Below are 115343 nucleotides of genomic sequence, written 5' to 3'. Positions count from 1 at the left end.
ACCGGCTCATATTCCCACACCTTCCTCTGAGGAGCTTGCCTTGATGAGAAGCAGACTATTCTCTGTCGTGTACGCACTGGTACTCTGCTGCGGTGTTGCCCTGGCGCAAACGCCAGCGGGCGGTACCCAGGTGGAATCCACCGGACTGGGGGCCATTACCTACAACGACATCCCTGCGGCGCGCGACCGCGCCATGGACGATGCCAAACGCAAGGCGGTGGAGTTCGTCCTCGGCACTTTGATCGACTCCCGAACCCGAGTCGAAAACTATCAGGTCATGGAGGATCAGATTCTCTCCTGGACGCGTGGCTATGTGCGCAACTACAAGATCCTCAGCGAAGGCAAGACCGCGGAGGATATGTATGAGGTCAAAATGCTGGCTACCGTCGACCAGGCCAACATTTCCCGGGATGTCGAGGCGGTGCAGAACTTGCTGCAAAGTATGGGGAACCCCCGTGTCATGTTCCTCTTCGACGAGCAGAACATCGGCGAGGCCGTCGACCGGTACCACTTCTTTCAGGTCGACATGACCGCCACGGAAACCTCCCTGATGAACAAGTTCCTCGAGAAGAATTTTCAAGTCGTGGATCCCGGAACCGTCCGCCAGAACAAGGAGCGGGATGCAGTCGTGGCTGCGATCAACGGCGATTCCAAAGCCGCCGCAAGCATCGCTGCCGCGCTGGATGCGGAGGTGGTCATCACCGGAAAAGCCGTGGCCAAGGTGGCGAGCGGCGTGAATCTCGGCGGCATGAAATCCTGCCAGGCCAGTATCACCGCGCGGGTCATCGATGCCGATGTCGGCACCGTGATCGCCACCAGCAGCAAGTCGGCTGCCTATCCCCATATCGATGAAATGGTGGGAGGGACCAAGGCGATTGAAAAAGCGGCTAATCTGCTTGGTGATGAGCTGATCGCCCGCATCCTTGAAAAGTGGCGAAGCCGGGTCTACAGCGCCAATTCGGTCAAGCTGTTGGTAACCGGTCTGAATAACTACAACGAAGCCGCCAACTTCCGCGGCGCCCTCAGCTTCGCCGCGCGCGGCATCAAGGCGGTCACTCAACGCAACCTCGCCGGCAATACGGCTGAATATGAAGTCCAGATTCAGGGCAATGCCGATCAGCTCGCCCGCGAACTGGACCAACGGGTGTTGGCAAATTATTCGCTGGCGGTACAAAACGTCACCGCCAACAAGATCATGGTCAAGCTGGTCCATGCGGAGCCTTCGCCGGCTCCGGAGCAGCTCCCATCCGGCAATCCCCAACCCGAATAAACCGGTGGGACGATGGCGAAGCGGGTCATCTCAAGAGAGGAGTGGCGCATGCGCAGGATGAAAGCGGTCTGTGGGGGAGTTGCAACATTGCTGATGCTCATGATGCTGGCCGGCAACCTGCTGGGTCAAACGGCTCAGATGAAGAAACGTATCGCGGTGTTTTCCTTCGAGGACAAAACCAACCACCAATACCACTGGTGGAGCGGACAGCCGGTCGGCGAAGGGATGGCTGACATGTTGATCACCGAGCTGGTCAAAAGCGGCCGCTACCAAGTGCTCGAACGTACCGAGATCCAGAAGGTCATGAGCGAACAGGCCCTCGGCCAGTCCGGTGCCGTTACCCAGGAGAGCGCCGCCAAGGTCGGCCAGCTGCTGGGTGTCGAGCTCGCTGTCATCGGCGCTGTCACCGAATTTGGCTGGTCAGAAGGCAATATGGGCGGCAGCCTGGCCAAAAAAGGGCTGGGCCTTGGTGTAAAGACAACCTCCGCCACCGTGGCCGTCGATGTCCGCCTGGTGAACACGTCGACGGGGGAGATCCTCGCAGCGGAGAATGTGCGCAAATCAGAATCGAAAAAGGGCCTATCGCTCAACACCAATGCCTTTGATTTCGACAATCGCGACAAGTTCGATGAATCGATCGTGGGCAAGGCCACCCGCCAGGCCATCGACGAGATCGTCCAAAAGATCGATGAGAACATGGCCAACGTCAAATGGCAGGCCAAGGTGATCAAAGCCGATGCCCAGGTCTTCATCAATGCCGGCGCAGCATCGGGCATCGAAAATGGCCAGCAGCTGCTGGTTTTCCGCGCTGGCGAAGAGCTGGTCGATCCCGACACCGGCGCCTCACTGGGTTCGGAAGAGACTCAGATAGGCGTGATCGAGGTGGTCAACAACAACGTTGGCAACGGCAAAGCCTCGATTTGCAAGATCATCAGTGGCAACGGCTTCCAGCGCAACGATATCGTGCGCATGAAATAGCAACCCACCGTCTGCGGCGGTAATCGGCCTCGACTCCGGTCTTCCGCCGCAGCGGCAACGATTCCATCGAAGGGGAAGACCCATGGTTGGTTCCTGCAAACACCCTTTCAACGGCTGGATGACCGCACTGCTGCTGCTCCTGATGGTGCTGCCGGTTCTGGCCGAAAAAGTCGGCACCATCACCTTTCTGCTCGGGGCAGCGGATGACATCCGGATCCAGTCAGCGGCGACCTCCACCTGGACTCCCGCCAAGCTCAAGGGCAGCGTCATGGACGGCGACCTTATCCAGACGCGGATCGAATCACGCTGTGAAATCACCATGCTGGACGGGACGATCATCCGCATCGGTGAGAACAGCAGTTTCCACTTTGTCGACGTAAACCTCAAGACCCGGGTGCGCACCTTGAGGGCGGAGATGCCGGAAGGCAATGCCTGGATCAATGCGGCCAGCGCCAAGCCGGGTAAAAAGGACTTTCAGCTCAAAGCCCCAACGGCCGTTTGCGCCATTCGCGGCACCATCTATCGCGTCGCGGCCGACAGCGTAACCACCTGCAAGGTCTATGACGGCAAGGTGGAGGTGGGCCCGGTCTCGGCCTGGTCGGTAAAAATGCCTCGTCAGCAGCAGAGCGGTCCCCCGCAAGAGGTATCCGGACCGAAGCAGATTCCCGGCCCCTTCGAAGTCAGCCTGGAACAATGGCAGCAAATTGTCCGCGGCCAGCAGATTGTTGTCCGCAAGGATGGCAAATTTGCCAAATCACCCATCGATGAAAAGAGCGATGCCGCCGACGACTGGGTGAAATGGAACAAACAACTGGATGCCAAGGCCAGACCGTAAACGCATGAATCCGAATCAGCCTAAATACGACGTTTTCGAGATCCTCTTCATCGTCTTCGTGGTCATGTTGCTGGCCATGTTCTTCTGGACCATGCGCGTCGCCTTGATTCCACCCTTGCTGGCGATCATTCTCGCAGCGATCCTCGCTCCGCTGTACAACAACCCGATCGCCCGCCGACTGCTGATCCTGGTGGTCGTTGTTTTCGCTCTCTGGTTCATTCGCGATACCCTGGATATTTTGACCCCCTTCATGATCGCCTTTGGACTGGCCTATCTCTTCGATCCGCTGGTGACCCGTCTGGAGCGCCGGAATGTACCCCGCCTCCTCAGTGTCAGCATTATCGTCATTCTCAGCGTTGGTGCCTTCGTGCTTGTGCTGATCCTCTCAATTCCTAGAATCATCAACGAAATCGGAAACCTCGTCTCTTTCTTCATGGGCCTGCCGCCTAGGATAAGCACCTGGATCAACGAGGATGGCGCGGCGATTTTTGGCCGGACCCAGGAGGATATTGCCAAGATCCAGGAAATCCTCAACCGCGAGGTATCAGGGCGTCTGGCGCGGATGTCCGATACGCTCATCCAGAAGGGGGTTCACTTCACCCAAACCCTGCCATCCATCATGCCCAAGGTCCTCTACCTGGTGCTGACGCCCTTTCTCTTCTTTTATATCCTTAAGGATTTTCACAAGGTGCGGCGCTGGATCCTCGAACTGCTCCCGATCGAGACCAGCTGGGTGGTCCGGGAATATGTGGAAAAAGTGGACTCGATCATCGCCGGATTCTTCCGTGGCCAGTTCATCGTCTGTGTTATTGTGGGGGTGCTGACCACCACGATTCTGCTGCTGCTGCGCGTCGAGTACGCCCTGCTGATCGGCATTATGGCGGGTGCGCTGAATATCGTGCCGTATGTCGGCCTTGCGATCACCCTCTTTGTCGGCATTCTGACCGCCATCGCCAGCCCGGGACCGATGGTGACCTGCCTGAAAATCATCCTTGCGGTGGAAAGCGTGCGCATTCTGGAAAATTCGGTGCTCTCGCCGCGTATCGTCGGCAACCGAGTCGGCTTGCACCCGGTCTGGGTTATCTTTTCTATCCTGATCTTCGCCCACTTTCTCGGCTTTGTCGGATTGATCCTCGCCGTCCCGCTGGCTGCTTCGCTCAAGATTTTCATCTCTGTGGGCATCCATTCCTACCGGCGTAAAATTTGGCGCCGAACACGCAATGAAAATTAGCGTTGTCCATGACAGTTCTCCGGCAGCACGCCTCGGCTTGCTGCCCGGGGATGAACTGCTCCGCATCGATAACCATGAAATCCGGGATCCCATCGATTTTCAGTTTTACTCGGCGGAGGAGGAATATAGCCTGGTGCTCCGTCGCGGCACCCGGGAGTGGCGCGTTGAGGTCAGCCCGGAGGAGAGCGGTTGGCTCGGCCTTGAATTTGCCAACATGGAGTACCGCTGCTGCGGCAATCGCTGTGTTTTCTGCTTTGTCGACCAGAACCCGAGCGGATTACGGGATGCTCTCTATTTCAAGGATGAGGATTTCCGGCTCTCTTTTCTCTATGGCAATTATGTCACCCTGACCAATGTCACCGGCGACCACCTGGCGCGTATCGTCGAGCAGAGACTCTCCCCGTTGTACATTTCGGTGCACAGCACCGAAGACGACGTGCGCAGGAAAATGCTGGGCCTGCGCGGCAATGACCGCCTGATGGAAAAAATCGCCTTGCTCGCGGAGGGTGGGATCGAACTGCACGCCCAGATCGTGTTGTGTCCGGGCTGGAATGATGGCCTCCATCTGGAGCGAACCCTGACAGATCTGGCCCGATTCTCTCCTGCGGTGCGCTCCGTGGCCATCGTTCCCCTCGGTCTCACCGGACATCGTGTTGGTCTGACGCCGCTGCAACCGGTCACGCCAGCTGATGCGGCGGCGGTGCTGGATCAGGAGAAAGCCTGGGAACGCCGTTTCCGCGCCAAACAAGGGAGTGCGTTTGTCTATCTGGCGGACGAATTCTATCTACTCAGCGGCCGGCCTCTGCCGAGGGCTGCGCGCTACGATGACTTTTTCCAGATCGAGAACGGTGTCGGCATGACCCGGCATTTCCTCGACCGTTTTCAGCGCCAGAGAGGGCGCTTCCCGAAAGCGGTCAGACCGGTACGGGTGGTCATCGCGACCGGGCAGCTGGTCGCTCCGACCCTCGCCCGCGAGGTGCTCCCGGTTCTTCGGAAAGTTGCAGGACTGGAGGTGGATCTGGTGCCGGTGGTCAACCGGTTCTTCGGTGGTGGCGTGACTGTTTCCGGCCTGTTGACCGGTAGGGATATTCTGGAGCAGGTTCGCGACCGGATGCCCGCCGACCTCCTGCTGATACCGCCCAACTGCCGCAACGCTGACGGCTTGTTTCTCGATGATTGGGATGGTGGCCAACTCTCCCGCGAACTCGATGTGCCGCTCTTCGCTCCGGCGGAAAATTTTAGCGAACTGTTTGCCTATCTGAAGAAATCATGAAAAAAAGACCCGTTGTTGCCCTCGTCGGCCGCCCAAATGTCGGTAAATCCACACTCTTCAACCGCATCATCCGCCGGCGCGAAGCCATCGTTGATGATCAGCCGGGCGTCACCCGTGACCGCAAGTATCAGCCTGCGGAGTGGGCCGGCGTGGCTTTCGATCTGATTGACACCGGTGGCTACGTCGCCAGCAGCAAGGATATTTTTGAGGAGGCGATCCGCGAGCAGGTCCACTATGCCGTCGAGGAGGCCGACGTCATCCTTTTCGTCACCGATGTGACCACCGGGATCACCGCGCAGGATGAGGAGATCGCTCACCTGCTGCAGCGGGATCACGCCCGGGTGATCGTGACTGTCAACAAGGTGGACAACGAGATTCGCGAAGCCGATCTGGGTGAATTTTACCGCCTCGGGCTTGGCGATCCCATCCCCGTCTCCGCCATGGCCGGCCGCAACATGGGCGACTTTCTCGACGCCCTCATCGCCCTTCTGCCCAGAAAAGAGACGCCGCGCGATGAGGAGCACGGACAGTCTGTCCGCATCGCCATCCTAGGCCGGCCCAACGTTGGTAAATCCTCCTATGTCAACGCCATCCTCGGCGTCGACAAGCAGATCGTCACCCCCATTCCCGGCACCACCCGTGATGCGATCGACACCCAATTCCGCTACAAGGAACGGACCCTCATCCTCATCGATACCGCTGGCTTGCGCAAGCGCGCCCGAGTCCATGAGAACATCGAGTATTTCAGCACGGTGCGCAGCTATCAAGCCCTCGAACGCTGCGATATCGCCCTGGTCCTCGTCGATGCCACCCAGGCGATCGCCGATCAGGATCAGAAGATCCTCCAAGCGGCCAATGACGCGGGCAAAGGGATCGTCCTCGGAATTAACAAGTGGGATGCCGTGGAAAAAGAGTCCCAGACGGCGCGCAAGTTCGAAGCGGACATCCGTGATGCGATCAAAGACCTCGCCTATATCCCGATGATGTTTATCTCCGCGCTCGAAAAACAGCGCATCTTTAAAGTGCTGGATCTGGCGCTGGCGGTCTACGATGAATGTCAAAAAATGATCCCAACCCCGGAACTCAACCGTTTTCTCCAAGCTGCCGTCGAGAAGAACCACCCTGCAGCATACGGAACCAAGTGGGTCAAATTGAACTACATCACCCAAACCAAAGCCAATCCCCCGGTCTTTGTTATTTTCACCAACGAACCGCGCGGCATCAAGCAGAATTACCGCAATTATCTCGAAAACCAGCTCCGCGCCCAGTTTGGCTTCATGGGCGTGCCAATCCGGCTGGCATTCCGACTGAAGAACTGACCCCTTTCATGAGACGAACTGTAACGCTATTCATGCTGGTCCTGCTCTCGGCCGGCGCTGCTCGCTCCGCGGAGCAACTGCAGGATCGGTTGCAGCAGGATCTTCAGGCCGGCCGCATCACCCGAGCCCAGAGCCTCGCCTGTCAGCTCATCGCTGCCGAGGACCCGCAGCTCCTGCCGCCGCTCTACCAAGCGTACGGCAGGGAGAGTCTGGGGTGTCCGACTCTGATCGCCGCCGAAGCGAGGGCGCTGCTGCCGGATCTGGCCGCTGCAGAACAGGCGCTGTTGATTCCGCTGCTGAGCCGCCCCTCTGCCGACCGTTTGCCGCTTTCCATGGTCACGGCGGAGGGTCATTTCCGGATTCACTATACCCTTTCCGGGAGTGATTCATCCACCACGGCCTTCGTCGAAGAGGCGGGAAGGGCTTTCGAGTTCGTGTACACCCTGCTCACGACCGGCATGGGCTTTAATGCTCCGCCCGCGGATGAGGGGATCGACGGGCCAGAACTGGATATTTACATGATGCGCTTTTCCGCCTATGGCGAAACCCGCTTTGAGAATCCCGTTGCCGGCTCGGCGGGCTTGCGCTACTACAGTTATATCGTCATCGACAGCAGATTCAAGGGGGGTAGCTACGCGACCCAGGGGATCGATGCCCTGCATGTCACCGCCGCTCACGAGTTTTTCCACATGCTGCAGGGAGGCTACCGCTATTTTCCCTCCACCACCATGGATTCCCGCTTTCTCTTTGAAGCCTCATCCACTTGGTTTGAAGATGTCGCTTACCCAGAGGTCAATGATTACCTGCAGTATGTACGCAGCCTTTATCTCGCGCCGAATCGGCCGTTTCATGTTTATTCCTCGGCCACCTATGGACTTGGCATCTATATCCAGATGCTCCAGCAACAATATAGCACTCGGATCGTCCGCTCGATCTGGAACGGCTTGCGCGAGCGGGAGCCCCTCGACGCCCTCGATGGTGCCTTGCAAGCGTCCGGCAGTGACCTCGGAAGATCCCTGGCGAGCTTCAGCATCTGGAATGCCTACACCGCCAGCCATGCCGACACGGCGCACTATTTCAAAGATGGTCTCCTCTTCCCGGAGATCACACCGCTGCAGTCGCTGGTGCTAAGCGATCCCCTCATCATCAGCAACGCCGCTTCTGAACTGGAGACGCAGTATTACACCATCTCGATTCCCGGTGGCGGCCGCTATACCATTCGCCCCTCCATGGCCAACCCTTCGCATTGGATCTACACCCTGGTCGTGTTTGATCCAGGCGTTGCATCGCGCAGCTACACGATCGCCGGTAATACGCCACTGACCTTCGGACCGGTCGGCATGAACACCGAACTCCGGCTGACGGTGATCAATACCCAGTGGCCAGTCGCCGGCAGGGGCCAGACGGATGCCGACTATACGTATGAAATCTCGCCACCTGCAGCTACCACCGAGATGGAGGCTGGCATCGTTCGGACGCTGCCCTCACCGTTCAAACCGGTCCAGGATGGGAGGCTGCAAATCCAGTTCTATACGCCGTCACCGGTAGAGGAAGCCACGCTGTATATTTTCACCGAACGAGGCGCGGTGATCCACGCCCAAACCATGCGCAATTTGCCGCGCGGCATGAACTGCCATTTTTGGGACGGCCGCGATGCAATCGGTCATCCCGCTGCAGGGGGTATTTACCTCTGCGCCATTACGGGAATTGGCCCTTTCAAGCCACACAAATTCGCGTTGCTGCGGTGATCGTTCTGGATAAAATCCAGACAAATTCGCTTGACAATACCGTATTTTATTAATAACTTTTAATGCCTAAACAATGCCAAATAAGCAGTTAAGGGCCATGGCGGACACCAGCTTGTAGCATAATGATACAGGCTTGCACGGAAAAACGCCAGCCGCTTGCTGCGACGGTCCATCCTGTAATCCGGCATCCCAGATGGAATATAGGCCGAAAATGACGTAATAATAACAATTAGATACAACTGTTTTTCCCGATCAGCCCCCGGCAGTCGTGTGTTTGTTTCATCAATGGGCCTGTATTTGGTACAATTATTGCAAGTTTGTTGGGGCGTGGTGGGCAACCTGGCTTTCGCATCGGAGACCTAACTAGACTCGGAACTTGATGACCCTGAACACCTTCCTCGCGGTGAGCAGAGGGGAGAACGTATGAAACGCCGTTACTATTCTGCCGTTGTACTGGCTTTGCTGATTTCAGCTGCCTTGGCTCCGGGCCAAGAGAAAGGCTCTGCCCAACCCAAAAACAGCAAGATCGGCCTCGGCTTCAATGTTGGTCTGCAAAAACCCTATTGCGATGTACTGCACACTGGAGCAGGCCTGGCTGGTGAGTTCATGATGCGCTATCTCCTCGGCAATTATTTCGATTTTTCGCTTGCCTTCGGCTATGGCACCCTGAACGACGGATTCAGCTATAATACTTTCGTCACCGATGTCCTCTCGGGCGATATCAAGGCCAATATCCACTTGAGCCGCCCCGGCTCCACCAATCCCTATCTCTTCATCGGCGCTGGTTTTACCAATTCTTCCTACACCCGTAACAAGCCCTGGGCGATCGGCTCCCAGGAGTTCAGCGACAAGCGCACCTCGGCAGGCGCTTTCATCTATGGCGGCGGCGTGGAATTTATGATCACCCCGCAAGTCGCCCTCAATACCTTCATGGACTACCGCTTTAGCAACAGCGATGCCCTCGATGGCGCCGAACTCGGCAAATACAAGGATGGCTACCTTAACGCCCGTGTCGGACTGACCTATTACCTCAGCCCGCGTTCCGGCAAGACCAAAGTAGAACGCGAAGATCTCCTCGCCCTACAGCAGGGCAAATCCAACTCGGGCACGGAACGATCAGGCGGCGACAGTAGCATGAACATGTTCGAGGCCAAACTGGATAAAATGGAGTCCGGAGACGCCGAACTGAGCATGGAGCAATATGTACGGCTTAAATCCAGGGTTGACGAACTCAATCAGCTGATCACCATCAAGGAGACCGAGCTCGATGAGCTGCGCTCCACCCTCGATTTTAAAAATCAACGCATCGCCGACCTCGAAACAACGCTGCAGAGGTCCACACCGATAGGGGATACGCTCAGCGGCGGGTTTTCTTATAACTATGAGGAAGCCCTGCGGGCCTTTTACGCACGCGATTATAACAAGGCTGCCTCCATCTTCAGCAGCCTGTTGACCGGCTATCCCAACCACACTCTTGCCAGCAATTGCCAATACTGGATTGGAGAATGCTTTTTCGCCCTCCGCGATTATCAGCAAGCTTCCGCTGCCTTCCAGGCAATCTTTAATTATCAGAACACCACCAAGAAGGATGACGCGACTCTGATGCTAGGACGCTGCTTCTTTGCACTCAACGACAAAACCAACGCTCGGGATTATTTCCAGGCCGTGATCGACAAATACCCCGGCAGCGAATATATCGAAAAAGCCCGGCAATGGCTGAGACGACTCTAACAAAAAAAGGCTGCGTATGCAGCCTTTTTTTTGTCGTTACCGTCCGTTGACTACAGCTATTTCTTGCTGTACTCCTCAACGAAAGCCTTGATCTCTTCGATATGGGCCAGAATCAAGCGCGCTTTGGACAACCCGAACGAAAAGGGAAAACGCTCGTCGGGGTTGAGGGTCAGGATGGGATTCCCTTTGAATTCTCCCACCACCGGTTTGTTGAGTTGATCTTCCTGTTGCATCATGAATACTCCTTTTTAAACTGCCATTATTTCTGTTTCATGTCATAGACGCCATCCCAGTCTTCCGGGGCAGGCGTTTCGAGAAAATTCAGACAGCGAACGGTATAAAGCCGGGATGGGCCGTCGTCGGGGAATTGGCGCAAAATCCGGCGGAAGGAAATCAGCGCCTCGCTCCAGCGACGCAACCGGTATGCCTCCAGCGCCTCGGTGTAGAGATCTATCAGGTAATCCTGCTCGAGCTGCGGAAGCGCATCCATACTGCGCAATTCAAAGATGCGGATGGGCTGGGTGCGCCCCACCAGCCGCACCTTATCGAGTTCGCGGACCAGCGCGGAGGTGGCGACCTGTTCGTAGGTGCTTTCTGAAATGATGATCCCGGTTTCGTACTCCTTGTTGGCCCCTTCGAGGCGGGAAGCCAGGTTGACCTGGTCGCCGATGACGGTATAATCGAACAACTGCCGCGATCCGAGGTTGCCCACGATCATCTTTCCGGTGTTGATGCCGATCCCGATACGGAACCCGCCGAACGTCTCGTCCGCCCAGCCCTTCCGTAGCTCACGCAGCCTCTGCTGCATCTCCACCGCAGTCCGGCAGGCCCGCTCGGCATGATCCGCAAAGGCGTAGGGCGCCCCATAGACGGCCATGATAGCGTCCCCGACGAACTTGTCCAGTGTGCCATCGTACTTGAAGATGACCTCCACCATCTCGCTCAAATACTCGGAGAGCCGCGTCGCCACCGCTTCAGGTTCGTGGGCCTCGCTGAAGCGTGTAAAATTGCGGATATCGGAGAAGAGCACGCTCAACTCCTTGCGTTCGCCGCCGAAACTGGGCAGCTCGCCGGAACTGAGCATCTTCTCGACTACCGTAGGCGCCACATATTGCTGAAAGGTCTGGCGGATGTATTTTTTCTCACGCTGTTCAACGGCGACCTGGTAGGACATTTGTCCAACCACAGCGAGCGCCAGGGAAATGAGCGGCGCCGTTATGGGAAGGATCAGGTGAAGACGGGTAAAGCAGAAAAGGACCGCACCGGCGAAGAGGAGGGCAATCCCGAGCACGACCGCCAGAACGCGGATCCCCTGAACCCAGCGCGCGACAAAACCGCAGCTGAAGGCGAGCAGGAGGGAGAGCAGAAGGGTGAACCACTCCGGCAGGGCACGGATAAAATCGCCGCGGAGGAGGGTGCTCAGGGCATTGGCATGCAGCTCGACACCAGGCATCTTTTGCTTTACGCCCTCCCACTCGAAATAGGGGGTGAGTTTATTATCCTGCAATTCCTCGGCTGCCGCCCCAACAAAGACAATTTTGTCGCGAAACGTCCCCCACTCCAGATATTGGGAAAAAATGTCGGTATCCTCGTCCCCCTCCAATGTGAAAGCCGAATCATCCAGAACGCTGGCCAGTGAATAGGTGCGGAAGGTACGTGCGGGGCCGCGGAAATTAATCCACATCGTATTGCTGCGGCTGCGCGGAATCGTTTTGCCGCCAATGCGGAAAGGCGCCGAACCGTAAGCCGGGGCATCGTTTCCCGCTTCACCTGCCAGAACCCGGGCAGCTTCTACGGCCAGGGTATACCAGGTCTGGTTGCCGGTCGTCTGAAAAAGGATATAGCGGCGAATGAAGCCGTCCGTATCCTCGACCACATTCACCAGCCCTACCGAAGCGCCACTTCGTATGAGCGGATCGACCGGCTTGAGGACGTGCTGGTTGTCGACTACCCGGCTGCCAATGTCGAGGACCACCTTGCCGGCGAGCACAACCTTGCCGCTGCGCTGGACTGCAGCCGCCAGCGCCAGGTCCTCCCCCGGCCGTTCCACGCTGGTCTCGGTGAATTCGATATCAAAGACGATCAACCGGGCGCCAGCAGCCATCAGATGGTCCACCATGGTGACATAATAGCTGCGAGGATAGGGCAGCTTAGCGGGAAGACTGGCAAGCGTTTGATCATCGATGGTCACCAGGACGATCGAGGTGTCCGGGGGCGTTACCTTGCCACGCAGGTTGAAGAGGGTGTTGACCGCCTTGTACTGCAGGTTTTCGACCATCGTCAGCGAGTTCAGAATGAAGCCCAGGATGATCGAAAGCAGCGTGACCAGAGCGGCCGCGCGCCAGTGTTCTTTGGCCCGCTGCCGGTTCATACGCGGCCGCTCCCGGCTGCTCTTTCCCTAGAAATACCGGTCATACCGTACCCGGAAGAAGTGCTCCGTTTGGTCTTGGCTGGATACGGCGGGTGTATCATGGAACCAGAACTGACCTTCACCCTGCAGCGTGCTGCCTGCGGCGAGATTCCAGCGCAGACCGAATCGCAGCTGGTCGCGCCTGGTACTCGCATCGGAAGCTGCTGCGACTTCCTGACGGAAGGAGACCTGCCGCCATTCGGCAAATGTACTGAGTCGGTCCTGCAGCCAGCGGTACTCGCCGCTGACTGCCAGGGTCACATACTTCATGGTCATGAACGCCGCACCCTCGCTGCGATTGCTGCTGTAACTGAGGAGGCTGGAAAAAGGAACCGGAAAGCGACTCGTAAGGGATACCAGCACTACCCGGTTGTACAGGCCGGAGGAGGCGAGCCGGGCGGCCCGATCTTTCTCATATTCATCGATGTTGCGGCTGCTGATATAGCTGACGCCGAGCTGATGGTTGGCCTGCAATAGTTGGAAGGGCTGGGTGGCCTGGAGGATCAAGTCGCGGAACCATATCTTTTCGCGATCGTCCCGGGTGATCAGGGTGTCCATCACCGAGCTGACCGCGATCCGCTCGGTGGAGGTCTCGCGCATGTGATTGTCGCGGAGCTGATCACGCAAGTTGACGCTGAGTTGGGGATAGGGATCCCCGGGGAAAAAAGCGAGGCCGCCCTTGAGGGTGCGCAGATCAGTCCGGGGATTACCGTTCAATTTGCTAAAGTTGTCCGCACTGGTTTCAAGGCCGAGATCGAGATAGAGTTTGTTCTGCAGGAGCCGGAAACGGTCCTGCGCATAAAAGCCGCGCAGATCCTTGCGAAGCCAAGGATTGGCGAGCGAGGTATACTGACCGCCGATCGAACGGTAGCCGAGGTTGACCGCATGCCCCCACTGATTGATCTGCAGGTTAAGAAACCAAGCCAGCGAACTTTGCGAAAGGGGATCCAGGGGGACCGTGCTGTCATTGATGATGAGAAGATCCGCCACATCGGCGGGGTTCAGGGGCAGCTCTGAATCGGTATTCAGCGCTCTCTGCAACTCCTCCGCTGTGGCAGGACCTGTGGAGATATCCTGCGTAAGAACGCTTAACGCGGCCGCACTGGTAAGCAACACTCGGCTGCTAAAAAGGGCGAGCTTGACATCGGGTCCGATGACCAGATTGTCCTGGGGATGAATTCCCGCTTGGATGGAGGTGGTATCGTCGCGTATCTTCGCCAGGGTCATCCCAAGCTGAAAGACCCGCCCGTCGCCCAGGCTAGGACGAATCCCGAGGATGGATTGGCGGTAAACGCCGTAGACACTAGGCGTTAGGAGGCCGGCCGGGTTCCGGATAAAACGGGTTTTCACCGCTCTCTGAGTCTGGCCATAGACGAGATCGATGTTGAGCAAGCCGAGATGCACATAGCCGGAAGCGCCGCGGATCCGCCTCCCCGCAAGAATCAGCTCGTGCAGGCGCGGATAGGAATCGCCTAAATTGACCCCGATCAGGCGGCTGGCAATGGAAAAGCCGAAACGATCGCGCGGCTGATAGTGCCGGCTTTCGAGTGAGGTGAGATAGAGTGTGGCGCGATAGGTAAAGCTACTGAGCTTGCCGGAAAAATCGGCTCCCGCCATGGCGATGCCATTTCTGTTGCCGGCGAAATCCTCCTGGAGCCCCTCCATCCAGGCATGTCCCTGAAAGGAGGGACGCAGCCTGGGTGCTCCCGCTTCCATGCTAGACTCGATCGCAAACCGGATCTGCAGCGGGGGCAGGGCCCTTCCGCTGCTCTCTTTGGCCCTGACCATAGCCGTGTGCGGGCCGGGTGACAGCGATGCGGCCGTATAGGAAACCAGCATCTCGCTGATTTCCGCTGACGAGGTGACATCGCGACCATCCAGCGTGAGACGGACACTTTGCGGATTGAGTCGGCTGCTTTCAGAGTAGTAGGAGACGGCGATGATCACTTCGCCCGGTGCATAGCGCCCTCCCTGATCGGGGGATAGAAGAATCAGGGTGTCCGCTGCAGAGGCCGCAGTGGCTGGCGCAGGGGTATGGGCCGGAGGCTGCTGCGGCTCTTTTCGGTCCGCTGGAAGTGCCGTTGCGGGAGGCACCCCTGCAGGCTTACTGATGGCGACCACATGGGGATTATTATAGGGATTGACTGCGGGCCAGGTGATTATGTTCTGATTGTCGAGCAGGACAGAGATAAAATAGTTCAGGGTACTACCGCGCACCAGCCGTCCGGGAATAACACCCTGCCAGCCGGGAGGTTGGCTGACCAGATCAATAGAACGGTAGGCAGTTTCGGCCTCCAGCCGGAAATAGGCTCTAGCCATCACCACCCGGCCGATATAACCGGTCAGGCTGAATTGCACCGGCACATCCTCTCCCGCCCGCACCGATTCAGGGGGCACATGATGAATGAGCGGTTGGGCGGAGAGGGAAAAGGCTCCCAGGAGAAGCATCAGGAGCGCAGCCCGCCCGCTGCACAACTCCGGGTGCAATGCTGTTCGCTTCATGGCTGCCGCGTCCCGCGTTATTTGTACCTGATTTTCAGATGTTTGATGGTGCCTGCTTCATTGCGGTACTCCAGATCAAGTTCCTGGATCCGGTCACCGGCAGCCCAATCGTCGAAGGTTGTCGTCGGCTCCACCCGCGGTGAGCTTCCCTTGAGCGCCCGGCCTGTCTCACCCTTCTTAACCAGGACTGATCCCATCTCATTGAAGAATTCTACCAGACCCTCGAGACCGATGATGACCGTCTCACCCTGCTCATCGATCAGGGTGTAAAATTCAGTCCCCTTGACGGCAGCAACCCCGGAGGGGGTTTCGACCTGATACCCGCCGCGGCCTGGAATCACCTTGCTCCACATCTGCCCCATTTCCATGATGATCCGTTTGTGCAGGCCTTTCTCGGTCTTGCTGGTGACAATTTTTACCTCCGAGGCGGCGTGGATCTTCATCATCGTTTTGTCATCGAGAAAGACGATCGCCACCAGGGCTTCCGCACCGGTCCGGATCCTGTCCTGGTCATGCAACCGCGCCCCCTTTTGGAGCGGCGCCCAATCCGCTGTGCCGCTTTTCACCCGGGCTTCACCCGTGACTTTGAGGACAAAGGCAATCTCGGGCTCCGCATCTGCATGCAATGGCAGGGAGAGGAATCCGTAGAACAACGCCGGGATGAACCGCGATATTCCGGTATTCCGCATGATGAACTCCTTAATAAGGTTATTCCACCCGGGTTTCGATGATCTTGTATTCGCCGGTGGAGAGTTTCAGCAGGATCTCCTGTAATTCTTCCCGGGTTATCCAGCGGCCATTCAGCCAGAATCGCCCGGTTAGGGTATAACCGTCCAGCTCGCCGCCCCGGGCTGTATAGGCGGAGAGGGGCTCGCCGGCGGCCGGGCGCAAGGTGCTCAGGAGGCCGGCAAGGCTCACTTCGGCAGCCGTTGCTGAGGATCCCCCGTCCTGGATGGTAAAGGCCCAGATTTCGCTCGTCAGGCCGATCTCTTCGCCGGGAGCGGCGGCCAGTCCGGTGACCTGCCAGTAATAGGTCTTTCCCGGTTCAAGAGGCCAGGCATCGGCGCTCGGGTAGAGATAGCTCGTCGTGGCGATGAATTCGGATCCATCGGCAGAGCGGCTGCCGCTGCGCGCCGGATCGAGGGTCAAGTTGCGCTGGAAGCGGATGCGGTCCTGGATGATTTCAGCCGGGCTGGCCGCATCATGGACATCCGCCAGTTTTTCCGCGATCGTCAAACGGAACCGCTCGAGATTGGAGCTCCAGCGGAACATCGGGAAGAGAGAAGGGGAGAGTCCCGGAATTCCGCGTCCAGCCGGCGCCCCCGGACCGATCAAATCCAGGCTGGAGGGATTGGAGACATCTATTTCGATATAGGAATCGGAGGAAGGAAAGCTGCCGCCGCCGCAGGGCTGGATCTGAAAGGTGAACCGGTAGATTCCTGAAGGCAGCTTGCCGGTGGACAAGACCCGGTCGCGCACGGTTTCGCCGCCGCTTTCAATGGCGTAATCGTTGAGCGAGAACTGTCGGGCTTGCGAAAAGAGGTTGACGTTGGTGACGCGGATGACCTGCCCGGCGGACAGGGGAAAAGGATCGGTGGTCCCGCTGGCGAGGGGCTCCAGCAGAGCGCCGCTTCTCTTGTCGATGCGCAGATGAAGGCAGCAGCTTTGTGCGCTAGCTGAGGTGTTGGTCATGGTCACGCTGAAAAATTCGGCGGTAGTCCGGCTGCGGCCGGTAAAGTTAAAATCGCTGAGGAAAAAGAGGCGCAAATCCCGTTGCAGAACCTGGGCTTGGATGACGACCTGGGATCGAACCGGAGCTGCGACCAGCAGCCCCATCATGCCCAATATGGACAATTTCCGTCCAATCATGGCTCCTCCTGCTAAAAGGGTATGCTCAAATTTGCTTTATTGCAAATAAAATGCCAATGCCACGTGGCCTATTTTCGCTGTTATTATGGGGATTAGAGGACGCTTTCCCCGGCCGGCGGGGGCAGGAATGTGCAGGAATGGCCTGGTGTATCATCGCGGGACAATCGCAGGGCCTTTCCGGAATGGGCTTGCATTTTTGAACCTAAATGCATACATTACTTAACAGTTTGCAGCCCGATTTTATTTACGATCACCCCTGCGCCATGAGACTAGACCATCAGACCATCCTCCTGACCGGCGCCTCCAGCGGCATCGGCATTGAACTGGCCCGCCAGCTGGGCCACCGCGGTTGTCGGCTGATCCTCGTCGCGCGGCGCAGCGACCAGCTGCGGCAGCTGGCGGCGGAGCTTCCAGGGGGAATGGACCGGCACCGGTTTTCGTCCTGCGATCTCGCCAATCCTCAGGCCGTCACGGCCCTCTGCGCGCAGCTCCAGGATTCCGGAATGACGCCGGATGGACTGATTCTCAACGCTGGCGTCAGCGGCGGATTTGCGGTGACGGATATGGATCCGGTCCGCATGCGCCGCGAATTCGAAATCAACTTCTGGGGCGCGGTCCAGTTCATCACCGCCTTCCTGCCCCGCTTGCTGGCGCAACAAAAGGGCTTCATTGCCGTCACCTCCAGCCTCGCCAGCTATCGGGGCATGCCCGGCGCTGCAACCTATTCAGCCTCCAAAGCCGCTTTAAACCGTTTCATCGAGAGCGTGCGCATCGACTGCCAGGGCCACGGGGTGTATCTGGCGGTCATTTCACCCGGTTTTGTCCGGACCCCGATGACCGAAAACAGTGGGTACTACAAACCCTTTATGATCGAAGCCCCCAGCGCCGCCCGCATCATCCTGAACGGCCTGGAACAAGAAAAATATGAAATCCGGTTCCCATGGCCCATGGTCCTCCTCGCGCAGCTCGGGCGGCTGCTGCCGGAGCGACTCTATCTGCGCTTGATGAAAAACCGGCGAAAGCCGCAAATAACCGCGGATCGCGCGCTTGACAAGGTGGAAAACCCGCAATGAAGTGGATGCCCTTCACAGTCATGGTTCTGATCCTGAGCCTCGTCCTGCTCGGGTGCCGAAGCGATGATACCCGCGATCCGAATCTCGGCAAGCTGGTCGTCGCCGCCAGCATCTTTCCCCTCGCCGATTTCGTCCGCCAGGTGGGCGGCAACAACGTGGAGGTGGTGACGATCGTGAACGGCGCCGCCAATCCGCATACCTTCGAGTTGACGCCAGAAACAGTCCGCCGCACCAGCCGGGCGCGTTTGCTGGTACTCAACGGCATGGGACTGGAGTTCTGGTCGAACAAGTTGATTGATGCGATCGGCAAGAAACAATTCACAGTTGTTGAGACTGCAGCAGGAATACGCCCGCTGACGGAAGAACACGCAGGACACGAACATCCCGGCGGCAATCCCCACGTCTGGCTCTCTCCGCCGCTGGCCATGCGCCAGGTCCAGGCCATCAGCGATGCTCTCATCGCGATCGATGCCGCCAACGCCTCCCTCTATCGCCGCAACTGTCAGAACTACCTCGACTCCTTGCGCAGCCTCGACAACGCAATCACCCTTGAAGTCGCCAGTTGGATGCAGCGCTCCTTCATCTGCTTTCATGCCTCGTGGAATTACTTCGCCGACAACTATAAACTTACTCAAGCGGCGGTGATCGAAAAAAGACCCGGATTCGAACCCACCCCCCAGGAAATGGTTCAGATTATCGAAACCGCCCGGAAACTCGGCCTCACCGCCCTCTTCGCCGAAAGACAATTTCCCACAAAAAGCAGCGAAACCATCGCCAGGGAATGCGGCGCCCGCGTGATACTCCTCGATCCGCTCGGTGAGGACCGCCCCGGATTTGGCTATATCCAGCTCATGCGGCAAAACGTGGCCCGCATGGCCGAGGTTATGAAATGAGCCCCCAATGAACCCTATCGTCATTGCCTGCGAAAATCTCTCGGTGGCCTATCAGGACAAGCTGGCACTCGAGAACATCACCTTCAGCATCCGCCGCGGCGAATTCTGGGGCATTCTTGGCCCGAACGGCTCCGGTAAGACCACTCTACTGCGGACGATGCTCGGGCTCATCGAGCCGATCAGCGGCGCCATCACACTTTTCGGGCGCAGGCCCGGGCAACTCGGCGCCTTGCGCGACCGGATTGGCTATGTACCGCAGTATGCTCAGATCGATTTCAATTTTCCCTTGCGGGTGCGCGATATGGTCATGCTCGGACGCAGCCACAAGATCGGCCTCGGCACACGACCCAGAACACAAGACTGGCGTGCCGTCGATCAGGCCCTGGAACGCGTCGAAATGAGCGATCTCGCCCAACGCCAGATCGGACGGCTGAGCGGCGGTCAGCGGCAACGGGCCTTGATCGCCCGGGCTCTGGCCCTAGAGCCGGAGCTTCTCCTCCTCGACGAACCTACCGCTGCCCTCGATGTCGGAGCAACCGAGGGTTTTTACGAGTGGGTCCATCATATGCACCAGCAGATGCAAATAACCCTGATCCTGGTCTCCCATGATGTCGGCGTGGTTTCACGCTATGTTTCAGCCGTGGCCTGCCTCAACCGCCGTCTGGTCGCCCATGGCCGGCCCCAGGAAGTGCTCGGCAGTGAAACCCTCGAAGACATGTACGGCTGCGATGCGATGTTCTTCCAGCATGGCCAGGTCCCTCACATGGTTGTGCCGACGCCGGCCCACGGCCCGAGCCACCCGCATCCCTGAGATAGGCACTATGGAGATACTCTCTTATCCCTTCATGCAGCGTGCTTTGATCTCGGCCGCCCTGATTGGCACCGTATGTGCCGTAATCGGCGTGTATGTCGTTCTGCGCAGCATGGCCTTCATCGGCGCAGGGATCGCCCATGCCTCCTTTGGCGGTGTCGCCCTCGGTCTGGTGCTCGGCATCAATCCCTTCTTTACGACCATCTTCTTTTGCTTGGGTGCCGCCTGGGGCATCGCGTTCCTCGGCGAAGAACGCAAGGTGCGTGAGGACAGTGCGGTCGGCATCTTCTTCGCATCGACCATGGCCTTTGGGGTTCTCCTCATCGGCTTGATGAAGGGCTACCAAGCAGACCTTTTCGGCTATCTCTTCGGCAATATCCTCGCCGTCAGTCGGTTTGATCTCCACTCTAGTATTGTCATCGCGCTGCTGGTCCTCGGCGCGGTCTGGTATTTCTTCAAGGAATTCCTCCTGCTTACCTTCGATCCGGAAATGGCCAAAGTGACGGGGTTGAAGGTCAAGGGACTCAATCTGCTGATGATGAGCCTGATCGCCATCACCATCGTCCTCTCCATCAAAAGCGTGGGCATTGTCCTGGTTTCCGCACTGATAGTGACACCTGCGGCTTCCGGCCTGCTTTTAAGCGACGATTTCAAGAAAGTGATGGGCCTCTCCATCCTCATCGGGGTCGGTTCGACCTGGTTTGGCCTCTTCCTCTCGGTGTGGTTCAACCTCGCCTCGGGCGCCACCATCGTGATGGTGACGACAGGCATCTTTTTCATCTGCTACTTTCTCAGCCCGGAACGGCGCAAACTTGGACGCAACATCGACCAACTGCGCACGCGCATGCAAAACCAATAAAAAAGGCCCTGTCGAATTGGCAGGGCCCGCAAGCTCCATACAGTGGCGGTTATCGGGTATTTTGCAGTACCGTCCGCACGCGGCTCGCCACCGCGCGGAAGTCAATCTTGCCGCTACCCATCTTGGGCATCTCCTCCAGCACGATAAAATCCTTCGGCAAGGCAATAGCCGGCAGTTCTTTGGCCATCTTTTTAAGGAGGTCCCGCGCTTCCACCGGAGCTGTTACGGCTGCAACAATGCGCGCGCCCTTGAGCGAATCGGGGATCTCGACCACGCAGCAGGAAATTCCCGGCGGCAGATGATGTTCGAGAACGCTTTCGGTGCGCACCAGCGAAACCATTTCACCGCCGATCTTGACGAAGCGCTTCAATCGTCCACGATGCCAGAGGAAGCCGTCCTCATCCATGATCCCCATATCACCCGTGTCGTACCAGCCATCCTTGATGCGCAGCGAGGTCTCTTCGAGGTCGTCGAAATAGCCCTTCATGACGAGCTCTCCTTTGACCAGGATCTTGCCCTCCTGATTGGGTGGCAGGGGCTCACCGGTTTCCAAGTCGGCAATACGGACCTGAACGCTGGGCAGCGGGCGGCCGATGCTCCCGGGCTTGTTCGCCTCGAGGGTATTAACAGAGATCCCCGGACTGGTTTCGGTGGTGCCGTATGCCTCCATCAGCTCGATGCCGTGCTTGTTACGATAACCCTCGCGCAGCCAATCCGGGGTCTTGTCCGCACCGGGTAGGACCAGTCGGAGGGAGGCGAAATCGCCGGGTTCGGACTCGCGCAAATACCCGGCGAAAAAGATCGGCGTTCCGGCAATAAGCGTGGGTTGTTCCTCACGGATGATTTTGGGAATCGTTTTATATTCCAGGGGATTGGCCACTGTGATGTTGGTCATACCAGTCACCAAAGGCAACCAGAAATTGGCATTATGACCAAAGACATGAAACAGCGGCAGCACCCCCATGAAACGGTCTTTTTCGGAGAGCTGAAATACCTGGATCAGGTCAGTGATGTTGCAGCTGAAATTCCTGTGGGTGAGTTGGACGCCCTTGGGGTCCTTTTCGCTGCCGCTGGTGAAAAGAATCACCACGGTATCGTCCTCCTTCGCCGAAGGGAGGGTGGCGATCAGCAAGGCGGCCGGAAGTTTGGAGCGCAGTGCCGCCTTGAGCTTGGCTCTGACGCTGATCCCGGCGAGGATATCTTCGACGAAAATCATCCCCGGCACCACCCGGCAGTTGATTTTTTCGAGTAGCGCCTTGGAGGTGATGATGGTTGAAAAGCCACACTTGGTTTGGGCGTATTCGCAATTTTCGGCCGCCCCGGTAGAGTAGTTGATCATCACCGGAACCTTACCGGCCATGACCGTGCCGAGGGTGGCGAGGATCGATCCCGAAGAGGTTGGGATCATCACACCGATAAATCCCTCGCGGAAGCGTTTGAGATAGTCGGCGAAGATCAAGCTGGCGATGAGGGTTTTGTCGTAACTCAGGCGCCGCTCCAAGGTGCGGTCGATGATTGCGGGCTTGCTGCCCAGCCGCTTGGCGGTGCGGATGAATGCATGGTGAAGGATCATGAGTCAACCTTTCGGAAAGAGGCCAATAATGAATGATATTCATATTATACGATTTTCCGGCTGAAAGTGCAACAATAAAATGAATGGAATTCATAACCGTTGCGGCGGAACCCGTCATAGGCCGGAGCCGAAGGTGGCACCTTCAAGGCGAGGACGTGCGGCGTCCTAAAATACTATTTGGCATGTGACAATTATTATCCGTATCTTGTAGCGTTGAGTACGGCAGATTGGATCAGAGTAGAGGAAGGCCATGCTGCGCTGTTATCACATTTTGAACGAAAAGATCCAGGCCTGCCCCCGGGAGGATGCACAGATTTTCATCTATGTCAGTCCAGATGAAACGGAGAAGAAATTTCTTACCTCCGAACTTAAACTCGACGAGCATACCCTCAATTCAACCCTCGATCCCGACGAATTGTCGCGCCTTGAATTCGAACCTGAACATATTGCCATGATCTACAAGCGGCCGCGCAATTATATCGTCGAAGATCGCTTCCTTTTCCGGGTTACCTCCATGGGTATTTTTTTCTTCAGCGACAAGATCATCCTGGTCTCGAATGAGGATCTGCCCATGTTTGACGACAAGAAATTCGCCAAGGTGGTCAGCCTCAAGGATGTGATGCTCAAGATGCTCTATCGTTCCATCTACCACTTTCTCGAGCATCTCAAGATCATCGACATGATCACCAACGAGCTTGAAGAGAAGATCAATCTTTCGATGCAGAACAAATATCTCATCAGTCTCTTTTCCCTGGAAAAATCGCTGGTTTATTACCTCAACGCCATCACCTCGAACTCCATCCTCCTGCAGCGCCTCAAAAACAACGCGGGCAAGATCGGTTTCATCCAGGAGGAGGAGGAACTGCTCGATGATATCATGATCGAGAACTCGCAGTGCTATCGTCAGGCCGAGATTTTTTCCAACATTCTTTCCAGCATGGCCGATGCGCGCGCATCGATCGTGAGCAATAATCTTAACGTCCTAATGAAGACTCTCAACATCATCACTATCGGCATCATGGTGCCGACCCTAGTCGTCAGTGCCTTTTCCATGAACGTCCGCATCCCCTTGCAGCAAGCGCCGAACGCGTTCTGGCTGGTTCTTGGCATCGCCTTCGTCTCCGTCGTCGTCTTCTATGTCTTCTGGCGCCTGAAAAAATGGTGATGGTGAATCCTTTTTATTTTGCAGCATCCAATTATAAAGCGTTAATGCAATCGAGAGCGGCCTATGAAGTGCGAAACGATCTTGAAACAGGTGTGCAATGAACTTGCAGAGGATATCGATTCTGAGGTTTGCGACCGGCTGCGCCGCCACCTGCAGACCTGTCCGGAATGCTCCCGTCAGATCACGGCCATGCGCACCGCCATCCACCTCTACCAGGGTCTCGGGGAGCAGGAGGTGCCCGCTCCGATTCACAACCGCCTTGCCGCAGTGCTCAACCTTACGGCAGGCATCCGCGATGAAAAGGTGATTTTTTAGACACTTTTTGCTTGACAAACGCTCCAAAAATGTGTATACTAAGGGTGAAACTAATTTCACCCTTTTTTATGGAGGGGTATGGAAAAGCTGTCGCGCAAACAGGAAAAGGCGCTGGCGCTGATTGTCAAACGCTCGCGCGAGCAGGGCTATCCGCCGACCCTGGCGGAGCTGACCGAGGAGCTGGGTGCCGCCTCCAAAAACACCGCGGTCAAGTATCTGCGGATTCTCGCCCGCAAAGGATATATCGTCTGGGACCGTAACAAGGCGCGCGGCATCCAGGTGGCCGCGGAGTTCGCGGGCGAAGAGAGCGGGGTCCCCCTGATCGGCTCGATCGCCGCCGGCACCCCCATGTTGGCCGAGGCCAATATCGAACGCCATGTGGCGGTACCGCGGTTTCTCCTGCATGCCACGGGCCCCCATTTTCTGCTGCGCGTCGCCGGCGAGAGCATGATCAACGCCGGCATCTTGCCCGGCGATCTGGTGCTGGTGCAGGCCCGGGCGCAGGCCAATGTCGGCGATGTGGTGGTGGCCCTGATCGGCAACGAAGCCACCGTCAAGCGTCTGGCGCAGCGCGCGGACCGCTATTTCCTGCATGCCGAGAATCCCGCCCACGCCGATATCTATCCGGAGGGGGAGTGGAGTGTGCAGGGCAAAGTGGTCGCCCTGATCCGCGAAACGGTGGTATAACCCGGAGCAGTGACGATGGCGCGCACCATCCTGCATATCGATGTCAGCGATTTCCCCGTGGCCGTGGAGCGGGTGCTCGAACCGCGCCTGCACGGCCGCCCGGTCGCCGTGGCGGTCCAGACCGCAACGCGCTCTCTGATCGCCGCCCTTTCGCGCGAGGCGGCCGGCTGCGGCGTCGCGCGCGGCATGCCCCTCGCCCAGGCGCGCAAATACTGCCCCGACCTGACTGTACTGCCGCCCAACGCGGAACTCTACCGCCGCGCGACCGACGCCCTCCTCAACCTGCTCGGGCACTTTTCGCCCGTCATCGAGCCGCTGCGCTTCGGCCATGCCTACCTCGACCTCACTGGCTCGGCGCGCCTCTTCGGCGGCGCGGTCGACGCCGCGGCCCGCGCCCAGCGCGCGATCCGGGAGCGGCTGCGCCTCGTGGCCGTCGCCGGGGTCGCCAGCAACAAGCTGGTCAGCAAGGTGGCCTCCGACCTGCTGAACCGGCAGCATCCGACCCAGGCCCTCTGCGACGTCCGCCACGGCGACGAGGCGCGCTTTCTCTCGCCGCTGCCGGTCACCTGCCTGCCCGGTCTGCCGCTCAAGGTGCGGGAACAGCTCAGCGAACTCAATGTCTGCCGCATTCACGATCTCGCCGGCATCCAGGCCGAACACCTGCAGATGCTCTTCGGCCGCTTCGGACTGCTGCTCTTCCAGCGCGCCCGCGGCATCGACGAGCGCCCGGTGCAGCCGCCGCGGCGCTGCCCGGAGATCGTCGAACCCCTCGAACTGGCGCAGGATTGCAACGATTTTAACGAGATCCGGCGCCTGACCTTCGCCCTCCTCGCCCGTGCCTGCCGCCGCCTGCGCCAGGGGGAACTCCACGCCCGCCGGCTCGCCCTCGAGATCCGCTTCTCGGATTACCGCGAGACGGCCGCCCGGGTGGCGGTGCCGCCAGCGCACAGTGAGGAGGCGCTCCTCGCCGCCGCCGCAGCCGCCCTCGATCGGGCGCTGACCCGGCGCGTGCGCCTGCGCAAGATCACCTTGCGCCTGGAGGGGCTCGCTCCCGCCAACCCCCAGCTCGAACTCTTCACCTCCACCGCGGCGCCCCGGCGCGCGGCCCTCGAACACGCCGTGGATCGCATCCGCGACCGCTATGGCGAGAACGTCATTCGCTTCGGCCGCACCGCCGCCTGGCCAGCGTCCGCTGCGACGGCCGGCGCGCAAAAAAAACGAATCCGCCGACGGTGGTGAAAACTCTTGGATTAACCGCGGTAAATGCGTATACTTCGCCTGAGGCCTGAATGGGGGACTGAACCGTACCATCCAACCCGGAGCGCCCATGTGTCCTGAATCCTGTCAAGTTATCCAGTTCTCCAACCGCAGCGCCCAAGACCGGCGCCTGCTGAAAAAATTCGTCGAGTTTCACTGGCATCACTACCGCGACAATCCCCAGTTTGTGCCCCTGCTCGACTATGAGTACCTCGGCTTCAAATTGCTCGGCATCACCGGCTTTTTCGAGCCCACCAACCTCTTCTTCCGGCACGGCGAAATGACTTTTTTCCTGGCCCTGCGCGGTGATACCGTGGTCGGCCGCTGCAATGCCTTTGTCAACCACAACCACAATGCACACTGGCACGACAAGGTCGGCTTTTTCGGCCAGTTCGAAAGTATCGACGATCCCGCGGTCACAGCGGCCCTCCTCGATGCCGCCGCGGCCTGGCTGAAGGGCAAGGGCATGGAAGCGATGCGCGGCCCGCAGAATCTGCCGATCAATGAGGCCACCCCCGGCCTGCTCGTCGCCGGATTCGAGACCCGCCCCGTCGTCTATTACCAGTATAATATGCCCTATTACGAAAAACTGCTACTGGGGTACGGGATGCAGGTGGTCAAACGGGTCAAATCCTGGGAGGTGCCGGTCAACCGCCCGATGGAGGAAAAACTGGAACGGGTCGGCAAAAAGGTGATCGACCACTTCGGCGTGACCCTCGAAACCTGGGACCAGCGCCCGCTGGCCGAACGCAAGGCAGAGATGCTCGAGGTCTATAACGACGCCTGGAACGATAACTGGGGCTTTGTCCCCTTCACCCGCGAGGAGTTCTACAAGAACGTCGACGACATGCAGCTGATCATGGAGAAGGGACTATTCCTTTTCGTCTATATTAAGGGCGAGCTGGCCGCCTTTTTTGGTGGCGTACCTAACATCTTTGAGCGCATGGCCGTCCAACCAGGACGAAAAGGCAGCGAACTGCTCCGCGCCGCTAGGATGATCCTGACCCGCAACAAGATCAAGGGATTCCGGCTCGGCTATATGGGGGTGAAAAAGAAGTTCCGCCGCCTCGGAATCGACGGCGTCATGCTCTGGCAGCAAAAGCTCTACTCCCAGAAAAAGGGCTATGAGTACTGCGACTTCGGCTGGGTTCTGGAGGACAACGTGCTCGTCATCCGCGTCGGTGAGGCCATGGAGGGTGCCCACCTCTCTAAAACCTACGCCATCATGGAAAAGCCCCTGATCTGAGCACGCGTTTTTTGCGTATGGACTATGTCCCGCTGCATCTCCATTCCCACTATTCGCTCTGCCGCGGCGCTAACACGATCCCCGAGATCTGCGCCGCGGCCGTGCGGCTGGGATTTTCCCATCTGGCCCTGACCGATACCAACGGTCTCTACGGCCTGGGCTTCTTTCTCGACGAGGCCCGGCAGCAGCATCTGCAGCCGCTGGTCGGCGCCCATCTCCAGAGTTCAGGGGCCAATGCCATTGTTCTGGCAAAAAACCTGCACGGCTATCACACCCTCTGCCGGCTGATCACCGCGATCCACTGCGAGGAGAGAGCCCGCCTTGACCAGCTGCTCGGACCGCCCGATCCCGATATCGTCATCCTGATCCCTGAAGTCCCCCTGCTGCAAACCCTGCTCGCCGGCGGCGCCCGGGAGAACCTTTATGCCGAGTTGGTTCCGTACGCCGGTCGCGAGCCGCTCCTGCGCTTCGCCCGCCAGCACCATATCCCGGTCGCCGCAAGCTGCGCCGCCTGGTTCCTCAACGACGCGGATTACCCCGTTCATCGGCTGCTGCGCGCCATCGATCTTAACACCACCCTGGAACGGATTCCCGCGGCAGAAGCCGCCTCACCGCACGCCCGGCTGCTCTCCCCCCGCGAAATGGAAGTGCGGTTCCCCGACGCCCCGGAAGCCCTTGAAAACACCCGTGAAATTGCCCGACAGTGCACCTTCGATCTCGATTTCGGGCGCTTCATCTTTCCCGCCTTCACCGGCCCCAACGGCGAGGAGGCACAGGCGTGGCTGCGGGAGCAGGTGACGGCCGGGGCGCGCTGGCGCTATGGCGAGATCACTCCGGCTGTGGCGCAGCGGATGGACTATGAGCTCGATCTGATCAACACCAAGGGATTCGCCCCCTATTTTCTGGTGGTCGCCGACGCGGTGCACCAGGCGCCGCGCACCTGCGGCCGGGGTTCGGCAGCCTCCAGCCTGGTCAGCTATTGCCTCGGCATCACCCATGTCGATCCCATTCGCTACGATCTGTTCTTCGAGCGTTTCCTAAACCCCGGCCGCAGCGATCCGCCCGATATTGATGTCGACTTTCCCTGGGATGAGCGCGATGACATCCTCGACTACCTCTTTCGCACTTGGGGGCAAAGCTGTGTGGCGATGATCGCCAATCACAACTGCTTCAAGGCTCGGTCGGCGGTGCGCGAGATCGCCAAAGTCTATGGCCTTCCGGATGCCGAGATCGGGGCGGTCACCAAAAAGATGACCAGCTACTGGCAACCCGGCAGCATCGAAACCATGATCCACACCCATCCCGTTTTTCGGGGCACTGAACTGCAGGCGCCATGGCCTGAGATCCTCAGGCTGGCCGAGCGCATCCGCGGCTTCCCCCGACATCTCTCCGTCCACTGCGGCGGGGTTGTCATCGCTCCGGACGGCCTTGACCGCTATGTCCCCCTGCAGCCGGCGAAAAAGATCCTCCAGCGCTCCGACGCAGCGAAGGCGGGAGATCGTGGCCTGCCGCATGATGTCAGCCGCGTGATGGTTGTGCAATGGGAGAAGGATCAGGCCGAAGAGATGGGGCTGGTCAAAATGGACATCCTCGGCAACCGCTCGCTGGCGGTCATCCGCGACGCCCGCGCTGCCATCCGCGAAAATTATGGTCTTGAGATCGATTTTCGCCGCATCAATCCCCTCGAGGACCCGGCTACACAGGATTTGCTGGCGCGGGGCGATACCATCGGCGTCTTTTATGTCGAATCGCCCGCCATGCGCCAGCTGCAACGCAAGACCGGCAAGGGCGATTTTGAACACCTGGTCATCCACAGCTCAATCATCCGTCCGGCCGCTGCGATCTACATCAACGAATACGTCCGGCGCCTCAATGGCGGCTGCTGGCAGCCCCTCCATCCGCGGCTGGAGTCGTTGCTCAAGGAGACCTATGGCATCATGGTCTACCAGGAGGATGTCTCCAAGGTCGCCATCGCCTTAGCCGATTTTGATGCCTCCGCGGCCGACGGGCTGCGCAAGGTGATCGGCAAGAAGCATAAGCAGCGGCAGCTGGCCGAATATCAGGAGCGGTTCTATGCCGGGGCAGCCCGGCACGGCGCCACACCGGAGGTGTGCGACCAGATCTGGGCGATGATCTTAAGCTTTGCCGAATACAGCTTTTGCAAACCTCATTCGGCCTCCTTCGCGCTGGTCTCCTTCCAGTCCGCCTGGCTGCGCGCTCACTATCCGGCGGAATTCATCGCAGCGGTGATCAGCAATCAGGGCGGCTATTACTCCACTTTCGCTTATATCTCCGAAGCGCGACGCATGGGATTGGAGATTCTGCCCCCGGATATCAACCAGAGCAGCGCCGTGTATACCGGAAAGGGGCGCCAGGTGCGCGTCGGGCTGATGCAGCTCAAGTCGCTCACACGCGAGGGGAGGGAGGCTCTGTTGGCCGAACGCGCTCGCCGGGGCCCCTTCGAGAGCCTGGCCGATTTCCTCAAACGGACGGCCATTACACCAGCCGATGCCGCTCTGCTCATCAAGGCGGGCTGCTTTGATGGCCTCGAGGCGGGAAAAAGCCGTCCGCAGCTGCTCTGGCAGCTCCGCCAGTTTTCCATCCGCCGGTCCGAAAAACCTCAGGCAACCCTCTCTCTCTTCGAGAATGAACCCTTCGAGACAGCGCATTTGCCGCAGCCCCCGCACTATTCAGCCCGTGATGTGCTGCGCATGGAGGAGGAGATTCTCGGATTCCTGCTCTCGGCTCATCCGCTTGAGCTTTATCGGGCGCGTATGGCGTGCATTCGCCACGTGCGCGGCTGCGATCTGGAGAAGTATGTCGGCGAACGGGTGACCACCATCGGCTGGCTGATAACCGCCAAACTGGCGACGACAAAGAACCGGGAATTGATGGAATTCCTCAGCTTTGAGGATACGACCGCTATCTACGAAACAACCTTTTTCCCAAGGGCCTACGAACAGTTCGCCCATCGCATGACCGCCAAACGACCCTTTGTGCTCTATGGCAAAGTAGATGAACAATTCGGCGCCGTCTCCCTGATTGTGGAAAAGGTCACGTTTTTATAACTTTATTCTGGCTATTTCAGCTCTTTTATTCTATATTAGTTGCTAGGAGAAGCCATTTGCCGCGGGATTGCCCGGGGAAGAGGAAGAGAAGTGGAACAGGAGAATGATTACATCTGGCGGATGCCGAAGATCGAGCTGCATGTTCATCTTGAGGGATCCATCCAACCGGCGACCGCTATTGCCCTGATGCAGCGCAATCGAGCGCGGTATGTACCGAAGAGCAGTGCCGAGGTCGAACGCCTCTACCGCTTCGAGGACCTCAGCCAGTTCGTCACCGCCATGCGAACCGTATCAAACCATCTGCAGCAGCCGGGTGATTTGCAGAGGATCGTTCGTGAGCTGCTGCAGACCCTGATCAATCAGAACGTTCTTTATGTCGAGTTTGATTGCGCCTTGCAGAAGTATCTCGACCTCGGTTTTGACTTGGCCGAGACGGTGGATCTGATCGATCTCTGTACGCGGCAAGTCGCACCGCAGATCCAGGCCCGCATGATCGTCAATTTGCAGCGCTCCCATGGAGACGAAAAAACCGCGGCGCTGGTGGAACAGGTGGCCCGCCTCGACCATCCCCTGATCGCCGGCGTCGGCCTTTCGGGGGATGAATCGCTCTTCCCGCAGTCAGGATTTATTCGGACCTTCGCCATCGCGACCGAGGCATGCTTGCACCGCACGGTCCATGCCGGCGAGGCGCGCGGCCCGGAGAGCGTTCGTGATGCCCTTGACTTGCTCCAGGCGGAACGGATCGACCATGGCACCCGCGCCATGGAGGACCCGGCGCTGGTCGAACGCCTTCGGGCAGAAAAGATCCCTCTCACCCAGTGCCTCAGCAGCAATCTGCGACTCAACGTGGTCCCCGGAATTGCACAGCATCCCTTCCCCTGTTTTCTGCGCCAGGGGCTCCTGGTCGCTCTGCATACCGACGACCCCGAGGTCTTTCAGGTGACCCTTACCGATGAGTACCGTCTCGCACAAAAGAGTTTTGATTTGACGACTGCGGAGCTGCGTAAGATTGTCCTGAATGGCGTGGAAGGGGCGTTTCTGCCCGCGGAGAAAAAAGAAGCCTTGCGGCGTCAGATCGAATCGGCCTGGGAAGCCGTTGAGCCTGACGCCTGAACCCTGCCTTAGTCAACCGATACCAGACCCCCGGTAATATCTTCGGCTGCCGCTTCAAGATCGGCGGGCCGGCCCAGATCGCGCCAATACCATTCATCCATCCTCAGACCGATGATGCGCGCCCCTGCCGCCGCAGCCTCCAGATAGTGATCGATGCTGGAGAAGGCGTGGGTAGGAGCGTTCAGGAAGAGCCGGGGCTCGATGACCTGGATGCCATTGAAAGCGAAATAGTGGAGTTGGCCGCGGGGGGTGCAGATCAGCTCCTGATTATGCCGCTCCGCACTGGCCCGGCCGCAGAGTCGCGCCTGATCATCGAATACCAAGTACCGTTCGGTCTTCCGCTGCTGGATCGCCAGGGTCGCCTCCGGCTCGAGACGGCGATGCGCGTCGTAAAACGATCGCAGCGGGAGGGTGGAGAGGACATCGACGTTATGGACCAGGATGGGCTGATCGCTGCCGAGCAGCGGAATCATCCCTGCAATGCCGCCGCCGGTGCCGAGGATTTCACTCTCCTCTTCGAGATAGATCTGCGCGCCGGGATAGGGGTGCCCGGCGAGCCATTCGCGCACCTGCTCGGCAAAATGATGCGCGTTGACCGCGATCCGGTCAAAACCGGCCGCCATCAGCCGCCGCAGGCTGATCTCGAGCAGGGGGTGATCCGCCAGCGGGACTAGGGCCTTGGGCCGATTTTGGGTGAGGGGATGCAGACGTGTGCCGAAGCCCGCCGCCAGAATCATCGCGTTCATGAAAAATCCGGTTTATCCAGATGGATGACTTGTACGTGATACCCCGCCGCTCGCAAACGCGCCGCGACGCCTATGGCGCAGAAAACTGAACGATGCTGGCCGCCGGTGCAGCCAAAGCTGACCATCAGCCGCTCGAATCCCCGCGCCGTATAGCTGGCGGCGCTGATCTCAATCAGAGCCGCAGCATGGTCGATAAAACGGCCCACGTCCGGCTGCGCCTCCAGATAGCGCTGCACTTCGGCGTCTTCGCCGGTCAAACACATAAAATCCGGATGACGACCAGGATTGGGGAGACCCCGGCAATCGAAAACGAATCCGCCGCCGTGACCGCCGGGATCAGGTGGAATCCCGGATACATGGTAACCGAAGCTGTAAATCGTGATCGTCAACCTTTTAGCCATGGGCCGTCCATCCAAGAGGTCAGAATTGCCGCAGCGCCGGCTCGGCAACGAGGTCGAGGAGGATTCGCTGCAGTATGGGCAGCTCTTCCAGAATCTCCGCCTTTTCCAGCAGGATTTCAATATTGGCCAGGGCAAAGGGCACCGATTTTAAAAAGTTCTTCTTCCCCTTGACTGAGGCCAGATAGCCGTACGCCCCTAAAGCCTGCAGGACGCGCACGAGCACAAAACTGTAAAAATAGCGCCGGAACCGCTCCTCATCTACCGGCTCGACCTCGCGCAACACGCCAAGATAATGGTCAAGCAGCGCCTCCCGAACGGGCTGCGGGATGTTGGCCTTGGCATCGAAGAGGAGGGAGGCGACATCGTACTCCAGGGCCCCTCGGCGGCCGGATTGATAGTCGATGAAATGGGGCTCATTGTCCAGGATCATGACATTGCGCGACTGAAAATCTCGGTAGAGAAAATAATCCGTGGGCTCTTCAAGCAGATGATCAGCTAGGCGTACAAAATCCCGGCCCAGGGCCTGGGAATCCAGCGGCTGACGGTAAAAGTTGACGAGGAACCGATGCTGAAAGTAGCGGAGATCCCACAGCATCGATTCACGGCCGAACCGGGCGTGCTGGTAACAATAGCTGTAATCGAGCGTGCGGCCTGCGGTGATCTGAAAGTGCGGCAGCCAGGAGAGCACTTTCTGATACATGGCGACAATGGCAGGACTGAATCCCTCGCGCTCGCGGATCGGCTGCATCCATTCAAAAAGAGTAAAAAATCCCAGATCCTGCTCCAGGTAGATCCCGTTCTCCAACTCCAGGGCGTAAATCGCCGGCACCGGAAGATGAAAACGGGCGAAGTGGGCACTGAAAGAACAAAAAGCCTCATTCTCGGGACGATTGTCGCCGGCGACGCCGATGACCGAACGATAGACGTTCTGCATGCGATAGATGCGCCGCTCGGAACCGTCCCCCTTGAGAGGGTTGATGCGGTCCGGAATTTCAGAATAGCACTTCCGGAAGAGCTTTTCCAGTAATAGGGTTTCCAAGAATCGGTCCCGGGCAATATAAGATGCGGCTCGTGTTTGAGGCAAAACATAAACAAAATTAAGATAAAATACAATTTGAATTCTCTGCGAGCGATGCATCCTTTGCATAACGGTTAAAAAGTTGTATATTGGAGCATCCAAACTGTGGATAAAAGGCTTGCATCGCCCTGACTCTGACCATAAGAGAGAGCTGCCCATGTCATCGCGCACCCTGCTAGTAATTCTTCTCGGCCTGACTGCACCCTTGACGGCGCAGACCATCAGCGGCAAGATCACCGACCGCAAGGATGGCACCCCTCTGGCCAAGGCCCTGGTCACGCTCGAGCCCCTGGAGAGTGGCACCATCGACAGTGTACGCACCGGCGCTGATGGGACTTGGAGCCTGCTGATCACGAGCATCGAGCAAAATGACGTCTCCCATCTGCCCCGGCAGGCGCAGCTCCACGCCAACTATCCCAACCCGTTCAACCCCTCCACCACGATTTCCTTCTCTCTGCCGCGGAGCGGTACAGTCCGGCTGGAGGTCTACGACGCGCTCGGGCGGCTGGTGGACGCGCGCACCGCGTCTCTCGACGCCGGCGCGCACCGCATCCCATGGTCCGCGCGTGGTGCGGCCGGCCTCTACTTTTACCTCCTACACTTCGAAAATCAGACTCTGCGCGGCAAGATGGTGCAACTGGACGGCGGCGGTGGGGGCGGGCTGGGTTCCTTTGCCGCGGGCGGGGGGGAAGTGCAATCCGCCGGCGAGATGGCCGAAATCGCGAAGAGCGGGATCTATCGCCTTACCTTCAGCAGCTTCGGCTACTGCCCCGATACCCTGGAGACGGGACTGAGCGGCAGCGAGTACATACCGCGGACACTCGAGCACATTCACGATCACACTCTGGTAGCCGACCTCCATAATGATATTCTCGAACGCATGATCGGCGACGCCTCCTACCACCTTGTTGACCGTCACAGCTGGTGGCAAACCGATCTTCCGCGGATGCGAGAGGGAGGCATCGATCTGCAGGTGCTGGCCGTCTGGGTCGATCCCGATGCATACCCCACCCATCCTTTCAATGTCGCCCTCGACATGTTCGACCGGCTCGAAAGTGAAGTCTCCATGACTGCCGGGGGTTTGCAGCCTGTGCTCCGCGCTGAGGAGATCGGTGCAGCCACCCAGGCCGTCGACTATATCATCGGCGTCGAGGGTGGTCATGTGATCGAGGATGATCTCAACAAACTGTATGACCTTTATCACCGCGGGATGCGGATTTTCACCTTCACCTGGAATAACAGCACCCGTTGGGCCGCTTCTTGCGATGACCTTAACAAATATACGGTGGGGCTCTCTGATTTCGGCCGTAGGGTCGTCCGGGCTTGCGATTCCCTGGGGATATTGATTGACGTGGCCCATGCCGGTCCCAAAACCATCGAGGATATCCTGGCTACCACCCGCAATCCCATTATCGACAGCCATACCGGGACCGCCGGACTGCGCGCTCACAAACGCAATCTCAGCGATGACCAGATCCGGGCTATTGCCGCCGGGGGCGGGGTGATCGGCGTGATCTTTTATCCCCCCTTCATCGCCGCTTCCGGAAGACCAGCGACCATTGCCACCGTGATCGCTCATATTGATTACATCGTTCATCTGGTCGGCATCGACTATGTAGCGCTGGGCTCTGATTTCGACGGCGTCAGCGATTCGCTGCCCGCCGGTTTGCGTTCCACCGCCGATCTGTCCAACCTTACGGTGGAACTGCTCAAACACGGCTATAATCGTGTGGAGGTCGAGAAGATCCTCGGGGGTAATTTCCTCCGCGTCTGCAAACAGGTCTGGCGTTGAAAAGGAGCAGGCCACCATTTTGCACAATTTCGCTTGCGTTTTCAAACCTTTGATAGTACATTAAGCCCAGAGAGTGTATCGGGAAGGCGCCGCTGCCGTCCGGACCCAGCGGCTACCCTGACCGATGAAATCGATTAAATGCTGGACGCAGAACCCAGGAGTCCATGTGGCATCCTTGACTGATATCTTCGCACCGTTCTCAGGAATGAGCCTGATCGAATGGTTTGAGGACCTCACCCAACTCTGGCATGAGACCGGCCCCATTCCGCCGGATGACCGCCTTTCTCCCAAGGGGATGACCCAGGCCCTTCACTATCACAACTACTGGCTCTGGCACCAGGAAGACGAAGCGCGGCGGACGGACGTCGCTGACAAGGCCATCGCTGCTGCCAAACGCGCCATCGACCTGCATAACCAGCAGCGCAACGACGGCATCGAAACCATTGACCTCTGGATCGACAACGTTCTCAACGCGGCCGGAATCAATCCGGGCGGGGATGTGGAACTCAATTCCGAAACCCCCGGCAGCATGATCGACCGGCTCTCCATTCTCTCCCTTAAAATCTTTCACATGGATGAACAGGCACAGCGCGAAGATCTCTCGCCTGATCTCAAGGAGCTGTGCGAGATCCGCGGCAATGTATTGCGCGAACAGCGCCAGGATCTGGCGGTAGCTCTGGACAAACTCTTCCTCGAATTGCGCCAGGTGCGCAAACGCCACAAGGTCTACCGCCAGTACAAAATGTACAACGATCCGCGCTTCAATCCCGCGATTTATCTGAACCGAAAGGAGGAAGCCTATTAGCCGCTGCCGCATCCAGAATATTGTATTCCATCGATCCTTCGTCCCAGCCGGGACGAAGGATTTTTGTTTGGGTACGGCGGGAAATGGAACCCCGGGCCGGCAGATTCGTTAGAGAAAGAAGAGCAGACGGGTATTTTCGTCCGGTGTGGGAGGGAGCATTGTGAACGTGCGTACTATCAAAAATTGTACCGAATTTGTTTGATATTTTAATTTTATTTTGTACATTATATCTATTTTAAAAAGAAATGGCAATTCGGCTCCATATTGATGATACAATGTGATATCAGGCATGGCGGAATGCGCCATGCCCGGAAGGAGGTTGGTATTATATGAACAAGATCGGAACATTGAGCGCTGTGGACGCTCTGAAAATGGCGATTCAGTGCGAGATGGATATAAAGATGTATTACGAGAGAGCGGCAGCCTTGATTAAAAACGACGACGCTATCGCCATTCTTCTGGGCCTGGCCGCAAAAGAAGAGAGCCACCGCGTACAGCTCATTCGTAAATACAGTGCCATCTGCGGCAAGAAGATCCTCTATCTCAATCTTGGCAAGAAACACAAGCTGGGCACCCTGATCCCCTGCAGCGACGATCCGAACGAGGTCATCCGCAACGCCAAGAAAAATGAGAGCGAGATCCGCAACTTTTTCGTGACGGTTTCGCGCCGAATGTACGAAAGTGATATGCGCCAGCTCTTCCGCGACCTCGCCCTCGAAGAGGAACAGCACATCGTCCTGCTCGAATCATCGTTTTGCGAGCCGCTGAATCTCGAACAGCCCCTGGCACAAAATGCGGAAGAAGCGATCTATCGCGAAGTGGCTTCTGCCAAAAATGTGAATTCCACCTGGTGAGGACGCGGCTCTCCTCTGGACGCTACGGAGTTGCATCCATCAGAACCGCCTTGCGATCCTTGCCGATCGGAGGCGGTTTTTTTTCGGCTGGCGGCCTTATTTCAGGTTGCATAAGATTCGGTTCTTGATTAACACGGTTTAATTTGCTATTTTTAGGCGGCAGCAAGCCCCTGGAGAGCGGGCCAATCCGCTGCAGGATCTTTGTGAGGAGTGTTATGAAACCTATCTATATGGACCATCACGCTACCACCCCCCTCGAGCCGGAGGTCCTTGAGGCGATGATGCCGTATCTCACCACGGAATTCGGCAATCCCTCGAGCAGTACCCATGATTTCGGCCGCCGCGCCCGCGCGGCCGTTGAAAACGCTCGGGAAGAGGTCGCGGCGATGATCTCTGCCGAACGCAGCGACGAGATCATCTTCACCAGCGGCGCCACCGAATCGGACAACCTCGTCCTCAAGGGCCTGGCACTGCAGCGACCGGAACGCTCCGGCCATATCATAACCCTGGCCATTGAACACAAGGCCATACTCGATACCGCTCAATTTTTACAGGAACAGGGATTTGATGTCTCTCTAGCGCCCGTCGACCGCTACGGCGTCGTCGATCTGGCCGCACTGGAGCAGCTGATCCGGTCGGATACTTTCCTCATCTCCATCCAGGCGGCCAACAGCGAGATCGGCACCACCCAGCCGCTGGCCGCCATCGGCGCTATCGCACGCTCTCGCGGCATCCTTTTTCATACAGACGCGGTTCAAGCGCTTGGCAAGATCGATATCCAGGTGGTCCGCGACCAGATCGATCTGCTGTCGATCTCCGGTCACAAGATCTATGGCCCCAAAGGAGTGGGTGCCCTCTATATCCGCAAGGGGATTCGGCTCCAACCCCTCTTCCATGGCGGCGGACACGAGTCCGGCATGCGCTCCGGTACCCTCAACGTCCCCGGCATCGTCGGCCTAGGCCGCGCCGCTCTGATGGCTCGACGCGATATGACCGCCGAGAGCGCCCGGCTGATAGAATTGCGCGAGATGCTCCGTAAAGGCATCGAAAGCCGCATCGATCGAGTCGTGCTCAACGGCCATCCCACTCAGCGTCTGCCCAACAACCTGAACTACAGCTTCTCGTTCGTCGAAGGCGAGTCCTTGATGCTGGCCTGCCGCGGGATCGCCCTTTCGTCCGGTTCCGCCTGCACCTCGACCTCCCTGCAGTCCTCCTATGTCCTGCGGGCGCTGAATGTCCCAGAGACCCTGGCGCACTGCTCCATCCGTTTCGGCCTCGGCCGCAGCAATACCCGCGAACATATAGAGATTTTACTCGATTTGCTCGAAACCCACGTCAGGCGCCTCCGTGAAATGTCGCCCCTCTATGATATGGCCAAGGAGGGCATCGACATCGAAAATTTCGCCTGGGGTGCGCACGATCATCACAACCATTGAGGAATCTGAATGGATGCCTGGGATGAATATACCGAAGCGGTGATGGATCATTACGAACACCCTCGCAATGTCGGGATGATTGAAGACGCCGACGGCGTCGGCATCGTCGGCAATCCGGCCTGTGGTGACGTCATGAAACTCACTCTGCGCATCGAGAATGGTCATATCACCGATGCCAAATTCAAGACCTTTGGCTGCGGCGCCGCGATTGCCACCAGTTCCATGGTCACCGAACTGGTCAAGGGCAAAAGTCTCGACGAAGCCCTGCAGATCTCCAATAAGGCGGTAGCCAAGGCCCTCGGCGGCTTGCCGAAAATCAAGATGCATTGTAGTGTCCTTGCCGAAGATGCCCTCAAGGCAGCGATCGACGACTATCGGAAACGTTCAAAAAACAAACGTGATCAGGAGCCACAAAATGGATGAATTGAAACTCTATCTGGTCTATCACCTCGGCCACAATCCTTGCTGGAATCTCCGGGTCGCCCGTTCACCGGAAGAGGCGCTCACCACCTGCTTTCATCACTCCGATGTCATCGGTGTCAACGATGTGGATGCCGGCAGCTGCAGGGTCGAGGAGATCAGACTTGAAGGATACAAAATCAAAATCGAGCGGGCTTGATCGGCCTTGAAATATTTTCTGCCTTTGTGGAGTTATTGAGCTAAAGAATTTGGGAGGATAGGATATGAAGCCTGTATTGATAAAGCCGGATATCTACTGGATCGGCGCTCTTCATCCCGATCTGCGTATCTTTGACATTATCATGCAGACCAAGAACGGCACCACCTACAACAGTTATTTGATCAAGGGGGAAAAGGTAGCGATCATCGATACGGTCAAGGACAAGTTCTCCCAGCCCTATCTCGAACATATCGCCGAACTGACCGATTATTCAGAGATAGCCTATATTGTGATCCAGCATAACGAGATGGACCACTCCGGCAGCCTGGCCGCCCTTCTCGACAAGGCTCCTCAAGCCGAGGTGATCTGCTCGAAACCGGCCGCCCGATACGTCCAGAATGTCCTCAATCGGCCGGTTCGCATCCGTACGGTCGAAAACGGCGAGACCATTGACCTCGGCGGCAAACAATTGCAGTTTTTCCCCGCCCCCTTCATCCATTGGCCCGACACCATGATCACGCTGCAGCCTGAAGCAGAGATTCTCTTTACCTGCGATCTCTTCGGAGCCCATTTTTGCGACAGCCACCTCTTCAATGACGAGATTACCCGCGACAGCTGGAGTGACTTTGCGCACTACTTCGGCACCATTATGCGGCCCTTTAAAAAGATGGTGCGTAACAGCCTGAATAAAATCAACGAGCTCCAGTTCACCATGATCGCTCCCAGCCATGGACCCATCCTGCGCCAGGATCTGTCAAAATACCTTGCCGCCTATGAGAAATGGTCTGAACCGCTGCCTGTGAATGAGCCGCGCCAGTTGCTGATCTACTATGCCAGCGCGTATGGCAATACCGAGAGGATGGCGGCTGAGATCGCCCGCGGCGCCAAGGATGCAGGAGTCAGCGTCAAGGTCTATGATGCCATGGAAATTGACCTGGCAGCACATCTGGATCGCATCGAAGCGGCCGATGCCCTTGCCGTCGGGAGCCCCACCGTGAACGGTGACGCGGTCAAGCCGGTCTGGGATCTGCTCAACAGCCTGGTTACGCTCGATCTCAAAGGCAAAATCGGCGCCAGCTTCGGTTCCATGGGCTGGAGCGGCGAGGCGGTCTCCTTTCTCGATCAGCGCCTCACCAGCCTTAAATTCAAGGTGATCCAGCCCGGCCTTAAAGCCACCTTGGTGCCGGGCCCAGAAGAACTGCAACAATGCTATGATTTCGGTGCTGGGCTGGCCCGAGCCATGCAAGCTTGAACCATTTCGCATCTCAACCCTAGTAAGAAAAGGTTGTCTCTGATGGAAAAATTTGATCTGGTGGTAATCGGTTCCGGCCCGGGTGGCTATGTCGCCGCTATCCGCGCCGCCCAACTGGGCTTGAAGACCGCGGTCGTCGAAAAAGCCGAACTGGGCGGCATCTGCCTCAATTGGGGCTGCATTCCGACCAAAGCCCTACTCCATAGTGCCACCTTGCTGAACCATATCCGGCATGCAGCCGATTTTGGCATCCTGGCCGCCGACCCTGAGGTCGACTTTTCCCGAGTTATCAAACACAGTCGGAGTGTAGCATCGCGTCTTTCCAAGGGAATCGAATTTCTCTTCCGCAAGAACAAGATTGCTGTGCTCGCTGGCACCGCCCTGATCACGGCCCCCGGCAAAATCAAGGTGACGGCTGCAGACCAGAGCGAGCAGACCATCGAGACCAAAGACATGATTATCGCCACCGGCGCACGTGCGCGTGCCATTCCAGGGGTGACCTTCGACGGCGAGCAGATCATCAGCAGCCGCGAGGCCATGGTCCTTGACAAACTGCCCACGAGTCTGATCATCATCGGCGCTGGAGCGATCGGTGTCGAGTTTGCCTATTTCTTCGCCACGCTGGGAACCAAGGTGACCCTGGTGGAGATGCTCCCGCATATCCTGCCCATCGAGGATGCGGAAGCGGTGGAAGTCGTCGCCAAAGCCTTTAAAAAGATGGGCATTACGATCCTCACCGGGACCCGGGTGGAACAAGTCGAAAAGGGGGGAGCCAGCGTTCGCATCCACACCAGCGGCGGCGCCGGCAACCAGATCCTCGAGGGCGAAAAAGCCCTGGTCGCCATCGGCGTACAGGGTAACGTTGAGAATCTCGGCCTCGAAGCCCTTGGCGTCAAGATCGACCGCGGCCATATTGTCGTCGATAAGAAGAACTATCGCACCCATGTCAACGGTATCTACGCCATCGGTGACGTGATCGGACCGCCCTGGCTGGCCCATGTCGCCTCGGCGGAGGGCATCGCCGCTGCGGAAGGCATTGCCGGCCATCCGGTTACCCCGGTCGATTATGAGAACATCCCCGGCTGCACCTACTGTCAGCCCCAGGTGGCCAGTGTCGGCCTGACCGAAGAAAAAGCGCGCGAGCAGGGCCTCGACATCAAGATCGGCCGTTTTCCTATCCGCGCCAACGGTAAATCGATGGCTATGGGAGAAACCGAAGGTTTCGCGAAGCTGATCTTTGACGCCCGATACGGCGAGCTCATCGGTGCCCACCTGGTCGGCGCCGAGGCCACCGAACTCCTCGCCGAACTGAATCTGGGCAAGACCCTTGAAACGACGGCCGATGAGATCATGCATACCATGCATGCTCATCCCACTATCTCCGAAATTATCAAGGAAGCGGCGGAAGACGCCTATGGCCATGCAATTCATATCTAACTGAGACGGCAGTTGCGCGCGCCTGGGGATAGGCCCTGCGGCGTGTCCACGACTGCTGCAGGGATGCCCTACCGTGAGCCATGGCAGGACTTTTTCCAGCACGGATCTTTTAAAAAGCTATCGCTTGATGCTCACCAGCCGTATGCTGGATGAAAAGATGCTCATCCTGCTGCGGCAGAGTAAAAGCTTTTTTCACATCGGCGCGGCCGGACATGAGGCCGCCCAGATCGGTGCGGGCCTTGTTCTCAGACCCGGGGTGGATTGGGCGTTTCCTTACTACCGCGACCTCGCCTTCATGCTCTCCTGGGGAACAACCCCCAAAGAAATCCTGCTTAACTTTCTCGCCAAGGCGGAAGATCCCTCTTCTGCGGGCCGGCAAATGCCCCAACATTACGGGCACAAGCGGCTGCGCATCGTCTCCCAATCTAGTCCGACCGGCACCCAGTTTCTCCAGGCGGTCGGCGTGGCTATGGGCTGTAAAAAGAGCGGCACCGATGAGCTGGTCTACGTCTCCTCCGGTGAGGGGACGACCAGTCAGGGCGACTTTTACGAGGCCATCAACTGGGCGACGCGCGATAAATTGCCGGTGCTCTTTTTCATCGAAGATAATGCCTTTGCCATCTCCGTGCCGAGCTCCGTGCAGGCGGCCGGAACATCGGTCTATGAAATGGCCCTGGGCTACAAGAGCATGCACCGTCATCTAGTCGACGGACTCGATCTCCTCAAGGTGGCTGAAACCGTCGCTCACTGCGCCGAACTCGCCCGCCGCGGCAAAGGGCCGAGTTTGATCGTCGCACGCACCATCCGCCTCTTCTCCCATTCCTCCTCTGATGATCAGCGCAAGTACCGTGATCAGAGGGAGCTCGCCGCCTCGGCAGCCGCAGATCCGATCCTCAGACTGGCCAAACTGTTGATCGAGCGCAGCATCGCTTCCGAAGAGCAGCTGGACGCCCTGCTCGCCGAGGTTCGGGACGCGGTGGAGGAGGCAGCCGCTGCCGCAGAAGCAGCGGCCGACCCCGATCCAGCCCACGTGCTTGAACACCTATATGCCTCCTCGCGTATTGAGACCGTCATAGCGCCGGAACCGGCCGGCGTCGGCGCTCCGGTTGTGATGGTGGACGCTCTCAATCACGCCCTGGCCGAAGCGCTGGAGGCCAATCCCGCGATGCTGATCTATGGTCAGGATGTCGCCGATCCCAAGGGCGGCGTTTTCACGGTTACTAAGGGACTTTCCAGCCGCTTTGGTCCGGATCGTGTCTTCAATTCCCCGCTCGCGGAGTCGAGCATAATCGGAACCGCGATCGGCCTGGCGGTGCGTGGCTTCAAGCCGGTGGTCGAGATCCAGTTCGGCGATTACATCTGGACTGCCATGATGCAGCTTCGCAATGAGGTGGCAACCCTGCGCTGGCGTTCGGCCGGCCAATTTGCGTGCTCTGTCGTTATCCGCGTCCCTGTGGGCGGCTACATTCACGGCGGCTTGTGCCACAGCCAGAACATCGAGGGGTTTTTCGCGCACCTTCCTGGCCTCTGTATTTGCTACCCCAGCAATGCCGCGGACGCCAAAGGGCTGCTCAAGGAGGCCATCCGCTGCGAAGATCCGGTCCTTTTTCTGGAGCATAAGGGGCTTTACCGCCAAAGTTATGCGATCGCTCCCGAACCGGATTCAGACTATTGCCTTCCCTTTGGCGTCGCCAAAAAGCTTCGGGAGGGCCGTCACGCCACCATTGTCACCTGGGGAATGCTGGTTCACAAGGCGCTGAAGGCCGCTGAGCGACTGGCAAGGGAAGGAATCGAACTGGAAATCCTCGATCTGCGCACCATTCTGCCTCTCGACCTTGAGGCGATCATCGCATCGCTCGCCAGGACCGGCCGCCTCCTTGTCCTCCATGAGGATACCCTGACGGCCGGCTTTGGGGCCGAAATCGCTGCCCGCGTTGCAGATGCCGCCTTTGAGCATCTCGATGCGCCGGTGCGACGTCTCGCAGCTCTCGATTCGCCCATTCCGTACGCCAGCGGCCTTGAGGAGGCCGTGTTGCCGCAGTTGGAAGGGATCATTCATTCTGTACGAGCCCTGGTCGCTTATTGAAGGAAGGAATTCCCTATGTCATCAAATGATGTGAATATAACCAACGATATTAAAGTAAAGCTTTACACTTTGATGCTCAAGACGCGGCTTACGGAAGAACGCATCATCACTCTGTACCGACAGGGGCGCATTGTCGGTGGTGTTTATACGGGCCGCGGTGTCGAGGGCACCACGGTCGGAGCCGGATTGGCCCTTGAGCCGGAGGACTGGCTCTTTCCCATTCACCGTGATCTCGGCGCTCATCTGGCCAAGGGGCAAAGTGTCCTTAATATCCTGCTGCAGTACCTAGGCCGGGGCAACAGCCTCTCAAAAGGCAAGGATAGCGGCATCCATTGCAGCGACACCCGCCTCAATATCGTCGGAAATGTCAGCCATCTCGGTCATATGATCCCGGTCGCTGTTGGCACGGCCATCGGCATGCGCATGCAGGGTAAGGCCGTCGTCACTCTCAATTTTATCGGCGAGGGCGGCTCCAATATCGGCGATTTTCACGAAGGGCTCAATTTTGCGGCGGTGCAAAAGGCACCCTTTGTCCTGATCATCGAAAACAATCAGTACGCCTATTCAACGCCGACCCATAAGGGCTTCTCCGCTAAACATCTTTCCGACCGCGCCATCGGTTACGGCATTCCGGGATTTCATATCGACGGCACCGACGCCCTGCAGGTCTATGCCACCGTCAAGGCCGCAGTCGAACGCGCTCGCGCCGGCAAGGGGCCCAGTCTCATCGAGTGTCTGAGCTTCCGCATGGTGGGCCACTCCGCCCACGACGATGCCTTTTATGTCGACAAGAAGCAGATGAGGGAGTACGAAAAGAAGGATCCCATCGCCCGGCTGGAACACCTCCTGATCAAGGAGGGGGTGCTCGATGCCCCTGCGCTCGCCGCCATTCATGAGCAACTCGGACAGGAGATCGAAAAAGCCACCCAAAGCGCGCTCGACAGCCCCTTGCCCGAGGCCCACTGGGCCGCAGAAGGCCTCTACGCCGAATAACTGGAGAAAATCCCCATGGCCGAAATCACCTATTTGCAAGCCATCACCGATGCCCTGCGCGAAGAGATGCAGCGCGATCCCCGCGTTTTCCTGCTCGGCGAAGATATCGGTATTTACGGCGGTGCCTTCAAGGTCACTAAAGGGTTGATCGATACGTTTGGTGAAGAACGGGTGATGGATACGCCGATCTCAGAGGCAGCGATCATCGGGGTGGCCGTGGGTGCCGCCCTCGCCGGCATGCGCCCGATTGCCGAAATGCAGTTCGCCGACTTTATCACCTCCGGCTTCAGCCAACTGGTCACCAACGCTGCAACCCTGCACTACCGCTACGGTACCGCGGTGCCGATGGTCGTGCGCGCCCCCTCCGGCGGCGGCATTCATGGCGGCGCCTTTCATTCCAAAAATCCTGAAGCCTGGTTTGTCCACCAGCCCGGCCTCAAGGTCGTGGCGCCGGCCACCGCGTATGATGCCAAAGGACTGTTGAAGAGTGCAGTGCGCGACGATAATCCTGTCCTCTATTTCGAGAACAAGTTCCTGTACCGGCGCATCAAGGAGGAGATCGACCCCGCCACGGAGGTCCTGGTCCCGCTCGGAGAAGCGAGAACCGTTCGCCAGGGAAGTGCAGCAGTGATCATCACCTACGGAGCCATGCTTCATGCTGCTCTTGAAGCCGCTGATGGACTGGCCGCTGAAGGAATCGAGGTGACCATCCTCGATCTGCGCTCCCTGCAACCCCTGGACATCGAGGCGATCCTCGAGAGCGTCAGGCGCACCAACCGGGTCGTCATCGTTCATGAAGCCAACCTCACCGGCGGAATCGGGGGCGAGATCGCCGCCCTGATCTCGGAGTACGCCTTCGAGGAACTGGACGCCCCCATCAAACGCGTCGCAGGTCTCGATACCCCGACCCCCTACGCGCCGGTGATGGAGGAGTACTGGCGACCGAACGCCGCCAAGATCGCCCGGGCGGTGCACGATGTGGTGCGCTTTTAACTGCGAGGAGAATCATCATGACCGAAGTTGAAAAGGAAAAACTCAATTCGATGCGGGAGATCCTCCTGACCGCCATTCATCGCGAGGAAGAGGCCTATACCTTCTATATCAGCGCCCGGCAGTGCGCCCGTACCCCGACCGAGGAAGAGATGTTCAACCGGCTCGCCGCCCAGGAGATGCAGCATAAACGCGCTCTCGAAATCCAGCTGGAAGAGATCAACAACCAACTGGAAATGGACCGCGCCCTGTCTTATGATATCAGCTGAAGCAGGCTCGAGCGAAAGGACCAGACATGAAAATAGAGATGGTCATGCCCCAGATGGGGGAGAGCATCGTCGAAGGCACCATCGTCAAATGGCGCAAACGGCCCGGCGAATGGGTGCAAAAGGATGAGATGATCCTGGAGATCAGCACCGACAAGGTCGATTCGGAAATCCCCGCGCCCGCCAGCGGCCTCCTCGTCGAGATTCTCGCCGAAGAAGGCAAAACCGTAGCGGTCAACGTCCCAATCGCGCGCATCTCGATGGATGAAGCCGAATCCGTAGGCGTTGTGCCGACAGCTATCGCCGGCATAGCTGCACCGCAGCAGACGGCCGCAGCAATTGCGCCCGCTGCGATGCCTGACGCCGGGACCTCCGCAGTACCTCCGCTGCCCGCTGCCAACGGGAATGCCGGCTGGACCAATTCCGGTGTCCGACGCTTTCTCTCTCCGGTCGTGAAAAAGATCGCCCGCGAACAGGGCCTCACCGTCTCCGAAGTGGAGCGGATTCAGGGACGCGGCGAAAACCAGCGGATCACCAAACAGGACATCCTGGACTATCTCGCTCGACGCGGCGGTGCCCCGGCCCCGGCTGCAGCGGCGCCTGCGCCGCTGCCGATCTCACCTGCGCCCCGCCCAGCGGCCGGGATGCCCGCAGCGCCCGTATCCAAACCCGCCGCCGCTGTCGGGCTCCCCGAGGGCGATCAGGAGATCATCCCCATGGACCATGTGCGCAAGCGTATCGCCGAACACATGATCGTCAGCAAACACACCTCCGCCCATGTCACCTCCGTCGCCGAGGTGGATGTTACCCCGCTGGTGCAATATCGCGAGCGCGTCAAAGTCGCCTTTGAAGAGCGGGAGAGCGTTCCGTTGACCTACACCGCCTTTTTCATCGATGCCGCAGCTAGAGCCCTCAAGGAGTTTCCCTTCATCAACGCGTCGATGGACCAGGAAAGGATTTTTTTGAAGAAATCGATCCATATCGGTATCGCCGTCGGCCTCGAGGACAAGCTCATCGTCCCGGTCATCCGTCATGCCGACCGGCTCAATCTCTCGGGCATCGCCCGCGCGGTGTCTGACCTGGCAAACCGGGCCCGGAGTCGCCAGCTTAAACCGGATGAGGTGCAGGGTGGAACTTTTTCGATCACCAACATTGGCACCTTCGGCAACCTTTGGGGCACGCCGATTATCAATCAGCCGCAGGTGGCCATCCTCGGCACCGGGGCGATCAAAAAACGTCCTGTGGTCATCAACGAAGCCATCGCCATTCGCTCGATGATGTATCTCAGCCTGACTTATGACCACCGGCTCATCGACGGACTCTATGCCGGCCGATTTTTGCAGCGAATCGTACAAATACTTGAAACTGCCAAATATGATTAGTTGTTAGGAAAGGCAGGTGTATCGTTGGAACCTATGCAAGAAATCCCCTTGCTCGACCATGGTTTCGTCCGACTCCTCGATTTCATGGGCGGGGATATGGCCGTGGTTGAGGCGGCTCGCGTCTCCTTTGGCAAGGGGGCGACCGATCCCGAGCGCGATCATAAGTTGCTCGACTTTTTGCTCGCCAACCGCCATGAAACGCCCTTCGAGCATTCGGTCTTCAAGTTTCACATCAAGTGCCCAATTTTTGTGGCCCGGCAGTGGTTTCGCCACCGCATTGCCAGCTATAATGAGATCTCGGGCCGCTATGCCAAGATGAAAGAGGAGTTTTGCCTTCCGGCGCGCCTGCGCACCCAGAAAGCCCGCAATTACCGCTATGACCTCCTCGCGGAGGAAGAGAATACCGAGCTGCAGGGCAAGATTTCGGCCCTCTACCAGCAAGCTTATGCGCTCTATCAGGAACTGCTGGAGCGCGGCGTCGCTCGGGAACACGCACGGATCGTCTTGCCGCTCTCCCTCTATACCGAGTTCTACTGGACAGTCAATAGCCGTGCCTTGATGAACTTTCTCTCCCTGCGCACCGACACCCACGCTCAGGAGGAGATCCGTATTTACGCCGATGCCATCTCGGATATCTTTGCGCAGAAAATGCCCTGGACTCGCGATGCCTTCCTAAAATACCAGGTTGCGGGCGAAAAATGGAGCGAATGAGCGCGACCCCTCACGGGCGCTCGAACTTTTTTACTTCCTTTATCCAAATTTATTCTTAAATTATCTAATGTCATCAACGAAAGAACTCCGCAGGCCTCACTGGCTCAAGGTAGACCTCGCCGGCAAGGGCTCGTTTTATCAGGTCAAGGAACTGGTCGCCGGCCACCAGCTACATACCGTCTGCCAGAGCGCCCGCTGCCCTAACATCGGCGAATGCTGGGGACGAAAGACCGCGACCTTTATGATCCTCGGCGATATCTGTTCGCGCAACTGCGGCTTTTGCGCGGTTCTCCACGGCCGGCTGCAGCCCCCGGATCCCGATGAGCCGGCTCGCGTCGCTGCGGCGGTCCAGGAACTGGGATTGCGCTATGCCGTGGTCACCTCGGTCACCCGCGATGACCTTCCGGATGGAGGCGCAGCCCATTTTGCCGCGACCATCTCCGCCATCCGCGCCCGTTCACCGCGGTGCCAGGTCGAGGTCCTAATCCCCGACCTCGGCGGCTCCATCTCAGCCCTGGCCGCGATTCTGGCCGCCCAACCCGACGTCCTCAGTCATAACCTCGAAACCGTTCAGGCGCTCTACCCGCGCGTCCGGCCGCAAGCCGACTATCGGCGCTCCCTGACGTTGCTCGCTGCGGCACGAAAGGCGGGGAGTCTCACCAAATCGGGACTGATGCTGGGCCTTGGCGAAACCCGCGCCCAACTCCAGGCCGCCCTCGCCGACCTCCGCGCCGTCGACTGCCAGCTTCTCACGCTCGGGCAGTATCTGCCGCCCTCCCGTCACCATTTGCCGGTCGATCGCTTCATAGAACCCGGTGAGTTTGCGGAGTGGCAAGAGACGGCAATCAGGATGGGCTTTATACATGTTGAATCGGCACCGCTGGTCCGCAGTTCCTATCGTGCAGACAGGCAATCAACCCACGCTTAACCTCAAAGGTAGATTCATGGCGGTTTTACCGGTAATTAAATATGGCCACCCGACCCTGCGCACGACGGCCAGACGCATCCAGCCCGGCGAGCTCAGTGAAACCTTTATCGCCGATATGATCGAGACCATGGAGGCGCTCGACGGTGTCGGCCTTGCAGCCACTCAGGTCAATGTCGACAAGCAACTGCTGGTCGCAAAGGATATAGACCATAAAAAACTATACGTGCTGGCCAATCCGGAGGTCATCGCTTACAGCGAAAAGATGGAGAAGGATATCGAGGGCTGCCTCAGTCTCCCCGGTCTGCAGGGACAAGTTCCCCGCTATATCCGGATCATCGTCAAGGCCGAAACCCCTGAAGGTCATACGGTTGAAATCGAGGCGCGGGGTCATTTTGCCCGCGTGCTGCAGCATGAAATCGATCACCTCCACGGCATCCTCTATATTGACCGGACGCTGCCCGGTTCCCTGGAGTGGATAGTCGACACCGGAAGCGAAAGTTACAGCACCACCGCGGCCACCCTCGAGGAGATCCAGCAGACCTATCGCAAGCGGTATCACGAAGGGGCCAGCAAACTGCAATTTGCAGCCCTGAGGGCCTGAAATCACGAACGGCATTGAACAGAGCCACTGCGGTGTCCAAAGGCTGGCAACCCCGGTCGCCTCGGCAGAAAAGACTTGAAAATCTCGCAGCGATTGGGTACTTTTTACCGCTTGCAGGAAAAAATGCTGAGCAAGAGGCCGGAGAGAGGGTGCTGGAATAAACAGACGAAGGCCTGAACAAGCAGAAGCCACTAGGAGAAGAAATGGAGCAGAAGGAAAGGGCCTTCATCGGCCTGGATCTGGGCGGGACTTTTTTAAAATATGCCCTGGGCACCGAGGATGGGACGATTCGTGCAAAGGGCAAACTGCCCAGTAACGCCCAGGAATCCAAGGAAGCGGTCTTTGCCGTAATGTTCACCGCGGTGGAAGAACTCCTCGAGGTAGCGACTAAACAGGGACTTGAAATAGCCGGGATCGGTGTCGGCAGTCCCGGAGCGATTGACTACAATACTGGACGGGTGCTTGGCAATACGCCGAACCTGCCCAAGTGGCCCAATGCCGATATCCGCGGCAATCTGCAGGGGCGCTTTGGCATACCAGTGTGGGCGGATAACGATGCCAATGTTGCCATTCTTGCAGAAGCCCGCTATGGTGCTGCCAAGGAGTATATCAACGTCATCGGACTGACCCTCGGTACCGGCATCGGCGGCGGCATTGTCATCGATGATCAGCTCTTCCGTGGTGCGCGTTTCTCTGGAGCGGAATTGGGCCACATGAGTATCAACTTTGAGGGGCCGCTCTGTGGCTGCGGTAATCCGGGATGTCTAGAGGTCTACGCCTCCGCGCCGGCGATGGTGCGCAATTATGCCGGAAAACTCAAGTCGCGTAATCTGCCGGTTCCCGAAGGCCTGAGTACTGAAGTGATCTTTGCAAACGCCAAAACCGGGGAAGAGGCCGCCAACGAGACCATCGATGAGACCTGTTTTTACCTCGGATGCGGTATTGGCAATATCGTCAATATTTTCAATCCGGATGTCGTTGTCATCGGCGGCGGGGTTGCCGACGCAGGAGATGAGTTCATCGCCCGCATCTGGAAAAGCGTGCAAGGCCATGCCCTGGCGGCGTCCCTGGAGGGAGTCCGCCTGGTGCGCGCCCAAATGGGCAACGACGCCGGCGTCGTCGGCGCGCTGGCGCTCGCCGCGGATGCGGTCAAAGCCGCCAGGAGATAAGCGATGCCGATAATCGAACCCCAGCGTCTATCGCTGGCCCAGCTGCCCACCCCGATCCAACCCTTGAAGCGCTGGAGCGCCGATCTCGGCGGGCCGGCCCTCTGGATCAAGCGCGATGACTTGACCGGCATGGATCTCAGCGGCAACAAGATCCGCAAACTCGAATACGTAGCCAGGGCCGCTCTCGATGCCCGCGCTGATGTGCTCATTACCTGCGGCGCCGTCCAATCCAATCATGCACGCGCCACGGCGGTTACGGCAGCCCGGCTGGGACTGCGGTCACACCTGCTCCTGCGTGGAGCACAGCCGGATACGCTGGCTGGAAACTTTTTTCTCGACCGGGTGGTCGGAGCTGCAGTCACCTATATCTCCCCTGAAGCCTATCGCGACCGCCGCCAGGAAATCATGGAGGAGATCGCCGCCGGCTACGCGCAGAAAAACCAGCGTGCCTATATCATCCCAGAGGGTGCTTCCGATGGGCTGGGCGCCTTTGGCTATGCAGAGGCGGTGCGCGAAATCCGGCAGCAATCCGCTCACCTGGGGATTCACTTTGACGCCATGGTCTGCGCTGTGGGCTCGGGGGGAACACTCGCAGGACTGATCCTTGGCAAGGAACGCGAATCCTGGGAGACCGAGGTCATCGGCATCAATATCTGCGACGATGCGGCCTATTTTACCGCCCGTATCCTTGAGATCCTGGACGAGGTGCGGCGGAAGTATCATCCAGAGCTAAAGGCGGATGCCAAAAGTATACATCTAATCGATGGTTATGCCGGAGAAGGTTATGGCAAATCCCGCCCGGAAGAACTGGAAACACTCATCCGTCTGGCGCAGCGGGAAGGGGTAATCCTCGACCCGGTCTATACCGGCAAGGCGATGCATGGATTGGTGCAGGAGATCGCCAAGGGCCATTTGAGGGAAATGAGGAACATCCTCTTCCTGCATAGTGGCGGTCTTTTCGGCCTGCTGGGCGTGTCGGAATCGCTGCGCCCGTTGCTGGAGAAGTCCAGGGGCTAAGGAAGAGATTGCATCGTTGATGACGAAAAGCCCTTTGTGCAGTACGATGAACAAAGGGTTTTTTATCGGCCGGGTGCGGAACGCTCAAATAATGCGGATGGAAAATTGTCTTGCAATTTCTCCATATTTTCACAACATTATGCATATAGCGGTGCTAAACGGGAGCTGTAACTGTGTTTGAATCGAGAGGCCCTGAGAGCTATGCCCATCCCTGATCCTCAAACCATGGCCCAGGGTGGCGAACGCGGCGGTGATTTCCTGGTCTGGTTCGAGATTCATCCCACCGTCTCCATCGTCGCCTTCGCGTTGGGAGTGATGATCTTCGTCATCGCCTATTTCGCCGGCGGCCGGGAAAATTTCGCCAAACTATGGTCGAGCATCGTCATTTCCCTGGTGATCAGCGTGCTCTCCATGCCGATTTTTATCAAATTCGGCCATTTCTTCGGCTTGCTCCGGTCCAAGATCGGCGAAATCTTCGTCCTCTTCCTCTTCATGATCTTCATCTCGGCCCTCGCCGGTCACCTCTACGAGATCGTTACCGTCTCCGCCCGGGAAGCCCGTCCTGATTGAGTTCTTGACGCAGGCCATCTTCCGCCGCCTTTTCTGTTGCATTTCGATGATTTCATCCTTATATTATCAAGTTTTAATCAACTCGGAATTTTGGATCATAAACCAACTGGACGTCCAATGCTCAAACCGCGAAAAAAGATCACCAAGAAACAGCTTAAGGAAGACAAGCTGGTCACTTTTTATTTCCAGGCCCAGGAATGGCTTGAACAGAACGGTAAGATTTTGATGATGGCGGTCGGCGCCGTGGTTCTAGTCGCAGCCGGCGTGGCCTATTACTCCTACTCCCAGATCAGGGCAGAAAGGAGCGCCAGTGTCGATCTGGCGCGCGCTACCCGCACCCTCGAGGCCCAGGATTACCAGAATGCCATCAGCCAGCTGAGCCCGATCGTCGACAGCTACGGCGGCACCACCAGCGGTAAAATGGCACGGCTCTATCTGGCCAACGCCTTCTTTCAGACCAAGGAATATGCCAACGCCCGCAAACATTATGAGAAATTCGCGGGCAGCTTTAAAGGGGATGACTATTTTCGCGCAGCGGCTATCGGCGGCGTCGCAGCCTGCCTCGAAGAGGAGAAAAACCTTGGCGAAGCGGCAGCCGCTTACCTCAAGGCGGCCGACTCATACAAATCAGTACTCACCCCCTCGATGCTGCTCAATGCCGGACGCTGCTATCAGCAGGCCGGCAATACGGCCCAGGCCCGTAAGGTGCTCAATCGTCTTCTCGATGAGTATCCCAAGGCGACTGAAAAGGATGATGCCCTGATGCTCCTTAGCATGCTCGGGAACTGATTTTCTCGCGAATTTTCTTGCATAGTTTGTTATTTTTTTATATATTATCACTCTGAAGTGGGTCCATTTTGGCCCACTTTTTTATTGTTACGGAATCACAGCATGATAGAAATAAATGATTTAAAAGCAATTATCGAAGCGATACTGACCGAGATGGCAATCGACCTGGTCGATCTCGAAGTCCACGGACGCAAGGGCAATCTGGTCATTCGCATCTATGCCGATGAGGCTGGTGGCATTTCCCTGGCGCGTTGCACCAGTGCCAGCCGCGCTATCTCCGCCCGGCTCGACCAAATTAATCTCATCCCGGGGCAGTATACCCTCGAACTCTCCTCGCCCGGCACCGATCGTCCGCTCAAGACAGAAAAAGATTTCATCCGGCACCAAGGACGAAAAGTAGCGGTGACTTACCATCAAGGCGCGGAACAGCGTTCCGCCACGGGGATCATTCTGCAAGTCACCGCAGGGATCCTGCATCTCCAGACGGGTGGGGAGGAACTTGTTATCCCCCTGGCCGACCTGATTCTGGCAAAAGTTGTCGTCGAATTCAAATGATCTCTATTGGAAAAAAGCTATGAAAAACGAGATTGTCGAAGCCTTTTCCCTGCTTGTCAAAGAGAAAAACATTGACAAGGAGGTCCTTTCCCGGATCTTGCAGGAGATTTTCCTGGGCCTGCTGAAGAAAAAATACGGCCCGAATGGCAATTACTCCATCTTTGTCAACATGGAGAAGGGCGAGATTGAAATCTACCAGAGCAAAAACGTGGTCACCGAGGTTACCGACGATGTGACCGAAATCGCTCTCGAGGAAGCGCAGAAGAGCGCGCCAGACATGGAAGAGGGGGATGAATTCCTTGAAATCATCGATCCTTCGACGTTCGGCCGCCGCCTGATCATTTCCGCCAAGCAGAATCTCAATCAGCGCATCAAAGAGATCGAAAAAGAGGTGGTTTACGAAGAATACAAGAACCGGGTTGGTGAAATCATCATAGGCGAGATCCGCCAGGTCAACCGCGATGAAATTTTCATGACCGTCGACAACCGCACCGAGGTGATCCTGCCCAAGAACGAGCAGATCAAGGATGAACGGCATCACCGTGGCGGTACCCTGCGCGCCGTGATCAAGGAGGTGCGCAAGAGCAACCGTGGACCGGAGATCGTCGTCAGCCGCGCCGACGATATGTTCATCACCCGGCTCTTTGAGAACGAAGTACCCGAAATTGACGAGGGCATCATCGAGGTCCGCGGCATCGCCCGTGAGGCCGGCGAGCGCACCAAAATCGCCGTCTACTCCCACGACAAGCGCATTGACGCCGTCGGCGCCTGTGTCGGCATGAAAGGCATGCGCATCCAGTCCATCGTCAAGGAACTCAACAACGAAAAGATCGATATCATCAACTGGAGCAGTGAACCCGAGATCTTTATCACCCGTGCGCTCAGCCCCGCCAAGCCCCTGCGCATCATCATCGACGAGGAGGAGAAGAAGGTCAGTGCCGTGCTCGACGACGAGCAGATCTCCCTGGCCATCGGCAAGGGCGGCGTCAACCGCCGCCTGGCTTCACGCCTGACCGGCTATGACATCCAGACGATGCGCGAGGAGGATTTCCGCAAACTGATGGAAGAACAGCGCGATCTGGACAAGGCGATCACCGATGTCACCAGCATCACCGAGAAACAGAAGAGCCTGTTGATCAGCGGCGGCTTTGGCTCGGTTCGCGATGTCCTCAACGCGGGCACCGAGGGCCTCACCCAGCTGCCGGGCATCGGCGTGAAAACGGCCGAGAAGATCCTCGAAGCACTCGAGGCCGAAACCCAATAATCGCGTCCACCAATGGAACCTGATGCCAGTGTGATCGCCATGTAGAATTAGGAGTGTCATTTGTCTGTGAAAAAGCGGGTATTCCAAGTCGCAAGAGAGTTCAACATCTCCAATGAAGCTCTTGTCGCCTTCCTCACCAAACTGAACCATGATGTGCGCAACCAGATGAGTCTGGTCTCGGACGAGGCCTATGCCGCCGTCGTGGAAAAGTTCGGCGAAAAAACAACTCAAATTGATGAAGAATATGAGTTTCGCCGCAGACTGCGCGAGAAAAAGGCGCAAGAGGAGGCTAAAAAGATCGAGGCCCAGAAAAACCTGGAACGGCGGCTGGCCGTTGCCCAGGAAATGGCCAAGGAGATGCCTGAACTGCGCAAGCGCCGTGAAACGGCCGCTGTCGAGGCAGCAGCCCGCCAGGAGGCTCAGGCTGCCGAAGACAAACGGGCTAGCGAAGCCGGCGCCAAGATCCCGCCGGTCAAAGCAAAAGCCGCAGGAGCTATCCCGGTAGAAGCCCCGCCCGAGCCTGTCAAGGCCAAGCCGCACAAGCGGCTGGTTGTCATCGAAATTCCGCCTGAGGAGACTTCGCGCCGGACGCGCGAAAAGGAGCGTCCCGCCGAAGAAACGGAAAAGCCAGCCGCACGCGCGCCGAAAGAGGGTGCCCCCGCCAAGGAGAGCATTCCGGTCGAACGCCTCGCCGAGATCGAAGCCGAAGAGGGCCGCCACAAGAAGAAGCGGAAACGGAAACGGAAGAAGAAAGGGGCTGAAGCGCCCGCCGAACCGGCTGCGGTTACGCCGGCGGAGGCCGAGCATAAGCGCAAGCGACCGAAAAAGAAGAAAAAGATCACATTCAACGAGGCCGAGATCCAGGAGACCATCCGCCAGACCATGGCAGCGATGGAGGAGCCGGGCAAAGGCAAGAAGAAAAAACGCCGCATCCAGCTGGATGACGAGACCGAGGTCGAGGAGACTCCGATCATCAAGGTCAGCGAATTCATGTCGGTCTCCGAACTGGCCCGCCTGATGGATGCGGATGCTTCCGAAATCATCAAAAAGTGTATGGAACTCGGCATGATGGTTTCGATCAACCAGCGCCTGGATATGGATACCATCACACTGCTCGCCGGGGAGTACGGCTATGAAGTGGCGCCCCTGGCGGAATTCGGCGAGGATCTGCTCGAGCAACTCGAAAAGGAAGAGGTAGATGAGGATGCCAAGCTGGTGCGCCGTCCGCCAGTAGTCACCATTATGGGGCATGTCGACCATGGCAAGACCTCGCTGCTCGATTATATCCGCAAGAGCAATATCATCGCCGGCGAGGCGGGTGGCATCACCCAGCACATCGGCGCCTACGAAGTCCTGACCGATGACGGCAAGCCGATCACCTTTCTCGATACGCCGGGTCATGAGGCCTTCACCGCCATGCGCGCGCGCGGGGCTCAGGCCACCGATATCGTCATCCTGGTCGTCGCCGCGGACGATAATGTCATGCCGCAGACCATAGAGGCCATCAGTCACGCCAAGGCGGCAAATGTTCCCATCGTGGTCGCGATTAACAAGATCGACAAACCCGGTGCCAATCCGGACAACATCCGCATGCAACTCTCCAAGCAGGATGTGTTGGTCGAACAATGGGGCGGAAAATACCAATGTGTTGAAATTTCCGCCAAAACCGGCCAGAATATCGAGCTGCTGCTGGACAATGTCCTGCTTGAGGCCGAAGTGCTTGACCTCAAGGCCAATCCCGAACGCCTGGCGCGCGGTGTCATCATCGAATCGGAGCTGGACCGCGGCAAGGGTGTTGTCGCCACGGTGCTGGTCCAGTCTGGAACCCTCAAAGTCGGCGATCCCTTTATCGCCGGCTCTTTCAGCGGCAAGGTGCGCTCGATGTTCGATGACCACGGCCGCAAAGTCAAGTCGGCTGGGCCCTCCAAACCGGTGGCTGTGCTCGGATTTGCCGGCATGCCTCAGGCGGGCGATTCCATGATCGTGCTCCAGTCCGAGCGCGACACCCGCGAAATCAGCCAGAAACGCCAGCAACTACAGCGTGAACATGAACGCTGGCGCAGCCATCCGCGCACCCTGGACGAAATCTCGCGCCAGATCCAGAAAGGCCAGGTCCGCCAGCTCTATGTGGTGCTTAAGGCGGACGTGGACGGCTCGATCGAGGCCATCACCGATACCCTGATCAGTCTCGGTACCGATGAAGTGGCGGTCGAGATCATTCATCGCGGCGTCGGCGCCATCTCGGAATCGGACGTCCTCCTGGCCTCGGCTTCCAGCGCCATCATCATCGGTTTCAACGTCCGCCCGACCTCTAAGGCCCGCGAACTGGCCGCCAAGGAGAACGTGGACATCCGTCTCTATGACGTTATCTATGATATTGTCAACGATATCAAGGCGGCCCTCGAGGGCTTCCTGGCGCCGGCCATATCCGAAGAACTGACGGCGACTGTCGAGATCCGTCAGGTTTTCAAGGTGCCAAAAGTTGGCAATATTGCCGGCTGTTATGTCACCTCAGGCAAGATCAGCCGTAGCGACCGCGTCAAGGTCTACCGCGACGACCGCCTCATTCACGATGGGCAACTGGCTTCGCTCAAGCGCTTCAAGGACGATGTGCGCGAGGTGGCCACCGGATTTGAGTGCGGCATCTCATTGGCCAATTATGACGATATCAAGGTGAATGACATCCTTGAAGCCTACAAGGTGGTCGAAACCAAGCGGACCCTGGAATAGGATGATGCCATGGCGATGCTGGTAGGCCTGTATCAGATCGAACTCTTCATCCCGGAAAGCGGATCGCTCAAGGGCAAACGATTTCTACTCAAGAGCCTTAAAACCCGGATCCGCAACAAGTTCAACGTCTCTGTGGCGGAGGTGGACGAGAACGAAAAATGGCAGCGCAGCACCCTGGGCATTGCCCTGGTTGCCAACGAACGCAAGTTTATCGACCAGGTGATGTCGGAAATCTTCCATCTGATCGAGACCGAGGGAGAGGTAGAGATCATAGGTCAGCAGATGGAGATCATCTAGAGTCATGAATAAATATAAACGTGCAGACCGGGTTGCGGCCCTGCTTCAGGAAGAGGTCAGCCGCTTTCTCCTCTTCGAGCTGAAAAAGGGCGATCTGGGCTTCATCACCATCACCCATGTCAAGATGTCCGATGATCTGCGCCATGCGCGGATCTTTTATAGCGTCCTGGGCGATCAGGCGCGCATCGAACATACCGCACAGCGGCTCGAGCAGTTGACCGGCATGATCCGCGGTGAGATGGGTCATCGTCTTGGACTTCGTTATGTGCCCGAGATCCAGTTCAGCTATGACGATTCCGCCCGCTATGCCGCCCATATCCAGGATGTGATTGAAAAGATACACCGGGAGGAGAAGTCATAGCCGCTTCCCGTCTTTCTGGAACGCACCGGGATGCCCGCTGCCCGGACCTCATTCTCAACCTGCGCAAACCGGTCGGCTGGTCCTCCTTTGATGTGGTTCGCCTGGTGAAAAAACTCGTTGCCGGCGGAAAAGTCGGTCATGCCGGGACGCTCGATCCCTTCGCGGAGGGGGTCCTGCTGGTCTGCACCGGAAGTGAAACCCGGAATATCAGCGTTCTTGTCGATGCGCCCAAGGAATACCGAGGACGGATGCGTCTCGGGGTCACGACCGACACCCTAGACATCAGCGGAGTGATAACGGAAGAGAAAAGGTGTGCTCCGCTGGATCGAGAGCAAGTCTGCGAAGCCGCCCGTCGTTTCGTCGGTGAAGTGGAACAGGTGCCGCCGAGCTTCTCGGCGATCCATATCGGCGGCCAGCGCCTTTACAAACTCGCCCGGGCCGGCGCGCCGCCGACGCCCGCAGCCCGGCGGGTGGTCATTCACAACCTCGAGGTGCTGGCGGTCGCGGATAATCGGATCGATTTTGTGGTCTCTTGTTCCAAGGGCACCTATATCCGTGCCCTCGCGCGTGATCTGGCCCTGGTACTCGGCACTGTAGGTTTTTTGTCGCATCTCACCCGGACGCGCATCGGTGCGTATCTGTTGCAGGATGCCCTGGAAGTAACCGCTTTGCCGCAGTATATTGAATCTGAACGGTGTAGATAGAGCAGTAATGCAAATCATCTGGAATATCCATACTTTTCCACCCTCCGACTCCAGTGTGGTCTCGCTGGGGACCTTCGATGGGGTTCATCGCGGCCATCAATCGATCCTCACCGAATTGAAGCGGCGCGCCGAACGGGCCCCTGCACACGCGACCATGATCACCTTTGAGCCGCATCCGCAGCTCGTCCTCCAGGATCCCACCCGGCCGCAGCAGGAGGTGCTGACCACCATCGAGGAGAAGATCGAGATCCTCAGCGGCCTCGGCCTCGACCGGCTCGTGATCGCCCATTTCTCGCCGGCCTTCGCTAGCATGGTGCCGGACCGCTTCGTTATCGATATCCTCCTCAACAAGCTGCACATGCGGGAGATCATCATCGGGCACGATCACGCCTTCGGCAAGGGACGCAGCGGCAATCTCGCCCTTCTGCAAAAACTCGGTGAGGACCATGGCTTTGCCGTGGATTCTTTGCCTCCCTTGAAATACGGCGAGGAGATCATCTCGAGCACCAGAATCCGCCAGGCCCTGCAGGAGGGCGATCTGGAGCTTGCCACCCAGATGCTGGGTCGCCCGTACAGCATCAACGGTCTGGTGATGCATGGAGCAGGGCGGGGAACCGGTCTGGGCTTTCCGACCATCAACCTCAAACCCTACTCTCAGTATAAACTGGTGCCGCGCCCCGGCATCTATGCCTCGCGCTCCCGCCTGGGCGGCCGGCGCTATGACTCGGTAACCTACATCGGCCAGCGGCCTACCTTCCCGGATGGGGAACGGGTCATCGAGACCTATATTATCGATTTCAATGCTCAGCTCTACGGGCAGGAGGTGAACGTCGAACTCATCGCCTATATCCGTGAGGATGCCAGATTCGCCACTGCGACGGCCCTGATCGAACAAATCAAACAAGATGTCGCTAAATCTATGGAACTTTTATCAAGCCATTAAAGTTACTAACCGGAGGTTTTTTAAATGCCACTGACCAAAGAAGTAAAAGAAGAGCTTGTGCTCAAGTACGGACAGCGTGCCGGCAATACGGGCAGCACCGAAGCCCAGATCGCCATGCTGACAGAGCGTATCAATCAGCTCACCAAACACTTTCACACGAATCCGAAGGATTTCCACTCCCGGCGCGGTTTGCTCAAGATGGTCGGCCGCCGGCGCCGTTTGCTCGACTACCTGAAATCCAACGATATCACGCTCTATCGTTCGCTGATTCAGGAACTCGGTATCCGCCGTTAGTGTCGGTGCGGCTGCCACTCCCCGATGCGCCCGGAGCATGGTCCAGGCCGGATTCAGACAAAGAGAAAGGAGGCTATGGCCAATGGTTGAAGTAAAACAAGTGACACGCTATTTCGGGCGGGTCATGGCTGTTGACAATGTCTCGTTTCAGGTTGGTAAGGGAGAGATCGTCGGCTTCCTCGGTCCCAACGCCGCTGGCAAGACGACCACCATGCGTATCCTGACAACCTACCTCCCCGCGACTTCCGGTACGGCGGTGGTGGCTGGTTTTGATGTCCATGAGCACTCCATGGAGGTTCGCCGCCGCATCGGCTATTTGCCCGAGAATCCGCCACTCTACATGGATATGCGGGTGACCGATTATCTCGAGTTCGTCGCCAAAATTAAGGGGATCGACGGGCGCGATCGCAAGCGGGCGATTGCTGAAACCATGGATAAAACCGGTATCAGCAGCGTCTCGGGACGGGTCATCAAGCAGCTGTCAAAGGGATACAAGCAGCGCGTCGGACTTGCGCAGGCTTTGGTCCATAATCCCGAAGTGCTCATCCTGGATGAGCCCACCGTCGGCCTCGATCCCAAACAAATCATCGAGGTGCGCGAACTCATCAAGGGCCTCGCCGGTACGCACACCATCATCCTCAGTACACATATTCTGCCCGAAGTCAGTATGACCTGCGAACGGGTGGTCATCATCGACAAGGGTAAAATCGTCGCCGAAGATACTCCGGAAAACCTGACCCGCAAACTGGCCGGGTCGCAGCGTTTCGCTTTGGCTTCCAGCGGACCCGCCGCTGAGGTGCAAAACCTGCTCGGTCGTCTTGAGGGGGTCCGCCAGGTGCGCGCTCTCGATCTGTCCGCGCCACAGGGCATCCGGCATTACCAGATCGAAAGCGGTGCCGAGGGCGATATCAGTCCCGCCATTGCCCGCGCCATCATCGAGAAGGGTTGGGATCTTTATGAACTGCGGCCCGAGGGGCTCAGTCTCGAGGATGTCTTCCTGCGCGTGACGACTACGGAGGAGGAGGTGGATCACAAATGAATAACTATCTCGCCATTCTCAATCGGGAGTGGAGATCCTATTTCAGCTCCCCGATCGCCTACGTGGTAATAGGCCTCTTTTTGCTCATTTCGGGCATCTTTTATTATTTGCTAGTGACCAATTTTGTCCAGATGTGTATGCAAGCGGACATGCAGGCGCAATACTACCGGATGGCCATGCCCAAGCTCAATGTCAATATGATGGCGGTCCGGCCGCTGCTGCACAATATGAGCCTGTTCGCTCTCTTTTTTCTGCCCCTGGTCACCATGCGGCTTTTCTCTGATGAGAAGAAGAGTGGTACGATCGAACTGCTGCTCACCTCGCCGGTGACCAACACCCAGTCCATTCTGGGCAAGTTCAGCGCCGCAGCCGGACTCTATCTGCTGATGCTGCTGCTCAGTGGTCTGTTCATCGCCGTCCTTTTTGTCCTGGGGAAACCCGAGCTGGGCCAGATCCTTACCGGCTACCTCGGGCTCTTTTTGCTCGGATTGTGCTACATCTCGTTCGGGCTCTTTTTCTCGACCCTCACCGATAACCAGATCATCGCGGCGGTGAGCACCGTTGCCTTCATCCTGGTCTTCTGGGCGATTGGCTGGATCTCGGACATGGCGAGCCCTGCCGTTGGCAAGGTTCTGGGGAATTTTTCCCTGATCGAGCATTTCGATGATTTTGCCAAAGGGGTCCTGGATACCAAACACCTCGTTTTTTATCTCAGCTTCGCCGCCATGGGCCTTTTCCTCTCCTATGTCTCTATTGAATCCGCAAAATGGAGGGGCCGATAATGAAAAAGATAGCCGTCTATAGCGGCTGGCTGGGTCTATTGATCCTCCTGGCCGGCCTGATCATCTACTCCCTGACCAGCCTGATGAACTGGATGGTCTATGCGCCGCTGATCCTGGGCGCTATTCTCTTGGTTGCATCGGCCGTGCTGCAGTTCGAAGAACTTAAAAAGGGCTTGACCAGCCGATCGGCCAAATATAGCAGCAACGCTGCCCTGATGATCGCTGTCATTCTCGGGCTTCTCGTCGTCGCCAATATTTTCGCCTCGAGGTTCTCCTGGCGCTGGGATACCACCGCTGCTAAACAGTTCAGCCTGGCAGAACAGACACGAACGCTGTTGAAAAACCTTAAACAGGATGTCAAGGTGACCGGCTTTTTTAAATCCGGTGAAGAGGGCATGGCCAAAGAACTCCTCACCGAGTACGCGCACTATTCCGATCACCTGAAATTTGAATTCAACGATCCGGACAAGAAGCCCGGACTCGCCAAAAAATACCAGGTCAAGGCCTATGGCACCCTTATCGTGGAAGGTAATGGCAAGGAAGAGCGGATCGAGAAGAGTGAAGAACAGCTGCTCACCAATGCCATCATCAAGGTGACGCGGGAAGGTAAAAAGAAGATCTATTTTACCAGCGGCCATGGCGAAAAGGATCCGGAAAAATCGGATCAAAACGGTCTGAATAAGGCCAAGACCGCTCTAGTTAATGAGAATTATGAAGTTGGCACGATCGTCCTGGCCCAAGAAAACAACCTGCCTGCCGATTGCAGCCTGCTGGTGATTGCCGGCCCCAAAAGCGATCTCTTCGGCAACGAAAAATCGCTGATTAGCGCCTATCTCAAGAAGGGCGGCAAACTGCTGGCACTACTTGATCCCGATTCGCCGGACTCTTATGCGGCTCTTCTCAGCGAATGGGGGTACAAGATCGGCCATGATGTCGTGGTGGATGCTTCGGGTTTCGGCCAGCTTTTCGGCGCCGGCCCAACCATGCCGATCGTCTCGCAGTATCCCGAGCATGCGATCACCAAGGATTTCAACTTGATGACTTTTTTTCCGGAAGCCCGTTCGATCAGCCGCGCTGATAATACGCCTGCCGGCCTGACCTGGCAAGAGGTTGCCAAAACCAGCCAGAGAAGCTGGGGTGAGACCTCCCCTCTGAGCGGCCTCAAAGAGATCACCTTTACTCCGGGCGCCGATTTACGCGGACCGGTGACTCTCTGTGCCGCCGCCGAGATGGCTGCGGCATCGGACGCCAGCGGCACAGCCGCCAAAACCCGGCTCGTCGTTTTCGGGGATTCCGATTTCGCAGGAAACAGTTACTTCAACACCCAGGGGAACGGCAATCTATTTCTCAATGCGGTGAGCTGGCTGGCCGGGGAAGAGGATCTGATCTCTGTGCGGGCGCGTGACCCCGAGGACCGGCGAATCACGATCACCCAGACGCAGTCCCGCGCCCTGCTCTATATCGGCGTAATCCTGCTGCCATTAGCTATCTTCGCCACCGGAATCGCCGTCTACCGTAAACGCAAATAACCATGGGCCATGGCTTCCCTGCATCGGGAAGCCATGGCCGGTTTGTATACCTTTGGATTTTTGGAGTCTTGAGGCTATGAGATTCAGAACAACGCTCATCCTCGCGCTCATTCTCACACTGGGCATCCTTGGCGTTGTTTATATGAACAAAAAGGACACGTCCGATCAGGCTGAAAAGAGTGCGAACGAAAAAATAATCAACTACTCCGGCGACGAAATCACCGCCATCGGGATCTGGCCCGCCGGGTTCCAGGCCGCTCGCGATAGTAGCGGATGGTCGATGCAGGCACCCCTGCGCATCCGGGGCGACAAGAACGCCTGGAATGCCATCGCCTCGATGTTCAGCTGGGCGAAAAAAGAACGCATCGTTTCGTCAAGCCCGACCGATTATCCCGCTTTCGGCCTGCTGCCGCCCCGCGCCATCCTGGTGCTGCAGTCCAAAGGCAAAATCGATACCCTCTATATCGGCGACGATGCCGCGATCGGCTCCCTGGTCTATGCCCGGAAAGCCGGTTACCCGGAAGTCTTTCTCGGCACCAGCAGCTTGTGGTCTAATCTCAATAAATCGCTGATGGACCTGCGCGACAAGAGCGTCCTCGATTTTGAACAGAACACTATCAGCACCATGGAAATTAAAAGCGGCCAGGAGATGTTTAATCTCAATAAAGAGGGCAGCGACTGGAAGATCACATTCCCCGGCACCTATCCGGCCGATCGCAACAAGATCTCCGCTTTACTCAATTCGCTACAGTACCAGAAAGCGGCGCGCTTTGTCGAGGAGAATCCGCGGAGCCTTGGCGTGTACGGTCTCGATAAGCCCCTGATGCAGTATACACTCGGCCGCTCAACCGCATCGGGTCCACTTGCACTGGCCATCGGCAAGGCCGAAGGCCATGAATTCTATGCCCGAGATATTTCACGGCCCGCTGTCTTTATAGTCGATTCCAGCTTTGTGAAAAGCCTCAAGGTAACCCTGAATGACCTGCGTGACAAACAGCTTCTACGCTTCCCTGTCTCCGCCGCAGACGGACTTGAACTGAGTATCGGGGATACCACCTTCGTCTGCCAGAAGGACACGGCGGGCCGTTGGACCCTGACCAGGCCAGCGGAGAAGCGGCTTCGGGACTGGAAAATAACCGGACTGGTGAGTGATCTCGCCAACGCTACGGCGGAACGTTTCGTCAGCGACAACGCGACAGCGCTTAAGCCCTTCGGCCTTGATAAACCGCGCATCCGCTGCCGTGTGACCCAAAAGGGCGCGCTGCTCGGGGAACTGCTTCTCGGCCAGGACAAGGATACCACTACGCTCTATGCCAAGACCGGTACAGGGCCTGCACTCTATCTGGTCAAGCGCACCCTATTCGAAAAGTTTAACGTCAAATCGACGGATCTGGTCGATTCCAACCCCGCTGGATCCGCCGCTAAAGAACCATAGCAATAAAGCAAGACGCAGCCGGTTTGTTCCACGCGGCTAAGGGCCGCGAGGAATGAATCGGCTGCGATGACGCAGGGCTTGGACTCTGCATTACTCACAAGAATCAGGTTGATATCACTCTATCATGAATGTGCGCAGTGCGCTTGCCTGCAAAAGACATTCTCCTCGCATCTTCATCCTCGGGGAAACGGCCTGGTCACAATGGAGGAACAATGGTAGTTAGAAAACAAACCGATTTTGAAGGTCAGCAGCTGATCATGGAAACTGGCAAGTTGGCCAAGCAGGCCAATGGCGCCTGCTGGGTCCAGCTGGGTGACACGGTCGTGCTAGCCGCTGTCGTCGCCGATAAGAAAGCCTCGGAGGAACGCGATTTCTTTCCGCTCACCGTCGATTATCGCGAAAAGGCCTATGCCGCTGGCAAAATCCCCGGCGGATTTTTTAAACGCGAAGGCAAGCCGACTGACGGCGAGGTACTCAGCGCCCGTCTGATCGACCGCAGCATCCGTCCGCTCTTCGCCAAGAGCTTCCGCAATGAAGTGCAGGTCTATGTCTGGGTGCTTTCAGCCGACAAGATCAACGACGCCGACGTCCTCGGCATCACCGCCGCCTCCCTGGCACTAGGCGTCTCCGATATCCCCTTTCAGACGCCCATCGCCGGCGTCCGCATCGGCAGGGTGGAGGGCCGTTTCATTGCCAACCCCACCTTCGAGCAGCAAGAGGAGAGCGATATCGACCTGGTCCTCTCCGCCTCCGAGGACTCCATCGTCATGGTCGAAGGCGAAGCGCGCGAGATCTCCGAAGAGGATATGATCGCCGCCCTGGAGTATGGCCATGACGCTATCCGCCGGATCCTCGCCCTTGAATCCCAGGTGGTCGCCGAAGCCGGCAAAACCAAGATGACTCTTCCCGAGCCCGAGGAAATTCCCGGACTCGTCGAGGCCGTCACGGCTTACAAGGAAGAACTCGCCCGTGCCCTCCGCGTGAAGGAGAAAGAAGCGCGCCGCGAAGGACTCGCTGCACTAAGCGAAAAGCTCCAGGCCGATCTGGCGGAGAGTTTCCCGGAGAAGAGCGTCAAGATCGCCGAGCTCTTTCATGATCTCGAAAAAAGCCTCATGCGTGAGATGGTGCTCCAGGATAAGAGCCGCCTCGACGGTCGCGGACTCAGCGACATCCGCGACATCTCCATCGAGGTCGGACTGCTGCCGCGCACCCATGGTTCAGCACTCTTTACCCGCGGCCAGACCCAGGCCCTCGCCTCGGTCACCCTCGGCACCAAGGTCGACGAGCAGCGCATCGAGGAGCTCGAAGGCGAATTCCGCAAGACCTATATGCTCCACTATAACTTCCCGAGCTTTTGCACCGGCGAGGTCAAGCCGAATCGCGGTGTCAGCCGTCGTGAAGTCGGCCATGGCAATCTCGCCGAAAGGGCGATCAAGCAAGTGATGCCGACGGAGAAACTCTTTCCCTATACCGTCCGCATCGTCTCCGATGTACTCGAGTCCAATGGCTCCTCTTCGATGGCCACCGTGTGCGCCGGCTCCCTTGCCTGTATGGATGCCGGGGTGCCCATCAAGAGCCCCGTGGCCGGCATCGCCATGGGTCTGATCAAGGAGGGCGATCAGGTCGCCGTGTTGACCGATATCCTCGGCGATGAGGACCATATGGGTGACATGGATTTCAAGGTTGCCGGCACGCGGGAGGGCATCACCGCCTTCCAGATGGATATCAAGATCAAAGGCATCTCGACGGCCGTCATGCGCGAAGCCCTGCAGCGGGCGCAGGCAGGACGCATTTTCATCCTTGACAAGATGACAGCGGTTATCGACAAACCGCGCGCCGAACTCTCCAACTATGCGCCGCGTATCGTCACGATCAAGATTCCGGTTGATTCGATCGGTTTGGTCATCGGACCCGGCGGCAAGAATATCCGGGAGATCGTCGAGCGCACCGAGACCACCATCGATATAAATGATGATGGTACAGTGACGATCGCCGCCGTCGATCCTGCCGCCTGCGAGAAAGCCTCCAGCATTATCAAGGCAATGACCGCCGAGGTCGAGGTCGGCACGGTTTATACCGGCAAGGTTAAAAAGATCGCCAAGTTCGGTGCCTTTGTGGAAGTGCTGCCTGGTCGGGAGGGACTGCTCCACGTCTCCGAGATTGAACATCGCCGTGTCGAACGCGTCGAAGATGTGCTCAAGGTCGGCGATGAGGTTCAGGTCAAGGTGATGAAGATCGATGGTGATGGCAAGATCGATCTCAGCCGCAAGGTTCTCCTGGAACGGCCGGCTGGCGCCCCGGAGAACAACCGGCCGCCGCACGGCAACCGCTAGGCAAAAGCCTACAGCGGCGCCCTCCGCTGTACTGCCATTCCCGGCATCCGCACCCGCTGCGGATGCCGGTCTTTTTTTATGCCGTTACTACACCGATTCGCTTTTACGCATCTTCACAGGATCCCCATGCCGATTCTCGCTTATCATATGGTGGAGCCCCGCTTCGATTTGGCCATCACTCGGGTCACGCCGCCGCAGTTTGCCCGTCAGATCCGGACCCTGCTGCAGGCCGGCTATGCGATCATGCCGTTGCGGACGTATCTGCAGTCTGTGGACAGCCAGGAAAAGCGCGTTGCGCTGACCTTTGACGATGCCTATGCTTCCGTGTACAAACATGCCTGGCCGGTGCTTGCCGCACACCGGCTCAGCGCGACTCTGTTCGTGCCGGCCGGTTATGTGGGTAAAATGGACGATTGGGATGTTAACCTGTGTGGGCTCTCTTTCCCGCACATGACTCAGGATCAGATTTGCGAGCTTGCGGGTGCGGGCTGGGAGATCGGCTCTCATTCGCTGTATCACCGTGATCTGACGCGGATGGGAGCAGAGCAACGGTTGGAGGAGTTGGAAGGTTCAAAACGCCTGCTGGAGGCGATGACGGGCACGACGATCGATGCCATCAGTTATCCCTTCGGGAACACCAATGCAGCGGTCGTGGACTGCTGTAAGCGGGCGGGATACCGCTCCGGCGTGGTCATGGGCCGGTTTAATATAGCGCTTGAAGTGAATTATGTTTTGCCTCGATTGGGTGTCTACTTGTACGATTCGCCATTGCTCTTTGAAAAGAAAGTATTTGGAAAACACGAAAAATTGTTTAACTTTATACAGCGTGGCATTGATTTCTGTTCCGATGGTACTGTTCTGGTCAAACAGGGGTTTAGAAAACCAAGAAAAAGTGCTTGATTATTGGAACAATTATCCCTATTTTATACATCTGATGAGCAGGCTCAGCCTCAGGTCACGCCCAAGATGGAAGAGAAAGCGATTAAGAGGCTTTACTATTCCATTGCCGAGGTGAGTCGCATCACCGGTCTCAAACCGTATGTGTTGCGGTACTGGGAGACCGAGTTTCGCGAGCTTCGGCCTGCTAAAAACCGCGCCGGCAACCGTATCTACCGCAAGAATGATATCAGGTTGCTATTTGTCATCAAACGCCTTCTTTATTACGAAAAATATACGATTGAAGGTGCGCGGCAGAAATTAGCGCAGATCAAGCGCAGCAATGACGCCCAGCTCAATCTTTCGCTTTATGAAGCCAAAAGCCAGGATGTGATCGAGGAGCTGCGACATGGTCTTAGAGAGCTGGCGAAACTGTTGGACGATTTACATCGGGGCGTAGCGCAGTCCGGTTAGCGCACTTGACTGGGGGTCAAGGGGTCGCAGGTTCGAATCCCGCCGCCCCGACCAAGAAGATGCAAAAAGGGTTATCCTGTTTCACGGATAGCCCTTTTTTGTTGCTTAGGAACGATCAGCGGGGCGTGACCGACAAAAATCCTGATTTGTGATCCAGAGCCACAATCTCAGGCCTGAAATCGGGGTCGATGCGAATTATGGATTGACATTCTGTTCTAATTTGGCTATCTTGCCATCAGAATCGGAACGTACGCGAATGGTACTTCTCTTTTCCTCTGGATTTCATCCGATTTACTCACCTGAGCTCTTGATCGAAACAGACTGACACCTGCGGGATGGGATTGCTTCCGTGATTCCTGCTGGAGGCCTAGTTTGAAGGTTGTTCACATTGCATTTCACATCCATGGGGAAAAACATGAAAAGTATTCTGCATGTGGCCACTCTTTGCGCAGTGACGCTCGTTTACGGGCTCCTGGCTGCCTTTACTGCTGCTGAAGCGGCGGATCCGGTTTTGTTTTTTTCCGATCTGGATTGGGGTCCCAAATCGGGATGGGAGGGTTCTTCGGTGCGTGGGGCGGCGGTGACGATCTGGGGCCGGAATTTTGGAGCAACCCGCGGCAGCAGTTACGTTACTGTAAATGGCGCCCAGGCCACTGACTATGCGGAATGGGGCGCTGCCGGGCCCGCCAGGGGACTGGAGCGCATTACCTTCTGGCTCAACAGTTCTTGTCAGGATGGTGACGGTCAGATCACGGTGACTGTCGGGGGGGTTCCTTCCAATCCGCTGCCTTTCAAGGTGATGTCCGGCGTGATCTATTTTATCGCCCCATCGGGAAATAACAGCAACGACGGGCTTTATGCGACCTCGCATGGTGGAAGTAAGGGGCCTTTTCGCGACCTGTATATGTTCAACCCCGGCACCCTCTCCAACGGCAAGAATCCATCCGGAGACGGCCAATATATAGTCTATGTGCGCTCCGGCCAATATAGCCGCCTGGATGTTGACGAAGCCTTTGTCGCGCTGCGTGGGCCATACGGGGGTGAAACGAAACGTAAGGCCCTGGTTGGGTATCCTGCTGAAACACCGGTGCTCAATACCTCATCGGCGACCAGGGGAGTGATCTGGGAGGCTGCATATAGTCCGTATGGACGCATCAATTATTTTACCTTCGCAAAATTACGGGTGGAAGGCGGGACGTCTGCTTTTGGGGTCTGGGGTGACTATACGCGAGTGGTCGGGAATTATATGAAGGATATGTTGGCGGAGGCGTGGACGGGCGTCGTGATGGTTGACAATTCGCAAAATACCGTGGTGTTTGGCAATATGTTTGAACATTGCGGCTACGACAGCTACAAGCACAACATCTATGTCAAGACCCATCCGGATTATGTAAGTGGCGACAAGAGCGTGGATGAATGCAATATCGGCTGGAACGAATTTGCGGATGCCACCGCCGGATCGGACGCTAGAGGCGGTGTCATTTTTATCTCACGGGCGAGTGGCACCAACGGCAAATATACCCGAAATGTGCAGATTCATGATTGCTTCTTCCGTGGTGGCAATATGGATTTCATTTATATTGGCGACAATGTGGATATTGGCGATGTATTTATTTATAACAATATCTTGCGAGGGGGGAGCAGCATCAACGGAGGAATGACCTTTTACGCAGGGACCAACAACGTCTACCTCTATAATAATACGTTTTATCAAATCGGACTGCCAAATCAGGCGATGGTCTGGGGCACGGAGTTGGCGCATGCCTATTTCAGAAACAACATCTGGTACAGCTCAGCTGGGCAGGCTTTCTGTAATCTGGAAAGCTGGCGGGGGGCGACTTTCAGCTTCGACCATGACCTGTTCTATGATCCCGACGGAGCAACCTCCCTGCCAACGGGTGACAATATTACCACCGTCAGCGCTCTGCGCGGTGATCCGAAACTGGCCAATCCCGCCGGTAATGATTTTCACATCCTGACTGGCAGCCCCGCCATCGATAGCGGAATCGCCACGGTCAGTTCGCTCGTCTCCAGGGATTATGACGGCAGCAGACGTCCGCAAGGCTCCGCCTTCGATATCGGCGCCTTAGAATATAGCACCATAACCTCTGTCCAGCTTTTCTCAATTACACCGGTTGCGCTGGACTTTGGCAATCTGGAGGCTGATAAAACTCTGCTCATCAGTAACCTCAGTGGCAGCCCGCTGAGTTGGACTGCCCAGACGGATCAGCCCTGGCTCAGTGTCGCACCGTCACAAGGAACAGCCTTATCCGAGCCGGTTGTCCTGAATGTAGCAGTGGATCGCAGAACGCTGGCTGCTGGCGCCTATTCGGGCCACGTAACCCTCACGGCCGTGAGTACTTCTACCACGGTTCCGGTCCTTATGAGCTGCACCCCCGATACGGTTCCACCCGCCCGGCCGCAGGGCGTACGGGTCATTTTTGACTCAGGGTCATCGCAAGAACGCCTTGACCTGGAAAGGAAAAACACCCGGTAATGGATCCGAACGCACTGAAGACAGGAGATCTGGAGAAAAGACGGGTCGCTCTGACCTCGGTTTTAGCAGCTGTTTTTCTGACGGGATTCAAGCTTTTTATCGGTCTCGAGACGGGCAGCCTGGGCATTCTCGCCGAGGCCGCTCACTCCGCACTTGATCTGATCGCTGCCGTGATCACCCTGCTGGCGGTGCGCATATCAGGCCGGCCTGCAGATCGCGAACACACCTACGGACATGGCAAGGTCGAGAATCTCTCCGCGTTGGCTGAAACCTTGCTGCTTCTTCTCACCTGTGTCTGGATCATATATGAATCGGTCAATCGTCTGTTCTTCAAGACTGCTGCCGTAGAGGTCAATGCCTGGGCTTTTATCGTGGTTATCCTCGCGATCGTGATCGATTATGGCCGTTCGCGTGCTCTTGCCCGTGCTGCGAAGAAACACAACAGCCAGGCGCTCGAGGCCGATGCGCTGCATTTTGCGACCGACATCTGGTCCTCGCTAGTGGTGTTGGGTGGACTGGTCATGGTCCTGATCGCCGAACAGACCGGCCTACCTTGGCTGATCAAGGGAGATGCTTTGGCGGCGCTCATCGTCGCAATTATCGTCATCCAGGTCAGCGTTCAGCTCGGGCGCCGGACCATCAGCGGGCTTCTCGACGCTGTTCCAGCGGACCTGCTGGATCAGATCCATCAGGTCATCCAGGTGCCCGGCGTCCTTCAGGTGGGGCGCGTTCGTGCCCGCCACAGCGGCCCTGACGCCTTTGCCGATCTGACCGTGATGGTCTCCCGAGATACCTCGCTTGAGCAGGCGCATGCGATTGCTGCCGCGGTTGAAGAAGAGGTGCACAAGATCATGCCCGGATCCGATGTGGTCGTCCACCTCGATCCAATCGAAACCGATAACGAATCGGTCTTCCAGGTCATCCGCCTGGCCGCCGCACGCTTGGAACTCTCAGTGCACGGCATCCGCATTTACACCTTGCACGGCAAGGATTATCTCGAACAACATGTCGAGGTCAATGAGGATCTCACCCTGGAGCAAGCCCATTCCAGGGCTACGGAATTCGAAGTGACACTACACCGGATTCTGCCCGGAATCGAACAAATCGTCACTCATATCGAACCCGTAGGCGAATCCTGGTCGCGACGCAAGCCGGTGCAGGTGAGCACCAGTGAGATTCGCAAAATTCTGCGCGCCCTCCCGGAAGTCACACAATCCGGCATGGACATCCACGATCTGATGGTGCGCAGGGTGGACCGGGAGATCCACCTCTCGTTTCACTACAGCCTGGCAGCCGAACTGCCGATCAAGGAAGCCCATCTATTGACCGAAAAAATAGAGCAGGCGCTCCGTCGCCAAATACCCAATCTCGGCCGGGTGATTATTCATACGGAGCCGGGAGCGGTTTCAGGAAGAAAGAAGTAAGGAGGCAGGAGGGTCCGAAGCACGACCCTAGGGTTTTATAACAGCCAGCCGCGGTGCCAGGGGATGCCGGCTGGAAATCCAGCCTAGCCACCAGATCATGCTCGCCATAACCCCCACCAGTGATACAAGATCCTGCCACGAAAGCACCAAACCCTCCGCATGCAGGGCCGGCATCACCAGCCAGTGCAGGTCCACTCCGTGCATCACGAGCAGCCAGCCTGACAGCAGACCCAGCATCAGCAAATTCCGCTTCGCCCATCGCGTTAAAAGCAGTAGGAAAGGTACCATAAAATGGCCGAATACCAGTATCAAGCTAATCGCCCTCCAGCTGCCATGCCAGCGATGTTGATACCAGATGGTCTCTTCCGGAATATTGCCGTACCAGATGAGGAAATACTGCGAAACGCCCATATAGGCCCAAAAGATGGTGAAGGTAAGGAGCATCCGGCCCAGGTCATGATAGGTCTCTATCCCGATGGTCTTGGTCAAATACCCGCGGACCTGCAGGTAACGGGAAAGGAGAATGATGCCTGCTAATCCGGCAACAACAAAGCCGGAAAAGACATAAAGACCGAAAATGGTCGAATACCAGTGGGCATCCAAGGACATCAGCCAGTCGAAGGCTGCAAAGGTCACGGTAAGGCCGAAGAGGATCACACCCGCTGCACTGAGCTTGCGCATCCGCGCCGGTAGCTGCCCTGCGCTGTCTTTGTCCTCTTGAAGGCTGAGGGCGCGAAGCCGGAGTGCGAGCAGGGTCCATACACTCAGGTAAATCAGGGCACGTGCGATAAAAAAAGAGGAATTGAGAAAAGGGGTCTTGAACTGGATCAAATGATCTTCGGCGACTGTAGCGGCGCGGCTCCACGGGTAGAGTTCCTGCAGGCCGAAGAACAGCGGTAGCGTCAGCACGAAGAGGATAGGTAAGGTCGCTCCGAGGTTCTCCAGGAGTCGGCGGACCGGCGAGCTCCACTCCGCGCCGGTCAGGTGAAAAACCATGTTCAGAAAAAGGGCGCCGAGTGCGATGGAGAGGACAAAGAGGACGGCGACAAGCCAGGAGTGATAAAACTGCGCAGGATTCTGCACCACGCCCAGCCCGCACAGCAGCAAGGCGCCCAGGGCAAACCAGCCCGCCAAGCGGCTGCAGCGCGGCATTCCGGAGAGATGGAGCTCTTCTGAGTTCATAGTATCGTCGGATATAAGGGGTGAAGGCGTTTTCCGCCTACCGATGTTGCAGGCGTCGCACCTGGGCTACAATCGCCCAGCGGTCAGCCGTCGGAATCTGATGAGCGTGCGATGGCATCATGCGCACGCCATGACTGATTACATTAAAAAAGTAGCCGTCACCTTCCCGCATCAGCCGCTCTTCCCAAAACACCGGCGGCGGAATGAAGCCGCGTTGGATGACGCTTCCCTGACCATCGCCCTGCAAACCATGGCAGGGTTTGCAAAACACCGCGAAACGATCGGCGCCACGGGTCATCAACTCAAGCGTGGTGGGGATCGGTGCTATCGCGAGCGGCTGGCCCGCCTCATCCACACCCTGGTAAAAGGCCATATCCTCATGCCAATCACCGGCGGTGATGCTACCCGGGACTGGCATGCGCATGGCGGCATGATCGGTGAAAAAACTGCTCGCGGCTTCTGTCTTGTATTTGGGCTGATGGTCCATGTCCAGCACGGCATGCAGTGGCGGTTTGCTGGACTCGGCGCCGCGTTGACAGCCGGAGATGATCAGCAGAAATAATAGAGCCGCTAGGCAAGGTACTCGAGTCATGTCGCGTACAATCCCCGAATTAGGTTTTTTCCAGCAGTTCTTCCACGCGGAATGCCCGCGTAGCGAGCAGGAGGGTACGGGTTTTTTCGGGATCGAAGAGCGGATCCGCGGCCTCAATACTGATAAAAAAACCATCGGTTGTCACCTGGGCAAAGCGGTCGGAGTGAAAAACGGCGTGATAGTATTGCGGCAGCTTGATCAGTGCCAGCATGCCGAATACAGCAGTGAAAGCCCCGAGCAGCACGGCCAGGCCGAAGGTGACGGGCATGAAGGCTTGATAGCTGAAGAAAGGCTTGCCCGAGATGATCAGCGGGTAATCGATCGCGCTGGTCCATCCTTGCAGCAGCACCGCCAGAGTCGCCCCGGTGAACGCTGCGGCGCCGACCCAATAGCCCAAAGGCGACCGCCGCAAGCGCATGGCCTCATCCATTCCGTGAATCGGGAAGGGGGAATGGCAATCAAAAAGATGGTAGCCGGTCTCCGCCACCTGGCGGGCGGCAGCTAGAAGTTCGTCCGGTCCGGCATATTGGGCCAGCATGCCCTGGCTGCTGCGCTCTCTCGACATATCAGACCTGCTCGGTTTCGGATTCAATGGCCGCGAGCGGCGCAGTGGCGGGCGTGGCTTGTGCCTGCGGCAAAATTGCCTTCACCTCGGACATAGCGATGATCGGCAGAAAACGGACAAAGAGAAGAAAAAGCGTGAAAAAAAGGCCGAATGAACCAAGCAGGATTCCGGCATCCACCCAGGTGGGCTTGTAGTAGCCCCACGCTCCTGGCAAATAATCCCGGGAAAGAGAGGAGACGATAATGACAAACCGTTCGAACCACATCCCGACGTTGATCAGCAAAGCGGCGACGAACATCACCGGAACGGAGGTGCGAAGTTTTTTAAACCAGAATATCTGCGGGATCAGGACGTTACAGCTGATCATAATCCAGTAAGCCCAGGCGTAAGGCCCGAAGGCGCGGTTAAGAAAAGTGAAACGCTCGTAGAGATTACCGCTGTACCAGGCGATGAAGAATTCGACGCCATAGGCATACCCGACCATGAGCCCAGTGAGCAGCATGATTTTGCACATATTCTCGAGATGCCGCAGAGTGATGATATTCTCGAGACTGAAAATACGGCGCACGATGATCGCCAGGGTGGTCACCATGGCGAAGCCGGAAAAGATAGCTCCGGCAACGAAATAGGGCGGAAAGATCGTAGTGTGCCACCCCGGAATGATGCTGGTGGCAAAATCGGTGCTGACGACGCTGTGCACCGAAAGCACCAGCGGGGTGGAGAGGCCGGCGAGCAGGAGGTAGGCCATTTCGTAATGCTGCCACTGTCGGTTGCCGCCACGCCAACCGAGCGAGAAGAGTCCGAGGGTGATTTTTTTGAACCGGGTTTTGGCCCGGTCGCGCAAGGTCGCCAGGTCGGGTACGAGACCCACATACCAAAAGAGGAGCGATACCGTGAAATAGGTGCTCACGGCGAAGACATCCCAGAGCAGCGGACTGCGGAAATTGGGCCACATCGACATCTGGTTCGGCAGCGGGAAGAGCCAGTATATCAGCCAGACCCGCCCGACATGGATGGTCGGAAAGATCAGCGCGCAGATCACGGCAAAAATGGTCATGGCTTCGGCGAAACGATTGATCGAGGTCCGCCATTGCTGCCGCAACAAAAATAGAATGGCGGAGATCAGGGTACCGGCATGGCCGATACCGATCCAGAAGACGAAATTAACGATGTCCCATGCCCAACCCACGGGGATGTTGTTGCCCCAAACGCCGATCCCGGTGCTCACCAGATAACCGATGAGCAGAACGAGAAATAGAGTCAGGCTGCTGCTCACCGCCAGTGCAATGTACCATCCTCTCGGGGTGGGACGATCGATCAATCCGCTCACCTGTTCTGTCAGGCCGGAAAATGTAGGATGGCCTTCGATCCAGTTTTCGTGTCTTGGTAAACTCGTGCTCAAGAGTGTATCCTGTCAAGGATTTGCTGCATCTTTACGTCAGCTTGGGATTCCGGTTTCGCAAGCGTGCCGAAAAAAGGGTTCGCGGACGCACATTCAGCTCGCCGAGCAGGGCATAGCTGCGCTCCGAGAGCCTGGCGCGGCTGACGGCGCTGGCTGGATCGCGAAGATTGCCGAACTCAATCGCCCCGGCCGGGCACGCTTGCTGGCAGGCAGTCTTGACCTCACCATCCACCAGAGGGCGTCCTTCCAGTTTGGCCTTGTTTTTTGCCAGGGTGATCCGCTGCAGGCAATAGGTGCATTTTTCCATCACCCCGCGCATGCGCACGGTCACATCCGGATTCTGCGCCATCTTTTTCAATTCGTCCATCTTTTGGGTGTAATCGAAAAAGTTGAAACGGCGCGCCTTGTAGGGACAGTTGTTGGAACAGTAGCGCGTGCCAACACAACGGTTGTACACCATGACGTTCAGCCCCTCGCGGTCATGCACCGTCGCTGCGACTGGACACACCTGCTCGCAGGGCGCATTCTCGCAGTGCTGGCAAGCCACCGGCTGATGCACCATCTCCGGATTATCGGGATTCCCATTAAAGTAACGGTCGAGACGAATCCAGTGCATCTCCCTTCCCTTGGCCACTTGCTCTTTGCCGACAACTGGGATGTTGTTCTCGCTTTGACACGCAATCGTGCAGGCGTTGCAGCCGATACAGGCATTCAGGTCAATCACCATACCCCACTGATACCCGCTGGTATACTCGTGCTCCTTCCAGAGGTTTTGCAGAGGTGGGTGTTCAGCTGCTTTGTGGGCAAATCCGGGATTTCTGTGATACTCCTCCAGATCGGCTTCGAGGACCAGAGGACGTCCGGCCATTCCCGGGAACTCCTGGGTGCAAGCCAGGAGATGGTGCCCGCCCGCAGGTGCGATCACTGCGCCCACGGCAAAACCCAGGCCTGTACAACTCCGCAAGGGCCCCACATCGAATCCGGCCCCGTTACCGACGGCTCCGGCATTCGTCCGTCCATACCCCAATTCCAGCACGATCGAACCTTCGGCCTGGCCGGGGACGATACTTACCGGAATCCGGATCGTGCGTGCACCAAGCGCGATCTGCGCCAGATCGCCGTCGGACAAGCCCAGCTTATGCGCCAACTTGCGGCTGATGCGCGCCGGATTGTCCCAGGCGATCTTGGTGACGGGATCGGGAAGTTCCTGAAGCCAGGCGTTGTTGGCCCAGCGGCCGTCATAGAGTGCCGAGGGCTGGAATACCACCTCGATCTCATCTGTAAAGGAGGAGGGCAGGGGGTATCGGGCCAGATGGGCCTCGATGCGCGCCATTTCCGGAAACAGTGGCACGAGCGAGGTCGCCTGGTGCACGCCGGCATGTAAAAGCCGGCGCCAGGATTTCTCGTAAGTGTCTGCGGGCAAGATGGTTTGCCAGGTCTCGCGCACCAGTTCGTAGCCACTCCGCTCACGCCCCTGGCCGAGCAGCGCCAGTAGCTCCGCTGTGCTGCGGCCGCCGAAGAGCGGCTCGATCATCGGCTGGATGGAGCTGAACTGGCCCTCGACACTTCGGCTATCTCCCCAGGATTCAAGAAAATGGGCGGCCGGAAGATGCCAGGTGGTGCGGACTGAGGTCTCGTCGGCGCGGTCGCTGAGGTGCAGGCTAAAGCCGACTTTGCCCAGGGCGGCAGCGAAATCGAGATCCGCCGGCGCCGCATAGAGCGGATTACCGCCGAGGATAGCCAGATGGGTGATCGCACCGGCAGCCATCCTGGCCGTCAGGTTCGTCAAGGCTGGTGTGCTGGGGAGGGTGGCGTGCTCGATGGGAAAAAAATCGAGCGTTTTACCGACATTGCCCAGAGCCAGATTGAGTGCGTAGAGCAGCAGATGCAGCTCAGCCGGCTGCCGGCGGCCGGCCACGATCAATCCGCTGCCGCGGTGATCGAGCAGATCACGGGCGACTGCTGCAATCCAGCGCTGTTCAAGCTCCTCCTGCAGCGGTGGTGCCGCCAGAGCTGCAAAGGGCGACAGACCCTGCCGACCCAGCTCTGCCGCCAGAGCCAGCGCCAGGGGGGCGATTTGCGAGGATGCCTTCGGCAGACGATGGTCGGCAGCTCCTCCGGTGACTGTCATGCTGGGCTCTACAACATACAGGCGGTTCCTGAGGCCGCACGCTGGAGTCACCTGACGGCCCGCTGAAAAGCCGCGGACGTGGCGCAGGTGCTCGCTTTCACCATAAAAAGAATCGGCATCCAGGCAGAGAAGGATCTCCGCCCGATCGAAGTGCGCCAGGGGATAGGCGTCGCGGCCGCAGGCGATCCCGGCAGCTGCAAGCAGGGTTTCATCACTGATGGAATCCCAGGTCACCCAGGTCATCTCCGGCAGGGCAGCCACCAACTCCCGCTGCAGACGGCTGAGCGTCGGAGAGGCGAAGGATTCGGACAAGACCGCAAAGCCCTTTCCGCGACGGCGCTGCAGCGCGATCAACTCTTGCTTCCAGGCGCCCAGAAAGTCCGTCCAACTTGCAGGTGTGCCGGCGTGCAGCGGCTGCCGCGACCGCTCGGGATCGTATAAATTGAGGATGGCGGCTTGCATGAAGAGGTCGGAGGCGCCCAGAGAGGCAGGATGGCCCTCTAGACCCTCGATCTTGGTCGGACGGCCGTCAAAGGTTGAAACCAGCACACCGGCCGGATTGAGCCCCAGCGGCATGGTACTGGCATAGGGGACCGGTATGCCCGGTACGCGCTCCTCTAGACCCTTGACGTACGGCAGAATTTTTTCGACGGGTTTGCGGCAGCCTGAGAAGCCGGCCAGGGCCAGCGATGCGCCCATCAAGGATAAAAATTGTCGTCGGTTCGGTAGATCCAGGTTCAAGGCCATCGGAGAACTCGGAGAGCAGTCCGGTGCCGGCCCGGGGTTCAGTGAATTTACGGTGGACATCCTCATCGGTGACATCCCGAACAATCTTGTGGTGGATTGATCTTTCTCTCCATCCGCAGGGCGGCGGCAAACCGGGCCTGATCTGCAGCCGGTTTCCATTCCATCGAGGTGATCTCCGACGCCGGACGCAGGCTGGGATCCGCATTCCGGTGGCAGGCGAGGCACCATCCCATGCTCAGCGGCGCCATTTGCTTTACAACAACCATGCGCGCGATCATTCCATGGCACGTCGAGCAGCCCACACCCGCAGCCAGGTGGGCACTGTGATTGAAATAGGCATAATCCGGGAGCAGGTGAACTCTGGCCCAGACGATAGGAAGGTTCGAACTCCAACTCTCACGGACCGGCATCAACCGGCTGCTCTCTGGAAGGAGGAGTTTGTGACAGTTCATGCAGGTCTGCGTCGGCGGCAGGTTGGCATGCGGCGCGGCCTCAATGGCATGATGACAGTAGCGGCAGTCCATCCCCAGGTCGCCTGCATGCAAGGCGTGACTGTAAGGGACAGGTTGTTGGGGACGGTAGCCGGCATCGGTATAACGCGGGGAACCGTAGAAGGAAAAGAAGCCTATCGCACCGGCCAGCGCCAGCAATACCAGGGCTGCCAAGGAAAGGGGGAGTTTGTTCGACCATCGCTTGAAAAGTTGAGCCAAGAACGTCCATCCTCTCAAGATTTGCGGTGGAAAGGGTTAAGGTTTCCAAACCTGCAGGACAGAAGTGGCGAACGTAAAGGAATATAGCTTTTGCAGAGGCCATCTGCAAGGAAAAAAAGCGCGAATCGATGAAATCCCGCTGTATCGTGCGACCGGATGATCTATTATATTGCAAATAGGAAAAAAAAGCTTAAATTGAAGCGTTAAGATCCTGTATATCTATCTTCCGGAGGGAGCCTCCCGTGGCTGCATTCGATACCTGGCATAAAGACTGGTCCCTGATGGGTCTCTTTTTTACAGCCGATGAGACTGCGCGAATCTATAGCCGCGTGGCGGCTTTAGCCTTCGAAAACCTCGTTTTCGCCTCTTTCGAGAGCCGGTTTGCCCGCAGTGGCGGACTGGCTGCGGTCACGGTCAACACACTGCCCTGGCTGGAGCAGATCAACGACTTCAAACGCGCCATTCTGATCTCTCCCCTCTACCCAAAGATCATGGCCAAGACGCCCCTCCGTGACACCGGCAAAAAAGTCAGCGTCCTGTTCGCCCAACGGCTGGTCGAGGTCGAGGTCTGGTGCTATGCGGCGCCTTACACTGCGCCGGTGCCGGGCCAGATCCTGGAGTACTTTTTGCGGGCCGAGGGCTTTTTTGGCGCCGAAAATCCTCTGAACGACCCCTACGGGTATTTCCAGGATCAACCTGAAGCCAACGATGCCGCTCTCCGCGCCAACAGCCTCCTGTTCTGCAAGGCCTTGCCTGCGGTTCTCGCTGCTCTGGGCCTGACCAATCATGTCATTGTCCATGCTCAGGAGTGGCAAACGGCGCTGCTCGCGCTGACGATCAAGGAGGCAGTTTGCGAAGAGCGTTTGCAGGGTTGCGGCGTTATCTTTACTATCCATAATCCATTCGATAACCATTTTTCAGCCGCCGAACTGATGCAAATCGCCGATCCAGCCCGCCGGGTGCGGATTGAACACATGCTTTCGCACGGCGCGACGGCCTGGGAGATCGGTCTGCAATTGGCAGACGGCCCGATCGTCACGGTGAGCGAAAATTTTGCCCACGAGTTCACCCGCGACCCGATCCATACCGGCTACTTCGCCCCCCATTTGCAGCCCATTTTCCAGCGCGGCGGCGTCTATGGCATCAATAACGGTCCCTTTCTGCCTTACTCGGACGACTTTCCCCGCCGCGAAAAACACACGCACAAGGAGATCGCCCGGATCAAGCGCGCCAAACGGGCCGAGCTGCTCCAGATTCTCGAAAGCTATTCTCCTCCCGAGCGCTTCGGGCACCTGACCTGGCAGGGGGGAAGCATCACCGGGCTGCCTGATGAGGTGCCCATCCTGGTGATGAGCGGCCGGCTTGATCCCGGCCAGAAGGGCTATGACATCCTCCTGCAGGCGCTCGAGCGCTTCGCCATCGATGAGATCAAGGTGATTCTTACGCCGATGGCAACCCGCCCCAGCGATCTTGACTACTTTTACCAGGTGGCCGCCCGGTATGACGGCAATCTGATGGTTTTTCCTATCCGGATGCAGCAGGGGTATCAGGCCCTGCAGTCCGGCAGCACCTTCGGGCTCATGCCCTCGATTTATGAACCCTTCGGCGCTGCGATAGAGTATATGGTTTCTGGTACAGCTGTAATTGCTAGGAATACGGGAGGTTTGGCGGATCAGATAAAGCATGATATCAATGGTATTCTGTTCAGAGAGCGGCCGGATCACTATACCCTGGACCAGATTCGTGCCTTCGCTGGAGCGGCGGCCATCGTCCAATGGCGGAAAACCAATCCCTGGGTTCGCGATATGGTCGATGCCCTCGAAGCCGCTTTGCGTTACGGCATGCGCCTCTTCCGTGAACGGCCGGACGCCTACTATGAGATGATCCGCCAGGGGTTTGTCCAGGCCGGCCAGTTCTCCTGGGAGAAGAACGCCCGGGAATATGGTGCGGTCTATGATCAGGTGCGGAAATAGGGCATACAGGGGAGGAGGACGTCCGAAACGATGAATATGGAGCAACTGATCGACGTGCTCAAGCGGGATGAGGCCTTTCTGCAACAGGTCACCCTGTGGCGCGAGATCGAACCGCAGCCGGCCGTCTTCGCCCCTTTTCCCTGCGCCCTGGATCCGCGTCTGGTCGCGGCGCTGCAGCGGCATGGCATCCGCCAGCTTTACTCCCACCAGGCGCAGGCGCTGGCGGAGATCCTGGCAGGCCGTAATACCGTGGTGGTCACCCCAACCGCCTCCGGGAAGACCCTCTGTTACAACATCCCCGTGCTCCAGGCCGTCCTGAAAACCCGCGAGGCGCGCGCGCTCTATCTTTTTCCAACCAAAGCCCTTTCGCAGGATCAGGTGGCCGAGCTGCATGCCCTGATCGCTCTCCTCTCACCGGAGATCGATTTCGATATTCGCAGTTACACCTTCGACGGCGACACACCGGTCACCGCGCGCAAGGCGATCCGAACATCCGGCCACATTGTGGTCACCAACCCGGACATGCTCCACAGCGGTGTGTTGCCGCATCATACCCTATGGGTCAAGCTCTTTGAGAACCTTCGCTACATCGTCATCGACGAGATCCACAATTATCGCGGTGTCTTCGGCAGCCATGTCGCCAATGTGCTGCGGCGTTTGAAACGGATCTGCGCCTTTTATGGCACACAGCCGCAGTTCATCTGCTGCTCGGCGACCATAGCCAATCCCAGTGATTTTGCGCACCATCTTACCGGCGAGGCGATGGCCCTGGTGGATGAGAACGGCGCACCGCGCGGCCGCAAACACTTCATTTTCTACAATCCCCCGATCGTCAACCGAGAATTGGGCATCCGCCGCTCCTACATCCAGGAGACCGAGAAGATCGCCGGGAAATTCCTCTGCCATGGCATTCAAACGATCGTCTTCGCGCGTAGCCGGATGCGTGTCGAAATCCTGTTGACTTATCTCAAAGACTTCATGCGGCACATCAAAAAACCGGCGGAACTGGTGCGCGGCTACCGCGGCGGCTATCTGCCCAGCGAACGACGCGAAATCGAGAGGGGGTTGCGCAGAGGTGAAATTCTCGGGGTGGTGAGCACCAATGCCCTCGAACTCGGGATCGATATCGGCCAGCTCCAGGTCTGCATCATGGCTGGATATCCCGGCACCATCGCCAGCACCTGGCAGCAGGCAGGGCGGGCCGGCCGGCGCAACGACGCCGCCATCGCCATTCTGGTGGCCTCGAGCTCGCCCCTCGACCAATTCATCATCAGCCATCCGGAATACCTCTTTGAGAAGAGCCCGGAAGCGGGGATCATCAACCCGGACAATCTCATCATTCTTCTCAGCCACATCAAATGCGCCGCCTTCGAGCTGCCGTTCTCCTTCAACGAGCGATTCGGCCGCCGCTGGGATGGGGAGGAGGGCGTCGATTCGACGCAGGAGATCCTAGCCTATCTCGAGGAGAACCGCGTCGTCCACAAAGCCGCCGAGCGCTGGCACTGGATGGCCGAGGTCTATCCCGCAGAGGCCATCAGCTTGCGCAGCGCCGCCGAGGAAAATGTGGTGATCATTGACCGAACGATGCCTCAGGAACGGGTGATCGGCGAAATCGATCTGTTCGCGGCCCCCTTGATGGTCCACGATGAGGCTATCTATCTTCACGGCAGCCAGCAATATCATGTCGATCACTTCGACTGGGAACGCCGCAAGGCCTATGTCCGAGAAGTAGCCGTAGACCATTACACCGATGCCCAGCTCAAAAGCGACCTCCGCGTTCTTGATATCAGTGAGGAACAATCCATCGGTGAGGCTATGGCCGGTTATGGCGAGGTTTCTGTCACCAGCGTGGCGACCATGTATAAAAAGATCAAATTCGGAACCCACGAGAATATCGGCTGGGGCAAGATCAGCCTCCCCGAATCGACCATGCACACGATGGCCTTCTGGTACGCCTTCCCCGAGCACATCCATGAAGAGCTGGGAATTCCGCAGCAGGAGTTCAGCGACGGACTCAAGGCGGCCGCCAATGTTCTGGGCAACATCGCCCCGCTCTTCATCATGGGCGATCCGCGCGATATTGCCGTGCTGCCGATGATGCGGTCCCCGCTCTGGCACAAACCTTCGCTCTTCATCTGGGAACGCTATCCCGGCGGCGTCGGCCACAGCGGCAAACTCTTCCAGATCTACCGCGAGGTCGTGCGTGCCGGCATCGAACTGGTGCAGCATTGTGGCTGCGAAAATGGCTGTCCCTCGTGCTCGGGACCGGCGCTCGAAGTGGGCGAGACCGGCAAACACCATGCGCTCCAGGTGCTGGAGGTGATGCTCCACTGAGACCGACTATGCTGTCGATCAAGGAAAAACTGGCTGCTTTGCAGGGACTGACTATCGCACCAACGCCCGAAATGACACCGGCGCGAACCCTGCGGGGTGGCGAGGTCCTCGGACTGGCGCGCGAACCAGCGAATGGAGGCGAGCTCTGGCTGCGGCACAAGACACTCTCCGCGGCGCAAGTTCCGATGTTCCCGCTCGAACGGTATCTCAGCTTGCAGCCGGAGCAGCTGGTTCTGGTTGGCAAGAACTGGGCCTTGCAACACGCCAGGCCGGAAAACCTCCTCTTCATCGACACCGAGACCACCGGGCTCACCGGCGGAGCCGGTACCTATGCTTTTCTGGTCGGCATCGCCCGTTGCCAGGAGGGGACCGTTACCATCAAGCAGTACTTCCTCCACGATCCCGATGCAGAACGTCCCCTCTATACCGATTTGCACGCCGAGTTGGAAGCAGCTGATGCCATCGTCAGCTACAACGGTAAAAGCTACGATCTGCCTCTGATCCGGAATCGGTGCGTTCTCAACCGGCTTGATTATGCCTGGGAGCGGGTGATCCACCTGGATCTCCTCCACTGCATCCGTCGGCTCTATAAAAACTTGGCCTCCTACGCCCTGACGGAAGTGGAAACCCGACTGCTGCGGTTCCGCCGCCAGGGCGACATTCCCGGGTCACTCATCCCAAGTCTGTATTTTTCGACCCTGCGTGAGGGCGATCTGGCCAAACTATTGCCGGTCTTTCAGCATAATGTGATGGATCTGCTCAGTTTGATGGGCATAACCGTTGCTGTTGCGGAACGTTTCGGCAAGGCGGACACGCTGACCAGCAGCGAACTCCTCCCGGTGATCCGGACCCTGAGCGATCTGGCGCTCTATGATCAAGCCGAGCGCCTCTGTGAGGGCGCCGCACCCCCGGGAGCGGAGGGAGGATCGCGCGAGTTGGCGCATCACCGCGCGCAAATACAGAAACGGCGCGGCAACTGGAGCGATGCGGCCCGGACCTGGCAGGACTGGATCGAACGGTCGCCGTGCTTTGATCCCGAGCCCTACGTCGAGCTGTCCAAATATCTCGAACATCGCTGCGGCGATTACGCGGCAGCGCTGAAGATCGTTGAACGGGCGGAAAAACAGCTCGCTATTCTCCTCGAACTGGCCACCGATCCCCGCCATCACATCTGGAACCAGCAGTTCTTGCGCAGGAAGCAGCGTTTGCAACGCAAACTGCATAGCACGGGAGAAACGGAATGACCGAAAAGCTCTATCAAGGCGACAGTTATCTGCGGGAAATGGATGCGGTGGTGCTGGAAAAGGGCGAACGCAACGGCCGACCCGCGTTGCTGCTGGACCGGACGGTGTTTTATCCCACCTCCGGCGGGCAAATGCACGATACCGGACATATCGAGGGTGTCGCCGTGGAGGAGGTCCAGGTCGAGGGCGAGGCGATCTGGCATCTGCTCGCTGCCCCTGTCGAGTCCGCCACGGTCCACGGCGCCATCGACTGGCCGCGACGCTTTGACTTTATGCAGCAACACACGGGATTCCACCTGCTTGCAGGTGCCTTTTACCAGGGGGCCCGGATCAGAACCCTATCCGCTCACCTAGGGGAGGAGGTATCGACCATCGAGGTCGATGCCGCCGAGGTGCCGGAGGAAACCCTCGAGGAAATCGAAAGCTTGGCGAACCGGGTCATCTGGGAGGATCGCCGCGTCACCAGCCGGATCGTCGATCAAGCCACGGCCGAAGGATTGCAGTTGCGCAAGGCCCCCCAGGTGAAAGGAACCATCCGGCTCATCGAGATTGCCGATTTTGATTTGGATCCGTGCGGTGGAACGCATGTCAGTTCGACGGGACAGGTGGGAATGGTCAAGATCATCGGCCGCGAAAAGATCCGCCAGGGCACCCGCTATACCTTTGTGGCCGGCGGGCGTGCCTGGCGTCTGGTTCAAGACCACGCTCGTACACTCGCGGAGCTCACCGGTCACCTGACCACCGATGCCGGGAGCCTGACTGCTGCTGTGATCAAATTGCAGGAGGAAAACAAGGGGCTGCGCAAGTCGCTGGAGCTGAAGACCCGGCAGCTGGCGGAGCAAAGCCTGGAGGCCGTCTGTGCCGCAGCGGGAACATCCGTCATCATCAGCCATCTCTTCGAGGATGTCGAACTCGAGACCGTGCGCTATCTGGCGGCGATGGCGGTGCGCCGGCGTCCGGGCACCTACCTGTTCGCAGGCCGTTCGGCGCGCGCGGCACTGGCCTTCGCCACCAGCACCCGCGAGATCGACCTGCGTCCTGCCTTCACCGCAGCGATTCAGCGAATTTCGGGACGCGGAGGCGGAGAGCCCGGCTTCGTCCAGGGCAGCGGCAATGATATCGGCCAGATCGAGGGGGCATTGCAGATCGCCCGTGCAATCCTCGAAAATGCCGAGAAAAAAGATTGACAATCAGCGTAAAATTTAATACATTATTATCCGGTTACAAGGGGCTATAGCTCAGCTGGGAGAGCGCTTGACTGGCAGTCAAGAGGTCAGGAGTTCGATCCTCCTTAGCTCCACAAAAAGCCGCTGATTTCAGCGGCTTTTTTATTAGGGCAGGACGGTTGATTTCTTCGGGAAGAGGACGGCATCGCTGGCCGCTTGGTTTTGTGGTGTGCCGAGCACGATCTGGCCGATGGTGATATAGCTGTAATAGGAACGGTCACAGCCCTTTTTGCAGTGGAAGGTGGTGAAGAGCTGATTCGCTTCGGCATCATCAACCGCATCGAGATAGCGTACCTCGCCACAGGATTCACAGGAGATGATCAGGGTCTGGGGGGCAGCAGTGGCTTGAGAATTCGTACGAACCTCCTAGAGTTGAGTCCAGCACTGTTGGCTTCACAGTAGAGTAGAAGCAAAGAGTGGTTTTTGCAGAGAACAGCGCATATATTTATCACGGCCAAAGCGAAAGCGGAAGACGGATAAAAATGGTCGGATGTGAAAAAAAGTCTTGCATAACTTTTGGAATTTAACTATATTAATGAACTTCAAGCGGGAGTAGTTCAGTGGTAGAACACAACCTTGCCAAGGTTGGGGTCGCGGGTTCAAGTCCCGTCTCCCGCTCTACACCTGGCGGCGTAGCCAAGTGGCTAAGGCGGAGGTCTGCAAAACCTCTATTCATCGGTTCGATTCCGATCGCCGCCTCCAACGCCGAAAGGGCAGGCGTGCCGGGGTGGCGGAATAGGTAGACGCAAGGGACTTAAAATCCCTCGGGCTTTGAGTCCGTGCCGGTTCGATTCCGGCCCTCGGCACCAAAAGATGAGGGGTCCCCTTTAAAATTAGCGTTGCCTTCGGGAAACGCTTTTTTTTCGACAGGAACTGATGGTGGCGCTATTTTTGCACCGGGCGGTTAGCTCAGCTGGTTAGAGTACTTGCTTGACATGCAAGGGGTCACTGGTTCAAATCCAGTACCGCCCACTCCCGTGATCCATGCGCGCAATCCCGGCGCCAAGAGACCGCCTACCTCGGGCGGTTTCGTGTTTAGGGAGGAATTCTTCTGGAAAGGATGTCCGCTTGTCATCTATAACGCTTACCTTCCCGGACGGACGTTCGGCGGAGTACCCGCAAGGCATCAAGCCGGCAGACATTCTCGCCGGGATTGGCGGCCGGATCGCCCATGAAGCCATCGCCGCTCAGGTCGATGGAGCCGTCGTAGACCTCGCACGGCCCCTGCAGCAGGGCGGCCGCATAGTCTTTCTGACGGCCGATTCGCCCGCGGGCATGGAGGTCTTTTGGCACAGCGCCGCTCATGTTCTGGCGCATGCCGTCAAGGAACTCTATCCTGAAGCCCAATTCGCCTTTGGCCCTCCAGTCGAGGAGGGTTTTTACTATGATATCGACGTCAAGAACAGCTTCACCCCCGAAGATCTGCAGCGCATTGAGGAGAAGATGGCCGAGATCGTCGCCGCGGATTTCCCTTTTGTCCGCGAAGAACTCGATAAAGAAGCCGCCCTGGCGCTGTTCCGCGAGCGCAAGGAGGGGTACAAGCTGCAGCAGATCGAACGACTGGGCGAACCCCCCAGCATTTACTGCGATGGGCCGTTCATCGACCTGTGCCGAGGGCCGCATCTGCCCTCAACAGGCCTGATTCGCTATTTTAAGCTGCTCAGTGTGGCCGGTGCATACTGGCTTGGCGATGAAAAAAATCCCATGCTGCAACGGATTTACGGCATCGCCTTTCCCAAAAAATCCCAGCTGGACGCCTACCTGCAACGTATCGAGGAGGCCAAGAAACGGGACCACCGTCGCCTCGGACGCGAACTCGACCTCTACAGCATCAACGACGAGATCGGTCCGGGATTGATCCTCTGGCATCCCAAGGGCGGTTTCATCCGGTACAAGGTGGAAGAGTTCTGGCGCCAGGAACATCTCAAGAACGGCTATGAGTTCGTCTATACACCGCACATCGCTCGTCTCGAACTGTGGCAGACCAGCGGCCATCTCGGTTTCTTCAAGGAGAATATGTATTCGCCGACGGAGGTCGATGAGCAGCTCTATCAAATCAAACCGATGAATTGCCCCTTCCATCTGCAGATCTTCCGTAGTCAGACCCGCAGCTATCGCCAGCTGCCGATCCGCTGGGCGGAACTAGGCACCGTCTACCGCTACGAACGCTCTGGCGTTCTACATGGCCTGATGCGCGTACGCGGCTTCACACAGGACGATGCCCATCATTTCTGCCGCCCCGACCAGCTAAACGACGAGATCGACATGCTGCTCGGCTTCACCCTGCACATGCTGCGTTCCTTTGGCTTCTCCGATCTCGAGATCTATCTCTCGACGCGACCTGAACACGCAGTTGGCTCCATCGATAATTGGGAGCGCGCGACTGATGCCCTGCGCGCCGGGCTGGAAAAGGCCAAACTGAACTATCAGATTGATCCGGGAGAAGGGGTCTTTTACGGCCCCAAGATTGACATCAAGATCAAGGATTCGCTCGGCCGTACCTGGCAATGCAGCACGATCCAGGTGGACTTTAACGAGCCCGAACGTTTCGATCTAACCTATGTCGGCCAGGATGGCAAGGAGCACCGGCCGATCATGATCCATCGCGCTCTTCTAGGCTCGCTGGAACGCTTTTTTGGCGTCATGATCGAGCACTATGCCGGCGCTTTTCCGCTTTGGCTGGCGCCGACCCAGGTGATGGTGCTGCCGATTACCGAAAAACAACACCCTTATGCCGAACAGATCAGAAACCAGCTTATCGCAGCCGGCCTCCGCGCCGAAATGGATGACCGCAGCGAGAAGGTGGGTTACAAAATACGCGAAGCCGAAACGCAAAAAATCCCCTACATGCTGATTGTCGGAGCGAAGGAGGCGGAACAAAACCTCGTTTCCGTTCGTAAGCACGGCAAGGGAGATAGTGGATTGGCTGAAATCCCGGCTGTGATTTCAGAGATTCAGGAATTAGTCCGCGTCAAGGCAGAGAATCATTAGAGGAGGATTTGCTATTAAGAAAAAACTCACTCGCGTCAATGAACTGATCGATGCCCCTTCCGTCCGTCTGGTGGATGAAAAAGGCGAACAGGTGGGTATCGTGAGCCGCAATGAGGCCTTGCGCCGGGCGGAGAGCGCCGGACTCGACCTGGTCGAGGTCTCTCCCAATGCCGCTCCGCCGGTGTGCAAGATCATGGATTTCGGCAAGTTCAAGTATGAGCTTTCCAAGAAAGAGAAAGAGACGCGCAAAAAACAGCACGTCATCGTCACCAAAGAGATCCGCATGCGGCCCAAGATTGAGGAACATGACTTTGAATTCAAACTGAAACACGCGCGCAAATTTCTCCTCGAGGGAGACCGCGTCCGTGCTTCGGTCCAATTCAAGGGACGCGAAATGATTCATCAGGAGTTTGGCCGAAAGATCATGGAGCGCTTCATTGAAAACCTCCAGGATGTCGCCAAAACCGAAAAAGATCCCACGATGGAAGGCGGCCAGCTCGTGGTCTTTTTCGTCAAGAAGTAAACAGCCAACCCTTACATGAGGTGAGCACTCTATGCCCAAGATGAAAAGCAACCGCGCGGCGAAAAAACGTTTTCGCCTCACGGGAACCGGCAAGGTACGGCGCAATCATGCTTATGCGCGCCACATCTTGACCAAAAAATCACCCAAACGCAAACGTGCCCTGCGCCGGACCACGATCGTCTCGGCCGAGGACACCCCGCGCATCAAGCGCATGCTAAGCGCCTAATCGTTTACCCGCAACAGTTCCTGTTGGAGGAAGTATGCCAAGATCACATTCGCCGGTCGTCACGCGTCACCGTCGAAATAAATACTTGAAGGCCGCCAAGGGATATTACGGCGGCAAGCACCGCCTCTACCGTTCCGCCCGCGAAACCGTGGAGAAAGGGCTTACCTATAATTATCGTGACCGCAGAGCCAGAAGACGCGAGTTTCGTAGTTTGTGGATTGTGCGTATCAATGCCGCCGCCCGCCTGTATGGAATGAATTATTCCTCGCTCATCAACGGGCTGAAACAAAAAGATATCGACATCAACCGCAAAATGCTCGCTGAACTGGCTGTTCACGATCTCCAGGCATTCGAACAATTGGTTAATACCGCCAAGGCCTGAAACCATGAGTGAAATCCTGTCCCACCTGCAGCAGCAACTCGCAGCCCTGCAAGAAGAATTCGCACAGCGCCTCCCGACGGCCATCGCAGCGACGGATCTCGAGCAGCTGAAAAGCGAATTTCTGGGCCGCAAAGGCAAACTGCAATCCTTTTTTGCCCAGCTCGGCAGGGTGGAGGCAGGAGAACGACCGCTGCTCGGGGCGGAGTTGAACCGCTTGAAAGAGACGATGCAACAGCAATGCGATGCCGCAGCGCTCTCCTTCCAACACCGCCCCAAAGCGATCTCTGCATTCGATCCGACGATGCCTGCCAGATATCCCCAGATCGGCAGTTTCCATCCCATCCTTCAAACGATGGATGAAATTAAGCAGATTTTCGTCGGCATGGGGTTCCGCATCGAAGAGGGGCCCGAGATTGAGAGTGAGTACTACAATTTCACCGCCCTCAACATCCCCGAGTACCACCCCTCACGCGACATGCAGGATTCCTTTTACCTTGAAAACCGCTATGTGCTGAGGACCCATACCTCGCCGGTGCAAATCCGCACTATGGAGCAGCAAAAACCGCCTGTGCGCATGATCGCGCCGGGGCGCTGCTTCCGCAAGGATACTCCGGACGCCACCCATTCACCCACTTTTCACCAGGTGGAAGGCCTTTACGTCGATCGCGGCGTCTCCTTCGCGGATCTGAAGGGAACGGTTCAGGCCTTCGCCCAAAAGATCTTCGATGACCGGCAGGTGCGCGTCCGCTTCCGGCCCAGCTTCTTTCCCTTCACGGAGCCGAGCGCCGAATACGATTTTTCGTGTATCTTCTGCAAGGGCAAGGGGTGCCGCTTTTGCAAGAACAGTGGCTGGCTCGAGATCTCCGGCGCCGGCATGGTCGACCCGGCGGTCTTTGGATTTGTCGATTACGATCCCGAACTCTATTCGGGCTATGCCTTCGGTATGGGCATCGAACGCATCGCCCTGCTCAAATACCAGATTCATGATATTCGCATTCTTTTTGAAAACGACATGCGCTTTCTCGAGCAATTCTAATCTCCCGGACCGAACCCGTGAAAGTTACCCTCAGCTGGCTTAAGGAATTTGTCGATATTTCGCTCTCCATGCAGGAGTTGTCCCATACCCTGACCATGACGGGGCTGGAAGTCGAATCCGTCGAGGAGATTGCCCGCCCCTTCAGCGGAGTGGTCGCCAGCCGCATCATCCGCTGCGCGCCACATCCTCAGGCTGACAAGCTGCAGATCTGCCGGGTCGATGCCGGCAGGGGAGAGGAGCTCGACGTGGTCTGCGGCGCTCCCAATGCCCGCGCCGGCCTGCTTGTGCCGCTCGCCCTCCCCGGAGCTGTCCTGGACCAGACCCTCAAGGTTTCGGCTCGCAAAATCCGCGGCGTTTCCAGCAGTGGCATGCTTTGCTCTGAGGCCGAGCTCGGATTGACCGACCGGGCGGAGGGATTGATGCTCCTTGATGGATCCGCCCAGCCCGGTCAGGATCTGTTGCAGTGGTTGGGAGAGCCCGACTATCTCCTGGATATTTTCATCACGCCCAACCGTCCGGACTGCCTCAGCGTCATCGGCCTCGCCCGCGAGATCGCAGCCGCCACACGCCGTCCCCTGCGGCTGCCAAAGCTTGTCTCGCGTACCGTCGACCAGGCAATGCCGCCGCGGATCCCAGTAACCATCGAGGCGCCGGAGCTTTGCCCGCGCTACTCGGGGCTCTATTTCGAAACGATTCGACTTCAGCCGGCGCCCTTCTGGATGGCGTACCGGCTCCATCACGCGGGCGTTCGGTCCATCAATTGCGTGGTGGATATCACCAATTATGTCATGCTGGAGTACGGCCAGCCTTTGCATGCTTTTGACGCCGCCTATCTCTCCGGGCAACGTCTTGTCGTGCGCGCCGCCGCTGCGGGGGAAGCCTTCACCACCCTTGACGGGAAAAACCATACCATCGAGGCGGGGACCTGCCTGATTTGCGACGGCGAAAAACCAATAGCGTTGGCGGGTATCATGGGCGGTCTCAACTCGGAGGTTCAACCCACCACCACGGCAGTCTTTCTCGAAAGTGCCCATTTCGCGGCGTTGGGAATCCGCAAATCCAGCAAGCAATTGGCCATCTCGACGGAATCCTCGCGGCGCTTCGAGCGCGGGGCTGACCCAGAGGGGACCCTGCCCGCCCTCGATCGCGCCAGCGGCTTGCTGGAAGCGCTCACCGGGGCGACACCCGTTGGCGGGAGTGTGGATTGTTATCCGCAACCGCTGCCCCGCGCTCAGATTGATTTGCGCCTGAGCGCCGTCAAGACGTTGATCGGCGTCGAACTCTCCGCCGCCGAGGTCATCGAGATCCTCGAACGGCTCGAGATCACCTGTGCGGAAAAATCTGCAGACCTGATCGCCTGCATCGTTCCCCCATTTCGTCCCGATCTCACCCGGCCTGTGGATCTGATTGAGGAGGTCGCCCGGATTTACGGATACGATCAAATTCCCTTCGCCCAAACGGTGGCCCTGGATCAATCCCAGACCGCGAATCCGCGGGTGGCCTTTCAGGACCAGGTACGCCATCTGCTCGCCGGTTTTGGATTGCATGAAACGCTCTCCCTGAGCCTCGTCTCACCCCAGGCGGCGGCGCCTTTCCTTCCGGCAAACAGCGCAGTGGTCGAGCTGCTGAATCCCCTCAGCACCGAGTGGTCGGTTTTTCGCACCAATCTGTTGATTTCACTGCTCCAGAATGCCGCATATAACCGCAACCGCCAGATGCCCAACCTGCGTTTTTTTGAGATCGGCAATGTCGCTTGGAAAAGGGGGGATCGGTTCGAAGAAGAAAAGCAGGTGGCCGGGTTACTGGTCGGCGAGACCGGTGAATCCGCCTGGTATGGAAAACCGCGAGCCGTTGACTTTTATGACATCAAGGGCCTCTTTTATGCCTTGATTGAGCAACTCGGAATCCAGGGCGTTACATTGGGCGTCGCTCAGGGGGCCTACTGGGCCCCGGAGAGCGCCGGAATCTACCTCAAGGATCAGAGCCTGCTCGGCAGCTTTGGCCGCCTGAGCGAAGCGGTTTTGCAGAGTTTCAAGCTCAAGACGGCCGATTGCTTCGGCCTTGTCCTCAGCTTTGATCAGCTCTACGCGCATCGGCTGGTACATCGCAGGTTTCAGCCGATCGCCAGATTTCCGATGATTCCCTTTGACATTGCCCTGCTCCTCGATGACGAGATCGCAGTGGGGGCTGTGGAACAGGCCATCCGGGAATCTGGTGGCGAATATCTCGTAAAAGTCCATCTTTTCGACTATTACCAGGGTGAGCAGGTGCCGAAAGGTAAAAAAAGCGTCGCTTTTTCATTGAATTTTTGCTCAAAAGAACGTACATTGGGAGTAAATGAGGTAGAGCAGCAGGTGGCGGCGATCCTCGCCCGACTCTCCGCCCAGTTTGGTGCCGAATTGAGACCACGCTAGGACGAGGTTTCTGTGGATAAAAACATTCTGGATGTATTGGAAGAGCGCATTCAATTTGCACTGGGAATTATAGCGGAAATGCGCAAGAAAAATCTCTTGTTGGAAGAGGAAAATAGTGAACTGCGGGCGCGCATCAGCGATCAAAGCCTGCAGCTCGACAAGATCCGCCAGCAACTCAGCGAACAGGCAAGCCGCTCTGAGCAGGTGATGCTGGAAAAGTATCGCGAAACCGAGGAACGGCTGCGCGAGCGCGTACAAAATATGCTGGCCAAACTCGATGAACTGAAAACCTTCGAGAACCGTTAGGTTCTGACGGAAAGGCCATCGGGACCATGCTGTTTTCACAAGCCTATGCAAGCTTACTTTCATGAATGATGAAAAGAACATCCTCAAGGTGAATATTTTTGGCACCGATTATCCGCTTAAGGTTAATGCCAATGTGGAATATGTACAGCGCATTGCCGAATACGTCGACCAGAAAATGCGCGACGTACAGACAGCCAAACCCAATCGTCCTTTGCATCAGATCGCTATATTGGCTGCCCTGAACATCGCCGACGAACTTCTCCAGCAGCGGGAATTGTCCAAAAAGAAATTGAATTCCTTTGAGGATCGGGTCAAAACCCTGACCCATCAGTTTGACATCGACATTCAGGAACTCATGGAGGAAGGCAAGAAAGGCGTCTGAACGGCCCGGCCGAAAATTGACCGGACAATTCCTGTTGTATTTGTGAAAACCCAGCTGTCAAGAGTCCGATGGGAAATTCCGCACGGTGGCGTGCTACGGGGTGCTGTAGCATAACCACCAGAATTTCCGCTTTATTTAATCATAGAAGGATGCTTGACAAGCCTGGGTTTTTCGTTGTGGAGGGTATATGGATACCTATTTGGTCATACTCATAGCCATCGCGGCTGCCGCAGTGGCTTTTATCGGCGGCTGGATGGTTTCACGTCATATCGGTCGGGGCAAGGTTACCGAAGCCGAAAAAATAGCCGACAAACTGATCTCGGATGCGCGCAAAGAGGCGGAAAACCTCAAAAAGGAAAAGACCCTCGAAGCCAAAGACGAGATCTTCAAACACCGGCAAAATCTTGAAAACGAGATAAAAAACCGACGCGCGGACCTGCAAAAGATTGAAAACAAGCTGACGGCGCGCGAGATGAACCTGGACCGGCGCCACGATTTGCTGACCACCAAGGAAAAGGAACTCGATGAGATCGAGAGCCGGCTCAGGAGTCGCGAGGAAAATGTCCACAAACGGGAAGCAGAACTCGACACCCTGATCGAGGAACAGAACCACCGCCTTGAGAAGATCAGCGGCATTTCCAACGAAGAGGCCAAACGCATCCTCATGCTGAACCTTATTGAAAAGGCCAAGCAGGAGGCCGCCCAAAGCATCAAGGAGATCAAGGACCACGCCCGTCAACAGGCCAACCGGGAAGCAAAAGAGATCATTATTCAGGCGATCCAGCGCACGGCAGCCAACCATTCCACGGAAACGACCGTCTCCGTCGTCAATCTCCCCAGCGACGAGATGAAGGGACGCATCATCGGCCGCGAGGGACGCAACATCCGCTCCTTTGAATCGGCAACCGGCGTCGAGGTGATCGTCGATGATACCCCGGAGGCGGTCGTTCTCTCCGGTTTCGATCCCTTCCGGCGTGAGGTCGCCCGCATCGCGCTGGAGCGCCTGGTTATCGACGGGCGCATCCACCCGACGCGGATTGAGGAGGTGGTCGAGAAAACCAAGCAGGAGATGGAGGAAAAACTCGTCGAGGAGGGTGAAAAAGCCCTGATGGAATGCGGTATTGCCAGCATGCACATCGAGTTGGTCAAGCTGCTCGGCAAGCTCAAGTACCGCACCAGCTACGGGCAGAATGTCCTGCAGCATGCCATCGAGGTTTCCTATCTCTGCGGTCTGATGGCCGCGGCTCTCGATCTCGACGGCAATCTGGCTAAACGCGCCGGTCTGCTGCACGACATCGGCAAGGCGATCGACCGGTATACCGATGGCACCCATACCGAAATCGGTCTGGAGATTGCGAAAAAGTACGGCGAGGGACCGATTGTCCAGAATGCCATCGCCGCACATCACGAGGATGTACCCATCATTTCGCCGATCTCCGTCCTGGTCCAGGCCGCTGATGCCATCAGCGGATCCCGTCCGGGAGCGCGCCGCGAAACCCTTGAAACCTACATCAAGCGTCTTGACGGACTCGAGGGGTTGGCCAAATCCTTCGCCGGTGTCGGCAAAGCCTATGCCATCCAAGCCGGCCGCGAGGTGCGCGTCATGGTGGAGCATGAAAAAATCGACGACGCCATGTCCGAGCAATTGGCCACCGACATCGCCGAAAAGATCCAGAGCGAGATGGAATACCCCGGGCAAATCAAGGTGACGGTTATCCGGGAATACCGCGCCATCGATTACGCCAAGTAACCAACAAAAGGCTTGAATAATTCTGCGAATTGACGTATATTGGATGGCCCAGTGAGCGAAAAGTCGCTGCATATCCTTTTCATTGCGGACATCGTTGGCAGACCGGGGATCGATGTGGTGGCCGGCCTGCTACCGGGCTTGAAGAAAAGTCATGCGGTGGATCTCTGTATCGCCAACGGGGAAAACGCCGATGGTGGCAACGGCCTGACCGAAGCCATCGCGCGACAGCTTTTTTCTCTCGGTGTGGATGTCATCACCGGCGGAAACCATACCTGGGGCAACAGCCAGTTTCGCAGTTATCTCGACAGCACCCAAAAGGTGCTGCGGCCGCTGAACTATCCGCCGCAAGCCCCGGGCCGCGGTTCCACGATTATCCTGACCAGTCGGCAAATACCGGTTGGGGTGCTCAATCTCCAGGGGCGCACCTTCATGTATCCGATCGACTGTCCCTTTCGCACCGGACATGAAGAGGTGGCGCGGCTTCGGGAAAAGACCCCGATCATTCTGGTCGATTTTCATGCCGAGGCCACCGCGGAAAAAGCAGCCCTGGCCTGGTACCTGGATGGCGCGGTCAGCGCCATCATCGGCACCCATACCCATGTTCAGACGGCCGATGAACGGATCATGCCCAAGGGCACGGCTTTCATCACCGATGTCGGTATGACGGGCCCGCACGACTCGGTTATCGGCATGGATGCCCAGGTGGCGATCAAGCGCTTCACCACCGTTCTGCCCGAAAAGTATCGTATGGCCAGCGCCAATATTCGCCTCAATGGCGCCCTCATCGAGATTGATAGCAGCAGCGGACGGGCCCAGCGAATCACTCGCATCAATGTTCCCTGACACTACGCGACAACGCGCCAGTAGCTCAATAGGATAGAGCGTTAGCCTCCGGAGCTAAAGGTTGTGGGTTCGATTCCCGCCTGGCGCACAAGCAAGGCGGCCGGAAAGCCGCCTTTTTTATTGATTTTATTATTAAATAATAGTAATATTAAGGCACAGTGGCCGCCGGCCCCGTCCCGGCAGCCGGAAGCGTGTGCAAGCGAGTGATCCTGCAGCCATGAACGACTTTCAAGCACCCTTAGACGCACTCAAATCCTACACCGTGACGATCGCCGCCGCTGAGCTCAACCGGCTCTATCCGGATCTCGATCCCAGCTCCGATTCGGACAAGCGCCTGCTTCTGTCCCGCCTCGAAGAGAAATACCGGGGGGGAGGCGATCGTCTCGAACTCTCGTGGTACAATCGCGACCTCAAGCTGGTCTGGAGCGTGGCGCCGCCCGCACCGGAAAGCGAACAGCTCAACCGCGAAGCCCTTGAAAAGACCCGGCAGAAAGCTTATGACGCCGCTCTGGCCCTTTGGCGCAAAGCGATCGAGTTCAGCCCGCGTGATCCGGATCTTCATTACAATATGGGGCTGGTCTACTTTGAGTCCCGGGAGTATACCAAAGGACTCGACAAATGCATCGAAACCGTACGATTGTGCCCCCTTTACAGCCGCGCCTATTTCGTCCTCGGCAGTCTTTACTCCAAAATGCGCCAATTTGCCCAGTCTGAACGGTTTCTCAAGGAAGGTTTGATCCTGCAGCCGGCCAATGTAATGGCGCTGGTAAACCTCGGCGCGGTCTACAGCATTCAGAAAAACTACGGTGAAGCGATCCGCGCTTTCGAGAAATCGATTGCTGTATCTCCTAAAGAAGTAAGATCTTATCTTGGTCTCGGCAAGGTCTATCTAGCACAGGGGGACATGGACAATGCCAGCCGCTGCTTCAAGGCCGTGCTCAAACTCGATCCCGACGGCAAATTCGCCGAGATCGCGCGCAAGTCCTTGCGCATGGTCACGCCCGACCTTGCCGCCAGCGAAAGCAGCGCTGCCGGCAGCGACGAGAATTTCGAGGCGATCTGCGCCGAAGGGTTCAAGGCCTATATTGCCGGCGACTATACCAGGGCAGTGGCGCTCTATCAGCGTTATCTGGCTCAGCGGGCCGGCGAGGCAGATATTTGGGCGTCGCTGGCGTCCTGCCAGATCCGCCTGGGCCGCAGTGACGCCGCCATGGAGGCGATCCGCACCGCCATCAAGTATGCGCCAAATAAGGCAGCGCTCTATAAGCAGGCAGGGATCATTTTTGACGCCTGCGCTCGCGAAAGCGAAGCGGGCCAGTATGCCCTTAAGGCCATCGACCTGGGCAAGCAGGACAGTGTGACTTTAACGCTGGCGGGCAAGAGCCTGTTGGGAACAGGCAAAGCCCAGGAAGGGCTGCGCTATCTGGCAGATGCGGTGCGGACGAATCCCAACAATTTGCATGCGCGTTTCTATTATGCGCAGGCTTTAAAGACGGCCGGGGATCTTGAAACGGCGAAGCAAAATCTCGAAGAGATTTTATGGAGCAAAGTTGAGACACCGTTGAAGGACCGGGCGCGTCGAGAGATGCAGAGTTTAGGAGGCTGAAGAGCCTGGTGAATTCTGACGTTAATGGGAGATTTTGACCGGCCCCAGTGCATGGACAACTGTGCATAATATTAGTTATGTTAACATAGTAATGTTGCCAGATGTGATTTGAACGCTTCTGCAACCCTGCTACCCGTAATCCTCCCTCCCTGCTGCGGCGTTTGCCGTTCCGATACCGATGTACAAAACATAAGGGTCGAACAGCAGAAAGCCATTCGACCCTTATATTTTGTACCAAACTGGAGATATTGAATCAGCGAATCACCAGGCTCACCAAACGCTTTTGTACAACGATCGATTTAACCAGGGTCTTTCCCTCCAAATACCCCTTGATCTTATCGTCCTGCAACGCTGCTGCGATCACCTGCGCATCACTGCTTGCGGCATCAACCTCGATCTGTCCGCGAACCTTGCCGTTGATCTGAACCGCAAGGTTGAGACGCTCCTGCACTAGCCAGCGCTCGTCGTACTCCGGCCAGCGCTGATTGAAGATGCTGTAGGGCCGACCAAGCCGGAACCATAACTCTTCGGAAAAATGCGGTGCAAAGGGCGCCAGCATCAGCACCAGGGTTGGAATCACCTCATGGGCCAAACGTGCATCCTGTTGTGCGGATGAGGGCTTATCTTGCATATAAAGTGATACCTCATTTAATAGCTCCATCAAGCGGCTGATCGCGGTGTTGAAGTGAAAACGCTCCAGATCCGCACCGCAGTGCTTGAGCGCATAGTGCATTTGCTGCAGCACCTTGTCAAAGCGGGAATCCGTGGATCCAGCCGGTGGATGCTCGATAGTCTGCTCGACCAGACGCCATACGCGCTTGAGAAAGCGGTGAATCCCGACGATCCCTTCATCACTCCAGTCGCCGCCCTCCTCATAGCCTCCCATAAACATCATGTACATCCGAAAGGTATCAGCTCCATAGCGGGCGATAAATTGGTCCGGATTGACTACATTGCCACGACTTTTGCTCATTTTCGCCCCTTTGGCCGTGATCGTGCCCTGATGCACCAGCCGCTTGAAGGGCTCATCAAAATGAATACAGCCGATATCATGCAACGCTTTGGTGATAAAGCGGGCATAGAGCAGGTGCATGACGGCATGTTCGGCCCCGCCGACATACTGGTCCACTGGCAGCCAGGCGTCGACCAAGCGCTGGTCAAAGGGCGCACTGGCGAGATCCGGTGTCAGGAATCGTAGATAATACCAGGAGGAGCAGACAAAGGTGTCCATGGTATCCATCTCGCGGCGGGCCTCGCGGCCGCAGCGGGGACAGGTCACCTTTGCAAAACTCGGCGATGTCGAGAGCGGAGACTCGCCTTTTCCCGTAAAAACAACATCTTCTGGCAGCAGTACCGGCAGATCGATTTCGGGTACCGGCAGTTCGCCGCAGGCATCACAATACAGTATTGGAATGGGCGCACCCCAGTAGCGCTGGCGCGAGATCAGCCAGTCGCGCAGTTTGTAATTGATCTTGCGTCCGCCCCAGCCTTGCTCCTGCAGATAGTCGATCACTTTATCGATGCCGGCCGTGGAATCGACGCCGTCGAAGGGTCCCGAATGAATCATCTTGCCCGGTAAAATGTAGGCCTCGGTGAGTTCACCGTCGCACGGCACGCCCATTGCCGATATGACCTCGCGGATGGGCAGTTTGTACTTTTTCGCGAACTCAAAATCACGGGTATCGTGCGCCGGCACGGCCATCACGGCGCCGGTGCCGTAGGTGACCAGAACGTAATCGGCAATCCAAACCGGCACCTTTTCCTGATTCACCGGATTGATGCAATAGCTGCCGATAAATACTCCGGTTTTTTCCTTCTCGGTCGACATCCGGTCGATTTCGCGCTGCCTGCGCGCCTGCAGTACGTAGGCCTCCACCTCCGCCTGGTGCTCCGGGGTCGTCAGAACTTGCACCAGGGGATGTTCTGGCGCGAGCACCATGTAGGTTACGCCCCAAAGGGTGTCCGGACGGGTGGTAAACACTTCGATCGTCTCGTCGCGCCCCTCAATCCGGAACCGGATGCTGGCACCGATGCTTTTACCGATCCAGTTGCGCTGCATGGCGACGGTTTTGTCCGGCCAGTCTATCTTCTCGAATCCCTCCAGCAGCTGTTCGGAATAGGCCGTGATCTTGAAAAACCACTGCTCCAGATCCTTGCTCAATACTTCGCTCTCGCATCGTTCGCAGCGGCCGTCGACGACCTGTTCGTTGGCCAGCACGGTCTTGCAGCCGGGGCACCAGTTGGCGGCTTGTTTTTTGCGGTACGCCAAGCCATTTTCATACATCTTTAAAAAGAGCCACTGGGTCCAGCGGTAGTAATCCGGATGGCTAGTATTGACCTCATGATCCCAATCGTACATGGCGCCCATCGCCTCGAGCTGCTTGCGGATGTTGGCGATGTTCTCGGCCGTGCTGAGAGCCGGGTGCACTCCTTTTTTAATGGCATAGTTTTCTGCCGGGAGACCAAAGGCATCGTAGCCCATCGGCTCAAAGACGTTCCAGCCCTGCATACGCTTGAAGCGCGCCCAGGTATCGGTTGGCGCATAGTTGTACCAGTGTCCGATATGAAGGCGATCGCCGGAGGGATAGAGAAACATGACCAGGCAATAGAGTTTTTTCTCCACCTTGTTCAAGTCGGTTTTGTACAGGCCGCTCTCACGCCACCGGGCTTGCCATTTTTTTTCGATGTCGCCAAAGGAATATTCAGAACTCATAGGCCTATCCCTCAGTCCATGATCTGCAGTATCGATAATTATTAAATATAGAGATTATTTCGATCAAAATCAATTCGTTCACACAGGTTAAAAAAAAGCCCATCCGCGTGAAACCGAATGGGCTTTGTGGTCGGGGCGAGTGGATTTGAACCACCGACCTCCTGGTCCCGAACCAGGCGCGCTAGCCGAACTGCGCTACGCCCCGAAAATGAACGAAAATATACAACATTTCCGCGAGGATTACAAGCAAATATTTACCAAAATGCATGATCAGAGCCGCCAGGATGCTCCCGGCCATCCTACCACCACAACCCATGCCAGAGCAGACGCATGAAGGCGAGGGAATCGCGGAGATAACGGATCCGGCTTACGCTGCCATCGTAGCGGGTGACGATGGTGATCTCGACTATATTCAGATTGAGACGGCTGAGGCGCAGCAGAAGTTCGCTCTCATACTGGAATCCCCGCTCGTTGCAGTCGTCGAGGCCGGGAAGATCAGTGCGATAGGCGCGGAATCCGCACTGGGCGTCATGAAAACGCCGCCCCGCGAATAGGGAGAGGATAATCGAACTCAGACCGTTGCTGAGTTGACGCAGGGGGGGCATGATGCCGCTTCTCCCCTGCCGCCAGCCGAGATAATAGTCGGCCTGCTGCGACCGGATCGCGTGGATAAATTCCGGCAGATCAGCCGGATCGTGCTGGCCGTCGCCGTCCATGGTGATGATCCAGCCGTACCCCATGGCACGGGCCGCCTTCAGTGCCGATCGTAGCGCTTCACCCTTACCGAGGTTGCGCTTGTGGCGCAGGCAAGACACACCCAGGCTTTGTATGACATCGGGGGTGTTATCGTCAGATCCGTCGTCGATGACCAGCAACTCCAGGTCTGTTACCGCCCGTATTCTCGTGAGGAGCTGCCCGAGGTGCGATGCTTCGTTATAAACGGGAAGGGTGATGAGGATCTGCCCTGGACAGCTGGCACGCCGGAGTGGCCCCTGAATCTGCAGCGGACCGGTTTGCTCAAAAGCGGATTGCCCATGCCCTTTGCCGCTCACCTTGCGCTCAGAATGACTTGACCCGGAATCCCTGGATGGCGGGATCGTTGTTAAAAATCCACCCCACCATCTCGCCGATGCCGAGGGACTCTATCGGGCAGGGTCCGCGACGGATATCACCGGCATCCTGGTTGAACAAGGTGCTGCAGGAATCGTACATCGCCCCAATCCGCTCCTGCCATTTGGCTATATTCGCTGGACGCAGATCCACCCATCCCTTTCCTGCCCAGGCATCGATCTTGTCGGGGGTTACAGTCAACTCATCCTCTCCGCGGCTGGCCGGTATCTGTATGCGCGGGCCGCGCAGCAGGGTTTTTCCGTCTGAGAGCAGTATGGGGATGCCGATAGAAACGATGGTGTGGCGTATGGGATGATGTAATAGGTAGCTTTCCAGCTCATGACTGATCAGGGCAGGATCGGCAGCGACCACCTCCTTTATTTTACGATATTTGGTGCGCAGAAGCCAGGCTTCATAGAGCAGCTTGGAAAGCTCCGGTGGTCCGAGCTTTCCCAGGGCCACACTGGGCGTCTGTTTTTCCTCGCTCAACCGCTGCATCTCGGCGATGATGGGCTGGCGCATCACTCCGGCTCGATAGCTGGGATCCATAATGGCGGAATCCAGGGCCGCGATGACTTCATAGCGTGTGGCATGGCCCTGAATTTCCAATACAACTGTATGGGCGATCTCTTCCGGTGTCAGGTATTCCATCTGGAACAGAGTCGTAATCGCTTCAAATTCTCCCTGCGTTATAAAGCCGACGTAAGCGGTCTGCATGCCAACCATGGAGAGGTCACCACGGCGGGCATACCCCACGTCGGTGAAGAGCGGCAGCTTGTCTCCCAAGGTGACCCTTTTCGCATGGAAGAGCCCGACCGGGCTGCCCTGGAACTCGATCGGCCGGTAATCGATCAGGCGGCTGCCGATCAGGGCGCCGATCTTGACCTCTTTGACCACCGGCGCTCCCGGGGTTCGTGCCATGCTGAAAAGCAATCCGGTATGACCAAAGGCGAGGACCGCCCGTTCCATCTTGAGATCGAGTTCCTGGTCGAGCTGACCCCAGTAGGGATTTGTAAAGCCCATTCCTCCCATGCCGGTGAGGCCGATCTTCAGATAGAGATGGGTGCCAACATCGCACATCGCCTCATTAAGGATTTTAACATGCTGGATCAAAAGGGGCAGCGGCTGATAGACCAGCATACGTTCAATCTGGGCAATAGTTTGGGACGACAACATTATTTCGCCCGGTACGCGGCGGTCGCGGCGGGGTGAATGTAAATCCCGCGCGATTGCTTCAGGGTCCCAGCGCTCTCTCAGGGAAGCGAGCAAAGGTGCCGTCGGCACTGCATCGACGATGATATCCGGCTTGTACTTGTGGATCAGATCGCTGAGAAAATATTTTTTACTTGTAGTGGGATGACCCTCGCAGAGATCGGCGATCATTTGCCTGATATTCTCGTGGTCCGCGCTCAATTCTTTCAGCGATTGGCCATGCCACGCGCTGCGTAAAAAGATGTTGCCCCATGCGCCGTCGAAGGTGACCTTGGGGAATTCCTTGCGCAACTGCTCAAGAGAGCGGCGCATGCTGGACTGGTGCAGGGAGACAATGATGATGGTTTTAGGTTCCAGTTCCTGCGCCAAATGCCGCGCCACCTGAAAACCGAGCACACCGCTTCCCCCCAGAACCATGACACGTCTGGATTTGCTCTTCATGATCGCTACCCCACGATATGAATTACGGTAATTTTAAACGCATCCTTACTCGGGCCAGTTGTTGACTTCCTCAATCAGGGTCTGGACGATCTCGTTCTCGGCAATCTTGCGAACGATTTGTCCCCGTTTGATCAAGACGGCGCTACCGCGCCCGCAAGCGACCCCGATATCGGCTTCTCTGGCTTCACCGGGGCCGTTGACGACGCAGCCCATCACGGCAACTTTGAGTGGTTTGCGCACATGGGCCAGGCGCGTTTCCACCTCCTCGGCGATGGGAACCAGATCGACCTGCGTCCGGCCGCAGGTCGGGCAGGAAATCAACGTGATCCCCTCCTCTATGAGGTCGAGGCTTCTAAGAATATGCCGCGCTGCGATGATCTCCTGAACGACATCCCCGGTCAGGGATACGCGCAACGTATCGCCGATGCCCTGGTGCAGAAGGATGCCCAGGGCGACTGCTGAGCGGATAGTCCCCGCCTTGACGGTCCCGGCTTCCGTGACACCGATGTGCAGCGGCAAGTCACAGGCCGCGGCGATGCTCTGATAGGCTGCGATGGTCCGAAGCACATCCGAAGATTTCAAGGAGAGGACCAGATCTTCGGCTCCGAATTCGCGGCAAAGCTCGACATGGCGCAAAGCGCTGCGCACCAGAGCGCGTACGGTCGGTCCTCCCTCTTCGGTGAGAATCTCTTTCTCGACCGAGCCCGAATTGACGCCGATGCGGATCGGCACGCGGCACTCTACCGCTTTTTCAACAACACGCCTCACCTTTTCGCGGTCGCCGATGTTACCCGGATTGATGCGGATCTTGTCCGCACCAGCGTCCAGGGCGCCGAGGGCGAGACGGTAGTCGAAATGGATATCTGCAACCAACGGAAGCGAGGCCCTTTTTTTGATGGCATCAAAGCTCGGCAAGGCGGCAGCATTGGGGATAGCCAGCCGCACCAGGTGGCAACCAGCCTCCTGCAGTCGGGCAATCTGATCCAGCGAGCGTTCCACATCGGTAGTCTTGCTGTTGAGCATGGACTGAATGACGATGGGGGCATCCCCCCCCATCTCCAGGGTGCCGATCCGGATCTTGCGGCTGCGCCGGCGTTTGATGACGGGCTCACTCATTTCGGTCCATCACTTGATCACTCCCATGCGTCGGCCGACCAACGTGAAAGCGGCGATCGCCTGATCCAGATCCGCGATCTCATGCGCTGCTGAGATCTGCACGCGAATGCGGGCCGCACCGCGGGCTACCACTGGATAGCTGAAGCCGACAACATAGATACCCTCTTCGAGCAGTGCATCGGCCATCGCGTGAGCGAGCTTTTCCTCGTAGAGCATGATCGGGACGATCGGATGGACGCCTGGACGGATGTCGAAACCCGCCTTCGTCATTCGGGCGCGAAAGTGCGCCGTGTTCCGTTCCAGCTTGTCGCGCAATTCGGTGGTACCGCTGAGCAGATCAAGGACGGCGATGGTTGCACCGGCTATGGTCGGCGCCAGGGAATTGGAGAAAAGGTAGGGCCGGCTCTTCTGGCGCAGGTACTCGATCATTTCGCTGCGGCCGGCGACACACCCGCCCATCGCGCCGCCGAGCGCCTTGCCAAACGTGGTGGTGATCAGGTCGACGCGCCCTTGGACGCCGCAATGTTCGATCGTCCCCCGCCCGCTCTTGCCCATAAAGCCGGTGGCGTGACTGTCGTCGACCATTACCAGCGCCTGATAGCGCTCGGCCAGATCGCAGATCGTCCCCAGTTGGGCGATATCGCCGTCCATGGAGAAGACGCCATCCGTAGCGATCAAGCGGAATTTCGCACCGGCCGCCTCCTTGAGTTTGGCCTCTAGGTCGGCCATATCGTCATGCCGGTAAATATAGCGTTGCGCCTTGGCGAGTCGGATGCCATCGATAATCGAGGCATGGTTCAGACTGTCGGTGATGATCGCACTATCGGCCGACATGAAAGGCTCGAAGACGCCGCCGTTGGCATCAAAACATGCGGCGTAAAGGATGGCATCCTCAACCCCCAGAAAGGTGGCGATCTTTTGTTCCAGTTGCTTGTGAATCTCCAGCGTGCCGCAGATGAAACGCACCGAGGAGATGCCATAACCCCAGCGCTCAAGGGCGCCCTTGGCTGCTGCGATCACCTGGGGATGGTTGGCCAGGCCGAGATAGTTATTGGCACAAAAGTTGAGCACCTCCCTCCCGCCCTGCACCACAATCCGCGCACCCTGGGGCGTGGCGATGACCCGCTCCTGCTTGTACAAGCCGGCCTGGCGGATCTCTCCAAGCAGCCGCTTCAGTTCTTCCTGCAATGCTCCATACATGGACAACTCTCCGCAATCAAGACGTTAATTAAGCTCAAGAACGACTTTGCCGCATTGGCCTGAGGCCATAGCATCGAAGCCTTTCTGGAAATCGCCAAATTTCAGCCGATGGGTCAACACCGGGGCGATGTTCAAGCCGCTTTGCAGCATGGTCTGCATCTTGTACCAGGTTTCAAAGATCTCGCGCCCGTAAATGCCTTTGAGATGAAGTCCCTTGAAAATGATCTGGTCCCAGTTAATCTCGGTGGTATTCGGGAGGATGCCGAGCAGGGCGATCCGTCCGCCGTGGTACATGTTTTCAAGCATCGCCTCGAAGGCCTGGGCATTTCCGGACATCTCCAGGCCGATGTCGAATCCGACCATGCCCAGCTTTTTCACCGCTGCGGCGATGCTCTCCTGCGCGACATTGACCGTGAGGGTGGCGCCCATTTTACAGGCGAGATCGAGACGATAGGGATTGACATCGGTGATGACGACATTCCGGGCGCCGATATGTTTGCAAATGGCGACGGCCATACAACCGATCGGCCCGGCGCCGGTGATGAGCACATCCTCCCCGACCATATCGAAGCTGAGGGCACAATGGGTGGCGTTGCCATAGGGATCGAAAAATGCGGCGATTTCAGAAGGGATCGAATCGGCCACATGCCAGGCATTACTGGCGGGTAGGCAGAGGTATTCAGCGAAACAGCCGTCACGGTTGACGCCGATGCCGATGGTGTTGGTGCAAAGATGGCGGCGTCCAGCCCTGCAACTGCGGCAGAGTCCGCAGACGATATGGCCTTCGCCGGAGACCCGCTCCCCGACCTCGTACCCGACGACATTTTGCCCCTTGGCCGCTACGATGCCGACAAATTCATGGCCAATCGTCATGGGCGTCTTGATGGTCCGCTGTGACCATTCATCCCATTTATAGATATGCAGATCGGTGCCGCAAATGGCCGTATGGGTCACCTTGATCAGCAGATCGTTGTTGCCATAAGCGGGTACAGGGACTTCTTCGAGCCAGATCCCCGGACCGGGCTGCTTTTTAACCAGTGCTTTCATTAACATACCATTCGTCCTTTAGTTGTGAAAGTCGCTTAAACAACTCATTAACGAATAAGCGTGATCTTTACCGGCGGTGATGAGGCGCCGAGTATCCGGGCGAAATAGAGGCCCGAGGGCAGGGCCTTACCTGCGGCATCCCGCCCGTCCCAAACCACTGCGGCTTGGTCGCCCTTGCGGAGAGGCACTTCAAGCCGCACTACTTCCTCACCCCGCATCGTGTAAAGTGCCAGCTGAAACGGCCCCCGGGCTTGTGATGGAATCCGGCAAGGGATGGTGGTTTGGCTGTTGAACGGGTTCGGATAATTCTGATGGAGGCCATACCGGTCCGGTTCTTCTCCTGCAGCGGCCACCGGGATGCCGGTGGTTATCTCACCCGTTCCACCCGATTCATGGTATCGGGCGGAAAATTCCTGCACATAGAGGTTGGTGATATTCCGGTCATGGATGATGAGGGTGTTCTCATCATTCCGGGTGTTGGCCGCGTCGCTCCAGTTGTGCGAGCCGGTGACAACCGTGGGATCGGAATCGGCCTGATTGGCGTCAATCAGGAGGTACTTGTGGTGCAGATCCGCGCCGAGAACATCGAGATGGACATCCGCGGGGGGCGACCACGGCGAGGAACCGGCCCCGGCCATGTCGGCATAGACACTGTAGCTGCTGGAAACGCTGCTGCGATCGAACACCCCGAGGATGACAAAACCGGAAATTTGTGCAAAACGGTTGCGCATCGCATTGAGAATAGTGCTCTGGGTGAAGGCCAGGATGCAGAAATAAAGAGAGTAGTCCGCGCTCTGGATAGCCGCGATGATATGACGCTCGGCATCATCCGAGGGACTCATGTACTGCTCAATCCAGCGGCCGCCAATATTGAAACGATGGGGTGTGTTGTCCCGCTTCCGTGCTCCAAAACGGGACTGCGCCGGATCGGGCGTTTCAGTTGCGCTGCCCCACATCTCGTTGAATTCGAGGGTATAGGCTTCGCAGAGTGTTTCGTCCTGGATTAGCAGCATATTTTCGCCGTTACGGGTGGCCCCGGCCAATGAGGCATTGCTCGATCCGGTCCAGAGGTAATCGTCAAGCCCGCTGGTGCGGTCGCGGTGGTCAATAATGACGAATTTGTTGTGGCTCGCCGCCGTACTGTCGTTCATGCCGAAATAGTCATCTATAACCGGGATGCCGGCCTCCCGCAGCCAGCGGATCTTGTCGTTGGATGCTGTAGCCGTGGCGTCATCCGCGATAAATCGGACGCTGACACCACGTCTTTTGGCATTGACCAGTGCCAGGGCAATATCGGCATGCGTGAAAGAGTAATAGTGCACGTCGAGAGAATACCGTGCCTGATTGATCATCTTGACGATGACGGTCGAGAGGTCTGTCTGGCCCTGGGCCACCTCACGCCAGGCTTTGGAGGTGTCAACGGACTGGTTGAAGTAGACTTGTATGGTGCCGCTCGAACGAGCGGAGGCCGTCATAAAAAGCAGGGTATCCGAGACCATGGTGCCGGCGGGATCGGTGGACCAGGCGACGGCCTTGTAGAGAGAGGCCGGCTCCAGGCCTTCGAGCCGGACCCGATGGGTGGTGACCAGGGCTGAGTCGCCTGCAGTTGTCAGTGGTTGGCGGAAATCCTGCCCAAAACGAACCAACGACGTCGAGGACCGGTCGGTGGCCCAGACCAACTCCACCATCGTGGGTTCAATGGCCGATTCCTGCAAGGGCTGAACAAGCAGCGGTGCGCCCCGAGAGAGGATATCGTGACTGAACCGGGGCATGATGCGGTAGCCCGCTTTTTTGGGCGGGCGTACGCTGGGATCATACTGGGTGAGCAACCCAATGATGTCGAAAGCGCCATCGGGGAGCAGCGGGAGATGCGCATCCGGATCAAGATAGAGCTGAATGGAACCGGTGGCATCACTGACCGTGTAGATATCGCTGTTGCTTCCAGTAACGTGGACGTTATTGACGCGGATCAATCGCCCCTCGTTGGGCTCGGCGAGATCGGCACCAAAACTGCCGGCGACCTCGGCGCAGGTCAACGGCAGTGGATCCGGAAGCGGATGATTCTTTGACAGAACGGCGATTGCGCTTGGATCCTTGATAAAAGTCATGCCGCCATTCGCATAGCCTACCGTTCCAGTCATGCGAACCCAATCCCCCAGTTGGAGAAAGGGAAGATCGCTGCGGGAGGAATAGACATTAATGCCGGCGGTGCTGTCCTGTACATAGATGTCGAAGGTCGTGACGCCGAAGAGCCCTGCGGGTGCGGTTACCACGCCAGTGATGGTGACCGTCTTGCCGATCGACCAGGGTGCCGCTGGGCGCCCGGTGGCATCGTTATGGTGCAATTCCAGAATATCGGTGGCAACGAGGGAGGAAGGTAAGATACAGAACAGGCCTGGGATGAGCCGGAAAAGAAGCAGTTTTTTCATCCATAATCCAATCTGCAGGCACAAGCCGGGTTGTGCACGGTTGATGGCACGATGGCCTTGTTTGCGGCCAAAAGCATGCCTACTTTACAAATCAATATAGCTATTACCTGACTTTTTGTCAACATTAAATCCGCCGAGGTACCCCCGGAATTTCGCTCCCACCCGCTATCCTCGCACCGCGTGCACCAAGCCTAGATATTCTGTAATTGCAGGCCCTCTCTCGCCCCTCGTCCTCCTATTTCTAGCTGATTACATCCGGGTAGGACCCAGTTTAATAGAATCCAAAAAATGTGTTGCAGGACTCGCCAGTAAATTGTAAATTAATATCAATAAATATTGTTTAACTTATTTAACAATATCGGTTCTTTGTGGGGTCCTATGAATATCGAACATGATCACCTGACCCAGGTCTATATTGAGGTCATCAGGGATCTGGAAAGGCAGAACCGTGTGGCGCGGGTCAAGGACATCGCACGGATTCGTGGCGTCTCCCCCGCCAACGTTTCGAGCGCCTTGAACAATCTCGCAAAAAAGGGATTGATCTTGCACGAACAGTATGGTCATGTTGTTCTGACCGCTGAAGGCCGACACCTCGCTCATGTGCTGGATGAACGTCATGTGGCCATTCGCATGTTCATGACCGATGTACTCGGTCTGGAGAGAAATCTCGCCGAAAGCGAGGCGTGCACTCTGGAGCATGTGATGAGTCAGGAGAGCCTCCTGGCCATCGGCCGTTTTCTACAGTTTGTCGACCGTTGTCCCAAGCGCGACCGCAGCGGAGTCATTCTTTTCCGGACCTGCGGTCTCTTTGGTGCGGCCACCGCGCCGTGCCATCAGTGCGCCGTCAATGATGCAACGATTGAGGCATCAACTTCGCTGGAGAGTTAGGATGTTGTCATCCAGAAAAAAAGCCGCGGCGGCATCCCTCTTTCTTTCGGATCTGCACACCGGCTCTCATGGACGGATTGCGGCAATACGGGGGGGCTGGAGCCTGCGGCAACGCCTCAATCAGGTGGGCATCCATCCTGGTGATTCCATCCGCGTCGTGCGCGGCGGTCAACTGGGCGGTCCAGTGCTGATTCATATCCATTCCACTGACGTGGCGCTTGGTAACCGGATGGCGGCTGCGATCCTGGTTGATCTGGATGAAGCATGATACGATGAATAGAAACACCCTAGAAACCCAGTCGGCCTTGATCCTGGAGCATCCCCGTATCATCCTCCTGGGGCAACCCAATTCCGGCAAAAGCACCATCTTCAATAAGGTGGCAGGTTACCGCTCCATCACCACCAATTTCCCGGGTGTCACCGTCGAATATACCAGCAGCCACGTTGCGATTGGAGGCCGGACCTGCGACCTGATTGACTTGCCCGGGATCTATTCGCTGACGGCCATTGAAAGAGCGGCTCGCGAAACCCTGCACTATCTGATCGAAGAGCCTGTATCTCTGATTATCAATGTCATCGATGCGACCCATCTGGACCGCAGCCTCGAGTTGACGCTGCAGCTGCTCGAACTTGGCAAGCCGATGCTCCTCTGTCTCAACATGATTGACGAAGCGGAGCGCAAGGGTATCCGCATCGACGCCGGTGTATTGAGTTCCTTGCTGAAGCTGCCCGTTATCACCACCAATGCAGCGCAGGGGCTGCGCATCGATGCGCTCTTTGACGCGGCCTTTGATCTTCTCCATGCCCCTCATCCGGTTCACTCGTTGCCAATGAGTCGGCATGTGGAGCAGGTGGTTGAAGCGCTCGATGGCGTCCTGAAGCGGTGCCTGCCGCTGCAGAGGATTTCGTCGCGGCTGCTCGCCATCAAACTGTTAGAGTCGGATCCCTTCTTTGCGCTGCAGTTAGAACCAGACGGCACCCACCTGCGCACAGAGGTTCGTCATTACCAGTCCATTCTCGAAGAAGCGCATGGCCAGCCAGCGGATTCTGTGATCTCGGCCGAGCGGCATGCTTTGTCCCTGCATCTCTTCGAACAGTGTACAGTCGTCCATCATCCCCGGCGCTCCTGGCACCAATGGCGCAGCCGGGTGGACCAGCTGGTGATGCATCCGGTATGGGGATACGTGATTATGGCAACTGTCCTGGTTCTGTTTTTCAATCTGATCTTCAAGCTCGGAGCGCTACTGGAGCAACCGATTCTCACCCTTTTTACCCGCAGTGAGGAGGCGCTGACTGCGGCGCTGCCGACCGGTTCGTTCTATGCCTACATCGCCAAGGGTTTACTCCAGGGTATCGCCGGCGGCATCGCCGTCGTCCTGCCCTACCTGATCCCTTTCCTGATCGGGATGGCGCTGATCGAGGATGTCGGTTATCTGCCGCGCATCGCCTTCCTCATGGATAATTTCATGCATCGCATCGGCCTTCATGGCACCGCCGTGTTGCCCGGCATCCTCGGGTACGGGTGCAGTGTTCCGGCGATCATGGCAACGCGGATTCTTCCCAGCCCGCGGGACCGTTTTATTGCCGCAGTGGCAGCGGTGCTGGTGCCATGCTCAGCGCGGATGACCATCATTTTCGGTCTGGTTGGCTACTATCTCGGCGGGACCGCCGCCCTTTTCATCTATCTGCTCAATATCGTGGTTGTCGCCCTCGTGGGGACACTCCTTGCGCACCTGATGCCGGATGATACACCGGGCATGGTGCTGGTCATTCCCTCGTACAAGGTGCCGAGCCTCAAGACGATCTTGGCCAAGACCTGGCTGCGCAGCAGGGATTTTGTGCTCTTTGCCTGGCCCCTGCTCATCGCCGGCAGCCTGGTCCTCAGCCTGTCCGAGGTCTATCACTGGAATCGGGCCATCAATTCGGCACTTGCACCGCTTCTCTACGTGCTTGGGTTGCCGCCGGCTATCGGCATGACCCTGATCTTCGGGGTGCTGCGCAAAGAGCTCTCCATGATAATGCTGATTCAGGCTCTGGGGACCACCCAGGTCAATACCGTGATGAGCCCGGAACAAATCCTGGTCTTCACGATTTTTGTCGTCTTTTATTTCCCCTGTTTAGCGACTTTCGGCATCCTGACGAGGGAGGTCGGCTGGAAAGAAGCCTTAGCCGCCTCCCTCCTGACCTTTTCTATCGCAGTTGTGCTCGGCGTTGTGGTGCGGTTTATCGCACCCTGGCTACTGCAAGTCATTTAATCATAAAAACATAAGGAAGTCAAATGAAACGCGTTGCTTTAATCCTCTTTTTACTGGTCTACCTTCAGGCCCAGGCCCAGACCCAGACCGGCCGCATCCTGGGAAGTGTCATCGATCAGATCACCGGCAGGCCTTTGAAAGGGGCCAATGTTTTCTGTACCGAGTTGAACACCGGCGTGGTGACCGATGCGGAGGGAAATTTCCGTTTTACGCACTTTCCCGCCGGCATCCATACCTTGCGCGCCTCTTTTGTCGGGTTCCGTCCGGTGAGCAAATCGGTCACGGTCGGCGTTGAGGATGCGGTAATCCGGTTCGAATTGGTTTCCTCCCCCCTGCCGGTCGCGGATGTGACCGTGACCACCTTGCGCTACGCCACGACGCTGCGCGAAGCCGCCGTGCCGCTGGCCGTAGTGACGCGCGAGCAGCTCGAAACAAGCGCACCGGTGACCGTCGCCGATGCATTGCACCGGGAGCCGGGAGTGACCCTGCAGCGCGACGGCATCTGGGCCACCAGCGTCAGCATTCGTGGACTGGGCCGTAGCAGCCTCGTCACGCTGATCGATGGCAACCGCATCGACACCGCAACCGATATCGCTGCCGGCCTGGCCATGTTCGATATGTATGATATAGAGCGGATTGAGGTCATCAAAGGCGCCGCTTCTGCGCTTTACGGCTCGGGTGCAACCGGGGGTGTAGTCAATGTGATCAGCAGGAATGGCTGGTACCAGGAAAATCCCTACTGGCATCTGCGGCTGGCCGGCGGTTATAGCAGCGTTAATAAGGGCGGCAGAGGACACGCGGCCGTGAACGCCGGTGGCCAAAACTGGTATGCACACGTCAGTGGGTCCTTGCGCAAGGCGGAGAATACCCATACACCGGATGGCATACTCACGAACAGCCAATTCCAGGATAATGCGCTCTCGACTCGACTCGCCTTCAAGCCCTTCCGCGACCAGGAGATCAAACTGAATTTTCAGCGTTTTTACGCCAAGGATGTCGGCATCCCCGGCGCTTACCCGGTTTTTCCGAGCACCGCCTCCGTGCGCTACCCCTTTGAAAAACGCCAACTGCTCAGCGTCGAGTATAGTATCAGCCACTTCTCCCGTTTCCTGCAGCAAATCTCGATCAAGGGGTACAACCAGAAGATCTGGCGGGATGTCGAAAATTTTCCCCATACGGTTACCTCCATGCCCGCAAGCGGCAGCCAGCCGGCGCGGAAGGTTTACGCCCTGCGCATCCTTCCCGGGGCCACCCACGACCTCAACGGCCTGCAGATTCAGGGCAATTTTTTCCCGGGACAGCACCATCTCCTTATTGCAGGGATAGATGGCTGGGAAAAAGCGTATGCCGGCTATCGTACCAAAGAGACGCGCATCGACTTTTTGAAACCGGATGGTTCGGTCAGCAAAAGCGTCTTTCGCACCATCGGTGAGGCGCCGCTACCGGATGGCACCTTCCGCAGCATTGGTTTTTATGCCCAGGATGAATGGCGGCTGCTGCAGGAAAGGCTGATCGTGAACCTCGGCGGCAGGTTGGATCAGATCAGGACGGAGAATCAGGAAACCCTTAATCCGCTGTACGAGATCGTCAACGGCGTCCGAAATATGGCACCATCCGGACAGGTCGTATTGTGGCCAGCAGCATCTGCCCATACCAACTCCTGGAGCGGGACGATGAGTCTT

Annotated in this window: 97 protein-coding genes and 8 tRNA genes (1 of these 105 only partly in view); 82 read left to right on the top strand and 23 right to left on the bottom strand. The window is 57.5% G+C overall.

The genetic code is table 11. The annotated features are described in order from the left end of the window. Window positions 1-43 precede the first annotated feature (43 nt). The 8 genes from PLH32_09495 to ybgF all read left to right on the top strand — a co-directional run bounded on the left by PLH32_09495 (window position 44) and on the right by ybgF (window position 10385). Complete coding sequence (locus PLH32_09495) at window positions 44-1270, top strand: hypothetical protein (protein ID HQJ64829.1); 1227 nt, start codon at window positions 44-46, stop codon at window positions 1268-1270. Between the two features lie 48 nt (window positions 1271-1318). Next, a complete protein-coding gene (locus tag PLH32_09490; protein HQJ64828.1) occupies window positions 1319-2248 on the top strand; it encodes a CsgG/HfaB family protein in 930 nt (309 codons plus the stop codon). Between the two features lie 82 nt (window positions 2249-2330). After that, window positions 2331-3083, top strand: a complete 753-nt coding sequence (locus tag PLH32_09485) for a FecR family protein (GenBank protein HQJ64827.1) — start codon at window positions 2331-2333, stop codon at window positions 3081-3083. A 4-nt stretch (window positions 3084-3087) separates the two neighbouring features. Beyond that, window positions 3088-4314, top strand: a complete 1227-nt coding sequence (locus PLH32_09480; GenBank protein ID HQJ64826.1) for an AI-2E family transporter — start codon at window positions 3088-3090, stop codon at window positions 4312-4314. Further along, window positions 4304-5587 (top strand): DUF512 domain-containing protein, encoded by a 1284-nt coding sequence (locus PLH32_09475; protein ID HQJ64825.1) that lies wholly within the window; start codon window positions 4304-4306, stop codon window positions 5585-5587. Before PLH32_09480 ends, PLH32_09475 begins: the two co-directional genes overlap by 11 nt. After that, a complete protein-coding gene (der, locus tag PLH32_09470; protein HQJ64824.1) occupies window positions 5584-6906 on the top strand; it encodes a ribosome biogenesis GTPase Der in 1323 nt (440 codons plus the stop codon). Before PLH32_09475 ends, der begins: the two co-directional genes overlap by 4 nt. Window positions 6907-6914: 8 nt before the next feature. After that, window positions 6915-8654 carry a FlgD immunoglobulin-like domain containing protein gene (locus PLH32_09465; GenBank protein HQJ64823.1) on the top strand — a complete coding sequence of 580 codons (1740 nt, stop codon included), beginning with the start codon at window positions 6915-6917 and terminating at the stop codon, window positions 8652-8654. A 423-nt stretch (window positions 8655-9077) separates the two neighbouring features. After that, window positions 9078-10385 (top strand): tol-pal system protein YbgF, encoded by a 1308-nt coding sequence (gene ybgF / locus PLH32_09460; protein HQJ64822.1) that lies wholly within the window; start codon window positions 9078-9080, stop codon window positions 10383-10385. Between the two features lie 56 nt (window positions 10386-10441). Here ybgF and PLH32_09455 read toward each other — a convergent pair whose 3' ends face one another. From PLH32_09455 to PLH32_09435, 5 genes are read right to left on the bottom strand one after another with little or no spacing between them, the layout of a single operon-like run. Next, a complete protein-coding gene (locus PLH32_09455; GenBank protein HQJ64821.1) occupies window positions 10442-10621 on the bottom strand; it encodes a hypothetical protein in 180 nt (59 codons plus the stop codon). Between the two features lie 23 nt (window positions 10622-10644). Further along, window positions 10645-12756 (bottom strand): adenylate/guanylate cyclase domain-containing protein, encoded by a 2112-nt coding sequence (locus tag PLH32_09450; GenBank protein ID HQJ64820.1) that lies wholly within the window; start codon window positions 12754-12756, stop codon window positions 10645-10647. A 27-nt stretch (window positions 12757-12783) separates the two neighbouring features. After that, window positions 12784-15297, bottom strand: a complete 2514-nt coding sequence (locus PLH32_09445) for a hypothetical protein (GenBank protein ID HQJ64819.1) — start codon at window positions 15295-15297, stop codon at window positions 12784-12786. A gap of 17 nt (window positions 15298-15314) precedes the next feature. After that, window positions 15315-15986 (bottom strand): FecR family protein, encoded by a 672-nt coding sequence (locus tag PLH32_09440; protein ID HQJ64818.1) that lies wholly within the window; start codon window positions 15984-15986, stop codon window positions 15315-15317. 19 nt (window positions 15987-16005) lie between these two features. Next, window positions 16006-17166, bottom strand: coding sequence for a hypothetical protein (locus tag PLH32_09435; protein ID HQJ64817.1), 1161 nt, complete (start codon window positions 17164-17166; stop codon window positions 16006-16008). Window positions 17167-17372: 206 nt separating this feature from the next. On the opposite strand from PLH32_09435, the gene PLH32_09430 reads away from it, so the two are divergent. From PLH32_09430 to PLH32_09415, 4 genes are read left to right on the top strand one after another with little or no spacing between them, the layout of a single operon-like run. Further along, window positions 17373-18239, top strand: a complete 867-nt coding sequence (locus tag PLH32_09430) for an SDR family NAD(P)-dependent oxidoreductase (GenBank protein HQJ64816.1) — start codon at window positions 17373-17375, stop codon at window positions 18237-18239. Next, complete coding sequence (locus tag PLH32_09425) at window positions 18236-19132, top strand: metal ABC transporter substrate-binding protein (protein ID HQJ64815.1); 897 nt, start codon at window positions 18236-18238, stop codon at window positions 19130-19132. The genes PLH32_09430 and PLH32_09425 overlap by 4 nt, the downstream gene beginning before the upstream one ends. Window positions 19133-19139: 7 nt before the next feature. Further along, complete coding sequence (locus tag PLH32_09420; GenBank protein HQJ64814.1) at window positions 19140-19943, top strand: metal ABC transporter ATP-binding protein; 804 nt, start codon at window positions 19140-19142, stop codon at window positions 19941-19943. A gap of 10 nt (window positions 19944-19953) precedes the next feature. Then, window positions 19954-20802: a metal ABC transporter permease gene (locus tag PLH32_09415; GenBank protein ID HQJ64813.1), complete on the top strand. Its 849-nt coding sequence runs from the start codon at window positions 19954-19956 to the stop codon at window positions 20800-20802. A 49-nt stretch (window positions 20803-20851) separates the two neighbouring features. Here the strand turns inward: PLH32_09415 and PLH32_09410 are convergent, their stop codons facing one another. After that, window positions 20852-22375, bottom strand: a complete 1524-nt coding sequence (locus PLH32_09410) for an AMP-binding protein (GenBank protein ID HQJ64812.1) — start codon at window positions 22373-22375, stop codon at window positions 20852-20854. Window positions 22376-22625: 250 nt separating this feature from the next. On the opposite strand from PLH32_09410, the gene PLH32_09405 reads away from it, so the two are divergent. The 7 genes from PLH32_09405 (at window position 22626) to add (ending at window position 31226) form a co-directional block, all read left to right on the top strand. After that, window positions 22626-23540, top strand: a complete 915-nt coding sequence (locus PLH32_09405) for a magnesium transporter CorA family protein (GenBank protein ID HQJ64811.1) — start codon at window positions 22626-22628, stop codon at window positions 23538-23540. A gap of 63 nt (window positions 23541-23603) precedes the next feature. Further along, complete coding sequence (locus PLH32_09400; protein ID HQJ64810.1) at window positions 23604-23855, top strand: hypothetical protein; 252 nt, start codon at window positions 23604-23606, stop codon at window positions 23853-23855. A 78-nt stretch (window positions 23856-23933) separates the two neighbouring features. After that, window positions 23934-24542, top strand: coding sequence for a transcriptional repressor LexA (gene lexA / locus PLH32_09395; protein HQJ64809.1), 609 nt, complete (start codon window positions 23934-23936; stop codon window positions 24540-24542). 15 nt (window positions 24543-24557) lie between these two features. Next, window positions 24558-25781, top strand: a complete 1224-nt coding sequence (locus tag PLH32_09390; protein HQJ64808.1) for a hypothetical protein — start codon at window positions 24558-24560, stop codon at window positions 25779-25781. An 88-nt stretch (window positions 25782-25869) separates the two neighbouring features. After that, on the top strand, window positions 25870-27045 hold the full coding sequence (locus PLH32_09385; GenBank protein HQJ64807.1) for a hypothetical protein: 1176 nt from the start codon (window positions 25870-25872) through the stop codon (window positions 27043-27045). Between the two features lie 17 nt (window positions 27046-27062). Next, the gene (locus PLH32_09380; protein ID HQJ64806.1) at window positions 27063-30113 is read left to right on the top strand and encodes a DNA polymerase III subunit alpha; all 3051 of its coding nucleotides are present in this window, start codon (window positions 27063-27065) and stop codon (window positions 30111-30113) included. A 90-nt stretch (window positions 30114-30203) separates the two neighbouring features. After that, entirely contained in the window at window positions 30204-31226 is a 1023-nt protein-coding gene (gene add / locus PLH32_09375; GenBank protein HQJ64805.1) for an adenosine deaminase, read from the top strand. Between the two features lie 8 nt (window positions 31227-31234). Here the strand turns inward: add and PLH32_09370 are convergent, their stop codons facing one another. Genes PLH32_09370 through PLH32_09360 form a run of 3 tightly spaced genes read right to left on the bottom strand, consistent with a single transcriptional unit; the run spans window position 31235 to window position 33412 of the window. Next, window positions 31235-31972: a sugar phosphate nucleotidyltransferase gene (locus PLH32_09370; protein HQJ64804.1), complete on the bottom strand. Its 738-nt coding sequence runs from the start codon at window positions 31970-31972 to the stop codon at window positions 31235-31237. After that, complete coding sequence (locus PLH32_09365) at window positions 31969-32373, bottom strand: RNase adapter RapZ (protein HQJ64803.1); 405 nt, start codon at window positions 32371-32373, stop codon at window positions 31969-31971. The genes PLH32_09370 and PLH32_09365 overlap by 4 nt, the downstream gene beginning before the upstream one ends. Window positions 32374-32392: 19 nt before the next feature. Then, window positions 32393-33412 carry a phosphotransferase gene (locus tag PLH32_09360; protein HQJ64802.1) on the bottom strand — a complete coding sequence of 340 codons (1020 nt, stop codon included), beginning with the start codon at window positions 33410-33412 and terminating at the stop codon, window positions 32393-32395. Window positions 33413-33608: 196 nt separating this feature from the next. On the opposite strand from PLH32_09360, the gene PLH32_09355 reads away from it, so the two are divergent. The 38 genes from PLH32_09355 (at window position 33609) to PLH32_09170 (ending at window position 72685) form a co-directional block, all read left to right on the top strand. Next, window positions 33609-35243 carry a membrane dipeptidase gene (locus PLH32_09355; protein HQJ64801.1) on the top strand — a complete coding sequence of 545 codons (1635 nt, stop codon included), beginning with the start codon at window positions 33609-33611 and terminating at the stop codon, window positions 35241-35243. Between the two features lie 166 nt (window positions 35244-35409). Further along, entirely contained in the window at window positions 35410-36048 is a 639-nt protein-coding gene (locus tag PLH32_09350) for a DUF4254 domain-containing protein (GenBank protein HQJ64800.1), read from the top strand. Between the two features lie 329 nt (window positions 36049-36377). Then, on the top strand, window positions 36378-36902 hold the full coding sequence (locus tag PLH32_09345) for a ferritin family protein (GenBank protein HQJ64799.1): 525 nt from the start codon (window positions 36378-36380) through the stop codon (window positions 36900-36902). A 215-nt stretch (window positions 36903-37117) separates the two neighbouring features. After that, window positions 37118-38338 carry a cysteine desulfurase family protein gene (locus PLH32_09340; GenBank protein HQJ64798.1) on the top strand — a complete coding sequence of 407 codons (1221 nt, stop codon included), beginning with the start codon at window positions 37118-37120 and terminating at the stop codon, window positions 38336-38338. 9 nt (window positions 38339-38347) lie between these two features. After that, window positions 38348-38761, top strand: coding sequence for a Fe-S cluster assembly scaffold protein NifU (gene nifU / locus PLH32_09335; GenBank protein ID HQJ64797.1), 414 nt, complete (start codon window positions 38348-38350; stop codon window positions 38759-38761). Then, window positions 38754-38957, top strand: coding sequence for a hypothetical protein (locus PLH32_09330; protein ID HQJ64796.1), 204 nt, complete (start codon window positions 38754-38756; stop codon window positions 38955-38957). Before nifU ends, PLH32_09330 begins: the two co-directional genes overlap by 8 nt. 64 nt (window positions 38958-39021) lie before the next feature. Further along, complete coding sequence (locus tag PLH32_09325) at window positions 39022-40209, top strand: FprA family A-type flavoprotein (protein ID HQJ64795.1); 1188 nt, start codon at window positions 39022-39024, stop codon at window positions 40207-40209. A gap of 42 nt (window positions 40210-40251) precedes the next feature. Continuing rightward, window positions 40252-41646, top strand: coding sequence for a dihydrolipoyl dehydrogenase (gene lpdA / locus PLH32_09320; protein HQJ64794.1), 1395 nt, complete (start codon window positions 40252-40254; stop codon window positions 41644-41646). A gap of 73 nt (window positions 41647-41719) precedes the next feature. Further along, complete coding sequence (locus PLH32_09315) at window positions 41720-43732, top strand: dehydrogenase E1 component subunit alpha/beta (GenBank protein HQJ64793.1); 2013 nt, start codon at window positions 41720-41722, stop codon at window positions 43730-43732. Window positions 43733-43747: 15 nt separating this feature from the next. After that, window positions 43748-44725, top strand: a complete 978-nt coding sequence (locus PLH32_09310) for a thiamine pyrophosphate-dependent dehydrogenase E1 component subunit alpha (protein HQJ64792.1) — start codon at window positions 43748-43750, stop codon at window positions 44723-44725. Window positions 44726-44740: 15 nt separating this feature from the next. Beyond that, window positions 44741-45718: an alpha-ketoacid dehydrogenase subunit beta gene (locus PLH32_09305; GenBank protein HQJ64791.1), complete on the top strand. Its 978-nt coding sequence runs from the start codon at window positions 44741-44743 to the stop codon at window positions 45716-45718. A 17-nt stretch (window positions 45719-45735) separates the two neighbouring features. Continuing rightward, window positions 45736-45984: a ferritin family protein gene (locus PLH32_09300; GenBank protein ID HQJ64790.1), complete on the top strand. Its 249-nt coding sequence runs from the start codon at window positions 45736-45738 to the stop codon at window positions 45982-45984. A gap of 26 nt (window positions 45985-46010) precedes the next feature. Continuing rightward, on the top strand, window positions 46011-47363 hold the full coding sequence (locus PLH32_09295) for a dihydrolipoamide acetyltransferase family protein (protein ID HQJ64789.1): 1353 nt from the start codon (window positions 46011-46013) through the stop codon (window positions 47361-47363). A gap of 33 nt (window positions 47364-47396) precedes the next feature. Then, on the top strand, window positions 47397-48074 hold the full coding sequence (gene thyX, locus PLH32_09290; protein ID HQJ64788.1) for an FAD-dependent thymidylate synthase: 678 nt from the start codon (window positions 47397-47399) through the stop codon (window positions 48072-48074). 67 nt (window positions 48075-48141) lie between these two features. After that, window positions 48142-49002, top strand: a complete 861-nt coding sequence (gene lipA, locus PLH32_09285; protein HQJ64787.1) for a lipoyl synthase — start codon at window positions 48142-48144, stop codon at window positions 49000-49002. 16 nt (window positions 49003-49018) lie between these two features. After that, a complete protein-coding gene (def, locus tag PLH32_09280; protein HQJ64786.1) occupies window positions 49019-49603 on the top strand; it encodes a peptide deformylase in 585 nt (194 codons plus the stop codon). A 203-nt stretch (window positions 49604-49806) separates the two neighbouring features. After that, window positions 49807-50772, top strand: a complete 966-nt coding sequence (locus PLH32_09275; GenBank protein ID HQJ64785.1) for an ROK family protein — start codon at window positions 49807-49809, stop codon at window positions 50770-50772. A 3-nt stretch (window positions 50773-50775) separates the two neighbouring features. Then, window positions 50776-51789, top strand: coding sequence for a D-cysteine desulfhydrase family protein (locus tag PLH32_09270; protein ID HQJ64784.1), 1014 nt, complete (start codon window positions 50776-50778; stop codon window positions 51787-51789). 201 nt (window positions 51790-51990) lie between these two features. Beyond that, on the top strand, window positions 51991-52359 hold the full coding sequence (locus tag PLH32_09265; protein ID HQJ64783.1) for a hypothetical protein: 369 nt from the start codon (window positions 51991-51993) through the stop codon (window positions 52357-52359). 117 nt (window positions 52360-52476) lie between these two features. Then, window positions 52477-53148, top strand: coding sequence for a tetratricopeptide repeat protein (locus PLH32_09260; GenBank protein HQJ64782.1), 672 nt, complete (start codon window positions 52477-52479; stop codon window positions 53146-53148). Window positions 53149-53250: 102 nt separating this feature from the next. Beyond that, a complete protein-coding gene (gene rimP / locus PLH32_09255) occupies window positions 53251-53703 on the top strand; it encodes a ribosome maturation factor RimP (GenBank protein HQJ64781.1) in 453 nt (150 codons plus the stop codon). Window positions 53704-53722: 19 nt separating this feature from the next. Then, window positions 53723-54967, top strand: coding sequence for a transcription termination factor NusA (nusA, locus tag PLH32_09250; protein HQJ64780.1), 1245 nt, complete (start codon window positions 53723-53725; stop codon window positions 54965-54967). 66 nt (window positions 54968-55033) lie between these two features. Next, window positions 55034-57697: a translation initiation factor IF-2 gene (infB, locus tag PLH32_09245; protein ID HQJ64779.1), complete on the top strand. Its 2664-nt coding sequence runs from the start codon at window positions 55034-55036 to the stop codon at window positions 57695-57697. Window positions 57698-57706: 9 nt separating this feature from the next. After that, the gene (locus PLH32_09240) at window positions 57707-57994 is read left to right on the top strand and encodes a DUF503 domain-containing protein (protein ID HQJ64778.1); all 288 of its coding nucleotides are present in this window, start codon (window positions 57707-57709) and stop codon (window positions 57992-57994) included. A 4-nt stretch (window positions 57995-57998) separates the two neighbouring features. After that, the gene (gene rbfA, locus PLH32_09235; protein ID HQJ64777.1) at window positions 57999-58355 is read left to right on the top strand and encodes a 30S ribosome-binding factor RbfA; all 357 of its coding nucleotides are present in this window, start codon (window positions 57999-58001) and stop codon (window positions 58353-58355) included. Between the two features lie 59 nt (window positions 58356-58414). Next, window positions 58415-59059 (top strand): tRNA pseudouridine(55) synthase TruB, encoded by a 645-nt coding sequence (gene truB / locus PLH32_09230; protein ID HQJ64776.1) that lies wholly within the window; start codon window positions 58415-58417, stop codon window positions 59057-59059. Between the two features lie 7 nt (window positions 59060-59066). Next, entirely contained in the window at window positions 59067-60002 is a 936-nt protein-coding gene (locus tag PLH32_09225; GenBank protein HQJ64775.1) for a bifunctional riboflavin kinase/FAD synthetase, read from the top strand. Between the two features lie 24 nt (window positions 60003-60026). Next, a complete protein-coding gene (gene rpsO / locus PLH32_09220) occupies window positions 60027-60296 on the top strand; it encodes a 30S ribosomal protein S15 (protein ID HQJ64774.1) in 270 nt (89 codons plus the stop codon). A gap of 82 nt (window positions 60297-60378) precedes the next feature. Further along, complete coding sequence (locus tag PLH32_09215; GenBank protein HQJ64773.1) at window positions 60379-61335, top strand: ATP-binding cassette domain-containing protein; 957 nt, start codon at window positions 60379-60381, stop codon at window positions 61333-61335. Beyond that, entirely contained in the window at window positions 61332-62117 is a 786-nt protein-coding gene (locus PLH32_09210) for an ABC transporter permease (GenBank protein ID HQJ64772.1), read from the top strand. Before PLH32_09215 ends, PLH32_09210 begins: the two co-directional genes overlap by 4 nt. Continuing rightward, entirely contained in the window at window positions 62117-63646 is a 1530-nt protein-coding gene (locus PLH32_09205; GenBank protein ID HQJ64771.1) for a Gldg family protein, read from the top strand. Before PLH32_09210 ends, PLH32_09205 begins: the two co-directional genes overlap by 1 nt. A 76-nt stretch (window positions 63647-63722) precedes the next feature. Beyond that, complete coding sequence (locus PLH32_09200) at window positions 63723-65081, top strand: DUF4340 domain-containing protein (protein HQJ64770.1); 1359 nt, start codon at window positions 63723-63725, stop codon at window positions 65079-65081. 212 nt (window positions 65082-65293) lie between these two features. Continuing rightward, complete coding sequence (gene pnp, locus PLH32_09195) at window positions 65294-67414, top strand: polyribonucleotide nucleotidyltransferase (protein HQJ64769.1); 2121 nt, start codon at window positions 65294-65296, stop codon at window positions 67412-67414. Window positions 67415-67540: 126 nt separating this feature from the next. Next, window positions 67541-68314: a polysaccharide deacetylase family protein gene (locus PLH32_09190; protein HQJ64768.1), complete on the top strand. Its 774-nt coding sequence runs from the start codon at window positions 67541-67543 to the stop codon at window positions 68312-68314. Window positions 68315-68317: 3 nt separating this feature from the next. Then, entirely contained in the window at window positions 68318-68764 is a 447-nt protein-coding gene (locus tag PLH32_09185) for a MerR family transcriptional regulator (GenBank protein ID HQJ64767.1), read from the top strand. Continuing rightward, a tRNA-Pro gene (locus PLH32_09180) sits at window positions 68741-68818 on the top strand. The genes PLH32_09185 and PLH32_09180 overlap by 24 nt, the downstream gene beginning before the upstream one ends. A 511-nt stretch (window positions 68819-69329) precedes the next feature. Next, on the top strand, window positions 69330-71261 hold the full coding sequence (locus tag PLH32_09175; protein HQJ64766.1) for a choice-of-anchor Q domain-containing protein: 1932 nt from the start codon (window positions 69330-69332) through the stop codon (window positions 71259-71261). Continuing rightward, entirely contained in the window at window positions 71261-72685 is a 1425-nt protein-coding gene (locus tag PLH32_09170; GenBank protein ID HQJ64765.1) for a cation diffusion facilitator family transporter, read from the top strand. The genes PLH32_09175 and PLH32_09170 overlap by 1 nt, the downstream gene beginning before the upstream one ends. A gap of 27 nt (window positions 72686-72712) precedes the next feature. Here PLH32_09170 and PLH32_09165 read toward each other — a convergent pair whose 3' ends face one another. From PLH32_09165 to PLH32_09140, 6 genes are all read right to left on the bottom strand, one after another. Next, window positions 72713-73867, bottom strand: coding sequence for a hypothetical protein (locus PLH32_09165; protein HQJ64764.1), 1155 nt, complete (start codon window positions 73865-73867; stop codon window positions 72713-72715). Between the two features lie 37 nt (window positions 73868-73904). Beyond that, window positions 73905-74459 carry a cytochrome c gene (locus PLH32_09160; protein ID HQJ64763.1) on the bottom strand — a complete coding sequence of 185 codons (555 nt, stop codon included), beginning with the start codon at window positions 74457-74459 and terminating at the stop codon, window positions 73905-73907. A gap of 19 nt (window positions 74460-74478) precedes the next feature. Then, on the bottom strand, window positions 74479-75024 hold the full coding sequence (locus tag PLH32_09155) for a DUF3341 domain-containing protein (protein ID HQJ64762.1): 546 nt from the start codon (window positions 75022-75024) through the stop codon (window positions 74479-74481). Window position 75025: 1 nt separating this feature from the next. Next, a complete protein-coding gene (nrfD, locus tag PLH32_09150) occupies window positions 75026-76426 on the bottom strand; it encodes a polysulfide reductase NrfD (protein HQJ64761.1) in 1401 nt (466 codons plus the stop codon). 31 nt (window positions 76427-76457) lie between these two features. Next, window positions 76458-79256 carry a 4Fe-4S dicluster domain-containing protein gene (locus tag PLH32_09145; protein HQJ64760.1) on the bottom strand — a complete coding sequence of 933 codons (2799 nt, stop codon included), beginning with the start codon at window positions 79254-79256 and terminating at the stop codon, window positions 76458-76460. 110 nt (window positions 79257-79366) lie between these two features. Continuing rightward, window positions 79367-80014 carry a cytochrome c3 family protein gene (locus PLH32_09140; GenBank protein ID HQJ64759.1) on the bottom strand — a complete coding sequence of 216 codons (648 nt, stop codon included), beginning with the start codon at window positions 80012-80014 and terminating at the stop codon, window positions 79367-79369. A 242-nt stretch (window positions 80015-80256) separates the two neighbouring features. Here PLH32_09140 and PLH32_09135 point away from each other — a divergent pair, with 242 nt between their 5' ends. From PLH32_09135 to PLH32_09035, 21 genes are all read left to right on the top strand, one after another. Beyond that, complete coding sequence (locus PLH32_09135) at window positions 80257-81987, top strand: glycogen/starch synthase (protein HQJ64758.1); 1731 nt, start codon at window positions 80257-80259, stop codon at window positions 81985-81987. Window positions 81988-82017: 30 nt separating this feature from the next. Beyond that, window positions 82018-84321: a DEAD/DEAH box helicase gene (locus PLH32_09130; GenBank protein ID HQJ64757.1), complete on the top strand. Its 2304-nt coding sequence runs from the start codon at window positions 82018-82020 to the stop codon at window positions 84319-84321. Window positions 84322-84329: 8 nt separating this feature from the next. Continuing rightward, window positions 84330-85565 (top strand): ribonuclease H-like domain-containing protein, encoded by a 1236-nt coding sequence (locus PLH32_09125; GenBank protein ID HQJ64756.1) that lies wholly within the window; start codon window positions 84330-84332, stop codon window positions 85563-85565. Further along, complete coding sequence (locus PLH32_09120; protein ID HQJ64755.1) at window positions 85562-86752, top strand: DHHA1 domain-containing protein; 1191 nt, start codon at window positions 85562-85564, stop codon at window positions 86750-86752. The genes PLH32_09125 and PLH32_09120 overlap by 4 nt, the downstream gene beginning before the upstream one ends. A gap of 40 nt (window positions 86753-86792) precedes the next feature. Further along, a tRNA-Ala gene (locus PLH32_09115) sits at window positions 86793-86865 on the top strand. 472 nt (window positions 86866-87337) lie between these two features. Beyond that, window positions 87338-87409: transfer RNA gene (locus PLH32_09110), tRNA-Gly, on the top strand. Between the two features lie 8 nt (window positions 87410-87417). Further along, window positions 87418-87493: transfer RNA gene (locus tag PLH32_09105), tRNA-Cys, on the top strand. 19 nt (window positions 87494-87512) lie between these two features. Further along, window positions 87513-87600 (top strand) — tRNA-Leu (locus tag PLH32_09100). Between the two features lie 89 nt (window positions 87601-87689). Further along, a tRNA-Val gene (locus tag PLH32_09095) sits at window positions 87690-87763 on the top strand. Window positions 87764-87859: 96 nt separating this feature from the next. Then, window positions 87860-89782, top strand: coding sequence for a threonine--tRNA ligase (gene thrS / locus PLH32_09090; protein HQJ64754.1), 1923 nt, complete (start codon window positions 87860-87862; stop codon window positions 89780-89782). 13 nt (window positions 89783-89795) lie between these two features. After that, window positions 89796-90305, top strand: coding sequence for a translation initiation factor IF-3 (gene infC / locus PLH32_09085; protein ID HQJ64753.1), 510 nt, complete (start codon window positions 89796-89798; stop codon window positions 90303-90305). 31 nt (window positions 90306-90336) lie between these two features. Continuing rightward, window positions 90337-90531 (top strand): 50S ribosomal protein L35, encoded by a 195-nt coding sequence (rpmI, locus tag PLH32_09080; GenBank protein HQJ64752.1) that lies wholly within the window; start codon window positions 90337-90339, stop codon window positions 90529-90531. Between the two features lie 34 nt (window positions 90532-90565). Next, window positions 90566-90913, top strand: a complete 348-nt coding sequence (gene rplT / locus PLH32_09075) for a 50S ribosomal protein L20 (GenBank protein HQJ64751.1) — start codon at window positions 90566-90568, stop codon at window positions 90911-90913. Window positions 90914-90917: 4 nt separating this feature from the next. Further along, on the top strand, window positions 90918-91949 hold the full coding sequence (gene pheS, locus PLH32_09070) for a phenylalanine--tRNA ligase subunit alpha (protein ID HQJ64750.1): 1032 nt from the start codon (window positions 90918-90920) through the stop codon (window positions 91947-91949). A 17-nt stretch (window positions 91950-91966) separates the two neighbouring features. After that, window positions 91967-94363 (top strand): phenylalanine--tRNA ligase subunit beta, encoded by a 2397-nt coding sequence (gene pheT / locus PLH32_09065; protein ID HQJ64749.1) that lies wholly within the window; start codon window positions 91967-91969, stop codon window positions 94361-94363. Between the two features lie 12 nt (window positions 94364-94375). Beyond that, window positions 94376-94669 carry a hypothetical protein gene (locus PLH32_09060; GenBank protein ID HQJ64748.1) on the top strand — a complete coding sequence of 98 codons (294 nt, stop codon included), beginning with the start codon at window positions 94376-94378 and terminating at the stop codon, window positions 94667-94669. A gap of 61 nt (window positions 94670-94730) precedes the next feature. Further along, on the top strand, window positions 94731-95051 hold the full coding sequence (locus PLH32_09055; protein ID HQJ64747.1) for a cell division protein ZapA: 321 nt from the start codon (window positions 94731-94733) through the stop codon (window positions 95049-95051). Between the two features lie 187 nt (window positions 95052-95238). Beyond that, on the top strand, window positions 95239-96801 hold the full coding sequence (rny, locus tag PLH32_09050) for a ribonuclease Y (protein ID HQJ64746.1): 1563 nt from the start codon (window positions 95239-95241) through the stop codon (window positions 96799-96801). A 51-nt stretch (window positions 96802-96852) separates the two neighbouring features. Continuing rightward, window positions 96853-97644, top strand: a complete 792-nt coding sequence (locus tag PLH32_09045) for a TIGR00282 family metallophosphoesterase (GenBank protein ID HQJ64745.1) — start codon at window positions 96853-96855, stop codon at window positions 97642-97644. Window positions 97645-97658: 14 nt separating this feature from the next. After that, window positions 97659-97732: transfer RNA gene (locus PLH32_09040), tRNA-Arg, on the top strand. Between the two features lie 129 nt (window positions 97733-97861). Then, a complete protein-coding gene (locus PLH32_09035) occupies window positions 97862-99250 on the top strand; it encodes a tetratricopeptide repeat protein (GenBank protein ID HQJ64744.1) in 1389 nt (462 codons plus the stop codon). A gap of 253 nt (window positions 99251-99503) precedes the next feature. Here the strand turns inward: PLH32_09035 and leuS are convergent, their stop codons facing one another. From leuS to PLH32_08995, 8 genes are all read right to left on the bottom strand, one after another. Beyond that, the gene (gene leuS, locus PLH32_09030) at window positions 99504-101963 is read right to left on the bottom strand and encodes a leucine--tRNA ligase (protein HQJ64743.1); all 2460 of its coding nucleotides are present in this window, start codon (window positions 101961-101963) and stop codon (window positions 99504-99506) included. Window positions 101964-102090: 127 nt separating this feature from the next. Next, window positions 102091-102168, bottom strand: a tRNA-Pro gene (locus PLH32_09025). A gap of 94 nt (window positions 102169-102262) precedes the next feature. After that, entirely contained in the window at window positions 102263-103015 is a 753-nt protein-coding gene (locus tag PLH32_09020) for a glycosyltransferase family 2 protein (protein ID HQJ64742.1), read from the bottom strand. A 7-nt stretch (window positions 103016-103022) separates the two neighbouring features. Beyond that, window positions 103023-104726 carry a hypothetical protein gene (locus PLH32_09015; GenBank protein HQJ64741.1) on the bottom strand — a complete coding sequence of 568 codons (1704 nt, stop codon included), beginning with the start codon at window positions 104724-104726 and terminating at the stop codon, window positions 103023-103025. Between the two features lie 45 nt (window positions 104727-104771). Further along, window positions 104772-105842: a flavodoxin-dependent (E)-4-hydroxy-3-methylbut-2-enyl-diphosphate synthase gene (ispG, locus tag PLH32_09010; GenBank protein HQJ64740.1), complete on the bottom strand. Its 1071-nt coding sequence runs from the start codon at window positions 105840-105842 to the stop codon at window positions 104772-104774. Between the two features lie 9 nt (window positions 105843-105851). Then, window positions 105852-107042 (bottom strand): glycine C-acetyltransferase, encoded by a 1191-nt coding sequence (locus PLH32_09005; GenBank protein HQJ64739.1) that lies wholly within the window; start codon window positions 107040-107042, stop codon window positions 105852-105854. A 24-nt stretch (window positions 107043-107066) separates the two neighbouring features. Beyond that, window positions 107067-108089, bottom strand: coding sequence for an L-threonine 3-dehydrogenase (gene tdh, locus PLH32_09000; protein ID HQJ64738.1), 1023 nt, complete (start codon window positions 108087-108089; stop codon window positions 107067-107069). A 47-nt stretch (window positions 108090-108136) separates the two neighbouring features. Continuing rightward, entirely contained in the window at window positions 108137-110518 is a 2382-nt protein-coding gene (locus PLH32_08995) for a phospholipase D-like domain-containing protein (protein HQJ64737.1), read from the bottom strand. A gap of 378 nt (window positions 110519-110896) precedes the next feature. On the opposite strand from PLH32_08995, the gene PLH32_08990 reads away from it, so the two are divergent. The 4 genes in view from PLH32_08990 to PLH32_08975 are tightly spaced (at most 23 nt apart) and all read left to right on the top strand, a layout consistent with a single transcriptional unit that may run on beyond the window. Continuing rightward, window positions 110897-111406 carry a metal-dependent transcriptional regulator gene (locus PLH32_08990; protein HQJ64736.1) on the top strand — a complete coding sequence of 170 codons (510 nt, stop codon included), beginning with the start codon at window positions 110897-110899 and terminating at the stop codon, window positions 111404-111406. A gap of 1 nt (window position 111407) precedes the next feature. Further along, the gene (locus PLH32_08985) at window positions 111408-111674 is read left to right on the top strand and encodes a FeoA family protein (protein ID HQJ64735.1); all 267 of its coding nucleotides are present in this window, start codon (window positions 111408-111410) and stop codon (window positions 111672-111674) included. Window positions 111675-111678: 4 nt separating this feature from the next. Continuing rightward, complete coding sequence (gene feoB / locus PLH32_08980) at window positions 111679-113661, top strand: ferrous iron transport protein B (GenBank protein ID HQJ64734.1); 1983 nt, start codon at window positions 111679-111681, stop codon at window positions 113659-113661. A gap of 23 nt (window positions 113662-113684) precedes the next feature. Then, a protein-coding gene (locus tag PLH32_08975; protein HQJ64733.1) for a TonB-dependent receptor crosses the window boundary here: on the top strand, window positions 113685-115343 show its 5' portion. Its footprint extends 723 nt past the window's final position; the window shows 1659 of its 2382 coding nt (coding positions 1-1659); the start codon lies at window positions 113685-113687; its stop codon lies off the right edge, out of view.

It is taken from the genome of bacterium (assembly GCA_035419245.1).
Taxonomy (GTDB): domain Bacteria; phylum Zhuqueibacterota; class Zhuqueibacteria; order Residuimicrobiales; family Residuimicrobiaceae; genus JAKPUX01.
This window is presented reverse-complemented; position numbering and strand designations above follow the sequence as displayed.

What these genes read in the sequence shown, in the direction of transcription:
- PLH32_09495 (HQJ64829.1), top strand. Translation starts at nt 44, where the DNA reads ATGAGAAGCAGACTATTCTCTGTCGTGTACGCACTGGTACTCTGCTGC.
- PLH32_09490 (HQJ64828.1), top strand. Translation starts at nt 1,319, where the DNA reads ATGCGCAGGATGAAAGCGGTCTGTGGGGGAGTTGCAACATTGCTGATG.
- PLH32_09485 (HQJ64827.1), top strand. Translation starts at nt 2,331, where the DNA reads ATGGTTGGTTCCTGCAAACACCCTTTCAACGGCTGGATGACCGCACTG.
- PLH32_09480 (HQJ64826.1), top strand. Translation starts at nt 3,088, where the DNA reads ATGAATCCGAATCAGCCTAAATACGACGTTTTCGAGATCCTCTTCATC.
- PLH32_09475 (HQJ64825.1), top strand. Translation starts at nt 4,304, where the DNA reads ATGAAAATTAGCGTTGTCCATGACAGTTCTCCGGCAGCACGCCTCGGC.
- der (HQJ64824.1), top strand. Translation starts at nt 5,584, where the DNA reads ATGAAAAAAAGACCCGTTGTTGCCCTCGTCGGCCGCCCAAATGTCGGT.
- PLH32_09465 (HQJ64823.1), top strand. Translation starts at nt 6,915, where the DNA reads ATGAGACGAACTGTAACGCTATTCATGCTGGTCCTGCTCTCGGCCGGC.
- ybgF (HQJ64822.1), top strand. Translation starts at nt 9,078, where the DNA reads ATGAAACGCCGTTACTATTCTGCCGTTGTACTGGCTTTGCTGATTTCA.
- PLH32_09455 (HQJ64821.1), bottom strand. Translation starts at nt 10,621, where the DNA reads ATGATGCAACAGGAAGATCAACTCAACAAACCGGTGGTGGGAGAATTC.
- PLH32_09450 (HQJ64820.1), bottom strand. Translation starts at nt 12,756, where the DNA reads ATGAACCGGCAGCGGGCCAAAGAACACTGGCGCGCGGCCGCTCTGGTC.
- PLH32_09445 (HQJ64819.1), bottom strand. Translation starts at nt 15,297, where the DNA reads ATGAAGCGAACAGCATTGCACCCGGAGTTGTGCAGCGGGCGGGCTGCG.
- PLH32_09440 (HQJ64818.1), bottom strand. Translation starts at nt 15,986, where the DNA reads ATGCGGAATACCGGAATATCGCGGTTCATCCCGGCGTTGTTCTACGGA.
- PLH32_09435 (HQJ64817.1), bottom strand. Translation starts at nt 17,166, where the DNA reads ATGATTGGACGGAAATTGTCCATATTGGGCATGATGGGGCTGCTGGTC.
- PLH32_09430 (HQJ64816.1), top strand. Translation starts at nt 17,373, where the DNA reads ATGCATACATTACTTAACAGTTTGCAGCCCGATTTTATTTACGATCAC.
- PLH32_09425 (HQJ64815.1), top strand. Translation starts at nt 18,236, where the DNA reads ATGAAGTGGATGCCCTTCACAGTCATGGTTCTGATCCTGAGCCTCGTC.
- PLH32_09420 (HQJ64814.1), top strand. Translation starts at nt 19,140, where the DNA reads ATGAACCCTATCGTCATTGCCTGCGAAAATCTCTCGGTGGCCTATCAG.
- PLH32_09415 (HQJ64813.1), top strand. Translation starts at nt 19,954, where the DNA reads ATGGAGATACTCTCTTATCCCTTCATGCAGCGTGCTTTGATCTCGGCC.
- PLH32_09410 (HQJ64812.1), bottom strand. Translation starts at nt 22,375, where the DNA reads ATGATCCTTCACCATGCATTCATCCGCACCGCCAAGCGGCTGGGCAGC.
- PLH32_09405 (HQJ64811.1), top strand. Translation starts at nt 22,626, where the DNA reads ATGCTGCGCTGTTATCACATTTTGAACGAAAAGATCCAGGCCTGCCCC.
- PLH32_09400 (HQJ64810.1), top strand. Translation starts at nt 23,604, where the DNA reads ATGAAGTGCGAAACGATCTTGAAACAGGTGTGCAATGAACTTGCAGAG.
- lexA (HQJ64809.1), top strand. Translation starts at nt 23,934, where the DNA reads ATGGAAAAGCTGTCGCGCAAACAGGAAAAGGCGCTGGCGCTGATTGTC.
- PLH32_09390 (HQJ64808.1), top strand. Translation starts at nt 24,558, where the DNA reads ATGGCGCGCACCATCCTGCATATCGATGTCAGCGATTTCCCCGTGGCC.
- PLH32_09385 (HQJ64807.1), top strand. Translation starts at nt 25,870, where the DNA reads ATGTGTCCTGAATCCTGTCAAGTTATCCAGTTCTCCAACCGCAGCGCC.
- PLH32_09380 (HQJ64806.1), top strand. Translation starts at nt 27,063, where the DNA reads ATGGACTATGTCCCGCTGCATCTCCATTCCCACTATTCGCTCTGCCGC.
- PLH32_09370 (HQJ64804.1), bottom strand. Translation starts at nt 31,972, where the DNA reads ATGAACGCGATGATTCTGGCGGCGGGCTTCGGCACACGTCTGCATCCC.
- PLH32_09365 (HQJ64803.1), bottom strand. Translation starts at nt 32,373, where the DNA reads ATGGCTAAAAGGTTGACGATCACGATTTACAGCTTCGGTTACCATGTA.
- PLH32_09355 (HQJ64801.1), top strand. Translation starts at nt 33,609, where the DNA reads ATGTCATCGCGCACCCTGCTAGTAATTCTTCTCGGCCTGACTGCACCC.
- PLH32_09345 (HQJ64799.1), top strand. Translation starts at nt 36,378, where the DNA reads ATGAACAAGATCGGAACATTGAGCGCTGTGGACGCTCTGAAAATGGCG.
- PLH32_09340 (HQJ64798.1), top strand. Translation starts at nt 37,118, where the DNA reads ATGAAACCTATCTATATGGACCATCACGCTACCACCCCCCTCGAGCCG.
- nifU (HQJ64797.1), top strand. Translation starts at nt 38,348, where the DNA reads ATGGATGCCTGGGATGAATATACCGAAGCGGTGATGGATCATTACGAA.
- PLH32_09330 (HQJ64796.1), top strand. Translation starts at nt 38,754, where the DNA reads ATGGATGAATTGAAACTCTATCTGGTCTATCACCTCGGCCACAATCCT.
- PLH32_09325 (HQJ64795.1), top strand. Translation starts at nt 39,022, where the DNA reads ATGAAGCCTGTATTGATAAAGCCGGATATCTACTGGATCGGCGCTCTT.
- lpdA (HQJ64794.1), top strand. Translation starts at nt 40,252, where the DNA reads ATGGAAAAATTTGATCTGGTGGTAATCGGTTCCGGCCCGGGTGGCTAT.
- PLH32_09310 (HQJ64792.1), top strand. Translation starts at nt 43,748, where the DNA reads ATGTCATCAAATGATGTGAATATAACCAACGATATTAAAGTAAAGCTT.
- PLH32_09305 (HQJ64791.1), top strand. Translation starts at nt 44,741, where the DNA reads ATGGCCGAAATCACCTATTTGCAAGCCATCACCGATGCCCTGCGCGAA.
- PLH32_09300 (HQJ64790.1), top strand. Translation starts at nt 45,736, where the DNA reads ATGACCGAAGTTGAAAAGGAAAAACTCAATTCGATGCGGGAGATCCTC.
- PLH32_09295 (HQJ64789.1), top strand. Translation starts at nt 46,011, where the DNA reads ATGAAAATAGAGATGGTCATGCCCCAGATGGGGGAGAGCATCGTCGAA.
- thyX (HQJ64788.1), top strand. Translation starts at nt 47,397, where the DNA reads ATGCAAGAAATCCCCTTGCTCGACCATGGTTTCGTCCGACTCCTCGAT.
- lipA (HQJ64787.1), top strand. Translation starts at nt 48,142, where the DNA reads ATGTCATCAACGAAAGAACTCCGCAGGCCTCACTGGCTCAAGGTAGAC.
- def (HQJ64786.1), top strand. Translation starts at nt 49,019, where the DNA reads ATGGCGGTTTTACCGGTAATTAAATATGGCCACCCGACCCTGCGCACG.
- PLH32_09275 (HQJ64785.1), top strand. Translation starts at nt 49,807, where the DNA reads ATGGAGCAGAAGGAAAGGGCCTTCATCGGCCTGGATCTGGGCGGGACT.
- PLH32_09270 (HQJ64784.1), top strand. Translation starts at nt 50,776, where the DNA reads ATGCCGATAATCGAACCCCAGCGTCTATCGCTGGCCCAGCTGCCCACC.
- PLH32_09265 (HQJ64783.1), top strand. Translation starts at nt 51,991, where the DNA reads ATGCCCATCCCTGATCCTCAAACCATGGCCCAGGGTGGCGAACGCGGC.
- PLH32_09260 (HQJ64782.1), top strand. Translation starts at nt 52,477, where the DNA reads ATGCTCAAACCGCGAAAAAAGATCACCAAGAAACAGCTTAAGGAAGAC.
- rimP (HQJ64781.1), top strand. Translation starts at nt 53,251, where the DNA reads ATGATAGAAATAAATGATTTAAAAGCAATTATCGAAGCGATACTGACC.
- nusA (HQJ64780.1), top strand. Translation starts at nt 53,723, where the DNA reads ATGAAAAACGAGATTGTCGAAGCCTTTTCCCTGCTTGTCAAAGAGAAA.
- PLH32_09240 (HQJ64778.1), top strand. Translation starts at nt 57,707, where the DNA reads ATGGCGATGCTGGTAGGCCTGTATCAGATCGAACTCTTCATCCCGGAA.
- rbfA (HQJ64777.1), top strand. Translation starts at nt 57,999, where the DNA reads ATGAATAAATATAAACGTGCAGACCGGGTTGCGGCCCTGCTTCAGGAA.
- PLH32_09225 (HQJ64775.1), top strand. Translation starts at nt 59,067, where the DNA reads ATGCAAATCATCTGGAATATCCATACTTTTCCACCCTCCGACTCCAGT.
- rpsO (HQJ64774.1), top strand. Translation starts at nt 60,027, where the DNA reads ATGCCACTGACCAAAGAAGTAAAAGAAGAGCTTGTGCTCAAGTACGGA.
- PLH32_09215 (HQJ64773.1), top strand. Translation starts at nt 60,379, where the DNA reads ATGGTTGAAGTAAAACAAGTGACACGCTATTTCGGGCGGGTCATGGCT.
- PLH32_09210 (HQJ64772.1), top strand. Translation starts at nt 61,332, where the DNA reads ATGAATAACTATCTCGCCATTCTCAATCGGGAGTGGAGATCCTATTTC.
- PLH32_09205 (HQJ64771.1), top strand. Translation starts at nt 62,117, where the DNA reads ATGAAAAAGATAGCCGTCTATAGCGGCTGGCTGGGTCTATTGATCCTC.
- PLH32_09200 (HQJ64770.1), top strand. Translation starts at nt 63,723, where the DNA reads ATGAGATTCAGAACAACGCTCATCCTCGCGCTCATTCTCACACTGGGC.
- pnp (HQJ64769.1), top strand. Translation starts at nt 65,294, where the DNA reads ATGGTAGTTAGAAAACAAACCGATTTTGAAGGTCAGCAGCTGATCATG.
- PLH32_09190 (HQJ64768.1), top strand. Translation starts at nt 67,541, where the DNA reads ATGCCGATTCTCGCTTATCATATGGTGGAGCCCCGCTTCGATTTGGCC.
- PLH32_09170 (HQJ64765.1), top strand. Translation starts at nt 71,261, where the DNA reads ATGGATCCGAACGCACTGAAGACAGGAGATCTGGAGAAAAGACGGGTC.
- PLH32_09165 (HQJ64764.1), bottom strand. Translation starts at nt 73,867, where the DNA reads ATGAACTCAGAAGAGCTCCATCTCTCCGGAATGCCGCGCTGCAGCCGC.
- PLH32_09160 (HQJ64763.1), bottom strand. Translation starts at nt 74,459, where the DNA reads ATGACTCGAGTACCTTGCCTAGCGGCTCTATTATTTCTGCTGATCATC.
- PLH32_09155 (HQJ64762.1), bottom strand. Translation starts at nt 75,024, where the DNA reads ATGTCGAGAGAGCGCAGCAGCCAGGGCATGCTGGCCCAATATGCCGGA.
- PLH32_09145 (HQJ64760.1), bottom strand. Translation starts at nt 79,256, where the DNA reads ATGGGCGCATCGCTGGCCCTGGCCGGCTTCTCAGGCTGCCGCAAACCC.
- PLH32_09130 (HQJ64757.1), top strand. Translation starts at nt 82,018, where the DNA reads ATGAATATGGAGCAACTGATCGACGTGCTCAAGCGGGATGAGGCCTTT.
- PLH32_09125 (HQJ64756.1), top strand. Translation starts at nt 84,330, where the DNA reads ATGCTGTCGATCAAGGAAAAACTGGCTGCTTTGCAGGGACTGACTATC.
- PLH32_09120 (HQJ64755.1), top strand. Translation starts at nt 85,562, where the DNA reads ATGACCGAAAAGCTCTATCAAGGCGACAGTTATCTGCGGGAAATGGAT.
- rpmI (HQJ64752.1), top strand. Translation starts at nt 90,337, where the DNA reads ATGCCCAAGATGAAAAGCAACCGCGCGGCGAAAAAACGTTTTCGCCTC.
- rplT (HQJ64751.1), top strand. Translation starts at nt 90,566, where the DNA reads ATGCCAAGATCACATTCGCCGGTCGTCACGCGTCACCGTCGAAATAAA.
- pheS (HQJ64750.1), top strand. Translation starts at nt 90,918, where the DNA reads ATGAGTGAAATCCTGTCCCACCTGCAGCAGCAACTCGCAGCCCTGCAA.
- PLH32_09055 (HQJ64747.1), top strand. Translation starts at nt 94,731, where the DNA reads ATGAATGATGAAAAGAACATCCTCAAGGTGAATATTTTTGGCACCGAT.
- rny (HQJ64746.1), top strand. Translation starts at nt 95,239, where the DNA reads ATGGATACCTATTTGGTCATACTCATAGCCATCGCGGCTGCCGCAGTG.
- PLH32_09035 (HQJ64744.1), top strand. Translation starts at nt 97,862, where the DNA reads ATGAACGACTTTCAAGCACCCTTAGACGCACTCAAATCCTACACCGTG.
- leuS (HQJ64743.1), bottom strand. Translation starts at nt 101,963, where the DNA reads ATGAGTTCTGAATATTCCTTTGGCGACATCGAAAAAAAATGGCAAGCC.
- PLH32_09015 (HQJ64741.1), bottom strand. Translation starts at nt 104,726, where the DNA reads ATGAAGAGCAAATCCAGACGTGTCATGGTTCTGGGGGGAAGCGGTGTG.
- ispG (HQJ64740.1), bottom strand. Translation starts at nt 105,842, where the DNA reads ATGAGTGAGCCCGTCATCAAACGCCGGCGCAGCCGCAAGATCCGGATC.
- PLH32_09005 (HQJ64739.1), bottom strand. Translation starts at nt 107,042, where the DNA reads ATGTATGGAGCATTGCAGGAAGAACTGAAGCGGCTGCTTGGAGAGATC.
- tdh (HQJ64738.1), bottom strand. Translation starts at nt 108,089, where the DNA reads ATGAAAGCACTGGTTAAAAAGCAGCCCGGTCCGGGGATCTGGCTCGAA.
- PLH32_08995 (HQJ64737.1), bottom strand. Translation starts at nt 110,518, where the DNA reads ATGAAAAAACTGCTTCTTTTCCGGCTCATCCCAGGCCTGTTCTGTATC.
- PLH32_08990 (HQJ64736.1), top strand. Translation starts at nt 110,897, where the DNA reads ATGAATATCGAACATGATCACCTGACCCAGGTCTATATTGAGGTCATC.
- PLH32_08985 (HQJ64735.1), top strand. Translation starts at nt 111,408, where the DNA reads ATGTTGTCATCCAGAAAAAAAGCCGCGGCGGCATCCCTCTTTCTTTCG.
- feoB (HQJ64734.1), top strand. Translation starts at nt 111,679, where the DNA reads ATGAATAGAAACACCCTAGAAACCCAGTCGGCCTTGATCCTGGAGCAT.